We start from the raw sequence: 115,343 nt of genomic DNA, 5'->3' as shown, positions 1-115,343 counted from the left end.
GTGTAGGGGATCAGGTAGCTCGCGTTGGGTTTGCCGCGGTGGGGGTGCGGCGTCAGGAAAGGCGCATCAGTCTCCACCATGATCAACTCCGGCTCGGCCACCGCGAGCGCAGCCCGTAAGTTGTGCGCATTCTTGAACGTCACGGTACCGGCGAAGGACATCCACCAGCCATGCTCGTTGCAGATCCGTGCCAGCTCCTCGTCCCCCGAGAAGCAATGGAAGACGACGCGTTCGGGGGCGCCTTCCTCACGCAAAACATCGATCACATCCTGATGGGCGTCCCGATCGTGGATCTGGAGGGTGAGATCGAGCCGCTTGGCAATGTCGATGTGGCGCCGGAAAGAGTGCCGCTGGTGCGCCAAGCCGGCCCCTTCCGTCCGGAAGAAGTCCAGCCCTGTTTCGCCGATGGCCCGGATGCGGGGATGTGCCGCCAAGGCTTCGATCTCAGCGAGCGCCGATTCGAGTTCCCCCCGTTCCGCGTAGAGCGGCGCGTCGTTGGGATGCAAGGCCACGGCCCCCAGCAGCCGACGGTCCTGCTCCACGGCTGCAACAGTAAAGCGGGAGGATTCCAGGTCGCAGCCCACCTGGACGGCGCCTTTGACTCCGACGGCCTCCGCAGCATCCAGGGCTTCGCGGACTCCCACGGGTGCTGTTCCGTCCGGAAAGTCGAGGTGGGTGTGGTTGTCCATGACGGGAACAGGCAGTGGTTCCGGTGCTGGCGGGTACGTGCGCCGGGCCGATTTCTCGGCATCGACTGGGGTGCCAGTGGCAGCGAATTGATAGGCGCTGGGGGTCTGCGGGGTGCACATCCTTCCAGCTTAGGTGCCGGGTGGCCTGCATTTTTCCGCGGAACTCTCTGCCAGTTGGAACAGTTGAGTTAGTAGTCTGGTATTACTACGAGCGATCGCCCAGCCATGGGCGGCGGCAGGCGCAGGCCGTCCAGGTCACCCCCGGATTGAAAGGTTGCCGATGGAACTTCACCAACGCAGTGCTGCTGACGAAGGTACTGAGGACCTCTTGTCCGAGAACCATCACGACGGCAGCGCTGGCGGGGGCCAGCGTCCTGCGGCCATGGGCGCCGATGCGTTCCACGCCGCCAGCGAGCGCATCCTCAGCACCATCAACATCGTCATCGACGGGAAGTCAGATGCGGCCAAGCTCGCGCTGACAGTGCTGCTGGCGCAGGGGCACCTCCTCCTCGAGGACGTTCCGGGAGTGGGAAAGACGCTGCTGGCCAAAACGTTGGCCCGGACCATCGATTGCTCCGTCAGCCGGATCCAATTCACCCCTGACCTGCTCCCTTCTGACGTCACCGGCGTGTCCATCTACAACCAAGCGTCCCGGCAGTTCGAATTCCGCCCGGGCGCAGTGTTTGCCAATATTGTCATCGGTGACGAGATCAATCGCGCCTCGGCCAAGACCCAGTCGGCCCTCCTGGAATGCATGGAGGAGCACCAAGTCACCGTGGACGGCCGTTCCTACATCCTGGACGAGCCCTTCATGGTGGTGGCCACCCAAAATCCGATCGAGATGGAGGGCACCTACCCGCTGCCTGAGGCACAGCGAGACCGCTTCATGGCCCGGATCTCCATGGGCTATCCGGACCGGGACGCAGAAATTGAGATGCTGGAAACCCACCAGTCAGCTTCCCCGCTGGCACTCGTCACGCCGGTGGTCAGTACCGTCGAGGTTGCTGCGATGATCGCCGCTGTGCAAAACATCTACGTTTCTGCCGCGGTCAAGGAATACACCGTGGCTTTGGGCCGAGCCACCCGGGAGAGTCCGCTGTTGCGCCTCGGCGCCAGCCCCCGCTCGCTCCTGCAGTTGCTGCGCGCCGCCAAAGCGACGGCAGCACTGGACGGCCGCGACTTTGTCCTCCCCGATGATGTGGTCCAGGTGGCCGAGGCGGTGCTGGTCCACCGCATCATCCTGGACCGCAAGGCAGCGGGGGCCGGCGAAAGCGCCCACAGCGTGTTGGCGAGCATCCTCCAGCGTCTCCCCGTGGCATATGCACCCGCAGGCCAGGACAGGTCCAGCGGCGGCTTCAGCCGAAATTCATAGGAGTCGAACTCATGGCGCTGCTCGACAGACTGCCCCGAAACCTCTTCACGGCACGTGGCTGGGGAATGCTGGCCTCGGGTGCCGCCGCGCTCGGCGCCGCCGCCATTATGGGCCGGCGCGATCTTCTGGGCCTCGCCATCCTGCTGCTGGTCCTGCCTTTGGTTTCACTCGCGGGAATCCGGCTGGCCAAACCACGGTTCCAGGTCTACCGAGAGTTCAACCCCTCCCCCGTGGAGACCGCCGCGCCAACTACCGTGCGGCTCGCCGTCAGTCGCAAAGACGCGGGCAGCGCCCGCGCCACGATGGAAGAACACCTGCCTGCCCGCTTCGGCGAATCACCGGCGTTCCACTTCCCTGCCAGGTCGGCCACCGGCGGGACCAGCCGCTACGAATACCACCTGCGCTCCCGCCAGCGCGGGCAGTTCCGGATCGGCCCCGTCATGGCCGAGTTCACCGACGCCTTCGGCTTGTCCATGCACCGGCACGCAATCGACGACGGCGACCTCCTCACCGTGACGCCAGCCGCCGTCGTTCTTCCCGCCACCGGTTTGGCTGGCGCGCGCGGCAACGACGGGGTCACCGCCACGCGGATTCGCGCCAACCCAAGCGATGACGATGTGATGACCCGCGAGTACCGCTTGGGGGATCCCATGCGGCGCGTGCACTGGGCCGCCACCGCACGGCACGGGGACCTCATGGTCCGGCAGGAAGAGTCCGTCACCACCCCTGAAGCCACCGTGATTTTCGATATCCGGTCCCTAGCACACTCGCCCGGCAACGGCCCGGCGCCAACCGGCCGCGGCCGACGTGACGGAAACGCCATCCTCACCACCGAAACCTTCGAATGGGCGGTGGTGGCCGTGATGTCCATTGCCGCGCACCTCACGGAACGCAAGTACGGGCTGCGCTTGTTGGACGCCCGGGGGGAACCCGCGTTCCTGACCTCGCCGTCCGCGCCAGAGCCGGAGGTGGAGGACTACACGGGCAGTTCCGGCCTGCAATCCATCGCCGAGAGCCTTGCCGCCATCGGCCTCGCCGGTGGCGGGCACCGCGGCCCCGTGGAGTCGGCTGCCCCGCCCTTCGATGACCACCTGATGGATAAGCTGTCCGGCCACCGGATGCGCGGACCGTTGATCGCGGTCTTGGGCACCATCTCCGCCGAGGAAGCGGTGTCACTCGCCCCGGCGGCCGGGTTCGGCACCAATGCCTTTGCCCTGATCGTTGCCGAGAAACCCGGCGAGTATGCGGGGGTCTTGGAAACTCTACGCCGCGGCGGTTGGCGGGCCGCAGCCGTTGCGCCAGCCACCCCGGTGGGCAACGCCTGGTCAGGATTCGACGAGGACGTGGTTGCGCTGGCACCCTCCCCCACCGCACGGCAGCGGAACGGGGTCCTCCAGTGACCTTGGCGCCGCCCACACCCCGCACCAGCAATCGGGAACCTGCACCGGCCGCCAACGCCCGGCCCCGGCGGGAACCAGTGGGTCTCTACCCCTGGCTGATGGCCACCGCCATTGCGGTAGCGGTCTGCGGCGCAGCCTTGGCGTTGAACGGCGTCCTCCGCGGTTGGGGCTGGTATCTGCCGGTGTTGACCACGGTCCTGGCCACCAGCATCAGCCTCGCCCTCCTCCGGGCGCTTCGGGCCAAGCCACTGCTGGTGACCATCGGCGGGTTCGTGGTCCTCGGCGCGGCCCTGAACCTGACGTTTTTCCGCGGTTCGAGCTTCCTGGGCGTGCTACCCGGCGGCGGGACCATGGCCGAACTTGACCGACTCCTACGCCGGGCCAGCGAAACGGTGCTGGCCGAGACGGCGCCCGTGGCGCCCAACACTGGCATTGTCTTGGTGATCTGCGCCGTGCTGGGCCTAGCGGTCATTCTGATTGATGTCTTGGCCGTCCCGCTGGGCATGCCAGCGGCTACCGGCGCCGCCTTGCTGGCGACCCTGGTGGTTCCCGCCATGATCAAGCCGCAAAGCGTTGGGCTCTGGGCTTTTGCCGTGACGGTGCTGGGATACTTGATGATCCTGGCGTGTAGTCAGTGGTTTTCGCCCGGCGGCTCCCGAACGGACGCGGCGGGCAGCCCCGGACAGGCCCGGCGGGCAGCCCTGACCGGTTCGGTGGCCTTGGTGGCGGCGCTGCTGGCGCCGGCAGCCATTCCCGGGTTCGATCAAGGCACCTTTCCGCAGGGCTCCCGCCTCAACCCGTGGGGTGCTTCGACCGGCCTGAACCCGATGATCACCCTGGGAAACAGCCTGCGAACCCCGGACGGCAGCGGGCGCATCACGTACGCCACCACCGCGAGCACACCGGTGTACCTCCGGACTGTCACCGTGGACAATTTCGACGGCGACACCTGGGGCCCCGACGATCGCAACAGTTCGCGCGTGGCCTTGGACGGTCCAATCGAGCCGGGCTACTCGGTGCTCGGCGCAGCTCAGAGTCGCCAGGTGACCACCGTCAACACAGGCAACTTCAGCAGCCAGTACCTGCCGGCGCCCTACGCTCCCGAGTCGGTCGGAGGCCTGGATGGCCAGTGGAGTTGGGATCCGGCCACCCTGAGCATCAGGAGCGCCGAACCATCGGTGCGTCGCCAGGAATATACGGTGACCTCCGCCATTCCGGCCTTGACAGCGAGTGTCCTGGCGCAATCGACGGAACCTGTCCGGGGTATTTCCACCGATTTCAGCCGCATCCCCGGGAACATCCCAGACATTGTGCGGAGCACCGCCAGCTCTGTGGCCGGCACGGCAACCACCCCGTACCAAAAAGCCATGGCCATCCAGACCTACCTCCGCTCGGCCCAGTTCAGCTATTCACTCCAGTCACCCGTGCAGAACGGCTACGACGGCAACGGCCTGTCCGTGCTTGCTGACTTCCTGACCCAGAAGAGCGGCTATTGCGTCCACTTCGCCTCGGCCATGGCCGTGATGGCACGGTTGGAGGGGATCCCCAGCCGGATCGCCGTGGGCTACGCGCCGGGGAGGCAGACCGGTGAAGTAGTCACCGTTCCGGGTGAGGGCTCACTGCCTGAATTCGAAGTCGATTCCCGCGACGCCCACGCCTGGCCGGAACTGTATTTCCAGGAACTGGGCTGGGTGGCGTTCGAGCCAACGCCCTCACGCGGCGTGGTTCCCGACTACGCCACCACTGCATCAGGGGCATCCTCGCCCGCGTCGGTGGAAAACAACGATGACTTGCTGCAGCCCGACGCTCCCGCGCCGGCACCATCATCCACTGCCTCCGCTGCCCCCGTGCCGCAGACCGGCGGCGGCAGCACCGGCACCGAAGCCAGTCCCATCCCGTGGCTGCCGGGCGTGGGCGGTGGGCTGGCTATCGGTTTGCTGTTGGCCGGGCCGTTCCTGATCCGTTCCGGGCTCCGGGCGCGGCGGCTGCGGCCCCGCGATCCCGCAGCAGCTGCCGGGCTGGCCTGGGCCGAGGTGCTGGACCTTGGTGTCGATTACGGCGTGCCGCCGAGACCCAGCGAAACACCCCGGACTTACGCTGCCCGGTTGCGCGGCGCGCTGCTGGGCGATCCCAGCGGGATGGACCAGGCAGCCCACGCCGCCGTTGCGGCGGTGACGGCCGACTACGAACGCAGCCAGTACGGTCGCCAGGACGCCGTGCCGGGAAGCAACGCGGCTGTGCAAGCCGCGCCAGTGGAGTCAGGACTGCTCGACGGCGGCCCAGGTCAGCGTGCCAGGCTGGAGTCCCTGCGCGGCTCGTTACACGAGAACGCCGGTCCTGCGCGCCGGATCCTGGCGACGTGGGCGCCGCCGTCGGTCCTGCGAAGGCTCGTGGCCCTGGTCAAGGCCCCCGTCGCCAGCCTGCGGCAGGGCGGATCCTTGCTGGCCCGGTCCGCAGCTGGCGCGTGGCGTCGGCTGCGGAACCGTCAGGCCGCGTAGAACCGGGCTGGTCCCCGCGGCGGAACGGTCAGCTGGCGTAGGGATCGGCGATGCCGATGTACTGCGTGTAGAGGTATTCCTCGATGCCTTCAAGGCCGCCTTCACGGCCCAGGCCTGACTGCTTCACCCCGCCGAACGGTGCCGCAGCGTTGGAGATGACCCCGGCGTTCAGGCCAAGCATGCCCGTTTCCAACCGTTCGCCCATCCGGATGCCGCGGTTCAGGTCCTTGGTGAAAACGTAAGCCACCAGCCCGTACTCGGTGTTGTTGGCTAGCCGGACAGCGTCATCTTCGGTGCTGAAGGTGACGATCGGGGCCACCGGACCGAAGATCTCTTCACCAAGGATCCGGGAATCCTCGCTGACACCCGTGAGGATGGTGGGCTGGTAGAAGTAACCCGGCCCGTCCACAGGCGCGCCGCCCACCACAGCGGTGGCGCCGTCGGAAATGGCGTCCGAGACCAGGCTATGGACCTTGTCCCGGCTCTTGGCGTCGATCAGCGGCCCCACCTTGGACTCCGGCTCCGTTCCACGGGCAGTGGTCATCTCGGCCATCTTCGCGGCGAACTTCTCGGCGAATTCGGCGGCGATGGACTCGTGCACAATGAACCGGTTGGCGGCGGTGCACGCCTCACCCATGTTGCGCAGCTTCGCCAGCATCGCACCGGTCACGGCGGCATCAACGTCGGCGTCCTCGAACACGAGGAACGGGGCGTTGCCGCCCAACTCCATCGAGGTCCGGAGCACCGTTTCGGACGCGTCACTCAGCAGTCGACGGCCCACTTCCGTGGATCCGGTGAACGACAGTTTCCGCAGCCGCGAATCCTTGATCAACGGCCCGGTGGTGGCCCCTGCAGTGGAGGTAGGGATGACATTGAGGACACCTGCCGGGAGGCCGGCTTCCAGCATCACGGCGGCGAACAGCTGGGACGTCAGCGGTGTGAGGTTAGCCGACTTGAGCACCATGGTGCACCCTGCTGCGACCGCCGGGGCGATCTTCCGGGTAGCCATGGCCAACGGGAAGTTCCACGGCGTAATCAACAAGCACGGCCCCACCGGCTTCTTCGTCACCAACAGCCGTGACTTGCCGTCCGGAGAGACGGAATAGCGGCCAGAAGAACGCACCGCTTCTTCCGAGAACCAACGCAGGAATTCGGCGCCGTAGGTGACTTCGCCCCGGGCCTCCGCTAGCGGCTTGCCCATCTCCAGCGTCATTAACAGGGCAAAGTCGTCCGCCCGCTCGGTGACCAGCTCGAACGCACGGCGGAGGATCTCGCCCCGCTCACGCGGCGGCACCTTCGCCCATGACTCCTGGGCTGCTGCGGCAGCGTCGAGCGCGGCGGCGGCGTCTTCGGGGCCGGCGTCGGCAATGCTCAACAGAACCTTCCCGGTGGCGGGATCTTCGACGTCGAACGTCTTCCCTGACGCGGCATCCCGCCACTCACCATTGATGAGCAACCCCGTAGGCACAGCAGCCAGCAGCTGGCTCTCGCGCTCGGCAGTGATTGTTTGCTGGGCAGGAACAGTCATGGGAGATCCCCCGTCGTTAGGGTTGCTGCAGCCTCAGGGCGGTCCGGCCGGGCCGGACTCAATAGGCTGATCAAGGCTCACCCTACTGCGGGCATTTCCCCGGGGTCTAGGCCTCGCTGCACTGCAGATGCGCTGCTGGCTTGTGCAGCTGCACAGCGCCGGTGCGGTGGTAGAGGAGTGCCGGACAGCAGCTACCGGGCCGCAAGGACCGCCGAGTACAGCTCACGCTTACTGACCCGCGACTCCTCCGCCACTGCGGCGACCGCCTCTTTGAGCCGAATCCCCTGTGCCACCAATTCGTTGACGGCCGCCACGTGGTCCGCCGGCGTACCGGCAGCCTGTTCAGGGGCTCCGGCCAGGACCACGGCAATCTCGCCCCTGACCTCGTTGGATTCGGCCCACGCCAGGATGTCGCCCAGGGAGCCCCGCAGGACTTCCTCATAGGTTTTGGTGAGTTCGCGGCAGACGGCCACCCGCCGGTCGGGACCGAACCGTTCGCGGAGGGCCCGCAGCATGACTTCAAGACGGTGCGGGGCTTCGAAGAACACCATGGTGCGACGCTCCGCGGACAGGTCAGCCAGCCGGGAGGCTCGCTCGCCTGCTTTGCGGGGCAGGAACCCCTCGAAGCAAAACCTGTCAGTCGGCAGCCCAGAGAGCGCGAGTGCGGTCAGGACTGCCGATGGCCCCGGCGCGGCGGTCACCGTCAGCCCTGCAGCGACGGCACCCTCGACCAGGCGGAAGCCAGGGTCAGAGACGGCTGGCATGCCGGCGTCGGTCACCATCACCAAGGTGCTGCCTGCGCGCACCTGGTCCAGGAGCTCCGCGGTCCGCGAGGCTTCATTGTGCTCGTGATAGCTGATGATCCGGCCGGCCACCGTGACGCCCAGGTTCTGGACCAGCCGGTGCAGCCGGCGGGTATCTTCGGCGGCCACAATGTCAGCGGTCCCCAACAGCTCGATCAGCCGAGCGGAGGCATCGCCGGTGTTGCCGATGGGGGTGGCGGCCAACACGATCCGCCCACCGGGAGTCGGGCTGGCGTTCGGGCTGATTTCGGGGTTAGCATCCACCCCCCAAGCCTACTGCGAGCGGGACGGCCAGCCGCAAAAGGTAGCATGGGCACGTGACCCAGACCCCCACCCGGCCCGCAGCAGCCAGCGATCCTGTGCCAGCGGAGGGACGGCCGCCACGAACAGCGCGGCCCTGGGTGGCCCGGCCCACCGAGGCCTTCACTGACGAAGCCCTCCGGCGCCGGCTCCTGGGCAGCATCCAGGATTGGCGCGCCTACCCGCTCTCGCTCCGGCTCTGGTTCATCGCCGTTCCCGTCTTCACCGCTGTGGTGGCCGGCATCCTGCGCTTCGTGCGGTTGGGCAGTCCACCCAAGCTGGTCTTCGATGAGACCTACTACGTCAAGGACGCCTACTCGTTCCTGCAGAGCGGCTACGAACGCAACTGGCCAGACAAGGCCAACGATGCCTTCAACGCCGGGGATCCCACCGTCATCTTGAACACCCCCGAATATGTGGTGCACCCACCGGTGGGCAAGTGGATGATCGCTGCAGGTATGTGGCTGTTCGGCTCAGATAATCCTTTCGGCTGGCGCTTTGCCGCGGCCTTGACCGGAACCCTGTCAGTACTCCTCATCTCCCTGATTGCCCTCAAGCTCTTCCGGTCGCTCCCCCTGGCCGGCGCGGCGGGCCTCCTTCTCGCCGTCGACGGCCACCACCTGGTGATGTCCCGGACATCCTTGCTGGACATCTTCTTGATGTTCTGGGTCCTGGCGGCGTTCGGCGCCCTCCTCATGGATCGCGACGACGGCCGGCGCAGGCTCGCTGCCCGGCTGGCCGCCGCGGCAGCCAAGGTGGGTGGACCGCCGTCGGCCCTCCTGCTTTCCGGACCGTGGCTGGGAGTCCGCTGGTGGCGGGTAGCCGCCGGCGTCTGCCTGGGCCTTGCCGTGGGCACCAAATGGTCTGGGCTCTTCTTCCTGGCAGGATTCGGCCTCCTGACGGTCTTCTGGGACCTCAGCGCACGCAGGATCGCAGGCATTCGTGGCTGGATCAGCGGCGGCATCACCAAGGACGGGCTGCCCGCATTCATCAGCATTGTCCCGGTTGCCGCGGTGGTCTACGCCGCTACGTGGATTGGTTGGTTCCGGTCCGACGATGCGTACTTCCGGCGCTGGGCGCAAAGCAATCCCAGCGCCGAGTGCGGCTGGTTGCCTGACGCCGTCCGGTCACTGGCGCATTACCACCTGGAAGCCTATAAGTTCCATCAAGGCCTCAGTTCAGAGCACCCCTACGAGGCCAACGCCTGGAGTTGGCTGGTTATGGGCAGGCCCACGTCTTTCTTCTACGAATCTCCCGCCCAGGGCACCGAGGGCTGCACCGTAGAGAAGTGCACCTCAGCGATCCTCTCGGTGGGCAATCCGCTGATCTGGTGGGCCGCCGCGATTTCCCTGGTGGTGCTGCTGTTCTGGTGGGCTGGGCGTCGGGATTGGCGCGCTGGGGCCATCGTGGCGGGCGTCGCCGTGGGCTACCTGCCGTGGTTCATGTACCCGGACCGCACCATGTTCTTCTTCTACGCAATTTCCTTCGAGCCGTTCCTGGTACTGGCGCTGGTCTACTGCCTGGGCCTGGTCCTGGGCCGGGCCAATGACCCGCCCTGGCGCCGCCGCTCGGGACTCTACCTGGTAGCGATGTTCCTGGTGGTGGCGCTGTTGCTTTCGGCCTTCTTCTACCCCGTGTGGGCAGCCGAAATCATCCCCTACGACCAGTGGCGGATTCGAATGTGGATGCCGTCCTGGATCTAGGGCAGGATGGCAGTAGACCAATCGGGCTGCTGGTGCGGCCGTGGCTGCGGAACGGAGAACTGGCGTGCGGGAAGCAAGTACAGAACTGCTGGTAGAGCTCGATCCCACCAGTAACGTCACTGACCTGCTGCTGGCGCGGCACACCAGCAATCCTGCCGCGGCGCTCTACCGGCGCAAAGGCCCCAACGGCTGGCTGGACGTCTCAGCGCAGACCTTCCTGCAGGACGTCCGCGCGCTCGCCAAGGGACTCATCGCCGGCGGCCTGGAACCCGGCGATTCGGTGGCCGTCATGTCCGCCACCTGCTACGAATGGACCTTGGTGGACTTCGCCACCTGGTTCGCCGGTGGCGTCACGGTACCCATCTACGAAACGTCCTCCGCCAGCCAGGTTGAGTGGATCATCGAAGACGCCGGCGTGCGGCGGGTCTTCGTGGGCACCGACGATCTCGCGCAGCTGGTCAGCGGCGTCCTGGGCAGTTCGGAGCGCCTCCGCGACCGGCTGGTGGGGGTGGTCCGGATGGATCACGACGGCGATGCCCCCAACTTGGACAGCCTCACCGCCGCCGGGGCTGGCGTGGCCGACGCCGAACTGGAGCGGCAGCGCACCAGGGCGGACCTGAACAGTGTCGCCTCGCTGGTCTACACCTCCGGGACCACCGGAAAGCCGAAGGGGTGCGAGATCACCCACGGCAACTTTGCGCTCGTCGCGGCCAACATTGTGGCCTTCCTACCGGAGATCCTCCTCAAGGACGGCGCCCGGACCCTGATGTTTCTGCCACTGGCGCACGTGCTGGCCCGTGCTGTCCAGGTCGTATGCCTGCACGCCGGTGTGACGTTGGCCCATACCCCCGGCGCCGCTCAACTGCTGGCCGACCTGGGCAGTTTCAAACCGACATTTCTTCTGGTGGTGCCCCGGATCTTTGAGAAGGTGCGAGCTACCGCCGCCCACAAGGCGACGGTGGCGGGCAAGGGCCGGCTCTTTGCGGCCGCCGCCGCGGTGGCCATCGAGTACTCACGGGAACAGGATGCACAAAGCCGCGGCGAAGGCCCCGGGCCACGGCTGCTGAGCCGCACCAAGCAGGCACTCTTTGATCGGCTGGTCTACCCCCGCCTCCGCGGGGCCCTGGGCGGCCAGGTGGGCTACACCGTGTCAGGTGCCAGCCCGTTGGCCCTCGACGACGCGCACTTCTTCCGCGGGGTGGGCATCCCGGTGTTGGAGGGGTATGGCCTCACCGAAACAACGGCGCCGTGCACGGCCAACACCCCGTCACGGACCCGGGTGGGCTCGGTGGGGATTCCCATCCCCGGCACCACCATCCGGGTCGCTCCGGACGGCGAGATCCTGGTCAAGGGAATCGGCGTTTTCAAGGGGTATCACCACAACGATGCCGCGAACAGTGCCGCCTTCGTGGATGGCTTCTTCCGGACTGGGGACCTGGGCGTCCTTGACGCCGAAGGGTTCCTCACGGTCACGGGGCGCAAGAAGGACATCCTGGTGACTGCTGGCGGCAAGAACGTTGCTCCCGGCCCGCTGGAGGAGTCCGTCCGGGCCCACCACCTGGTAGGCCACGCTGTGGTGGTGGGTGACGGGAAACCGTTCGTTGCCGCACTCATCACGTTGGACCCGGAAGGCCTCGCCAACTGGCGCACCGTCCAGAACCTGCCACCGCTGACCATGAGCGACGCCGTGGCAGATCCCGCCGTCAAGGCAGCGGTCCAGGAGGCGGTGGACCGGGCGAACCTCTTGGTCTCCAAGGCCGAATCGATCCGGACCTTCACCCTCCTCGACGCCGACTTCACCCTTGAGTCAGGGCACCTGACGCCGTCCCTGAAACTCAAGAGGGCCGCCGTCGTCAACGACTTCGACGACGAGATCGCGCGGATCTACTCCTGATCAGCGGTTGCCGGCGCCTTCCGGGCTGGCAGTCCACGACGGCGGCGCGTAGGCCAGGTCAGGACCAAGGTGAGGATGGCGGCCACCAGCACCATTCCGCCGATTCCGATGCCCGCGTCAATCCAGAATTGTCCCGGGAAGAGTCGAATGAGGGTGTCGTCCAGGCTGAACGTCCAGGAACCATCCGCAAAGAAGATGCGGTGGAATTCGGTGAAGAACTGCTGCCAGCCCAGGATCGCCAAGGTGCCCAGGCCCGCGATGACGGCCAGGGTGACCAGGGAACCGGCAAACAAGGCCCGCCGGACCCCGCCCTTGCTCCGCTTGCGCAGGTAGATGATGGCTGCCAGGCCCAGCAGCAACAGCAGCGCACCAGCACCGAACGTGGAAAGGATGACCGTTTTCACGTCGGCCATGTGGCTGACTTCGCCGTCCTTGAACAGCTTGTCGCCGCTGCGGTAGACCAGGTCCCCCAGGTACCTGGGGCTCGCCCAGTTACTCAGGTAGTCCACCGCGTACGAACCGTAGGTCATCCGGTCATCGGTACTGAATCCGTAGCCGTCTCCGGGGAAGCCGGGCCGGTTGTATTCGATCCAGAGGAACAGCGGGCTGGTGACCGCGCGGACAGCGAGGATCAGCAGCACCAGTGGATAGAAGATGGCGAGCAGGACCTGCGTGACGCGCGGCATGACGGGTTTGGCGTTGACGGCGTTCTCCCGTTGGGCGTTGCGCCGTTCCACCTCGTCCTCGGGCGGACGGACCTGCAGGGCAGAGGTGGGGTGCCGCTCTTCAAAGAGGGGTGCGTTGTCCTTGGTGGGTTCGACGGCGGCTGCAGCAGCCTTGCGCTCCGCTCTGCTCTCGGGCTGGGCCGTCCGTCCCGCTGGCGTTATGGGGGTGGCAGTCGTTTTGGCGGTGGGCGAGGCTGTTGCGGAGGCGGCCGTTGCGGACGCCGCGCCGAGGGTGGTCGCGCCGCCAGTCGGTGCAGTGCCGTTCGTTGCGCTGCTGGTTGCTGCACTGCCGGTGGTGGCACTGCCGGTGACTGGGTGCACAGCGGTTGGTGCCGTGGTGCTGCCCGTGGGGGTGGTGGCGCGTCCGGCGGGGCGGCTTCCTTGCTCGTTGGCAGCGGGCCCGGCATTCGCGGCAGTCTTGCCTGCGTTGGAGGCACCCGGTTTCTCGGAGCCTGCAGCGCTTGGCTTGGCGGGGGTGAGCCAGGAGAAGGCCGGTTCGTCGGAGTCGGCAGAGGTATCCAGGAGGGGTTCCTCCGGGGCCGCCACGTTCTTGGTGGGGACCGATTTCTCGTCTTTCACAGCGGCGTCACTTCCGTTGGGGTTTCTGCGCGCCGCGTAGGGACGCTGCGCCTGACTCTGCCCTCGAGCCTACCGGCCGGTGCGAAGCCCCGCGGGAAACCACCCCGCCAGAATTACAACGATTCGGGCAGTACCCGTGGCGCGCCGCAGCCCAGTCGGACCTGCCACGAGGCCGGGCTTAGTTGTCGTACTCGGCCCAGGGGATGTTCCAGTCGCCGTAGCCGTCGTCGTTGGCTGCGTAGTCGCCTTCGGTGTTGATGATCTGGACAACGTCGCCGGTGCCCATGTTCTCAAAGACCCAGGCGGCACCGTCCGGCAGGAACCCGATGCAGCCATGCGAGACGTTAGTGTTGCCGATGTAGGGGAACGCCGAGTCGAGCGCCTGGTGCAGATACGCGCCGCTGAGAGTCAGCCGGATGGTGTACTCAACATCCTCTTCCCCATAGTAGGCGGGGTCGCCGGGCTTCAGGCCGATGCTGGCGGCCCGGAAGTGGTCGTAGCGCTTCTTCTCCATCAACACGCCGAAACCGCGGGCAGAGGGGAACCGCTTGTCCCCCATGCTGACCGGCAAGGTCTTGACCGGTTGGTCGTTGACGCTGAGCGTGAAGGTGTGAGCGGTGGCGTCCGCAACAGCAACCTTCTTATCGCCGATGTTGATGCTCATCTTCTTGTTGAAGTTGGCGATCTGGCCGTTGCCGAGGTCCACGCCGAATAGTTTCATGTCCATCGAAACCGTGGAGTTCGCGGTCCAGAAGTTCTCCGCCCGATACCGCACCATGGTGTCGCTGTACCAGTGGAAGGCGCCTACCTGGCCGGCGCTGCTGGTGATAGTGATGGCTTTCTCGACAGCGGCACGGTTGAGGACAGGCTCGCTGAAGATGACCTGCAGGGGCTGGCCCACACCAACTTTCATCCCATCCAGGGGGTAGATGGCAGCGTCAGCCTCATGTGAACTGGAGACCGTGCTGAAGGCGTGCGTGATGCTGGTTTCTCGGCCGGCACCGTCTTTGACCACGTAGGTGTAGCTGTAGTCGGTGTTGAACTTCAGCGCTCCCGTGGCGGCCCAGCCGGTCCCAGCAGGATCGATGCTACCTTCCACGCCCTCACCACTGGTGCTGGTGAGCGTAACCCGCTCAATAGTGCCGTTGCCCACGGTCAGGGTTACCGGCGCTGCGGGGTTGACTTGTTTGGCACCGTTTGTGGGAGTTGAATCCGCGTTCACTGGCGCCACCACCGGCGCAGCCAGGCCGGGCGCCGAACGGACAGCCGAACTGGCCTCGGAAGCCAGTGAACTTCCGGCCAGGCCGGGCGCAACCGCTGCGAAGACGCCGCCGGCGGCCGCCAACAGGCACACTGTTGCCAGCACCAGGATCTTCTTGACACTGCCCTTACGCCGCGGTTTGAAATCAGCTTCCATGGGTCAATTCTAGGCGCTGACAACAGAACCCGGGTGCCAGTGGCATCCGGGTTCCGTGGTGTGCACCGTTCCAGGCAGCTGGTGCCGGTCGGTTTAGTCGGGTGGCCTAGTAGCGGTAGTGCTCCGGCTTATACGGGCCGGCCACATCGATATCGAGGTATTCAGCCTGGTCCTTGGACAGTTCCGTGAGCTCCACGCCCAGGGCACCGAGGTGCAGCCGTGCCACCTTTTCGTCCAGGACCTTCGGCAGGACGTACACCTGGTTGTGGTACTCGCGCTCGTCCTCGGCCTGGTCCTTCTTCGTCCACAGTTCGATCTGGGCGATGGTCTGGTTGGCAAAGGAGTTGCTCATCACGAACGACGGGTGCCCGGTGGCGTTGCCCAGGTTCAGCAGGCGCCCTTCGGAGAGCACAATGATGGATCGCTCGGAGTCAGCGCCGGCGTTGAAGACCCATTCGTGCACCTGCGGCTTGATCTCGACCTTGGTGATGCCGTCGATTTTCGCCAGCCCAGCCATGTCGATTTCGTTGTCGAAGTGGCCGATGTTGCCCACAATCGCCTTATTCTTCATCCCGGCCATGTGCTCGGCCATGATGACGTCTTTGTTGCCGGTGGTGGTGATGAAGATATCGCCAATCGCCAGGACTGATTCGAGCTTGGCGACCTGGTAGCCGTCCATGGCAGCCTGCAGCGCACAGATGGGGTCGATCTCGGTCACGATCACCCGGGAACCCTGGCCACGCAGCGCTTCTGCTGCGCCCTTGCCAACATCGCCGTAGCCACAGACCACAGCAACCTTGCCGCCCATGAGGACGTCCGTGGCGCGGTTAATGCCATCAGGCAGAGAGTGCCGGATGCCGTACTTGTTGTCGAACTTGCTCTTGGTCACCGAGTCGTTGACGTTGATAGCCGGGAAGAGCAGCTTTCCTTGGGCAGCGAGCTGGTAGAGCCGCAGCACACCCGTGGTGGTCTCTTCGCTGACGCCCTTGATGCGGGCTGCGATGCGGCCCCACTTCTTCGGGTTGGCTGCCAGCGAGGCGCGCAGGACGTCGAGGAAGACAATGTGCTCCGCGGAATCGTTCTCCGCGGCGCTGGGAACTGCTCCGGCTGCCTCGAACTCGACTCCCTTGTGGACCAGCATGGTGGCGTCGCCACCGTCGTCCAGGATCATGTTCGGGCCGAGTTCCGGGTTGGTATCGGCGCCGGGCCAGGTGAGGATCTGCTCAGCAGTCCACCAGTACTCCTCGAGCGATTCGCCCTTCCAGGCAAACACCGGAACGCCGGCAGGGTTCTCCACGGTGCCGGTACCCACCACCACTGCTGCTGCTGCCTCGTCCTGGGTGGAGAAGATGTTGCACGACGCCCAGCGCACTTCAGCGCCCAGCGCCGTCAACGTTTCGATCAGGACGGCGGTCTGGACCGTCATGTGCAGGGAGCCGGCAATCCGGGCGCCAGCGAGCGGCTGGGTGGGACCGAACTCTTCGCGCAGGGACATCAAGCCCGGCATCTCGTGCTCGGCGAGGCGGATTTGATGCCGGCCAGCTTCCGCGAGGGAAATGTCGGCAACCTTGTAATCAAACGTCATGGGGATCCTTTGGTCTGTATCCGAGGGTTCTTGTCCCGGCATGCTGCCGGCGGGCGGCGCTGCTGCGCCGCGAAAAAAGGCGTCGGCGCGCTTACGGCGCCGGGGTGGGGCTGACTGAATCGTGCTGGTCCGAACCCGCTGTGGCGGCTGCTGCCATCAGCTCCGGCGGCAGCAGCAAAGGGATGCCGTCTTCGATGGCATAGCGCGGGGTGGCGCCCGAGGCTGCGGTGGCAGTGGCCACCAGCTCCTCGCCTTCCTGGATCAGGGGTGAGTTCGTCACGGGACACCGTAGGACGGACAACAGCTCGGGGCTGATCTTTGGCATGTGTTGCTGCTCCCTGGCGGGCGCGCTCGCGCCGGTTGCGGACTGGTGTACAGCGTCCAGCCTACCGCCAGATGCCCGTCAGGACGGTTCGCGGAGAATGCGCAGGTGACCTCGGCGGGTACCTTCGGCGCCGGCCGGCGCTTCCAGGGCTGCGTGGGTACTACGCTGGGTGGGCGACGGCGCCTGCCGGGACGGCTGCGACGCCGCCTCTCGGACGGCGTCAGCGAGGGCAAGGAGGTCATCCGGTCCGGGCTGGGGTGGTGTGGTGGGCATCGCGAGGCGAAGGACTTCCCAGCCCCTGGGCACCGTCAAGGACCCGGCGTGCTGGCTGCACAGGTCATAGCAGTGCGGTTCGGCGTAGGTGGCCAGGGGTCCGAGGACCGCTGTTGAATCTGCGTAGACGTAGGTCAAGGTAGCCACGGCCGATTGACGGCAGGCGGATCTTGAACACTGACGGATAGCTCCCACGAGATCACAGACTACCGGCCCGAGCGGCCAATCCCGCGCATTGGCGCAGGTCCCGGCGCGCATCCTGCCCCGTCGGACCGCTGTCGCAGTTTTCAGTCACCGGGTTTACAGTCAATGTATGCAGTCATCGAACCAGGAATCAGAATTTACGGTCCGGTTGGCTGACCCCGGCAGCACCGGGGATCCGGCCGAACCGGTAGAACCGCGAAACTTCGCCGTCCGCCGTCGTAATCGGCATGGGCGCGGCCTCCGCGGCCTCATTATCTTGCCCACCCACCCCGGCTACCGAACACGTTCGGACATCTTCGATGATCTGGTCATGGAATCGGCACAGCGACTCCACGACATCTGGGGTAAGACGCTCGACGGCGTCCGGTTCGGCGTCGACGAGATCCCACCCAACCTCGAGCAGTTGGCTGCCGCGGGCACCCCCGTCCCGATGGGTTCTTCAACTCAGGCCACCAAGGACGACGGACCGCTGGTCACCGTGTACCGGCGCGTGGTGGAACAGGGCAGCCTGGGGCCAGAGGAACTGCAAGATCTGGTCCATGACGTCGTGGTGGAATACACGGCTGAAATGCTGGGCGTGGCCCCGGAGACCCTGGACCCCGTCTACCGCCGCAGGTACTAGGGCCTAGTAGCCAAGAGCCACGGCCACGCTCTCCTGGCCTGCTGCTGCAGGCGGCAGGGTCAGGGAGGATACGTCGTTGGCGCCGGAGCGTTGCAGCAGCACTGCCCCGTAGGCGGCGTCGCCGGACGCGGAAACCACGTAACCCACGACGTCGGACCCATCAGCCTGCTCCGGAATGCCGATGGCCGCAGTGGTACCGCCAGCGATGTCCGCACTGGCGGGCGCCTTGACCTTGCCGTCCGCGGTGACTGCGGCGTAGGTGATGGTGGCGCGTCCGTCGAGGACGCCGAAGACGAGCTGTCGGACCCCACCGCGGGGCACGGGCACCACATGTTGGCTGCCAAGACGGATCCCGGACGCCGCCCAGGCCGCATCGGTTGGCTGGTCCGCATCAACGCCGCGGCTCAGCCTGGTGGTCGCCACGAAGGAAACATCAGAGGATGCCGCCACGGTGTACTGGCCCGCGGGAACCCCAGCCAGGGAAACACTGGTGACGGTCCCGGCCTTTGCGGTGACGACCCCGCCACTGGGCAGCACCTTTTTGCCGTCCCGGCCGAAGACGCTGATCTCCACGACGGCATCGGAGGGACCCGGAACGGTGAGTTCCAAGGCCGGACCCGCGTCTTGGAAACCGCTCCGCCGGATCAGGGCGTTGACGGCCGCCGCATCCTGAATGTCGATTCCCGTCATTACCTGACGAGTGGATGGCGCGGCTCCGGGGGTGATGAAGTCAACGCCGCCGGGGGTCAGACCACGGAGTACGCTCTGCTGGATGACGGCTGCCACGGGGCCGCCGGCACTTCGGACGCGCACGCTCAGTTGTTCCTCTGACGGTGCAAGCCCGGCAAGCACCACGGAACGGGTTGCTCCGGGTGCTACCAGGAGGCCGCGGCTTCCTGGTGCTTGGATCTCCCCCGCCGAACCGAAGAGCTCAAGACTGACAGTAGCCGGAGTGGTTGAAGCGTTGGTCAGGTTCAGCACCGATGCCCGGCCCACGGTGGTGCTGGCACCAGCCAGCCACTGATCATTGCTGGGTTGCTGGCAGTTGGCCGCAGCAAGGCCGCGGAGGTCTCCGTCCGTGGCAGTAAATTTGGTTGCTGCTGCGGCAGACGCCGTCTGGTTTGCCAGCGGCTTGGCGGCCAAGACGCTCACTTGGTCTACCTGGCGGCCCGGAACGATGGCTGCTGCCAGGGCGTTGCTGGCAGCATTTCCGCTGGCAGCGGCTGCCGGTTCCTTGGCGACTTCCACGATCGTGGACCCATCCAGCCGTGCCAATTCGCTGGCCGGAACTGCTCCTGCTGCGCCAAGGACCAGGCCTGTCACCGTGCTGGTTGCAGTGGCCGATTCCGGGCTGAATTGCGGGTCGGTCCCTGCCTCTGTACCGGTCACCAGGCGGGCAGGTCCAGGGCAGACCCCTACGGCCGTGCCGGCCGGGACCGCCGCGGCAACGGCGGCTAAATTGTGGTTCGTTTGCGTCGCGGGCAGCAGTGAGCCGGCCACCACCACGGCGCCAGCTCCGACCAAGACGAGTGCCGAGGCGGCAAACCCCGCCACTGCTGCTTTCCGGCGCGGCTGGGTGGCCTTCGCCGGTTTTTCTGTGGCAGGCCGGACGGCTCGCGGCCCACCTGCGGCCGGTGCCTTCGCTGCAGTGGAAGCGGCGGGGCTGTTCTCACGCATGTTGCTTGACTTTCGGCGTCGGAATTTCGGTGCGGGGAAGCGTCTGGGTTGGCGTGCGGCGCCGTGGCGCCGGCATGGGAATCGCCAGCAGGACGGTCAATCCAATGACACCCAACTGCGCAATCCCGGTCCAGGGCTCCCAGGGCGTCGCGTACCGGACGCTGAGTTCGCCGCCTTGGGCTGGCAGGACGAACGCTTGTGACCAACCTGCGGTGCTGGCGGTCAGTTTGGTACCGTCCAGCCAGGCGCTCCAGTTGGGATCGGCCCGTTCCGCGAGGACCAGCAGGCGTCCTTCGGGACCTGCAGGCGCCGTTGCGGCAACATCGGTACTGCTCGACGGGATAACGGCCAGCGTGGTGCCGTCAGCCGAGGTGATGCGCACCCGATGGGCTACATCCCCCGTTTCTGCGAGACTCTGGCTGGCTGGGGTGATGCGCCACAACCAGCCCATGTCTGTCTGCCCCACAGCGACCAGGCCAGGAACTGCATCGATCCGATTAGCCGTTAGCTGGGCAGCTGAGTCCGCGGCCCGAAGGACCACGAAGCCGGCCCCAAGCTGCTCCAAATCTGCCCGCGGATCCACGCCTTGGCCAGCCACCACGGTGGCCACTACTGCGCGGAGAACCGAGGTGACGTCGTCGTCCGTTCGAAGGGATTCCGCCCCCGGTGCGCCCATGACGTTGCGCGCCGAGGCGATGGTCGACAGCGCATCCAAGGTGGTGCCCGAGCCGCGCGCCAGGGACGCATCGACGGTGCCATCTTCGCGGACGCTGATCAGCAGTGTGCGGCTTTGTTCGGGACCGGTCCCGCGGTCAATGGCGGTGGCGGGGAGGGTTCGCGGACTGGCAGCCGCCACCAGCCGCTGGGCGCCGAGGCCGGGTTCCTGGGACGCGACTCCGGCAGGTGCGCCCACGAGATTTTGGGTAGCCCAGGCGGCCATGCCCAGGACGGGCCCGGCCAGGAGCAGGACAAGGCCCGCAGCCATGGCAGCACGGACGCCACGGCCCTTGGTGCTGGTTTTGGCGAGAGTATTCTCGGCAGTACCCACGAGCCCTTCGGCACCGAGGATGGCTGCCCCCAGGAGCGCGATCGAGGCCATCGAGACGCTGGGGCCAGTGAAGGGTGAGACCAGGACGTCACCGCTCGCAGAGGTGGCCACCTGCCCTGCGAACCAGCCACCCGCCAGAGCCAACACGGCGGCTACCCAGAGGAACCGGACGGTCCCGGCCCTGCGGCGGGCCATGAAGAGTGCCGCTACCGCCAGGACCACAATCGGGGCTGCCACCACGAGAGCCAGAATCAACGCCCACGGCACAGCATTGCCCTGGAAGACCGGCAAGCCCGTCAGGCCACCCCAGATGCCGAAGTTGAGGGGCTGGCCCAGGACCTGCTGCCATAGGGGCGCCGGGTCAAAGCCCAACGGCAGGCCAGGGTCGGCGAGGAGTGCCCGCGGGCGGTCCAGGGTAGAGAGGGCAAACGGGATGAAGAGCGCTGCGGTGGGCAGCAACGCCCACCAGGCAGTGGTGCCACGACGACCCAACAGGACACCGCACAGCACCACGACCACCACCGAGGGCACCAGCAGCGACGGCGCCGATGCTGTGACCACGGCAAGTGCCAATCCGGCAGCGGCAGCTGCAGTCCATGACGGGGTGCCGTTGACTCCCGGCCGGATGGGTGGAATGTTGCCAGGGCGGTCGCCGGGGGCTGGCATGGTGAAGCGGCCGTGCCCCACGGCGGTTCCGGTGGCACGAAGAAGTGCCAAGATCACCAGCGGAAGCATGATGTGCGCAATCAGGGCGCCAGCGCGGCCTTGGTTTGCGGCTATCTGCAACGCGGGTGCTGCCGCCCAGGATAAGGCCGCCACGAAGCGTAGACGGCGGCGGACGGTCAAGCCGCCGGCGGCAAACCACGCCGTCAGGGCTGACAGTGGTGTGCTGAGCAGGAAAAGCCATGCCAAGGCGGCGTTGGCATCGCCGCTGCCGAGCAGGCCCAGAACCCACAGGACATAGCCGAAAGGATCGCCCCGGCCGGGCAGTCCAGCGCCGAGGCTGATCCACCAGCCGGAGGCGTGCTGCCAGATCTCAGCGAGGGTTGCGGACACAGGAAGGAGCGCGCCGCCGGCGGCGGCCGGCGCGCGGAACAGCCCCGCCAGGGCCAGCATGGCAGCCACCGTAGCGATGATGACTGCCGCGAGTGCACCGTTGCCCACCCAGCCGCGTTTGGTGGTGGCCAGGGCAGCAAAGTCGTCTGCTGCATCTCCGCTGGGTTGGTCCTGTAAGGCATCTTGGGTGAGGTCTTCGGCAGGGGTGTTGTCTGCACCAAGGGCTTCGAGGAGTGACCTGCGGTGACTCCAAACCTCACGCCGTGACGTCCGGAGTTCCCGGATGACCGAGCGCCTAACCAGCCGGGTTTTCCGGGCGGAGTTCCGGGCCCGGGCCAGCGCCCGAGGCCTGGCCAGCGCGGAGCAGGTGGCGGCCAGGTGCATCAGGCCGTGCCCGGGATCCTTGACGGCCACGCTAAGGAAGAAGGTGAAGAGACTGCCCAACAGAGCTAGGACGGCATGCACAGGCACCATCCACAGGGGTGCATGCTTCAACCGCAAGTGGACCTGCGCCTTGCGCGCCGCGGCCGGGGTACCCAGCCCATGTGGCCGTTCCACCACGTGGAAAATCTTGGCGGTGGGCACCACCACCACCCGGTTGCCGGCCAAACGGTTGCGCCAGCAGAAATCGACGTCGTCGCCGGTCCCAGGCAGCGCAGGATCGAACCCACCCAAGAGTTCCCAGACATCGCGGCGGATCAGCATGCCAGCCGAATTGACGGCAAACGTATCGCTACGTCCGTCGTACTGACCCTGATCAAGTTCTTCGGGTTCAATGAGGGTCAGCCGCTCGGCCCAACGGCTGATGGACAAGCCAACATCGATCAGGTGTCGGTTGGAGTCCCAGTCAAGTTGCTTGCAGCCAGCCACCGTCACGGACGGCGCCAGCTCCACCGCAGTGAGTAGCTCCGCCAGTGCTCGGGGATCCGGGGCTGAATCGTCGTGGAGCAGCCAGATCCACTCCCCCGCGGTGTTGCCACCGCTGGGAGCCAGGCTTGCCAGCCCGGCTTTGAGGGCTGCACCGAGTCCGCCACGATGCGCGCGGTAGCTCGTGACCTGATCGGCGCCAAAGGCGTTAGTGAGGTGTCGCAGCGAATCATCGCGAGAACTGGTGTCCACGCCAATGGTCCGGTCCACGGGGCGGGTTTGATCCGCCAGGGCAGAGAGGGTCCTGGGGAGATAGGCACTGCCGTTGTGTGAGACCACAACGGCAGTGACATGAACATCCTGAAGAATTAGACTGCTCGCTTCCTAAGCCGTCGGCGTTCCCGCTCAGACAGGCCGCCCCAGATACCAAACCGTTCGTCATTGGCCAACGCGTACTCGAGGCACTGCGAACGCACGTTGCAGGCGCCGCAAACCTTCTTGGCGTCGCGGGTAGAACCGCCCTTTTCGGGAAAGAACGCTTCCGGGTCGGTCTGGGCGCACAGGGCGTCAGTCTGCCAGCCCAGTTCGCCTTCATCGTCGAAACCCTGCTGCAGCGGCAGGCCCAGCCAGACGGGCTGAGTTGCGGACGCAACCGTCAGTTCCATGGGCGGATCGAGTTCATCCTCGGGATCCGCGCCAGCCAGCAGTGCTTCGTGTGCAGCTAGGAAGGCGGTTGCCTGGTGGTCAAGGCTGGACCCGGAATTCTGGTTATACCGCTCTGCGGCGTCGGGATCCGCTGGATCCACGTACCAATCGCTGGGCACGCCACGCGCACGATACTTGGCCGTTGCCTGTCCGGCGACGACACCATCTTCCTGGATTCGCTCTGCTTGCCCCACGGCGACCCTCCTGCTGTTACGGCAACTGCCTGGCTACCTGGACACTCGGTTGTGTGTCCGTACTTACGCAGCTGCCTTAGGTTTCTAATTACACGTGTGTAACTAGGGTGAGTCAAGCCAGTGCTGGATAATAATCACTCACCGACGCCAACTCGGGTACGCCACGCCCGGAATTTTTTCCGCCAGCTACGCTGCCGGTGCAGGTCAGCCGCCATATTCGCGCCGATACAGGCAATTTCCCGCTAATTCCCTGCCAATATCCAGATTCCGAAAAGCCACACCGGACCCGACTGAGATTTATCTCACCCGAGACTCGCGCCCTCCCTTGGTGGCAGGATGAGGGGATGACTACCCCGCTGTCCAGCCTGCTCCATGACCTCCGATCCGGAAATCCCACGGCGCCCCGCCTGACCTGGTACGGGCCAGACGCCGAACGGGTGGAGCTCTCCGGCAAGGTCCTAGATAACTGGGTGGCCAAGACCAGCAATCTCCTGCAGGACGAACTGGACGCGGAGCCTGGCATGCGGATTCGCCTGGATCTGGCCCCGCATTGGAAATCCCTGGTCTGGGCTCTGGCCGCCTGGCAGTTGGGGCTTGAGACGGTCCTGGCGGGTTCCGACGCCGATTTCCTAGTCACCGCAGCGACGGATCAGCCGGCCGGGGAGTACGACGCCGTGATTGCGGTTGCGCTGCCGGCGCTGGCCATGCGCTGGGCAGGCGACCTCCCGGCCGGCTGGGTGGATTACGCCGCCGACGTCCGTTCCCACGGCGATTTTTTCATGGCACACGACGAGCCTGCCACCAGCGCCGCAGCAGTGACGGCCGCTGACGGCACCGTCTTTACCCAGCAGGACCTCATGACCAACTTCGCGGTGCCGCAGGCAAACAGTGCCCGCATTCACGTGGCCGCCAGCAGTGGCCTGGAAGCGGCTCTCGCCGACGCCCTCGGCGCCTGGCACAGCGACGGCTCCGTTGTGCTGACGCATCAGAGCGTGGAACTCACTGAGCACCTCAAGGCCACTGAGCGCATTTCCGGCAACTGATCGGAAAGCCGGTTGCGGGCTAACGCCACGGCTGGCAGGACGGCACTGCCGAGAGTGCACCGCCATTCCCAGCCGATACAACGAGACCGCGCCGGTTCCTCCGGGGGCTTGGACCAGCGAGGCGGCAAGCGTGGGAGCAAACGCCACAGACTACGGACTCGCGTCCTATCTCTATAGCCGTGACCGCAGAGATGCTCCTCCGCGTCGCGGACCCTTACGCCGAGCGTTAAGGGAGGTCTGGGCCGCCGGCCTGGTGCCGCTCCGGAGCAGGCGACTTGGCGCGGGGATGCATGTCAATGAGCTCCCGGTCGTGGGAGTATTCCGGTTCCTGGTCGAGCTCTTCGTTGAACACCCAGAAGCGGTAGGCGAAGAATCGGAAGATGGTGCCGAGGACCAGGCCCACCACGCTGCCTGCGATGAAGAGGGAGGGCTTGTCGTTGAGTTCCAGGACATACTTGGCGAACCACACACAGCCGGAGGCAATGAGCAGGCCAACAAAGTTCATCACGGCGAATAACACCGCTTCGCGGACCACGTTGGCCTGCTTGCGGTGCCTGAAAGTCCAGAAGCGGTTGGCTACCCAGGAGAAAATACTTGCCACGATGGTGGCCACGGCCTTGGCCCAGACCTCGCTGCCGTGCATGGGACCGGTGAAGAGCCAGATGAAAATGGCCGAGTCGATGACGAACGCCACACCGCCCACGGCGCCGAATTTGGCCACTTCACGCCAAAAGAGTGAGGCAAGGCCCCGGATTCGATCTGCAATTGCGCTAAACATGACCCTCCATGGGCGTCCAAACTATGGGCCAGTCGGCCAAGGGACTATTTTAGCCCCCAAACCTGCTGATAGTTCCCGCCCTGGAACCGCCGCGAGGGGACCCGGCACAGGAATCCAGGCCGTGAAAACGACCGAAAGCCCGGATACCCGGGTCTCTTCGGTAGGCTGGCCCATGTGACTTTTCCAGTAATAGGCGTGGTTGGCGGCGGCCAACTAGCCCGAATGATGGCCCCTGCCGCGACTGCCCTCGGCTTTGAACTGCGTGTCCTTGCCGAAGGACCAGACGTCTCGGCGGTCTCGGCGGTCCGCAAAACACCCATAGGTGATTACCAGAACCTGGCTGCCCTGCAGGCTTTTGCCGAGGGCGTCGATGTATTGACGTTCGACCATGAACACGTTCCCACGGCGCACCTTCGTGCGCTTCAGGACGCCGGCGTCAACGTACAGCCCGACCCCGACGCCCTGGTCCATGCACAGGACAAGCTGGTGATGCGCGCCGCGATCGAGCGGCTTGAACTGCCCAATCCGGCCTGGGCCGCTGTTGCCGACGTCGAGGCGCTGGTGGCATTCGGTGAAGCGACAGGCTGGCCGGTGGTCCTCAAAATGCCGCGCGGCGGATACGACGGCAAGGGCGTGCGGATCATCGATTCGGCGGCGGACGCCGCCGCCGCAAGCGACTGGTTTACCGCCATGAGCCCCCTCCTGGCGGAAGCTAAAGTCGAGTTCAGCCGCGAACTCTCGGCCCTGGTGGCCCGGACGCCCGACGGTGAGTCCCGCGCCTGGCCCGTGGTGCACACCATCCAGGTCGACGGCGTCTGCGACGAAGTCATTGCCCCTGCGCTGGACATCCCGCTGGACGTGGCAGCTGCTGCCGAGGACGCGGCCCTGCGGATCGCAGCGGAATTGGGCGTCACAGGCGTCCTCGCCGTCGAACTCTTCGAGACCCCAGGCATGGGCCAAGGCTTCCTCATCAACGAACTGGCCATGCGGCCGCACAACACGGGCCACTGGACCCAGGACGGCTCAGTCACCAGCCAGTTCGAACAGCACCTCCGCGCCGTCCTCAACCTGCCCCTGGGCGCAACCGACGTACTGGGACCGGTGGTGGTCATGAAGAACTTTCTCGGCGGCGAAAACCAAGACCTCTTCGCTGCGTTCCCGCTTGCCTTGGCAGCGGAACCTGCAGCGAAAGTCCACTGCTACGGCAAATCCGTCCGCCCTGGACGCAAGATTGGGCACGTCAACCTGGTGGGCACGTCAACAGCCGACGTTGTCGCCATCCGGAGCCAAGCCACCCTCGTCGCAGGCATCATCCGCGACGGCCGGGCCCCGGCCGAGGAACCGGCCCACGAATTCAAGGAGACCCCATGAGCGAAGCGTCACCAATGTCACCTGCTCCCCTGGTTGGCCTGGTCATGGGTTCCGACTCGGATTGGCCGGTCATGGAGGCCGCTGCCGAGGCGCTGGCCGAATTTGGCATTCCGTTTGAGGCAGATGTGGTGTCAGCCCACCGCATGCCCACGGAGATGATCAAGTACGGCCAAGGCGCCCATGAGCGCGGGCTCCGCGTCATCATTGCCGGCGCCGGCGGCGCAGCGCACCTCCCCGGCATGCTGGCAAGCGTCACCCCGTTGCCTGTCATTGGCGTCCCGGTCCCACTGAAGACACTCGACGGCATGGATTCGTTGCTGTCGATCGTGCAGATGCCGGCCGGGGTCCCGGTGGCCACCGTCTCCATCGCCGGTGCCCGCAACGCAGGTCTCTTGGCGGTCCGGATTCTTGCCTCCGGCACGGACGAGCTGGCGACGGCGTTGCGCAGCGACCTGCTTGCCTTCGCCGACGAGCTGAACGCCGTTGCTACCCGCAAGGGGGCAAACCTTCGGCAGAAGGCCAGTGAGGTCTTTGCGCACAGCAGCGCCGCCCTTCGAGGCAGCCGCTAAGGCGCGCCGATGGCCAGCAGCGAAATAACCCAGACGACAGCCGGGGCCGCCTTGACCGACCCCGTCCGGTACCCCGCCAGCGCCTCCTCCACCGTGCGCACCAAGCGGGCGTTCGTGCTGATCTTGATGACCTTGCTGGTGCCCGGCAGCGCCCAGCTGGTGGCTGGTGACCGACGTCTTGGCAGGGCAGCCCTGCGCGTGACCATCACTGTCTGGGCCCTGCTGGTCCTCACCCTGATCCTGGCAATCTTCAACCGGCCTGCGCTGATCAATGTCATCACCAACCCGTTTGCTTCGCTGCTGCTGGTCATTGTCTTGGCGGCGCTTGCCGTGGGCTGGGCCGTGCTTTTCATCAACACCCTGCGGCTCATCAGGCCGGTGTTGCTGGCACCCGGGGCGCGCCCCGGCGTCGCGATTGCCCTGGTCCTTGCCCTGGTCTTGGGCAGCGGGACCCTGGGCTACGGCGCCTACCTGCTCAATGTGGGCCGCAACGCCATTGGTAGCATCTTCTCCGCTGGCCCCACGATCGACGCCGTAGATGGCCGCTACAACTTCCTCATGATGGGCGGCGACGCGGGCGATGACCGGACCGGCCGCCGCCCCGACAGCCTGTCCGTCCTCAGCGTGGACGCCAAGACCGGCCAGACAGCCATCATCTCGGTCCCGCGAAACCTGCAGAACGCCCAGTTCAGCGAGGGCTCACCCATGCGCTCGATCTACCCGGATGGCTACAACTGCGGCGACGAGTGCCTGATCAACGCCGTCAACACCGAGGTCACCAACAACTACAAGGACCTGTACCCGGGGGTAGCAGATCCCGGCGCGCAGGCGACCCTGGAAGCTGTGTCCGGCACCCTGGGCCTGACGGTCCAGGCCTACGTGCTGGTGGACATGGACGGCTTCGCCAAGCTCATTGACGCGATGGGCGGGATCAAGATCAAGGCCGGCGGTTGGGTGCCCCTCAGTGGCGACATGGTGGATGAAGCCAATGGCATCCACGGCATGCCGCTGGGTTGGATCCCTGCGGGTAACCAGACCCTCAACGGCTACCACGCGCTCTGGTACAGCCGGTCCCGCGAGTTCGTTGACGATTACGCCCGCATCCAGCGCCAGCAGTGCGTGCAGCAGGCAATGCTCAAGCAACTCGATCCCGCCACCCTGCTGTCCAAGTTTGAGGACATTGCCGATGCAGGCACCAAAGTCGTGGAATCCAATATTTCCGCCTCACAGCTGGGCAGCTTCGTCGACCTTGCCATGAAGGCAAAAGGGCAGGACGTCAAGCGGATGACCATCGGTCCGCCCGACTTCGATGCTTCCTTCTCCACTGTCCCCGATTTCGATCTCTTGCACACCCGCGTGGATCAGCTCCTTGCCACGGCTTCCGGGGCGCAGGCTGCGGGTACGGCCGACGACGTCATGGCCATACCTTCGGCGACTGGCGGCCACGTGCAGGCGGCCGGAGCCCAAACACCCGCCGTTGCAGCCGCACCGTGGGCCCTCCCGGCGCAGCAGACGCCATCGCCGTCGGACTTCACGCCGGTGACCACCACCCCTGACGGCGAGCCGATCAGCGAAGAGATGCTCAACCAGTTCAAGCGCGAAGGCAACGAGCAAGCCATCCGCGATCTCGTCGCCAGCAACGGATTGTGCGCACCCCAGTAGGCTGGGGCGCCATCGAAACATCAGAACGGAATGGGTCTTGTACGAACTTGTTAACGTCCTTCGGGATTACGCCTGGGGATCAACGACGGCCATTGCAGCGCTGCTGGGACGCCCGGAATCCGGCGGCCCCGAAGCCGAGCTATGGATTGGTGCGCACCCGGATTCGCCGTCATTGGCGAGCTCCGGTGACGCTGGCGACAGCATCTCCCTGGACCAGCTGATTGAAACGGACCCCGAACACTTCCTGGGCGCCGCCTCGATCGAAAAGTTTGGCCCTCGGCTGCCGTTCCTGGCGAAAATCCTGGCCGCGGCCCAGCCGTTATCGCTCCAGGTGCATCCCAGCCTGGAGCAGGCCAAGGCTGGTTTCGCACGCGAAAATGCTGACGGCGTTCCCGCCGGAGCAGCGCACCGCAACTACCGGGATGCGAACCACAAGCCAGAGATGATCCTGGCGCTGACCCCGTTCGAGGCGCTGTGCGGATTCCGGGGTGCTCCGCAGACCTTGGCCCTGTTCGAGCACGTTCACCAACTGTTCGGCCCCGCCGGCATTGAGGTGCCAGGCATCGTCGAGGAGCTGCTCGTCGACCTCGCCAATCCCGATGAGGAAGCTGCCTTGCACGCCGCGTTCGTTCGGCTCATCACCGGAGGCGACCGCGTGGCTGCAGCCACCGCATCCGTTGCCTCGGCGCTGCTCACGGCTGACTCGTTCGCCCCGTATCAGGCCGAGTTGGCAACAGCCCTGAGCCTGAACGAGAAGTACCCTGGCGATCCTGGAGTCTTGATCTCACTGCTGTTGAATCGGATTTCACTGCAGCCCGGTGAGTCCGTCTACCTGCCTGCCGGCAAGGTGCACGCGTACCTGCACGGCCTTGGCGTGGAAGTGATGGCGTCCTCCGACAACGTGCTGCGCGGTGGGTTGACGCCCAAGTTCGTGGACGTTCCGGAGCTGCTGCAGACCCTGGAGTTCCAGGCCGTGGCACTCCCCCGGCTCCACGCCGAGCGCAACCACCTGGATCAGGAAATGTTCCGGCCGCCGTTTGCCGAGTTCGCCCTGCAGCGGATCGAGTTGGGTCCCGACGCCGGTCCTGTCCCGGTAGCCCAATCTGGCGCGGCAGTGCTGCTGGTGGTAACCGGCCAGGTGGTCCTGGATTCACCCAAGGGCGATCTGCACCTGCGCCAGGGTGGCAGCGCTTTCCTGCCGGCCGCCGAGGCACCCGTCAATGTTCACCGCGCCGCTGGCAGCACCGAGGACGTCCTCGTTTTCGCGGTCACCACCGGGCTTCGGTAGCCTGCCCCAGGCTCGGGGCCTAGCCCTTGGACTGTCCTGGCAGCACGCGGGCGGCCAGCGGCCGCGCTTTCCCAACAGCTGCCTTCAGCAGGCGTCGGCCTTGCTGGAGGCTGCGCCGTGCCAGCGGCATGGCAGTGGAGTACACCGGGTACAGCGGCGACAACGGCTTGTCCCAGGTCCCCAGCAACATGTCCTCATGCTTGGCGAACTGCTTCTTGAAGTCTGAGATGCCGTCGTTGAGCAGGCCATTGAAGTCGTAGCGCGTGCACCCGTCGGCCCGCATGGCGAGGAAGGCGGCCCATTTGACGCCGTAGTTGACCCGCTGCTTCTGTCCCTCGGCGGAGACCCCGCCGTAGAGTTCGAAGGCAGTAGCCCCGCTGCGGGCCAGCCAGACGAACGCCAGCACAGTGTCGCCGTCGAACGCTGCAATGATGGGCGAATCGGCACCCAGGTTTGCCCAGATGTCCCGGTAGTACTGGTCCTCGTGGATGCCAAACCCGGCCCGCTCGGCGGTCTCGTGGTAGATGGCCAGGACCTGCTCCAGCTCGGCGGCAGCAGCCACTTTGCGGAACTGCACCTCGCTGCGCATCGACTTGCGGATATTGGCGCGCGTGGACTTGGACATGGCTGCCATCAGCTCGTCGTCGGACAGTGCCAGATCCAGGATGAGCGTGCGCGGTATCAGCACCGTATTGTCCGTCCGGCTGAACCCCGCCGCAGCAACCTCGGCCGCGAACCCGGACTCCAGGTCCCAGTCTGGTTCGATGCTGAGGGCCACCCCGTGGTGGCGCTCGTTGGCGTAGCTGGCCAAGCTGGTCAGCACGGCCTGGGTGTCTGCCGGCAAGCACATGGGCCCCCGCGGAATGTAGACCAGCGCACGGAAGGGGAACGGTAACCGGCGGATCAGCAGCTGGGCGCAGCCAATGGTGGTGTCACCGTTTTGCAGGAAGACCCGGTCCACGGACCAGCCGTGCATCGCCTTGGTCTGGCCCCACCCCCACAGCTGTTGCGGATGGCCCTGGAACTGGTTCACTTGCCCGTCCCACGTGGCACGGTCAAGGCAGGGCACAACAGCTGGAATCATGGCTTAAACCCTATACCAACGCGTTAAGCACCAACGCCCCGCACTGCACAGGGCAGTCCGGGGCGTTGGGGTGGCTCGCTGTCACCAGGAGCTGAGCCGCGGCTCAGTTCCGGCGGGCGTAACCTTCCCACTTGCTGGCCTGGTGCTCGCCATCAACAAAGCGGATGGTCCCGGACTTCGAACGCATCACGATCGACTGGGTCAGGACCTTGTCCTTGGAGTAGCGGACGCCCTTGAGGAGGTCACCGTCGGTGATGCCGGTGGCTGCGAAGTAGCAGTTGTCGCTGGACACGAGGTCGTTGGTGGAGAGGACGCGGTCCAGGTCGTGGCCAGCGTCGATGGCCTTCTGCTTTTCTTCGTCGCTGGTGGGCCACAGCCGGCCCTGGATGACGCCACCCAAGGACTTGATGGCACAGGCGGCCACGATGCCTTCCGGCGTGCCGCCGATGCCCATCAGGGCGTCCACGCCGGTCCCGGAGCGGGCTGCTGCGATGGCGCCTGCAACGTCGCCGTCCATGATGAACTTGGTGCGTGCACCAGCTTCGCGGATCTCTTCCACGAGCGGACGGTGCCGGTCGCGGTCAAGGATCATGACGTTGAGTTGGTTGACCTTGACACCCTTGGCCTTGGCGATCAGGTGCAGGTTCTGCTTGACCGGCAGGCGGAGGTCCACCATGTCTGCGGCTTCGGGTCCGGTAACCAGCTTCTCCATGTAGAAGACCGCTGACGGGTCAAACATGGAACCACGCTCTGCGACGGCCAGCACGGCCAGGGCGTTGTTGATGCCCAGGGCTGTCAGCCTGGTGCCGTCGATCGGGTCGACAGCAACGTCGCATTCGGGACCGGTGCCGTCGCCAACGTGTTCGCCATTGAACAGCATGGGGGCTTCGTCTTTTTCGCCTTCGCCGATGACCACAACGCCGTTGAAGTGGACTGTCTGCAGGAAGGACCGCATGGCATCGACGGCAGCGCCGTCGGCGGTGTTTTTGTCGCCAAAACCTACCCAGTGGCCGCCGGCAATGGCTGCAGCCTCGGTCACGCGGACCAGTTCAAGGGCAAGGTTACGGTCCGGCTCGTCGTTGCCGACCGTGAGGGATGATGAGATCGTCGAGTATTTCTGGGTCATGGATGCTTGTGACACGTGTACCTCTTCTTCGAGTGGCGATCGATGGACCCGCACTGCCGGTACAGCAGGGCGGAGACTCCTGTGATCGATCATAGTCGCGGCCTGGCACCGGCCGCCCCGAGATGACGCAGAACTGCAACGCGGAGCGGAGTCGCACCGGTACACGCCAAATTGCCGAATACCAGCAACACAGGCGCATGGGTGAGGATAGAGGGGTGAACGACATGCAGGAGAAGGACACCCCCGCCCCGGAGCCACAGGGCGCCGCAGACCAGAATGACGGCGTGGCCCAGCCCGCCGAGGCACCGTTTAAGCCCGTCATCGCGCCGGGCGCAGCGAAGCGGGCCAACGCGTCAGTGATCGGCATGATCATTGCCCTGGCCATCAGCATTGCGGCGTTCGTACCCATCATCCTGATGAACCCACAGCCCAAGAGCGAAGGGTACCGGGCCGACGTCGACGTCGCGGCGGTCTCCCGAAACGCTGCGGATGTGGCAGGATTCACACCTGCAGCGCCTGTCACAGACGGAGCCTTCCGTCCCAACTATGCACGCTGGGAAGCCGGGACCGCCAGCGGGGTGCCCACCTGGGAGGTGGGATACCTGACCCCGAAAAATTCCTTCATCGCCCTGGTCCAAACCATCAAGTCCAATCCCACCTGGCTGCTGCAACAGACAAAGAACGCACCTGTCACCGGCTCGCGCAGCGAAGGTGGCCAGGAATGGCAGCTCCGCGATACCGGCAAGGGCGAAAAATCCCTGGTATTGGAATACCGCGGCACCACGATCATCCTGTCCGGCGCTGCCGCCCTGGACGAATTCGGGACGCTGGCTGCCGCCGTCGTGCAGTCGATGGACAGCAGTCCCGCCGTCACGAATTCCGCGAGCGCCCCCGCCGCGCCGTAACCTAGGTTTCGTGACTACGAACCTGACCCCGGACCTGGCCTGGCGCCGCATGCGCGAAGGCAACGAACGTTTCGTCGCCGGTGAAGCCCGGCACCCCAATCAAGATGCGTCGCGGCGGTCCTCGCTGGTGGAGAACCAGCACCCCTTCGCCGTCATTTTTGGGTGTTCGGATTCCCGGCTCGCCGCTGAAATCATCTTTGATCTGGGCCTCGGCGACGCCTTCGTAGTCCGCACCGCCGGCCAGGTGATTGACGACGCCGTCCTAGGCTCCCTGGAATACAGCATCGGCGTGTTGGGGGTACCGCTGATCGTCATCCTGGGGCACGACAGCTGCGGTGCTGTCAGCGCCACCAAGGACGCCGTGGATACCGGCGAAATGCCGGCCGGCTTCATCCGGGACCTGGTGGAGCGCATCACGCCGTCGGTCCTGACCTCGATCCGGAACGGCAACCACGAGGTGAACGACATGGTGGTGGAGCACGTCAAGCAGACCTCCTCGCGCCTGGTGGACAGTTCCCGGGTCATCTCGGATGCGATCGACGGCGGTACTGCGGCAGTCATCGGGCTCTCCTACAGCCTGGCCGACGGCAGGGCCAACGTGGTCTCAGGCATCGGCGACTTCTGAGCAGCAATCCCACCGCGCCCGCGGGCCCCGTAGCACGCCCTTCACGGTTTTCGATGGGAAGCCTGCTCGTCCTAAGCTAGCCACATGACTTCCACTGAAGAATTCCGCATTGAACACGACACGATGGGCGAAGTCCGCGTCCCGGTGAACGCCCTGTACCGTGCGCAGACACAGCGTGCAGTAGAGAACTTCCCGATTTCGGGCAAGACCCTGGAGCGCGCCCACATCGAGGCGCTGGCCCGGGTGAAGAAGGCAGCGGCGCAGGCCAACGCAGAACTTGGGGTGCTCGACGGCGAGCTGGCCAAGGCGATTGCCGGTGCTGCCGATGAAGTAGCTGCCGGCACGTACGACGGCGACTTCCCCATCGACGTTTTCCAGACCGGCTCCGGCACGTCGTCCAACATGAACACCAACGAGGTCATCGCCGAACTGGCCACCCGTGCCTTGCAGGCCGCTGGGAGCGACAAGGTGGTCCACCCCAACGACCACGTGAACGCCTCGCAGTCCTCCAACGACGTCTTCCCCACCTCCGTGCACGTCGCGGCGACCTCTGCCCTGATCAACGACCTCATCCCCGCCCTCGGCTACCTGGCTGAGTCGTTGGAGCGTAAGGCAGTTGAGTTCAAGGACGTCGTGAAGTCCGGCCGCACCCACCTGATGGACGCCACCCCGGTCACGCTGGGCCAGGAGTTCGGCGGCTACGCAGCCCAGGTACGTTACGGCGTCGAGCGGATCAACGCCTCCCTCCCCCGGGTGGCTGAAGTTCCCCTGGGTGGCACCGCGGTGGGCACCGGCATCAACACCCCGGCTGGCTTCCCGGAACGCGTCATCGAACTGCTGGCCGCGGACACCGGCCTGCCGCTGACAGAAGCCCGCGACCACTTCGAGGCCCAGGCCAACCGCGATGGCCTGATCGAGGCCTCGAGCCAGCTCCGCAACATCGCCATCTCGTTCATGAAGATCAACAACGACCTCCGCTGGATGGGTTCGGGCCCCAACACGGGCCTTGGCGAAATCGCCATCCCCGACCTGCAGCCGGGCTCCTCGATCATGCCGGGCAAGGTCAACCCCGTGATCTGCGAGGCGTCCATCATGGTGGCCGCGCAGGTCATCGGCAACGACACCGCCATCGCCTGGTCCGGGACCAACGGTGCGTTCGAGCTGAACGTGGGCATCCCGGTGATGGCCGCCAACCTCCTCGAGTCCATCCGGTTGCTGTCCAACACCAGCCGCGTCATGGCGGACAAGATGATTGACGGCATCACCGCCAACGTGGAACGCGCCCGCTTCCTCGCCGAGGCGTCGCCGTCGATCGTGACGCCGCTGAACAAGTACATCGGCTACGAGAACGCTGCCAAGATCGCCAAGAAGGCAGTGGCTGAGGGCCTCACCATCCGCGAGACGGTCATCGCCATGGGCTTCCTGGAGCGCGGCGAGGTCACCGAAGAGCAACTGGACACGGCCCTCGACGTCATGTCCATGACGCGCCCGCCGCACAAGGCCTGACGCCTCACCGAACACCCTGACGACGGCGGTCGGCACCTTCCCCACGGAAGGCGCCGGCCGCCGTCGTTGTTTCCCCGCTGCCCCTAGTTGCACTATTCACCACTAAGTGCAAAACTTTACTTTGTGGAAGATAGTGCAAATAGTGAAGGTGGCCTCCGCGAGCGGAAGCGTCGGGAAACCCGGCACGCCGTGACGGCCTCAGCCCGGGCCCTGACGGCCAGCAAGGGCCTCAACGGCTTTACCGTGGAAGAGGTCTGTGAGTCGGTCGGAATTTCCCGGCGCACCTTCTTCAACTACTTCCCCAGCAAGGAAGATGCCGTCCTGGGACACCACGACGACGAACACTCCAATGCGCTGCTGGCTGACTTCGCCCGGAAGGGCGGCCAACCAGGCAGCATCTCGGAGACGCTGCTGGCCGATCTCATCCACCTCATGTTGGATATCTGGGCAGCGAAAGTGGACTCCGAAGCTGTCGCCGAGATCCGCCAACTCATGGCAGCCATCAAGAAGGAACCCCAACTCCTGGCCAAGATCGTGGGCCTGAGCGCCGAACGGGACGCGACCTTCCGGACCCTTCTTGGCGAACGCGAAGGCGTCCCCGCCGATCATCCAGTGGTGGTCATGGCGGTCTCCGCCATTGGCAGCATGGCGCACCACGCCCACCAGGCGTACTTCTCAGAGACGAACACCCGGCCCTTCCCCGAGATCCTCCTCGAGGACGCACACGCCCTCCAGGCTCTCTTCTCCCAACACCTCCCCAGCTTCCCCGAAGGATCATCATGAGTACCACCACCAAGCCACCGGCAGGGCCCCTGCTGCTGACACAGAAACGGATCTGGATCATCTTTTCGGCGCTCATCGCCGGCATGCTCCTGTCCAGCCTCGACCAGACCATTGTCTCCACCGCCATGCCCACCATCGTGGGCAAACTCGGCGGTGTGGAACACCAGGCGTGGATCACCACCGCCTATCTCCTGGCCACCACCATCGTGATGCCTATCTACGGCAAGTTCGGTGACATCCTTGGCCGGCGCAACCTGTTCCTGGTTGCCATTGCCCTCTTCACCCTCGCCTCTGTAGGTTGCGCCCTCGCCACCGATTTCTGGGGCTTCGTGATCTTCCGTGCCATCCAGGGCCTCGGTGGTGGCGGCCTGATGATCCTCTCGCAGGCCATCATCGCTGACATTGTGCCGGCCAAGGACCGCGGCAAGTACATGGGCCCGCTGGGCGCCATCTTCGGCCTGTCCGCTGTTGCCGGTCCGCTCCTGGGCGGCTTCTTCGTGGACCACCTCACCTGGGAATGGGCCTTCTACATCAACATCCCGGTGGGCATCGCCGCGTTCGCCATTGCCTGGTTTGCCCTGACCCTGCCGAACAAGAAGGCCGAGAAGCGCATCGATATCCTCGGTGTGCTGCTGCTCTCCACCGCTACCACCTGCCTGATCTTCTTCACCGATTTCGGTGGCAAGAAAGACGAAGGCTGGGATTCGCCCCTGACCTGGGCTTTCGGTGCGGGCCTGGTCCTCTCGGCGGCAGCCTTCGTGATGGTTGAGCGCCGCGCAGAAGACCCGATCATCCCGCTGAGCCTTTTCCGGAACCGCATCTTCGTCAACGCCACCGCCATTGGCTTCACCCTGGGCCTTGGCATGTTCTCTGCCATCGCGTTCGTGCCCACCTTCCTGCAGATGTCGTCCGGGACCTCCGCAGCCGAGTCCGGCCTGCTGATGCTGCCCATGATGGTGGGCCTGATGGGCACCTCCATCTACTCAGGCATCAGGATTTCCAAGACCGGCAAGTACAAGATGTTCCCCATCCTCGGTGCCACGCTGACCTTGGCTGCCATGTTGTGGATGACCACCCTTGCCGCCAGCACCCCCATCTGGGTCATCTGCGTTCAGCTGTTCGTCTTCGGCGCCGGCCTGGGCCTCATCATGCAGGTAGTGGTCCTGGTGGTCCAGAACTCTGTGCCGGCAGACCAGATCGGCACCGCAACCAGCACCAACAACTACTTCCGCGAAGTGGGCGCCGCCATGGGCGTCGCCGTGTTTGGTGCGATCTTCACCAACCGGCTCTCCGAGTCCCTGACCAGCGCCTTCACTGGTGCTGGCGCTTCCTCGGAGGCTGCAGCCCAGTCCACCAGCAGCCTGGATCCGCAGGCCTTGAGCCAGCTTCCGGAGCAGTTGCGGAACGCGATCGTCAACGCCTACGCCGACTCTCTGGCTCCGGTGTTCTGGTACCTGCTCCCGTTCATTGCGATCGCTTTGGTCCTGGCCATCACCCTCAAGCAGATTCCGCTCTCGGACACGGCCGGCATGGTGGCCCGTGGTGAGGCTGTGGGCGGCGAGGAAGCCCTCCGCCTTGAATCCGAACTTCGCTCGGGCGCCCCGCAGGCCGTCGAGGGGGAATCCCCTGACGCGGACCCTGGCAACGGGCAGGACGCGGACGACGGCGGACTGGTCACCACGCGCCGATAGGTCACCTTGGACGCCGCAACCCTTGGGGGGTTGCGGCGTCCAAGTGTTGCGGCGCGGCTACGGCTCGAAGTGCGCCGGCCCAAGAGGTTCCAAGGCCCTGCGGATGCTTGTCAGGTGGCCCGGCATCAGCTCCGGCAGCTCGGCAGGGCCAAACCAGCCCACGGCGAGCGACTCGTCGTCGTTGACCCGGGCTGTGCCGGACACGTACCGGCACCTGAAGACGATGTCGAGGAACTCGCAGACGTCCCCGTTGGGATAGCTGAAGGGACCCACCGTTCCCACCGACACCACGTGCATGGCTTCGGCCACCACTGCCGTTTCCTCAAAGATTTCCCGGACCAGGCCGCGGGCAGGTTCCTCACCGGGTTCCAGGATGCCGCTCACCAATGCCCACTGGCCGTTGTCAGAGCGCTGGGCCAGCAGCACCCGGCCGGCGTCGTCCACTACCACGCCACGGACTCCGGGCAGCCAGAGAAGATCGTTGCCGACCTTTTTGCGGATGTTCAGAATGTAGTCAGGTGCTGGCATGGGGCAAGCCTAACCGGGGCGGAACTATGACGGCAGCAACATGGCCCCCGCGGCGCCCAGGAGCATGAACGGGCCGAACGGGATCGCCGACTTCAAGGTCCCCCGCCGGGTCAGCAGCAGACCCGCCGACCACAGCCCGCCCAGCAGGAACGCGAAGAGCACCCCGGCAAAGAGGTGCAGCCAGCCAACGTAACCCAGGTAAAGGCCCAGGACGCCCGCCAATTTGACGTCGCCAAACCCCATTCCGGCAGGGTAGGCGAAGCGGAGGACGAAGTAGAAGCACCACAGCAGCGCCCCGCCGGCGAGAATTCGGAACATCTCTGGACCGGCAGCCGCAAACCAGTTGACGCCTGACAGCGCGTCCACCGGCATCGCGGCTTCGCCAGCGGCCGCAACAAGCGTGGCGCCAAGGAGCAGTCCGCCTCCCACACCGTAGGCGGGCAGCACGATGCGGTTCGGCAGCAGGTGATGCTGCACGTCAATCACTGTCAGGCGGACGGAGATCAGCACAAAGTAGGCGCAGGCAGCCACGACAAGCCAGAACGCCAGCGGGCTCAGCACCCATAGCTCACCAAGTCGTCCTGTCATCCTCGGATGCTACGTGAGAGGCCGCAGGCACCACTACAGCAGCCGCGTACTATGTGGATATGACCACGTGGGACGCCCGCCGACGCCAGGAACCGGCACATGGCGTGGCTACCGATGCCGTGGAAGCGTTCCGGAATTTGTGCCGTTCCTCGCCGTGGCGGTGGCAATCACTCCGGTTTGATTACTGGGATGAACCGTTTTCCGAGGGTCCAACGCCTGGCTCGCCCATGGTCCGGGCCTGGCTGCGCCGGCCCGGGGCGCTGCGGCTGGAATCCGCCGAGGGACTGGTCCTCCACAGCACTCCCGGGATCAACGATTCGCGGGGCGGACTGTATGTCAGTTCCACCAGGAAGTCGTGGCTGCTGCCGCCGCGATTGGTGACGCCGGTGTTTGACGCCAACGGACTGGTCCGCCGTCGGCCCGAAGCTGCCTACGGCGAGCCCAGTTTCGGCAACGGCCGCCTGGCCGCTGCCCTGGATCCTGTGGAACTTGCCGGCAAGGCACCGGTGCCCCTTGAATTTCCGGGCACCAACGCCATCACCATCCATTCGGTAACGTCCGTGGAGCACGGTGAACGGGCCGCGTTCGAAGCAGAAGTTTCGCCGAACACCGCTTACCGTCCGGGGGATGCGGCAGCACCACTCTGCTGGCCTGGCCGGTCACTGGTCCGACTGGATGCGGCCACCGGCGTCTGTGTGGCCAGCCGCGGGCTGGAGGCCGACTCAAAGCAGTGGGGCCACTGGCTTCGCATCACCGAGGTCGACGCCTACATGCCCGACGAACTCTTCCTCGCCATCCCTGCCTCCCCCGCCACGGTCCGCCAGCACATTAGGTGGGACATTCCGGCCTAGGCACGCTTTCCCCGGCACCAAGGCTAGGCTTCCCGAATGACTTCGTTGACTTCCATCTGGCCCCTCATGGGACTTTCGCTGGCCACGCCGCGCCTGATCCTGCGTCCCATCACTGACGACGACATCCCTGCGGCCGTTGCGGCGGCGGCCAGCGGCATCCACGATCCCCACCAGAATCCGTTCAGCAACCCCTGGACGGAGCTGCCACCTGAGACGATGGGCACCAACATGGCGCAGTGGTATTGGCGGTGCCGGGGGCAGGCCACGCCGGAAGAGTGGACCCTGCTGCTGGGTATCTGGGCAGGCGAGGAGTTCATTGGCTGCCAAGACATCGGCGCCAAGGACTTCGCCGCCCGTAAGACCGTCAGCACCGGATCCTGGCTTCGCCAGTCGCACCAGGGCCAGGGCCTCGGCAAAGAAATGCGATCTGCTGCCCTCCTGTGGGCCTTCGACTGGCTGGGGGCCGAGGCAGCTCACAGCGAGGCCGCCGTCTGGAATGCCGCCTCCCTCGGCGTCTCCGCGTCCCTGGGGTACAGCAACAACGGTGTTTCCCGGGAGAAGTGGGGCGCTGCGGCCAAGGACGTGCAGCACGTCCGGGTCACGGCGTCGACCTTTATCCGTCCCGAGTGGACGCTGCAGGTTCAGGGCCACGAAGCTGCCGCGACATTCCTGACCGCCACCTAGCACTCCAGTCGGGAACACCAGCCGTGGCCGCCCCTCAACGCGGGACGGCCATGGCAGAGGGCGGGTCAGCCCTCCAGCAGTTCGGTGACCAGGGCCGCGATGGGTGAGCGTTCCGAGCGGGTCAGCGTGGTGTGCCCGAACAGGGGGTGGCCCTTCAAGGTCTCCACGACGGCGGCGATTCCGTCATGCCGGCCAACGCGCAGGTTGTCGCGCTGGGCGACGTCGTGCGTGAGGACGATCTTCGAGTTCTGGCCCATCCGGCTCATGACGGTGAGCAGCACGTTCTTTTCGAGCGACTGGGCCTCATCCACGATGACAAACGCGTCGTGGAGGGAGCGGCCGCGAATGTGCGTCAGGGGCATGACCTCAAGCATGCCGCGATCCATCACTTCCTCCACCACTTCTTGGCTGACCAAGGCACCGAGGGTATCAAAGACCGCCTGCGCCCAGGGGTTCATTTTCTCCTGTTCGGATCCGGGCAGATAGCCCAGTTCCTGCCCGCCCACGGCATAGAGGGGCCGGAACACGATCACTTTGCGGTGTTCGCGCCGCTCCAAGACCGCTTCCAACCCGGCACATAGCGCCAACGCCGACTTGCCCGTACCGGCCCGGCCGCCAATGGAGACGATGCCGACGGCGGGATCCATCAGCATGTCGATGGCCAGGCGTTGTTCAGCGGAGCGCCCGTGCAGGCCGAAGACATCGCGGTCGCCCTTGACCAGCCGGACCTGTTTGTCGGCCCCCACCCGTCCCAGCGCCGAGCCACGATTGGACAGCAGGACCAGGCCGGTGTTGACCGGCATCTCCGCGGCAGAGGGAATAAACACTGGTTCATGGCCGTACAACGTGGTGATCTCTTCTTCGGTGGCTTCCACCTCGGCGATCCCGGTCCAGCCCGAATCTTGGACCAGCTCGTTGCGGTATTCGTCTGCGGTCAACCCCATCGCGGACGCTTTGACGCGCATGGGGAGGTCTTTGGACACCACCGTGACGTTGCGGCCTTCATTGGCGAGATTCTTGGCGACCGCGAGGATCCTGCTGTCGTTGTCTCCGCTGCGGAACCCCAGCGGCAGCACCTCCGCCGAAATGTGGTTCAACTCCACCACCAGGGTGCCGCCCGAGTCGCCTATGGGGATGGGCTGGTTGAGTCCGCCGTGCTTCACCCGAAGGTCATCGAGGAGCCGCAGTGCTTTGCGGGCGAAATATCCCAGTTCCGGATCGTGCCGTTTTTTCTCCAGCTCGGAGATGACGACGATCGGCAGGATCACCTCGTGCTCGGCGAACCGCAGCAGCGCCAAGGGATCGGAGAGGAGGACTGAGGTGTCAATGACGAAGCTGCTCATGGTGGCATCCCTTTCAGAGACAGCAAAACCGGCAACAGCCGTTGTGGCTGCACCGGTTGTGGTGGTGGCTCGCTTGGCGCGAGAGGTAGCTTTCTGTCCCTCGGAAACACCCTCGGGCAGTTGTTCAGAAATAGCCACATCGACTCCAGCCCCGGGCGCGTGCCCGGATTTGTTAGTGGTGAGGCGGTTCGGCCTGAAGGCCGGACGCGGCCTCCCATACACCCGGTGCGAAAGTCCGCTCCATGTACTGGCCTCCCCGAACAGCCGGCGATAGTGCCTGCTGATATGTTCAACGTAAATCCACGCCAGGTAATTTCCCGCATCATTCGTCGGCGATTCCTGTTGCCAGGATGTGAATTCCGGATGAACGCGGTTTACCGGCCCGGTCCAGGCCGCAGCAACGCGACCAGCAGCAGTTCAGGCGCCGAAGCGGCGTTGCCTGCCGGCGTAGTCCCGCAGGGCCCGGAGAAAATCTACCTTGCGGAATGCGGGCCACAGGGCTTCGCAGAAGTAAAACTCGCTGTAGGCGCTTTGCCACATCAGGAAACCGGAAAGGCGCTGCTCCCCCGAGGTCCTGATGACCAGGTCGGGGTCCGGTTGACCGCGGGTATAGAGGAACCTGGAAATATCGTCGACGGTGAGGGTGTCAGCCACCACCGTCATGTCCGTACCCTTGGCCACGGCGGCATGCAAGAGTTCACGCACCGCATCCACGATTTCGCGCCGCCCACCGTAGCCCACTGCCACGTTGACATGGAGGTTTTCGTGCACGGGAGTTCGCGCGGTGAGCGAGGTCAGGCGTTCGGCCAGGTAGTCGGGCAGTAGCTCGGGGGCGCCCATAGCGTGGACCGAAATGTTGGCGTCCTCGTCCAGCCTGTCCAAGGTGTTGGCAATGATTCCCATGAGGAGGTCCAGTTCTTCGCTGGACCGGCTCATGTTGTCGGTGGACAGCATGTACAGCGTGACCACCTTCACGCCGAGTTCCTGGCACCAGCCGAGGAACTCGTGGATCTTGTCAGCACCGGCTTGGTGGCCCTGGCTGGTGGGGGCATTGAACTGTTTGGCCCAGCGACGGTTGCCATCCACCATCACGCCGATGTGGCGGGGAATGCGCCCGCCGGCCAGGTCGCGCAGCAGCCGGCGTTCGTAGAAGCCATAGAGGAACCCGGGTAATTCCACGTGCCCACCTGACTTCCTGGCTGATCGTTCCTTGCATATCCTAGGCTACCGCCCTGTCCTGGCAGGGGCACCGCCGAGTGTTACCCCGCAGTAACTTAGCGCCGCGTGGTTTATTCTGGGGTCATGACCAGGAAGCTCCCACCGGGAACAGACGTGCCTGAATCCGGCGCCAATCCAACGCCTTCGCACGGCGCATCAGGGCCGTTGGATGAGGCCGCAATCCGGCTGGCAGAGCTCCTGATGATCAAGCCGAAATGGCGGGGCTGGATCCACACTGTCGCCGCACCGCTGGCGTTAGCCGCCGGTATTGTCTTGGTGGTCCTCGCCCCCCGTAGCGACCTCAAGATCGCCTCCGCCGTCTACGCCCTGACCGGCGTGCTGCTGTTTGGGGTCAGCGCCGTCTATCACCGCGGCAACTGGTCCCCGGGCGTCAAACGGGTTCTGAAGCGACTCGACCACACCAACATCATGTTGGTCATTGCCGGCAGCTACACACCCCTAGCCTGGAGCCTGCTGGAACGCTCCCAGGCTGTCCTGCTGCTGTGGATCATCTGGTCTGGAGCCATCCTCGGGGTGCTGTTCCGGCTGCTGTGGACGGACGCGCCGCGCTGGCTCTACGTCCCCATCTACATCGCCCTCGGCTGTGGCGCCTTGGTGTATCTGCCCCAGTTTTTCCAGGCCAGCATCCCTGCGGCCGTCCTGATCTGCGTCGGCGGCGCCCTCTATATCACCGGGGCAGTGTTCTACGCCCTGAAGAAACCAAACATCAGCTACCACCACTTCGGGTTTCACGAACTCTTCCACGCCCTGACGGTGTTCGCCTTCGCGGCGCACTTCGTCGCCATCGCCCTCGCGGTCCTACGCTGACCAACGGGGCGCATCGGGGCGGGTGATGGGCAGCTGTCCCCATCGCGGCCAGCACCGGGGTCGCCTAAAATTGGATCATTCCAAAGCCTGAAGTGGGGGAACAAGGTGTCACCTGGTCTGTACGGCGCGGACATCGCGCAACTACGGAGCCTGTCGAAGTCCATCGGACAGTCAGGCAGCCGATTGCTCTCGGTTGAATCGACGGTCAACGGCATCGTGGGCAGTTCGCTCTGGAAAGGGGCCGACGGCGACCGGTTCCGGAACGAATGGACCTCATCGTTGCGGCCGATGCTGCACACCGCTGCAGACTCCCTGCGCAGCCAGGCCAGGCAGCTCCTGACCGAGGCCGACCAGCAGGAGACCGCCAGTGGCGGCGGCTCGTCCGGCGGTCCTGGCGGCATACCCGGAACTCCCAGCAGTCCCGGCACCCCTGGACAGACTCCGGCCGGCACTGACGATCCAAACAATCCGTTCCTGGACATCCACAACAACACCGCCTATCAGGTCCTCAACACCGCTGCGGCCGGCGGCGGCTTCATTTCCGATGTCCTCCTGAGCCAGATGTCCAAGGCAGGCCTGCTGGCCAAGGGCTCCTGGTCGCTGTTGGGCGCGCAGTATGGCCAGATGCCCGGCGTCGGCTACGTCAACGGCACCCGGCTGCTGAACGGGCTATCCATGGTTGGCCGCGCCGCGGGTGTCCTCAGCGTCCTGGGTGGCGGCATCCAAATGGTTGACGGCATCATGAGCGGCGACGCCTATGCAGCAACGGATGGCGGCGTCACCGCGGTCCTGGCCGCAGGCAGCTTCATCCCCGGTGTTGGTCTGGGCTTCGCCGCTGCCGGACTGGTCTGGGCCGGTGCTGGTTTCCTGGCCAAGGGGCTTGGCTATGATTCCACCTCCGAGATGGTGGTGGATGGTGCTAAAAAGGTGGGCGGCGCGATCGCCGACGGCGCCAATGCAGTGGCGGATGGTGCCAAAAAGGTTTGGGGTTGGCTGGGCGGCTAGCGCCACTTCCCTAGAATGGCTGAGGACGATGCGAAATACAGCGAGGAAATGATGAACGACGATACGCCGCTCCGACTGACCGAACACGAACTGATCGCGCTGCTGGCCATGAACAAGACCCCGGCCGCGAACATCACCACCGACATTTTCCGGCTCCGGCATGTAGCCGAGAATGCGCTGCTGGAACAGGCAGGCATCACCACACTCCTGGTGCGCGGCCTGGCGGACGTGGCGGGGGACGACATTGTGCCCCTGGAGCAAGGCGCCATTCTGGCCGCGATCTTCAGCCATGCCGATGAGTGGCTGGAAATCGCGTTGGTGACCCCTGGCACCGACCATGTCATGTTCACCGCCGGATCGGCCGCTGGCGGTGTCCTGCTCAACCTGAGCAAACACGGCGTCCACGAGGTACAGCCGCTGGATCCCGAGCCCGGAATGCTGGGGCTTGGCGTGAAGCTGGCACGGCACTACCTCGAAACCGGCCTTGAGGGCTACCCCGCAGCAGCCATGGTCAAGCATCACCGGTTGTCCGGGCTGCCCCTCACCGCACACCTTAAGGTCAGCCAGGATGGCACGTGGACGCTGGCCACCGGCGACGACGGTGCCGCAAAAACTGACGTTGTGGACGCCGCCGACGGGATCCGCCGTTTCGAAGCCGCGCTGACGTTCGCGGACAACTGAGCGCGCTGCGCCCCACCTGCAAGGACTGACTCGACGTGATGTATCCACCCGCCGGAACCCCCGGTTTCTCCCCCCGCCAACGCGATCTGGACTTTTGGCTGTCAGCTGACGCGGCCGGCCTCGCCACCCCGGGCATCACCACCGCGCTACGTGCCATGGCATGGAACCGCAGCCAGCAGCGAGGCCTGGCAGGCGCTGTCCTTGGCGTCGGCATCGCCCTCACCGGTGGCGGCCTGCTGGCGGCCGCAGCGGGCGGGATCGGCGCGGCAGCCGCAGTGGGCATCCCCGGCGTCGTCCTGGTGATCCTCGGCGTCAGTCTCTTCGCTCGCATCCGGCAACGCAAGCTGCCCCGGATCACCATGACGGCACCCTCGCGCGCACCCAGCAAGCTCAGCTCCGGGATCGGCCTAGGCGCATTCTTCACGGTGATGTTTGGCGTGATCCTCTACCCGCTGGCTGGCCGGCTGATGGAGTCGGTGCCTGCCGGAGCTGTCCTGGTGCTGGGCTACGCCGTCTTGCTGGTGGTGCTGATGGGCAGCGTGTTTACGCTGCCCTCCTACTTCATGACGCACGCCGTCCGTGATTTCAAAGCGGACATTGCAGCGTCGCCCGATCTGCGCCAGGGCCTTGAAGGCTTGGCCCTGACGTGGCGGGATCCCGTGGGCAGCAGGGAGTTCGGCCCGCTTTAGTCTTTGGAACGTTCGACGACGGCGGTCTCGGCGTCGTCGAACCCTGCAGGTTCTGCGGTGTCGAGGTGGTCGTGGGCGTCAGCCGCTGCCACGTCGGCGGCCGCTGCGGCTGCCAGCTTCTCTTCCTCTACCTGCGCACGGTAGCGGACCTTGCGGATCCGGCGCACCATGTCGACGATCAGCAGCGCCGTGGCCAGCACAAAGAAGGCCGTCATGATGAACCCGAGCAGGCCAGGCGTCACCTGATCCTCTGACAATCCGTCGCGCAGGCCAGGGGTGGGCAGCGGGGTGGGGGTTGTGGCGAGGCTCAGCAGCAGATGATGCACGGTTAATACCTTCTGTGACACGGTGGCAGCAGGCGTGGGGACGACCCTGTCAGGATTGGTCTTCTACACGGCATAGAAATTGCCTGCAGCCTCTATCTTAGCCCGGCGAACAGGTCCCGTTCGGGCAGGGTGGATTCCACGTGGGACGAAATCAGGGTGTAGTCCTCCCACGGCCAAGCCCGACGCTGCATGTCAGTGGAAACAGCAAAGAAGAAGCCCAGCGGGTCGATCTGGGTTCGGTGCGCGCGAAGGGCGTCATCCCGGGCCTCGAAGTAGTCGCCGCAATCAACCTGGGTTGTGGTGGGGTGCTTGGGCGGCGGCGGGGTGTGCCCCTCCGCATCGGATTCGAGCCAGGCCGCCAGCCGTTCGGCATACGGGGACTGCAGTCCCGCTTCTTCCAGGGCAAAGTGCAGGGCGCGGAAGCGTTCGGGACTGAACGCGCGGTCGTAGTACAGCTTGCTGGGCTGCCAGGGCTCCCCTGTTCCCGGGTACCGGCTCGGATCGCCGGCGGCCTCGAATGCCTCAACGGCAACCCGGTGCGCCATGATGTGGTCCGGGTGGGGGTAGCCGCCGTTTTCGTCGTAGGCAAGGATGACCTGAGGCTTGAAGTCGCGGACCAGGCGGACCAGGGGTGCGGCAGCATGCTCCAGCGTGAGGGTGGCGAAGGAACCCATAGGCAGCGGGGGCAGCGGATCGCCTTCCGGCAGGCCGGAGTCAACGAACCCGAGCCAACGCTGCGCGACCCCTAGGAACCCGGCCGCGTTGGCCATCTCCACCCGCCGGGCGCCAGCCATATCCCGTTTCGGGTGTGGCGCCGTTTCCATTGCCGGATTTTGGATATCGCCGCGCGAACCGTCGGTACAGGTGGCTACCATGACGTCAACGCCGGCAGCAGCGTACATGGCCATGGTGGCGGCACCCTTGCTGGATTCGTCATCCGGGTGGGCATGGACGGCGAGCAACCGAAGCGGGGTGGAGGAATTGCTGGACGCTGTCATGGGGTGACCGCTCCTTGATCTGGGATTCTGGCGTGCCGTGAACGGGGATGCGGATGCGGCGACTGGTGGCCGCAATGGCCACCTGCAGAGAGGCCCTAAACTGGAAGGGTGACTTCCCCGGACCCATCGGCACCCGCGCCCGCAGACACCAGCCTAGCTAATCGGTATGGTGCAAAAAAACAGGGTCCCTCCCGGAGGACCAGGCGGCTGGTGGTGATCGGTGCCCTCGCTGTCGGAATTGGCTACCTTGGCTGGGTTTCCACGTCCAATTCGCTGAACTCGGTGACGTTCAAGGACATCGGCTACAGTACGCCCGATGGCACGCTGGCCCAGGTTGATTTCCAGGTCACCCGGGAACCCGGCACAGCCGTAAAATGCGCCGTGAAAGCCCTCGATTCCAAGTATGCAGTGGTCGGCTGGAAAGTCGTGGATATCCCCACCGACGCCGCTGATCTGGCATCCAACGGCGGCCGCACGCTAAACCAACGCATTGACCTCAACACCGAGTCCCCTTCTGTATCGGGAGTAGTGGACAGCTGCTGGATCCCCAAGGCGTGAGCCACGCAGGGGTGTGAGCTGCACCTCTGCTGCGTTGGGATATCTCTTCGCGACTGATTACACTGGTCTAATACCCTTTACCCCGCTCAGCTGGTTGCTGTTCCACAAGTGGCCACCTGGCGGGGTCTTTTGCATGTAAGACCATTAGAGGAGAAGTCCGTGTCTACCACCAACAGCGCAGCTGCCGCCTGGCTCACCCAGGAAGCTTTTGACCGCCTGAAGGCAGAGCTGGACCACCTTTCCGGCCCCGGCCGGGCAGAGATCGTCCAGAAGATCGAGGCCGCCCGCCAGGAAGGTGACCTCAAGGAGAACGGTGGATACCACGCCGCCAAGGAAGAGCAGGGCAAGATCGAGGCCCGCATCCGCCAGCTCACAGCGCTTTTGCGTGACGCCAACGTGGGCGAATCGCCGGCCGATGACGGCATCGTGGAGCCCGGCATGCTGGTAGTCGCCAAGATCGCCGGTGACGAAGAGAAATTCCTCTTGGGTTCACGCGAAATTGCCGGCGAGTCTGACCTCGATGTCTTCAGCGAGAAGTCTCCGCTGGGTGCCGCCATCCTGGGCCACAAGGAGGGCGATTCCATCAGCTACGTAGCGCCGAACGGAAAGACCATTCCGGTGGAGATCATCTCCGCCAAGCCATACGCGGCCTAGAGTCCTGCACGCAGAAGCGCCGCATGTCCACAAGGACAGGCGGCGCTTCTGCGTTAAGCCCACTGACCTGGAGGTGCCAGCGTCAGCGCCGCAGCACGGCAAGATGACCCTCAGCGTTGCAGCGCGGGCGCCTTGGGCCGGAGCAGCAGCGCGGCCACAACGCCGCCCGAAGCTCCACCAAGGTGTGCCTGCCATGACACGAATCCTGCCACTGTGGGCAAGATGCCCCACAAGATGCTGCCGTAGACCAGGAACAGCACCACGGCCAGCAGGATCTGCTTCCAACTGTGGTTGAAGAATCCCCGGACCAGGAGGAACGCAAACAGCCCAAAGACCAGGCCGGAGGCACCAACCGTCACCCCGCCGTCGCCGATCAACCAGACCGCCACGCCAGAACCGAGCCAGCTGAGCGCCAGCGCCGTGATAAAGACCCGCGCACCGGCCAGGAACACCAGGAAACCGAAGATCAACAACGGGAAGATGTTCGAGAGCAGGTGGTTGAGGTTTGCGTGCAGGAGGGGGAACGTGAAGATGTCCAGCAGCCCATCAACCGCCCGCGGCCGGAGGCCAAAGGTTCGTGTCAGTGAACGCTGGAGCAGCGCGTTGATCACCTCGATGATGATCAGCAGCACCACGAATCCGCCCACCACCATGAGGCCGCGTTTGGCACGCTCTGCGGTTGTCTGCGGCTCCCCCGCGGTTTGTCGTCGGATCAATCCAGCCACGCCTGCCCCCCTAGTGCACAACAATCGGTTGGAAGCCCTCGGCCCTAAGGGCGCCCAGGACCTGCTCGCCATGTTCGTGTCCCTTGGTTTCGAGGTTCACGGTGATGGAGACGTCTCCCATGCTGATCGATCCACCCACGCGGGTGTGATCGAGGCCGGTGACGTTGGCGTCGTTTTCGGCGATGATGCGTGCGATGGTCGCCAGCGAACCGGGCCGGTCATCAAGCATCATTCGGACGGTCATGAACCGGCCCGCGGCGGAGAGGCCGCGCTGGATGACTTTGAGCATGAGCATGGGGTCGATGTTTCCGCCGGACAAGACCACCACGGTGGTGCCGGGGTTTTCGATTTTTCCGTCCATCAGCGCCGCGATGCCCACAGCACCGGCGGGTTCAACCACCATCTTGGCGCGTTCCAGGAGGAAGATCAGCGCTCTGGCCAGCGAGTCCTCGCTGACCGTCACCACGTCATCGACCAGTTCGCGGATGATGCTGAAGGGAAGTTGCCCTGGCCGGCCCACAGCAATGCCGTCGGCCATGGTGGACACCTTCTTGAGCGGCACCAAGGCGTCGGCGGCAAGCGAGGGTGGGTAGGCGGCAGCGTTTTCGGCCTGGACGCCGATGATCTTGATGTCCCGGCCCAGTTCTTTGGCCCGGGCTTTGACGGCCACGGCAACGCCGGCGAGCAGCCCACCACCGCCGACGCCCATCAGGATGGTGTCCACGTTGGGGACCTGTTCAAGGATTTCCAGCCCCAGCGTGCCTTGGCCTGCCACCACGTCCACGTTGTCGAAGGGGTGCACAAAGACCATGCCGGTCTCGTCGCTGTAGCGCTGCGCCTCCGCGAGGGCTTCGTCCACGTTGTGGCCGTGCAGGATGACCTCTGCGCCGTGGCTTCGGGTAGCTGCCAGTTTGGGCAGCGCCACCCCCAGAGGCATGTAGATCCGGGCTTTGATACCGAGGCTCTTCGCGGCTACCGCCACGCCTTGGGCGTGGTTGCCGGCCGAGGCCGCCACGACCCCGCGCTTCTTTTCCTCCGGGGAAAGCCGGGCCATCCGCACGTAGGCGCCCCGCACCTTGAAGGAGCCAGCGCGCTGCAAATTCTCGCATTTGAAGAAGACCTCGCCACCCACTTGGCTGCCTAGGGCGCGGGAAGATTCGATCGGCGTGCGCGCAATAATCCCGTCAAGCAGCTTCTGCGCCTCAAGGACATCGTCCAGGGTGACGGGAAGGGTTTCCAGGATATTCACGTACTACTCTCCTTTGGGTTCGTCCCCTGAACGGCGCTCCGTTGCCGGGCTCGCGTCAGGGTCTGCTGCGGTGGAGCCGAGGTCAGCCTGCCGTCCGCCGCCCTGGGCGGGGGGACGTTCTGCGCCCACCTGAGTGGACGTGGCCCCGACGCCAGCCGGCAGCAGGACTGCCGGCACCTCTTCATGTTCCCACGCCCTGGCGGCAATGTAGCGAACTGACGAGTTTACGACGGCGAGAATCGGCACCGAGAACAACGCACCGGGGATGCCGGCCAGGTATGAGCCCGCTGCCACGGCGAGGATCACGGCCACCGGGTGTAGGGAGACAGCCTTGCCCATGACCAGCGGCTGCAGGATGTGGCTTTCCAATTGCTGCACCAGCAAAACGATGGCCAGCATGATCAAGGCGTTGATGGGACCGTTGGCCACCAGCGCCAGGAGGACGGCGAGCGCGCCGGTCACCAGGGCACCCACCACGGGAATGAAGGAACCGATGAACACCAGGACGCTCAGCGGCAGGGCCAGCGGAACACCGATAATGGCTGCACCGGCGCCGATACCGATCGCGTCCACTGCCGCGACGAAGAGTTGGATCCGCACGTAGCTGACCATAGAGGTCCAGCCCTTGCGGCCGGCACCGAAAGCGCCCGGCCGTGCCTTGCGGGGCAGGAGCCGCACCAGGAACGCCCAGATCCGGCTGCCTTCGAGGAGGAAGAAGATCAGGATGAACAGTGCCAGGACCAGCCCTGCCGCGAAGTGGCCGGCCGTGCTGCCGAACGATAGTGCGCCGCTGAGGATGCTGCTGCTGTTCTCCTGCAGGGCTGCGGTGGCTTCCTTGAGGTACTGGTCGATCTGGTCTGCCGTGAGGTGCAGCGGACCATCCGCCAGCCAATCCTGGATCTGGACCACGCCGTTGAGGGCCTCAGACCACAGTTCACCGAGGCCGGCAAAGAGTTGGCGTCCCACCAGAGCCAGGGCGCCGACGATCACGCCCAGGAACGCCACCACGGTGAGGGCTACTGCCAGGCCGCGCGGCAGGTTCCGTTGCGCCAGCCAGGTCACCACGGGGTTCAGCAGGCCCGCCAGCAACGCGGCGACCATCAGCGGGATGATGAGGAAGCTGATTTTGCTGAGGAGCCAGATCAGCGCTCCGCCCACCAGCAGGATCAGGCCGAGCCGCCACGCCCAGGAGGCAGCAATCCGGATTCCGTAGGGAATGTCTTGGTCCAATTCCCTGTCCGTGAGGACGCGCAGCGGTGAAGCGGGGTGTGCTGGCGAACCTGAGGCCATGGCGTTGGCGGCGTCGTTGGGAGGCGTCATAGCCTAATCCTTACCCAGCACGGCCTCAATCGGAAACTACGCCACGGGGGCGGGACTGTAGTCGATGCCCCAGTCGATGCTGAACGACTCGCCCGGCTGGAGCCAGCGCAGGCCGTCGCCGGTATTGAAGGCATTGGCGGGGCCGGTCATGGGTTCCACCGCCACGGCCCGGCTCCGGCCAGGGTATTCGGTGCTGATGAAAACGTGCACATAACTGCACGCGGCGTCCTGCCACAGGCTGACCTGCTGGCCATCCGCGCCGGCCAGAACGTGCCGGGCTACCCCGCCGTCGAACGCCAAGTCCGTCAGGGCGACATCCACGCTGAGGTCCGCGACGTGTTGGCCGGCGCGGAAGTCGGTGTCACCGCTGACGGGCGCGGTGCTCCGTGGGATCAGGCGTTCATCCGCGATCAAGGCCGTATTCGCGTGGACCGTCAACATCAGGTCTTCGACCGGAACATTCCCCAGGCGGAGGTACGGGTGCGCGCCCAGGACAAAGGGGGCGGGCTGGGCGGCATGGTTTGTCAGGGTCTGCCGCACCGCCAGCCCCAGTTCTTCCGTGAGGGAATACTGCACGCGGTGCCGCGCCAGGAAGGGGTAGCCGTGCTGCGGAAAGATGGTGGCCTCGAGGGTGACTGAGAATTCCGACTCATCGACCAACTGGTAGGCGGTGTTGCGGAGCAGGCCGTGGCTTGCGTTATTCCGGGAGGCCTCAGTGATGTCCAGCTGCTGCTTGCGGCCGTCCAGGAACCAAATCCCGTCAGCAACGCGGTTGGCCCAGGGCGCCAGGGTGATGCCCGTAGCGCCCGGCGCGATCTGGTCATCGCCGTAGGTCTCCGTCAACAGCACCCCGCCGCGTTCATAGGACCGAAGGCCGGCGGCCAGCTCCGTGATCACGGCGAAGGCATCACCCCGGCGGAGCTCGTACTGCCTGCCAGTTGCGTACGCGTGCGCACCCGCGGGTGCGGCCAAAGGAAGAGTCATGGTGGATAGGCTACCCCGAACAAAGCCAGTGACCGAGAAGTTCATTTGTTATTTTTTGTTGCTAACTATTCTTTTTTGATCGAACATGCAAGAATTTTTGCTATGACAGCCATCACAAGCACCACGCTCTCGGACGGTCGGGAACTGATCTACTTCGACGACGCCGGCACCTCGGGCCAGCGCGGAGCGGAGGCGACCGCTGATCATCGCGGACTGCCGGCACGTGGCGAGCCCGGCGAGGTCCGTTTCGATGCGCTGACCGACGAATGGGTAGCCGTGGCGGCGCACCGGCAGGCGCGCACCCATCTGCCGCCGGCTGACCAATGCCCCATCTGCCCCACCACACCCGCCAACGCCACCGAAATCCCGGCGTCGGACTACGACGTCGTGGTTTTCGAGAACAGGTTCCCCTCGCTGGGACCCAGCCTAGGGCCGGCACCTGAGCACCCCGGATGGGGAACCAGCGGACCAGCCCACGGCCGGTGCGAAGTGGTGGCATTTACGCCAGAGCACACCGGCTCCTTCAGCGGGCTCAGCAGCACCCGGTCCAGGACTGTCATTGAAGCGTGGGCACAACGGACGGAGGTGCTGAGCTCCCTGCCGGGCGTCAAACAGGTCTTCCCGTTCGAAAACCGCGGCGCTGACATCGGCGTCACCCTGCACCACCCGCACGGCCAGATCTACGCCTACCCCTACATCACGCCGCGGGCTGGCGCCCTGGGTGCGGCCGCCCGGAAGTTCTACGATGCCAACGATGGTCGGAGCACCTTGACCGGATCGTTGCTGGCCGCAGAACGCCAGGCTGGCAGCCGGATGGTCCTTGAGGGGACGCACTTCAGCGCCTATGTTCCGTTTGCTGCCCGTTGGCCGCTGGAAGTCCACCTGGTGCCGCACCGGCAGGTACCTGACCTGGCTGCCCTGAACGGCGCGGAAAAGGATGAGTTGGCAGAGGTCTACCTCGACCTCCTGAAGCGCATCGACGGACTCTACCCCACCCCTACGCCGTACATCTCCGCGTGGCACCAAGCACCCCTTGATGACCTGCTCCGGCCCGCCAGCTATCTTCATCTCCAGCTCACCTCCCCGCGTCGAGCGGCGGACAAGCTCAAGTACCTGGCAGGCTCGGAAGCGGCCATGGGCGCTTTCATCAACGACACCACCCCCGAAAGTGTCGCCGAGCGCCTGCGCGCCGTGGCCACTACACCCGCACCCGCACCCGCACCCGCACCCGCACCCGCACCCGAGGGAGTTTCCGCATGATCGCCGATCCGGGCCAGCAGACCAACCAGCAGGACGCAGCAGCCAATGGGCTTGCTGCCGGGTTGACAGAGCAGTTCGAAGCAGAATTCGGTGTGGCGCCCGACGGCGTCTGGCAGGCGCCGGGCCGAGTCAACCTCATCGGCGAGCATACCGACTATAACGAGGGCTTCGTGCTGCCGTTCGCTATCGACCGGACGGCGCGGGTGGCTATCCGCGTCCGCCCGGATTCCACGGTGCGACTCCTCTCCACCTATGGCGATCAGGGCATGCTGAGCGTGCCGCTGACGGACCTCAAACCGGGAACGGCCAAGGGCTGGACCAAGTATCCCCTCGGCGTTATGTGGGCCCTGCAGCAGCGCGGCATTGACGTCCCGGGCCTGGACCTGCTGCTCGATTCCACGGTTCCCCTGGGCGCTGGGTTGTCGTCCTCGCACGCGATCGAATGCGCGGTGGTCACCGCGCTCAATGAGCTGACCGGGGCTGGGCTGTCTGCACAGGAGATGGTGCTGGCCACGCAGCAGGCGGAAAACGATTTCGTGGGTGCACCTACCGGCATCATGGATCAATCGGCCTCGTTGCGTGGCGCCTCCGGGCATGCGGTGTTCCTCGATTGCCGTGATCAGCATGCGCGCCTGGTGCCGTTTGAAACGGAACCGGCCGGGCTGGTCATGCTGGTGATCGACACCAAGGTCTCGCACTCCCATGCCGACGGCGGTTACGCCTCCCGTCGGGCGTCCTGCGAGTTGGGGGCCCAAGTCCTCGGTGTCCCGGCCCTGCGGGACGTCCAGGTGGGCGACCTGGAGAAGGCCAGCGGACTGTTGGACGAGCTGACCTTCCGGCGGGTGCGCCATGTGGTGACCGAGGATGATCGGGTGCTGCGGACGGTTGAGTTGCTGGCCAGCCACGGACCGTCGGCGATTGGTGCACTTCTGGACGCCAGCCACGTGTCCATGCGGGACGACTTCGAAATCTCTTGTCCAGAGCTTGACCTCGCAGTGGACACGGCCCGGTCCTCCGGCGCCATTGGCGCCCGGATGACGGGCGGCGGCTTTGGCGGGGCTGCGATTGCGCTGACCCCGGTGAGTGCCGAGCAGCAGGTGCGGGACGCCGTCGTCCGTGCCTTTGCGGCGGCCGGCTATACGTCCCCGGAGATCTTCACCGTCTCCCCCGCAGCCGGTGCCATGCGCGTGGCCTAGCCGGCCAACCCATTTTAAAAGCCCGAGGGCCCCACCAGATGGTGGGGCCCTCGTTGTCTAACGTCCGACGGCGGCCGGTACGGGAAGGAGCTAGTCGTCCCCGCGCAGGATGGCCAGCAGGCGGATGATCTCCACGTAGAGCCAGACCAAGGTGACGGTCAGGCCAAATGCTGCGGTCCAGGAGAAGCGCTGCGGAGCGCCGCTGCGGACGCCCGCCTCGATGCTGGTGAAATCCATGACCAGCGAGAAAGCGGCCAGGCCTATGGCCAAGAGACCGATGACCACGCCGATGACGCCGCTGCGCATGCCGAACATGCCCTGGCTGAGTCCGGTCATCATCATGACCAGGTTGACGATGGAGAACAGTGCGTAGCCACACATGGCGATCATGAAGAAGCGCATGGCCTTGGGGCTGGCCCGGACCTTGCCGCTCTTGAACAGCAACAGGGTCACGGCGAAGACGGACAGCGTGCCGACGACAGCCTGCAGCCCAACGCCCGGGTATTGGGTGTCGAGGATCCGGGTCAGTCCGCCCAGGAACAGACCCTCAAGGCCGGCGTACGCGAGGATGAGCGCCGGGGAGGGCTGCTTCTTGAAGGTGTTGACCATGGCCAGCGCAAAGCCGCCCAAGGCACCGACGATCATCAGCATGGACGCCAAGCCCAAGCTGACGGTCAGCGAGATAGCCGCACCCACCACCACCGTGCCGAGGCAGAGGGCGGTCTTGATGATGACATCGTCGAAGGTCATCCGGCCGGTGTCGGCCGGGCCGGCAGCAGGCTGGTTGTACATCTGCTGCAGTTGGTCGTTGGACAGGCCCTGGGTCTGGGTGTTGCTCCAGCCCTGCTGGCCGTACGGAGCCTGACCATAGGCGGCCTGCGGAACAGGCGGTGCTTGGGTGGCTCCACGGAAACTCTTTCCGTTGAAGATCGGGTTGCCGCCGAGTGCCATTACGGTATTCCTCCATGCGAGTGGGTGATGTGAACCTTTGGAGTTCACGCTACCAATTTTCACGAGGCAGGGGCGGTGAAAGTTCCCCAGATGTCGGCGGTGCAACCCAACCGTGACCCAACTATCAGCGTGGTCCCGGAAACCTCCCCGGCGGCGCTCGATAGCAAACTGTTAAGAAATACCGTTACTCAACAAAAGTTTCTTTAGCATTCCTACATTTTTGAAACAAACTGGCTACACAGTTGTTATGGGATCGCGACCAACGCCGCCCTGAACTGCAGCAATATCCCTGCAATTCGCGCTGTAGCATAAGCCAAGCAGGGTGACGGAACTCACATCCGTGAGTGGTGCCTCATCTCAGTCATCAACCCAACCCTGCGTCCGTTCGCAGCTGCAAAGGCGCAGCCGAGACCGTCCCCAAGTGGAGGTTTTCAATTTGAGAAGTATTACCCTGGGCCTGCGGGCCGGAGGCCGTGGGTTGAGACTGTTGGGAGCCCTCAGCGCTGCCATCGTCGCCATCCTGCTCGCGGTAGCACCGGCGTCGCTGGCCGCTTCCCCGTCCCCGACACCACCCCCGTCGAACCAGACCTTCCAAAACAACATCAGCGGTTTCCTCCGCGACGACACCCGAGCACCCCTGGCGGACGTGAAACTCACTGCCACCAGTGGTTCCTTCACCGGAACGGCCACGTCCGGCGCCAACGGCGCCTGGACCATCGGCGTCCCGGACCAAGGCACCTACACCGTGGAACTTGATGAGTCCACCCTCCCTGAGGGCATCAAGCTGGCCGATGGCCAGGAGAATCCCCGCGATGTGACGTTCAGCCAGACCTCCAACCTGTCGGTCATCTTTGCGTTCGGCAAGGGCATCGTGGTCCAGCAGCAGGACTTCGGCCAGAACCTCATCAACCGGCTGGTGGCTGGCCTGAGCTTCGGGCTGCTCCTGGCGCTGGCGTCGGTGGGCCTATCCCTGATCTTCGGCACCACCGGCCTCACCAACTTTGCCCACGGCGAGATGGTGACCTTGGGTGCGGTGCTGGTGTTCGGCTTCAACGCCCTGGGCCTGCCGTTCTGGCTGGCGATCGTACTGGCGCTGGCAGGCGGCGGACTCTTCGGCTACGCCCAGGACCGTGGGCTCTGGCGCCCGTTGCGACGTCGCGGAACCGGTTTGGTGCCCATGATGATCGTCAGCATCGGCCTGGCGCTTGCGGTCCGTTATGTCATCCAGTTCTTCTTCGGTGGCGCCACGCAGCAACTGCCCTACGCGCAGAGTCCCGAGATCCAGATTGGGCCGGTCTCCATCTCGCCCAACAACCTGTGGTCCTTGGGCATCAGCGCAGCGGTGATCGCGCTCGTGGGCATCGTGTTGTTGAAGACCCGGTTGGGCAAGGCGACTCGAGCCGTGGCAGATAACCCCTCGCTCGCTGCAGCGTCGGGGATCGACGTCGACGGCGTGATTCGGCTCGTGTGGATCACCGGTGGAATGCTGGCCTCGCTGGGCGGTATCCTCTGGGCGTACTACCGGCCCGGCGTGACCTTCGATATGGGGTCGGCGATCCTGCTGCTCATCTTCGCGGGCGTCACCCTGGGTGGTCTGGGTACCGTGTTTGGCGCCCTCATCGGCTCCATCATCGTGGGCATCTTCGTGGAACTGACCACGGTGTTTGGCCTCGCCGCCGACCTCAAATATGTCGGCGCACTCTTCATCATGATCGTTGTCCTTTTGTTCCGGCCACAGGGAATCCTGGGCCGACGCGAGCGCGTGGGTTAGGAGACAGCCATGGACTTTGGATTCATTCTCACCAGCGCTGCCAGCGAAATTTTCAGTCCGACGACGGCGGCGTATGCGCTTGCCGCACTCGGGCTCGCCGTGCACTTCGGCTACTCCGGCCTGCTGAACTTTGGCCAGGCCGGCTTCATGGCCGTGGGCGCGTACGGTTTCGCCGTGTCCACCCTGACGTTTGGCGTCCCCTTCTTCGTAGGCCTGCTGATCGCCATCCTCGCGTCGGCGGTCTTTGCGTTGCTGCTGGGTATTCCCACCCTGCGGCTCAGGGCCGACTACCTGGCCATTGTGACCATCGCGGCAGCGGAAATTGTCCGCTACATCGTGACCACCAACCAGCTGACCGGCGTGACCGGTTCGGCCAACGGCCTGGCCGCGTTCGAGGGCGGCTTCTACTCCATGAACCCGTTCCCCGAGGGCAGCTACCTGGGCATGAACAATCGTGACTTCTTCATCCGCGTGGTGGGTTGGGCGCTAGTTGCGCTCTGCTGCCTGCTGGTCTGGTTGCTGATGCGCAGCCCGTGGGGCCGGGTGCTGAAGGGTATCCGCGAGGACGAAAACGCCGTCCGCTCACTCGGCAAGAACGTCTACGCCTACAAAATGCAGGCGTTGATCATCGGTGGCGTCCTGGGCGCCCTCGCCGGGATGATATTTACCCTTCCTCGTGGTGCCGTCCAACCGGCCAACTACGGCACAGAGCTGACCTTCTTCCTGTACACCTGCCTCCTGCTGGGTGGCTTGGGCACGGTCCTGGGGCCGGTGATTGGCGCCATGATCTTCTGGGTGGTCCTGTCCTTGACGCAGGGTGTGCTGTACGGACTGATTGAATCGGGCGCCGTGACGTGGCTCAACACCGTCCAGGCAGGCCAGCTGCGCTACATCCTGGTGGGTGTGGCGTTGATGCTGCTGATGATCTTCAGGCCGCAAGGCGTGTTTGGAAACAAGAAGGAGCTGGCGTTCGCATGAGCCTGCATAGCGAAGAACCCGCGGTGGCCGAGTCAGGCGAGCCTGACTACATGAACGACACCCGGCCCATCGCGGCCGGCGATCCCAGCCCGGGCTGCAAGAAGCGCGATCCCATTGTGGTAGCCGAAAACGTCACCAGGAGCTTTGGCGGCATCAACGCCGTCGACGTCGAATACCTCGAAATCCCGCGGCACAAGATCACGGCCTTGATCGGGCCCAACGGCGCGGGGAAAACCACCCTCTTCAACCTGCTCACCGGCTTCGATACCCCAAACAGCGGCAAGTGGCAGTTCGAGGGCAAGAGCATCGCCGGCGTGTCGCCTTACAAGGTGGCACGGATGGGAATGGTCAGGACCTTCCAACTGACAAAGGTCATGGGAAAGCTGACGGTGATGGAGAACATGCGCCTCGGCGCAGCCAACCAGCCGGGCGAAAGCCTCTCCAAGGCACTGTTCAAGGGCATGTGGGGTGGCCGGGAGAAACAGATCACGGCCGAGGCCGACGTGTTGCTGGCCAAGTTCAAGCTGGACGCCAAGAAAGATGATTACGCCGCGTCCCTCTCAGGCGGCCAGCGGAAACTCCTGGAAATGGCGCGGTCCCTGATGGTGCGGCCCAAACTGGTCATGCTGGACGAACCTATGGCAGGCGTTAATCCAGCACTGACCCAATCACTGCTGGACCACATCAAGAACCTCAAAGCAGAGGGCATGACCGTCTTGTTCGTTGAACACGACATGCACATGGTCCGGCACATTGCCGACTGGGTGGTGGTCATGGCCGAAGGCAAGGTGGTGGCCGAGGGACCGCCCAACGAGGTGATGAAGAATCCGGCCGTGATCGACGCTTATCTCGGCGCCCACCATGACGTGGACCTGGGAGATTCGGACGGAATCCGGGAATTGGCCGCTGAACTCGTGGCAGACGAAGAGTCGATTGTGGGCACGGAGAACGCCGGCATCATCGCGGTGGACGTTGTGGCCACCGACGAGGAAAGGAAGAGCCAATGAGCAGCACCAGCGCGGCAGCAGCCGCCCAGCCCGTCAGCGATACCGACGCGGTAGTGAGCGTCAAGGACCTGGTAGCTGGCTACCTGCCCGGCGTGAACATCCTCAACGGCTGCAGCATTGAGGCCCGCAAGGGCGAGCTGATTGGCATCATCGGACCCAACGGCGCCGGTAAGTCGACGCTGCTGAAGGCCATGTTTGGACTCGTCAAGGTGCATTCCGGGACGGTGGTGGTGCGTGGCCAGGACATCACCGGACTCAAAGCCAACAAGCTGGTCAGCCGTGGTGTGGGCTTCGTGCCGCAGACTAACAACGTCTTTGCGGCGCTGACCATCGAGGAAAACCTGCAGATGGGCATGTTCCAGCGACCCAAGGACTTCGCCCAGCGGTTCGACTTCGTCACCAGCCTGTTCCCCGAGTTGGGGACGCGGCGGGCGCAACGGGCCGGTTCACTCTCGGGCGGTGAGCGCCAGATGGTGGCCATGGGCCGGGCCCTGATGATGGATCCAGCGGTGCTGCTCCTGGACGAGCCCTCCGCCGGCCTCTCCCCCGTCAAACAGGACGAGACCTTCTTGCGCGTGCACGAGATCAACAGGGCAGGCGTGTCGGTGATCATGGTGGAGCAGAATGCCCGCCGGTGCCTGCAGATCTGCGACCGTGGCTATGTCCTTGACCAAGGCCGGGACGCCTACACGGGCACCGGCCGGGAGCTCATGAAGGACCCCAAGGTCATTCAGCTCTACCTGGGTACGTTGGCTGACACTGTCGAGGAAGAGGGCAAGCAGCACTGACCTCCGGCAACACCTCAGCGGCCGCTGTCGCCACCCTCAGGGTGGTGACAGCGGCCGCTTCTTTGTGTCTCGACCAGCTATCCTCGCTATGCCTAGGTGCGTGGTTGGGTCAACACAGACCAGCGGCCACTGTACCTCCCCCAATGAAAGGTGCAGTGGCCGCTGGTTCCGGGTCTGCCTAGGCTGCCCCGGATGGATTCAGGAAGGGCTTAGAGCTTGCCGAACTCTTCCTTGACTGCTGAGTAGGTGTTGTCGTCCTGGTACTCGTAGATGCCGATGTAGGCCTCCGTAGGGTCGCCAGCGTCGGAGAACGTGACGGGTCCGGACTGGCCGTCGTAGTCAGCGTCCTTGCCCTCACGGATGAGGGTCACGCAGGCAGCAAACGAGGTGCACTTCTCGCCGCCTTCAGAGACTTCCTTCAACTTCGCGGCAATGTCCACGCCCTTGGTGCTGCCGGCCGCTTCGGTGGCCAGCGCAATCAGGTTGACGGCGTCGTAGGACTCGCCAGCGTAGCTGTAGTCCTTCAGCGCCGGGTCAATGGCCAGCAACTTCTTCTTGAAGTCAGCTTGGGCGAACGTGCCCGGGATGGTACCGCGAGCGCCCTTCAACGTGCCGGCCTGGAAGTCCTTGCTGTAGTCGGACGTGTTGCCGTCCACCAGGAACATCTGGGTTGGCTTGACGCCCTTGCCGGTCATCAGCGGAACGATGCTCTTGGCCTGATCGAACGTGATCAGGGCAATCGCGTCAGGCTTGGCGGCAAGAATCTTGTCCACCTGGCTGCTGAACTGCGTGTCACCTTCGTTGAAGAGTTCCTCTGCGACGACCTTGCCGCCGGCCGCTTCAAACGCCGACTTCACGTTGGAGGCCAAGCCGGTGCCGTAGGCATCGTTGAGGACGATCATGCCGACGGTCTGTGCACCACACGTTGCCATGTAGTTGCCCAGCACCTTGCCCTGAAGCACGTCAGAGGGTGCGGTACGCCAGTAGAGGCCCTTGTCATCCCAGGTGGTGAAGTCCGGAGACGTGTTGGCCGGCGAGAACTGGATAACGCCTGCACCAGTGATCTGGTTGATCACCGTCTTGGAAACACCCGAGGAAGCAGCACCGATGATGGCACTGACGCCCTGGCCGAGGAGAGCCGAGGTGGACTGCGTGGCAATGTCCGTCTTGGTATCACCGGAATCACGGTGGATGACCTCGATGGGCTTGCCGAGGACGCCTCCCGCAGCATTGACTTCGGCGACGCCCAAGTTGACACCGGCGATCTCGGGCGGGCCGAGGAAAGCCAGCGAGCCGGTCGTGGGGAGCAGCGAGCCGATCTTAAGTGCCGTGTCGGTGCTGCCCTTGGTGGCTGGCACGGTCGCTGGGGCCGCCGCCTGGCTGGCTGCTGCCCCGGCGCCGGCCTCAGGTGCCGGACAGGAAATGCCGGCGGTAGAGGCGGATGCGGAATCGGTCGCCGTGGGTGTGGACGAACCGCCGCAAGCTGTTGCCATGAAGGCAACGCCGATGCCAAGCACTGTCAGCTTGGCAACGCGGGTTCCCATCTGGGGGAATGAAGTCATGTACGAACTCCTCGATCTAAAGGTGCGAACGGCCTTTGACGCGAAAGAACCAGGTGATCCTGATTAGGCTTCAAGCTAGTGCAAATAGCAGCCGAACATAAGTGACTGAGGTCACATCCTTATAACAGTCGTTGCATATGCGAAATTAAGCGCCGGCTGGGACGTTGCCATCGGGCGTCGAGAAAGAGAAGCGGCCCCGGATCCCTTCAGAACTGAAGGGACGCGGAGCCGCTCGGTCAGTACCCCAGGTGGGACTCGAACCCACAACACGCAGATTTTAAGTCTGCTGCCTCTGCCAATTGGGCTACTGGGGCAACTGGTCCATCTTAGCCCGTCACGCCACGCCGAATGCTGCTGCGTAGCGGAAGGTGCCATGCACGCCGCCCGGCCACAGCGCCAAGGGCAGCAGCTGGAAATGCTCACCCCAAGCCGGTTCCGGGGCCATTACTCCGAAGTTGGCTGCGGGGACGAACCCGAACCTGGCGTAGTAGTCGGGACTGCCCAGGAGGGCGATCCCACACTCCCCCGCCGCATTAGCCCGGACGATACTCTCGTTGATCAGTGCCGAACCTATTCCGTGCTGCTGCAACCGAGGGACAACGGCCACCGGGCCGAGTCCCAGGAGCTGGTGCTCGCCCGCCCAGCCGCGGGTGCTGATGCAATGGCCCACCACTTCTCCGTCCAACAGGGCCACCACGCTGAGGTCGGGGAGATATTCGTCGGCGTCGAACAGTCCGCGAAGGACTGCCACCTCGGTGGGCTCGCCGTCCACGGGCAAGCCGGTGACAGGCGATATGGCGAACGCTGCAGCCACCACCCCAAGGATCGCCTCGCGGTCAGCCGGCGTCTCGGCCCGGAGCTCCAGTTCGCGGTGCGGGGCCTGCCTGCTCTCGGCCGAGAGCTCGTGCAGGACTTCGAGGGCTCGGGGCGCGTCCGCAGCAGGGACCAGCAGGTGGTCGTGGTGGAATCCCGCCAGGACATTGCAGCTGATCCGCGCCGCTGCCAGCGCTGTCCCAAAAGCCGCCGTCAGCCCCACCGCATCAAGTTCAGAATGGACGCCCAGGGTCAGCCAAGCTGCGACGTAGCTGTAGTCCAGCCCCAAGCGGTCCGCGGTTGCCCGTGCCAAGACCACAGTGAGCCCTTCATCCTCGCGCACCACCGCTTCCACCGTGGCCGGGAGCGGCGTTCCGTCCGGCCAGGCCACATAGACAAACTCGCCGTCCCGCTGAACGGGTGCCATCGAGGCCAAAAGGGTCTGCAGATCCGAAGCAGTCATCGGACCAGTCTAGGAGCCAGCCAAACCGGCAGCCGGCAACCGCCGCGCCCACCACGATGAATCAACGCCCGCCACAGCAAAAACGGCGGCCGCCCCTCGAAAGGGGCGGCCGCCGTCGTACATTATGCAGACCCTGCGTCAGGCAGTGACTGTGCTAAACCTACTTGGCGTCAGCCGAGACGGGCTGCTTGGGATCAACCTTGGTCTTCTCCGCAGCGTCAGCTTCGGGAGCCGGTGCGGGCGTGACAACGGGCTTGGGAGCCGGCGTTGCCGCAGCCACGAAGGCAGCGCGGGGGTTGTCCAGGTCCAGCAGCTGCGTGGTGTCGCGGCCGGCAAAGAAGCGGATGACCCAGTTGCCAACAACGCGGACCTTGCGCTCCACCGTGGGCATGGCCATGCCGTGGTAGCCGCGGTGTGCCAGCCATGCCAGCGGGCCCTTCAAGCCGATGCGGCCCAAGAGGTTGATGTTCGCGACACCCTTCCACTCGCCGAAGCCAGCCACAGCACCAAGGTTCTTGTGCTTGTAGTCGTGCATCGGCTTATCCCAGCGGGAAGCCCACAAGTTCTTCGCGAGGCGCTTGGCCTGGCGGAGAGCGTGCTGGGCGTTGGGGACACAGGTGCCGTCCGGGAGGCCCTTGCCGGTGAGGTCCGGAACGGCGGCGATGTCGCCAGCGGCCCAGGCGTTCTCGACAATGCCTTCGTCGCCACCGATCCGCAGATCGGGGAGGGTGCGGACGCGGCCGCGCGGTTCCAGCGGGAAGTCGGTGGAGCGGACCATCGGGTTGGCCTGCACGCCGGCAGCCCAGACCAAGGTGTCTGCTTCGATTTCCTGCGCGGGGGTCTTGTCCGGCAGGTTGATCAGCTTGAGGCTGCCATCTGCGTTGTCCAAGGACGTGTTGAGCAGAACCTCGATGCCGCGGCTGCGGAGGTGCTCCACCACCCATTCGGCCTGGCTGGCAGTCACTTCCGGCATGATCCGGCCCATGGCCTCAACCAGGACGAAGCGGACTTCCTCCTGCTTGATGCGCGGGTTGTTCTTGACTGCGGCCCGGGCAAGGTCTTCCATTTCGGTGAGGCATTCGATGCCGGCGAAGCCGCCACCCACCACAACGAACGTCAGTGCGCGGGCACGCTCGGCCGGGTCCGTCATGACGGAAGCCCGCTCGATGCTGTCAAGGACCTTGTTGCGCAGGGCAACGGCTTCCTCGATGGTCTTCAGGCCAATGCCCTTTTCCGCGAGGCCCTTGATGGGGAACGTGCGGGTAATGGCTCCGGCTGCGAGGACCACGTCGAAGTACGGGATCTCGAAGTTTTCGCCGCCGTCGGACGGAGCGATCACTGCGGTGCGGTTCGCGTGGTCAATGGAGGTGACGCGACCCTGGATGAGTTCGGTCTGCTTGAGGTGCTGGCGGTGCGAAACCACCGCGTGGCGCGCCTCAATGTTGCCGCCTGCCACCTCGGGCAGGAACGGCTGGTAGGTCATGTAAGGCAGTGGATCCACGAGGGTGATAATGCCACCGGCATTCGCGATCTTCTTCTGCAGTTTGAGTGCTACGTACAGGCCGACGTAACCGCCGCCGACGATAAGTACCCTGGGACGGTCCTGGAGCTCTGTGGGGGTTGCCATGATTTAAGGATACAACAGTTTGTGAAAATCTTCACTAACTGCGTTTTGGCTCTCCTCAGCCCGGTTTTCCGCCGGAATCGACGCGCTGCATGGCCCCCGTTTCGGGCTCCTCCACCATCAGCGCCGGGTTCCGTGCGGTACGCCGCAGCTGAATGGCCGCTACCGCGATGATGAGCACAAACAGGACAGCAAAACCGATCACGACGGCGGCGCCAATGGCGCTGTCCCGCTGCGACGGTGCCACTGCTGCTGGCACCGTTGGATCCGGCAGGGTGGGTGCAGCGCTCGGCACCTCCGTGGGTGCGGCTGGCGCCACCGTCGCGGGAATGCCGCGGCGGTGGACCCGGATCCATTCAGCGATGGACCCCAAGGGGTTGCTTGTGGTCTCCGGGACGTCATCCTTCAGCGCAGCTTCTGCGTTCAGAACGCCATAGCCATACAGCGGATCCTTGCCGGGCGCGCCTGCGTCCTTGGCCGTAGTGACGATCCGGTTGATGACCTGCTTGGCGGACATGGCCGGCCACTTAGACCTGATCAGCGCCGCGACACCGGCCACGATGGGGGTGGAGCCGGACGTCCCCGCCCACTCCGCATAGCCGCCACCGGGCAGGCCGCCCACCAGGTCTTCTGCGGGCGCGGCGACGCCGATGCTGATGCCCTGCGATGATGCGTCCACGCTCGCCACACCTTGCCGGTCCAGGCCAGCGACGGTCAGGACGCCGGGGATGGTTGCGGGGGCGCCCACCTGGACGCTGCCGCCAACCCGGTTACCCGCTGCGGCCACCACCACCACATCTTTCTGCTCGGCGTAGAGAAAGGCAGCGTCCCAGCTCTGTGGCCACTGTGGGTTGGTGCTCCCGAGCGAGATGTTGATGACCTTGGCACCGTTGTCCACGGCCCAGCGGACCGCCTCTGGAATTTGGTCTTGGTCGCTTTTGCCGGACGGGTTGGCTGAACCCAGCCAAGTGGAGACGGAGAGGATTTGCGCTTCCGGTGCCACGCCGACGATGCCGTCAGGGTTAACTCCCCCGGGCGCCGGCGTTGGTGTGGCAGTAGCGCTTGGGCTCGCACTGGCAGTGGGTGGCGGCGGCTGGTGCCCGCGGCCCGCCAGCATGGTAGCAACCAACGTGCCGTGCTCAGGCTTGGAACCTACGCTGCGCTGGCCATCTGCCGCGCCGGAACCGGACGCGTCATAGCCGCCCACCAGGGCGCCCTTGAGGTCAGGATGGGTTCCGTCGACGCCACTGTCGATCACGGCGACCTTGACACCCGCGCCCTTTGACACTTCCCAAGCTTTGGTGATGCCTGATTCGGCCAGCCAGTATTCCTTGTCACGCCAGTCATCGGCGTGGGCTGGACTGGCGCTAACCAGTCCGCCCACCAGGCAACATCCCGCAACGGCAAGGGCCAAGGCAGCGGACAGGGTCTTGTTGAGGGGCGAAGCCGCCCGCGACGAGGAAGGCATGGTTCAGCCGACACTCAAGGCGATGCCGTCAAGGATGTCGTGTTCACTGGCCACGGCAGTGGTGATCCGACCACCCGTTAGCTCAGCCACGCGCTCCAGGATCCGGGACCAGACCAGCCCACCAGCACCAATGACATCCACCCTGCCCGGATGCATGAACGGCAGTTCCGCCCGTTGCTCCCGGGCCAGGTCGGTCAGGTCGGTAGCGGCGGCCTGAAAAGTCGCCAACGGTAACTCGGCGCCGTGGATGGCAGCAGGCGAGTATACGCCCAGGCCCAGGGCGTGGGCGGCAATCGTGGTCACCGACCCGGCAACGCCCACGACGGCGGTGGCGCGCCCCAGCGGCACGTCCTGACCGGCGCGGTCAATGGCGGCGTCGATGTCTACCAGCGCCGCAGCCCGCTGCTCCTGCGTGGGCGGATCACTGCGCAGGTGGCGTTCGGTCAGCCGGACACAGCCGATGTCCACGGATTTTGCGGCGATGACACCCTGGGCATTGCCCAGCACGAACTCAGTACTGCCACCGCCCAGGTCGACCACCAGGACTTCCTGACCCGCCAGCACGGGCAGGACGCTGCTGGCGCCGGCAAAGGACAGGGCTGCTTCTTCCACGCCAGTAATGACTTCCGGCTCGACGCCCAGGCGTGCCCGGATGCCAGCGACAAAATCGTCGCGATTCCGTGCGTCGCGGCTTGCGGAGGTGGCCACGAAACGGACGACGGCGGCACCGTGCTGGGCGATCAGTGCGGCGTAATCCTCGGTGGCGGCAAAAGTGCGCTCGAGGGCGGCCGCTGACAGTTCGCCGGTCGCATCGACGCCTTCTCCGAGCCGGACCACCCGCATCTCGCGGACAACGTCGGTGACGGTGGTGGTCCCGGCCGTGCGCTCAATATCGGCGATCAGCAGGCGGATAGAGTTGGTGCCGCAGTCAATGGCGGCCACGCGGGTCATTCGGCCGCCCCGGGTGTGGTCGCAGCTTTCCGAACGGGAGCTGGCCGGCCCACCAGCTCCGGGAGCCCCTGCGGTCCGTGCCGGCTCAGGTCCCTGGACGGCACGTCGCCAGCCGAATCCCAGGCCCCATCGCAGTAGCAACGATCGGCGGTCCACCATTCACTGATCCGCTCCAAGGCTGCGTCCCCCAGTGGGTTGACGCCATGTCCGGCCGCAAGGGAATGGCCCACCAGAACGTGCAGGCACTTCACCCGGGTAGGCATGCCGCCCGCGGAGATCCCGTCGATTTCCGGCACGGCGCCAATGCCAGAGCGCTGGCCGATGGCGTCCCGGGCTGCAAGGTAGTCCTGGTGCGCGGCTGCATAGGTGGTGGCAAGGCCCGGATTGTCGGCCAACGACTCGTTCATTTCGTTCATCACACCGGTGGCCTCGAGCCGGGACACAGCAGAGGTGATCACCGGGTGCGTCAGGTAAAAGGTGGTGGGGAACGGCGTACCGTTGCTCAGCCGGGGGGCGGTAGCTGCCACCAATGGGTTGCCACACACGCATCGGGCAGGAATCTCCACCACGTCCCGGACCGGCCGGCCCAGTTGCCTGCTCAGCACATCGAGGTCGTGGGCAGATGGTTGGCGGGTTTCATCCCGGGCGGCTGCCGTGTTGGTTTCCACGTCGCGGGCCGTCCTTCCTGTTGCGGTTCAGTCAGTGGCCGCGCGCGTGATGGACTCCCACAAGGAATCTACCCACGGCAGATCGGCGGGGTCTGGTGTTGCTGCACCGGGTTCGACGGCATCTGTGCCAGCTGGCAGATCGCTGCCAAAAACCCAGTAACCGGTTTCTCCCGGCATAACCATGTTAATGCGATCTCGGGCCTGCTGTTTCACATAGTTGGGATCCTGCCAGCGTGAGACTTGCTGGCGGAGTGCCGTTCCCTCCGCCTCACGTGCGGCGATATCGGCATTCAAGGCATCCAGTTCGGCTTTTTTGTCGAAGAAGATTTTTACGGTCGGGGCCAACATGATGGTGATCGCCACCATCACCACTGCCAGGGCAAGCATCCGGCCAGAGAAGGCCTTAGCCGGAATGGGCTGGTGCTCGGCATCGTCTCCCTGCCCAGCAGACCCGGCCGCGGCTTTGCTCCCCGACGCCTTGCCGGCACCAGCCTTCGGTGCTGTGGATGCCGCCGTCGGACGTTTGCCGGAACTGCCCGACGGCGCCCTGCCGGCGGAAGCCGACGCCCGGGAGGTCGAAGCGGACACCACAGGGATGCCGTCCGAGTCGTCGGTGGGCTCGCTGACGGATCCGGACGGGGGACCCGGTGGGGTGACCTTGGGAACTTTGGGTCGGCGGGTAGCCATGACACTCCTGAAACCGCGCAGCCTGCCGGGGCCGCCACTAGCTGGGCTGAAACGAGTCGCTGCTTAAGCAACAACGGTGGCTATGGTCTTTCAACCATAGCCACCGTTGAGGGTAATCCGCGGCTACTAGCCCTTGAAACGCGGGAAGGCGCTGCGGCCTGCGTAGCGTGCGGCGTCATCGAGTTCTTCTTCGATGCGCAGCAGCTGGTTGTACTTGGCCACACGCTCAGACCGGGCCGGCGCACCGGTCTTGATCTGGCCGGCGTTGGTGGCCACCGCGATGTCGGCGATGGTGGTGTCCTCGGTCTCGCCGGAGCGGTGCGAGGTGATGGTGGTGTAGCCGGCGCGCTGGGCCAGGGAAACGGCGTCCAGGGTTTCGGTCAGCGAACCGATCTGGTTCACCTTCACCAGCAGCGAGTTAGCGGTCTTGGTGTCGATGCCGCGCTGCAGGATGGCCGGGTTGGTGACGAAGAGGTCATCGCCCACCAGCTGGACCTTGTCGCCGATGGCGTCGGTGAGGATCTTCCAGCCATCCCAATCGTTCTCGTCCAGCGGGTCCTCGATGGAGACCAGCGGGTAGTCGGCAACGAGCTCGGCGTAGTAAGCGCTCATCTCGGCCGAGGTCAGGGCCTTGCCTTCGAACTGGTAGGCGCCGTCGGTGAAGAACTCGGAGGAGGCGACGTCCAAGGCCAGGGCGATGTCCTTGCCCGGGGTGTAGCCGGCGTTGGTGATGGCTTCCTGGATCAGGTCCAAGGCCGCCCGGTTGGAGGGCAGGTTCGGTGCGAAGCCGCCTTCGTCGCCCAGGCCGGTGGAGAGGCCCTTGGCCTGCAGCACTGACTTGAGGTTGTGGTAGACCTCAACGCCCCAGCGGAGGCCCTCGGAGAAGGTCTCGGCGCCGAGCGGAACGATCATGAATTCCTGGATGTCAACGTCCGAGTCGGCGTGCGAGCCACCGTTGAGGATGTTCATCAGCGGCACGGGCAGGACGTGCGCGTTGGGGCCGCCCAGGTACTTGTACAGCGGCAGGTCAGCAGAAGCTGCTGCGGCGTTGGCGACGGCGAGGGAGACGCCCAGGATGGCGTTGGCGCCCAGTTTGCCCTTGTTGGGCGTGCCATCCAGGTCCAGCATGGCCTGGTCGATGCTGCGCTGGTCGGTGGCGTCGAAGCCGGTCAGTGCCGGTGCGATCTGGTCGATGACTGCGTCAACGGCCTTCTGGACACCCTTGCCGAGGTAACGGCCCTTGTCGCCGTCACGGAGTTCAACGGCTTCGTGCTCGCCGGTGGATGCGCCCGAGGGTACTGCTGCGCGGCCGATCTGGCCGTCGGAGAGCAGAACTTCAACTTCTACTGTCGGGTTGCCGCGGGAATCGAGGATCTCGCGGGCGTGGATGGCATCGATAAGCGCCATGAATTTGCTCCTTTTGGGCGATTAACGGGGGGAATCTAGCTGAAAACTCGACGTACTCGTCGGGTCCCAGCCTAGTCGAGATGAGGCTTTGTTGCGGAAACTATCCAGCCCCCGGACGTCACGTCGCCGGGCCCGGGCCTGGCAGCTCCCGGCCAGCCGTCTGCTGCTGATAGCGACGCACAGCATCGCGGAGCGCGCGTTCGGCGTCGAAGCCTGCTGCGGCGGCGGAACGGACGACGGCGAACAGCGCCTCGCCGAGTTCGGCTTCCGTTTCCGGAGCGGGTGCGGCGGGCTGCGGGTCGTGTCCGGCGCGCACGGCCCGATCCAGGGATTTCTGTGCCTGCGCCAGGGCTGGCAACGCCTTGGGGATGCCGAGGAACGGGTCGGTGCGGGCCGGTTGTTCGGCCCGCTTGACCGCATCCCAGGTCTGGACGATCTCGTCGATGCTGGCCGGGAATTCGGTGTGCAGGGTACCGTCGGGACGAAAGACGTGGGGGTTCCGGCGGATCATCTTGGCACTCAGGCCGCGAGTCACGTCGTCGAACGTGAACTTGCCGCGCTCTTGGGCAAGCCGGGCGTGCAGGACCACCTGCAACAGGACGTCGCCCAACTCGCCCTTCAACTCGGCGTCGTCCGCTGCCGTTGGGTCGGCCCCGGCGTCGCCGGTTTCGATGGTTTCGGCCAGTTCGTAGGCCTCTTCCACCAGGTACTCCACCAGGGAGGCGTGGGTCAGCTGCGCCATCCACGGGCAATGCTCGCGAAGTGCCGCGATGACACTGACCAGCTCCGGCATGGCAGCCAGATGGTGTCCAGCCAGTTCGGTCTGCGCAGCTGACTCCGCTGGTGGGTTCCCAGCAGGGAACCCACCAGCGGTGTTGGCTGTATCAGCCAAGTTCGGCGTAGACGTCGTTAATGTACTCCACCAGCGCTTCCTTCTCTTCCAGCGGCAGGAAGGATGCTTCGGCAGCGTTGAGGGTCAACTCGAGCAGGTCGTCGAGGTCGTAGTCGAAGGTCTCCACCAAAAGATCGAATTCGTCGGTGAGGGTGACGCCGCTCATCAGCCGGTTGTCGGTGTTGATGGTGACGTTGAAGCCCAGCTGGTACAGCATGTCCAGCGGGTGGCTGTCGATCCCCTCGCCGAAGCCGGCGATGGCGCCGGTCTGCAGGTTGGAGGAGGGGCAGATTTCCAAGGCGATCCCGCGGTCGCGGACCCAGCTGGCAAGATCGCCCAGAGTAACCAGGCCGATGGTGTCCTCGGCCTCGCCTTCAGCGTCCTCGTCGAACTCCACCATGATGTCCTCGGCGATCCGGACGCCGTGGCCAAGGCGCAGTGCACGGCCGTCAACGAGTGCTGACTGGATGCTCTCCAGGCCTGCTGCCTCGCCGGCGTGGACCGTTGCGGGGAAGTTGTTTTCGGCCAGGTAGGTGAAGGCCTCCTTGAACCGGGACGGCAGGAAGCCGTCTTCGGCCCCGGCGATGTCGAACCCGACGGCGCCACGGTTGCGGTGCCGGACGGCAAGTTCGGCAATCTCCTGGCCGCGCTCTGCATGCCGCATGGCTGTGATGAGCTGGCCGACCTGGATCTCGCGGCCGGTCTCGCCAACCGCTTCAACGCCGGCTTCAAGTCCCTCCTGGACTGCCTCGACGGCTTCGTCGAGGGACAGCCCCTGCTGAAGGTGCTGCTCGGGTGCCCAACGCACCTCGCCATACACCACGCCGTCGTCCGCCAGGTCTTCAACGAATTCCTTGGCGACGCGGAACAGGCCTTCGGCGGTCTGCATCACGGCAACAGTGTGGTCAAACGTCTCAAGGTAGCGGACCAGCGACCCGGAATCGGCGGACTCCCGGAACCACTCCCCCAGTGCCACCGGATCGGTGGAGGGCAAGGTGTGGCCGGCGGCTTGTGCCAGCTCGATGATGGTGGCGGGACGAAGCCCGCCGTCCAGATGGTCGTGCAGGGAAACCTTGGGCAGGCTCTTCAGGTCGAAGTCGATGGCAGGGGCAGCGTCAAGAATAGGCTCAGTCACCGTTCCACCATAGGGTGGCTGGGCAACCAATGCCAGCAGCTACCCGGCCGAGCCGTCACCCGGAGTGGGCGCCAGGACGTTCGTTGATCCGCCGAACGGACCCTGGGTGTCATCCTTGCCGTCCGTGGGCGCATCGTTGCGGGCCAGGCGTTTGTGCCACCACCGGAGGATGTGGTCAATCACAATGCCGAGGACCACAGCGAACACGATCGCGATGCCCACACCCAGCAGCGGGTTGTGGTGCACCCACTGGCCTGCCAGGAGCCCCACACCAATGGAGTAGCCAACCCAGGTGAGGCAGGCAAAGGCGTCCAACCAGAAGAAGGTGCGGTGCCGGAAGCCTGTCTGGCCCGCGACGTAGTTCACCGCAACCCGGCCCCACGGAATGTAGCGGGCCGTGAAGATGAGCACCGCCCCGCGCTTGTCGAGTTCGTATTGGGCCCAGGCAAACATCTTCTGCACCTTGGGCCGGCGCATCCATTTCCAGCGGTCCAGGCCAATTTTCTTGCCCAGCATGTAGGCCATGTTGTCGCCAGCCATGGCACCTACCAGGGCAGTGGCGCCGAGGATCCACAGGTTGGGCTGGCCCGTGTGGAGCGACAGCGCCGACAGGCCAACAATGGCGGTCTCGCTGGGGAGGATGGTGGCGAAGCCATCCACGAAGAAAAAGACCAGGAGCACGGGATAAATCCACGGCTGCTCGGCTGCGTGCTCGAGCATTTGGTTAAGGAAATCCACGCGGGCAGTGCTCCTATAGGACAGTCACCGGAGATGGTGACGGACATCGCTTTTAAGTGTCCCACGGCCAGGGCGTCGTTCGCTACGCCCCGGCCCCGGAACACCTGTTCCACGCTATCCCGGGTTGACCAGCCACGTCGTCGTCCCGGCGGGTGATATCCATCCCCCGGTTTTGTCCACCCAGGGGGTGAGTCCCCCGCCCTCGGGTGGGAGTGGATAAGCTGGGCTCACTCTGACAGGGGCGCATACACGCCGCATCCAACGAGGAACGTGGGGGTCAGCGCCTATCCCAAGGACATCGACTGGTGCGACGACACCGGCCGGAACAACCGGGCACAGGGGGGCCCAACCAGCCTCAGCCTCGTCTCATGCGCCATGCCTGCCCAACCGATTACCGTCCTGCCCTAGTACAGATTCGTGAGAGCAGCCGCGGCGGAGCTACGGATTGCGCATCCGCTCCACCATGGGCGGCCGGCGGCGGAGCCGGTTGATGCCGAAGTCCACCAGCACGCCCAACGCCACCGCGCAGACAATGGCGATCGCAGCCCCCAACAGGTGGTTGTCCTCAAACCACTGGCCGAAGAACAGCCCAATGCCCACCGAATAGGCACCCCAGAGGGTGGCAGACAACGCGGTCAGACCTACAAAGCGGAGGTGGTGGAAGTGGGTCACGCCCGCCGTCAGGTTGACCGCCACCCGGCCGATGGGCACGAACCGCGCCACCAGTACCAGCGACGCGGGGCGCTTGCGGAGCTCACCGCCAGCCCAGGTGAAGGCCGTCTGCATCCGGTGGCCCCGCATCCACGACCACCGATCGAGCCCCACCTTGCGGCCGATCAGGTAGGCGATGTTGTCGCCAATGAAGGCACCCAGAGCAGCCACCAGCATTAACAACCAGGCGTTCGGTACTGCCGCCGACGCGGACACAGCAGCGAGACCCACCACCACCGATTCGCTGGGAATGGGCGGGAAGAAGCCATCAATAACACAGCAGGCGAAGACCAGGATCAGGACCCACGGTTGTCCGGCTGCGGCAAGGATGAAGTCGTTGATGGCCTGCATGGATCCCTACGCGATGCGGTCGATGATCAGTTGCTGGGCGGGCCGGGAGCCCGCCGGGGCAATGGTGACAGCGTCGGCCAAAGCTTCCTTGGCGCGGTCGAACCGCTCCGGGGTGTCGGTGAGTAGCGTCATCAGCGGCTCTCCGGCACGCACGACGGCGCCGGGCTTGGCGTGCAGGCGCACACCGGCACCTGCCTGCACCACGTCCTCTTTGCGGGCCCGGCCAGCGCCGAGCCGCCAAGCAGCGACGCCCACGGACAAAGCATCCAACTCGACCAAGACGCCGTCGGCCGGGGCCAGGATGACCTCAGATTCGCGGGCCTGGGGCAGCGCCGCGTCGGGGTCCCCGCCTTGGGCGCGGATCATCCGTTTCCAAACATCCATGGCACGGCCGTCCTTGAGTGCTGCTGCCGGATCAGCGTCCCGCACGCCAGCGCAGGCAAGCATCTCCTCGGCCAGCCGCACGGTCAACTCCACCACGTCCGCCGGGCCGCCACCGGCCAAGACCTCCACGGACTCTTCCACCTCGATGGCGTTGCCGGCCGTGAGGCCCAAGGGCGTGTCCATATTGGTGAGCAAAGCGACCGTATTGACGCCGGCGTCCTTGCCCAGGGCCACCATGGTCTCGGCGAGTTCGCGGGCTGCAGCGGCATCTTTCATGAAGGCACCACTGCCCACCTTCACGTCCAGCACCAGTGACCCGGTGCCCTCGGCGATCTTCTTGCTCATGATCGAGGAGGCAATCAGCGGAATCGCTTCCACCGTCCCGGTGACGTCCCGGAGGGCGTACAGCTTCTTGTCGGCCGGAGCCAGGCCCGCGCCCGCGGCGCAGATCACGGCCCCCACGTCCTGGAGCTGGGCCATCATCTCGGCGTTGCTCAGGTCTGCCCGCCAGCCCGGAATGGCCTCGAGCTTGTCCAGCGTCCCGCCGGTGTGCCCCAGTCCGCGTCCCGAAAGCTGCGGCACCGCCACCCCGAAAACCGCCACCAACGGCGCCAACGGGAGCGTGATTTTGTCTCCCACGCCTCCGGTGGAGTGCTTGTCGGTGGTGTACTTCAAGCCGCCGTCGGGCCTAGTCAGGCTGGAGAAGTCCATCCGTTCCCCGGAGGCGATCATGGCGGCAGTCCAGCGTGCAATCTCGGTCCGGTCCATCCCGTTGAGCAGGATGGCCATGTTCAGCGCAGCCATCTGTTCGTCCGCGATGACGCCGCGGGTGTAGGCGTCAATGGTCCAGTCGATCTGTTCCGGGCTCAAGGTTCCCTTGTCCCGCTTGACGCGGATGATGTCCACCGCGTCGAAAGCTTCAGCCATGCTCACCGAGTCTCCTCCAAATGTTCTGGACCAAAGGCATCAGGAAGAACCTGGTCCATGGTTTTAACGCCGCGGGTGGTCATTAGTTCCATGTCCGGTCCGCGGAATTCGTACAGCAGCTGCCGGCACCGCCCGCACGGCATCAGCACGTTGCCGGCCCCGTCCACGCAATAAAAGGCCCGCAGGAGCCCGCCGCCACTCATGTGCAGGTTGCCTACCAGCGCGCACTCGGCGCAGAGCGTGAGTCCGTAGCTGGCGTTCTCAACGTTGCAGCCACTCACGATCCGGCCATCCACGGTGAGCGCAGCTGCGCCCACCGGGAAGGACGAATACGGCGCGTAGGCGTTCTGCATTGCCGAAACGGCGGCAGCCTCCAGAGCTGCCCAATCAACCTCGACGCCGTCCACGGGCGTCAACCCTTGACGTACGGGATACCGCTGGCTGCGGGTCCCCTCGATTTGCCCACCAGCCCGGCCACGGCCAGGACCGTCACCAGATATGGCAACATGGCCATGAACTGGCTGGGCACGGGAGTTCCGATGATGGTCACGATGCTCTGCAGGTTATCCGCGAAGCCGAACAGCAACGCCGCAAAGAAGGCGCCGATCGGGTTCCAGCGGCCAAAGATCAACGCTGCCAGAGCGATGAAGCCGCGGCCGCCGGAGATCTCCTTGGTGAAGCTGTCAATGGCCACCAGCGTGAAGAAGGAACCACCAATACCCGCCACAGCACCGCCAAGCGTCACGTTCCAGAACCGGGTGGCGTTGACGTTGATGCCCATCGTGTCGGCGGCCTGCGGGTGCTCGCCCACGGCACGGACCCTGAGGCCCCAGCGGGTCTTGAACAGGCCAATCCAGACGAGGGCGACGGCGGCATACATCAGGTAGCCCACGATCGACTGGCGGAACAGGATGGGACCGATGATGGGAATGCTGGACAGGACCGGGATTTCGATGACGCTCAGGCCCGGCGGGGAGTTGAATTGGGCCTTGTTGGCCTGCATGACAGTGCTGAACAGGAAGCCTGTCACACCGGAAACCAGCACGTTGAGAACCACACCCACAATGATCTGGTTGACCACATACTTGATGCTGAAAACGGCAAGCACAATGGAGACGACAGCACCGGCGGCGGCGGCGGCAAGCAAGCCAATGAAGGGGTTCTGGGTGATGGTCGCAACGATGGCGGCAGTGAAAGCGCCACCCAACAGCTGGCCCTCGATGGCAATGTTCACCACGCCCACACGTTCACACAAGACACCGGACAGCGAACCGAAAACCAGTGGGACGGCGAGCGTCACCGAGCCGGCGATCAGGCCAGCCAGCGAAATGGACGGGGTCCGGGCACCGCCCACAACCCAGATCAGGAACGCTGCGACGAAGAGGACGATGAACACGATGTTGACCCAGCCTGGGGCGGGCCGGTCCTTCGTTTTCAAGTAGATGGCGTAGCCGGCGAGGCCAAGGAGCAGAACGGACAGCACCAGGCCACCGGCGAAGGCGTTCACCTGCAACGCTGGCAGTTGAAAGAAGTCGCTCCCGGTGGAGATCCCGAAGCTGGCCGTTTCCTGCGGGCCCATGAAGCCAAAGAAGACCAGCGCAATGAGGGCAAAGGCAGCCAGCAACACCGGCGTCCGCCAGCTCACCGGCTTTGCCGACACAGCGGCCACGGACCCTGCCAGCTCTGGCGTTCCAGGTTGCGGCGTTTCCGGTTTGGGCGAAGAAATTGTTGCGCTCATGCTGCACCTCCGGTGGTGGCTGCCTGCCGGGTCGAGGCCTTACGGGCTGGCTTCTTCTTACGTGGGTTCAGGCCAAAGATGGCGCGGACCAGGGGCGGTGCCGCGATGAAGAGGACGATCAGTGACTGCACCACCAGGACAATGTCGATGGGCGTGCCTGTCTGAATCTGCATTTGCACGGCCCCGGCGCGGAAGGCACCGAAGAGCAGGCCTGCCGCAAACGTCCCCCATGGTGACGACCGTCCCAGCAGGGCAACGGTGATGGCATCGAATCCGTAGGTGGCCGCCACCCCATCGGTCAGGACCTTTTCGGTACCGGCTACCTGGGCGACACCGGAGAGCCCAGCCAGGCCACCGGCAATCGCCATCACCATGATGGTGGCCCGGGAAACCTTGATGCCAGCGGTCTGTGCTGCCTTCGGGTTGGCGCCCACGGCGCGGAATTCAAAGCCCACCGTGGAACGGTTGAGGAGCCACCACACCAGGACGGTGGCGGCAATGGCCAGCACAAAGCCGAGGTGGAGCCGGAACTGGCCGCCCAGGATCTGCGGGTAGATGGCGCTGGGGTCCAGAATGGGCGAAATGGGGTTGGTCTCCCCCGGCCGTTGGAACGCAGGCGTGTTCAGGAGGTAGCGCAGGAAGTACAGCGCGATGTAGTTGAACATGATGGTCAGGATCACCTCATGCGCGCCCGTCCTTGCTTTGAGGAGGCCTACCAGGCCGCCCCAGATGGCGCCGCCGAGGACGCCTGCAACAACCACCAGCAGCAGGTGCAGCCCTAGTGGCAGGTGCCAGGCGAAGCCAACCCATGCTGCCAGGATGCCGGACATGATGATCTGGCCCTGCGCACCGATGTTGAACAGGCCAGCGCGGAATGCCAAGGCTACGCCCAGGCCTGCCGTGATGAGTGGCGTGGCGATGGTGAGCGTCTCGGTGAACGGCGCGAACTGCGCCGCCGCGGTAGACCCACGCGGGTTGAAGACTGAGCCTTGGAACAAGGCGATGTAGGAGCGCGTGGCGGCGTTCCAGACCGCGGCCAGGAAGTCAGCGGGGCGAGCGAACAGGTACGACGCCGTAGCGGCCACCTGCTTATCCGTACTGGCAATGAGCAGGCCACCGATGATCAGGGCAAGCAGGACTGCCAGGACTGACACAACGCCGCTGCCCGTGAAGATTTTGCGGAGCACCGTATCGGATCCGCCGGGCAGCTGCCCGCTCTGCGCGCTGGCCGGGACCGCTGAGGGCTCCATGGCCCCGCCTGCGGTGTCGACGGCGGCGAGGACAGCGTTCTCATCCTTCGCCGCGGTCGCGTGGCCGGTACTGCCGGTGCTGTCAGGTGCGGCAGGTTGCGCATCCGGTTCACTGTCGGCCGCGTGTTTGGGGGTGTTGTTCTCAGACATTGTCGCCTCCTTCGGCGTCGGCGGTGGCGGGTTCCGCGGTGGCAGCGGCTGGCGGTCCAGCGGTTGTAGGCGCTGGGTCGGCGGCGGCAGGGTGCTCGTCCGGGGCGATCCCGGCCATCATCAGGCCCAGAACGTCCCGTCCGGTGCCTGCGGGGACAATCCCCACCAGCTTGCCCTTGTAGAGGACGGCAATCCTGTCGGCAAGCTCCATCACCTCGTCGAGCTCGGTGGAAACGATCATCACCGGCGTGCCCTGGTCCCGCTCGGCGACGATGCGCCGATGCAGGAACTCGATGGACCCCACGTCCACACCGCGGGTGGGCTGGGACGCGATGAAAAGCCGGAGCGGGCGGGAGAGCTCGCGGGCCATCACCACCTTCTGCTGGTTGCCACCTGACAGGGTGCCGGCAGCGGCGGCGGCGGTCGGAGTTCGAACGTCGAACTCGCCAATCCGGGCTTTGGCGTTCTCCATGACTTTTGCCGGGCTCATGCTGATGCCCTTGGCGTAAGGCGGCTTGTCGTAGAGGTCCAGGACCAGGTTTTCGGCCACGGAGAAGGTCCCTACCAGTCCGTCCACCTTGCGGTCTTCGGGGACGAAGCCCACACCGGCGCCCAAGACGTCTTTGACGGATCGGCCGAGCAGTTCCTTGCCGTCCAGGGTGATGGAGCCGGTGACCCGGTCCTGCAGGCCAAGGATGGCCTCGGTGAGTTCTGTCTGGCCGTTGCCCTGGACTCCGGCCACGGCAAGGATTTCACCGCGGGCAATGTCGAAGCTGAGTCCGTCCACCATGTGCTGGCCGTTGGGGGCGATCACGGTGAGGTCGCTGACCACGAAGGTGGTGTCGCCGGGAACGGCAGGAGCCTTGTCAAGGGTGAGGCTCACGGCGCGGCCCACCATCATCGAGGCCAACTCGGTGGTGGAGGCGGCCGGATCTGCGGTACCCACCACCTTTCCGCGCCGGATGACCGTGATGGTGTCCGAGACCGCTTTAACTTCGCGCAGCTTGTGCGAGATGAAGACGATCGAGGTACCACTCGATTTGAGTTGGCGCATGATGTCCAACAGTTCGTCGGTTTCCTGCGGCGTGAGCACGGCGGTGGGTTCATCCAGGATGAGCACCTTGGCGTTGCGGACCAACGCCTTGATGATCTCCACGCGCTGCTGCACGCCCACGGGGAGGTCTTCCACCATGGCATCGGGGTCCACATCGAAACCGTACTGATCGGAGATCTCACGGATCTTCCGGCGGGTCTCGTCCAGGTTGAGGAAGCCGCCGGGCTTGGTGGGCTCGGCGCCCAACGCTACGTTCTCGGCCACGGTGAACACGGGGACCAGCATGAAGTGCTGGTGGACCATGCCGATGCCCGCGGCCATGGCATCGCCCGGTCCGCGGAAGGCAACCGGCTTGTCGTCTACCAGGATCTCGCCGTCGCTGGGTTCATAGAGTCCGTACAGGACGTTCATGAGGGTGGATTTTCCGGCTCCGTTTTCACCGAGCAGGCAGTGGATTTGCCCTGGTTCGACCACCACGTCGATGTGGTCGTTGGCGACCAGGGTGCCAAATCTTTTGGTGATTCCTCTGAGTTCAAGTTTCAAAACTCTGACCAATCTCGAAGCGTCCGGAGGTTTCCCGGACGGGATATGTGGCTGCAGGTCCCAGCCTAGTGGGTACGGTCCTGCGATGGGTTGGCGGCTGGCTACTTTTGGCAGCCAGCAAAAACGCCACCGCCCGGCCAGTCATTGACCAACCGGGGGTGGCGCTTTCAGCGGGGAATCAGGCCTTGGGGCTGGACTCGGAAACCACCTTGAGCTTGCCGTCCACAATGTCCTTCTGGATCTGGGTCAGCTCCGACTTCAGGTCGGCGGGGACCTGGGAGTCGAAGTCGTGGAACGGAGCCAACCGGACGCCGTCGTTCGCCAGGGTCCCAACGTACGGGGTGTTCACGAACTTGCCGTCCTTGTCATCCTTGATGACGGTCTCCACGGCCTCACCCATCTGCTTCATGACGGAGGAGAGCATGATGTCCTTGTACTCCGGAGCGGTAAGGAAGCCATCCGAGTCAACCCAGATCAGCTTGACGTCCTTGCCGGCAGCCTTGGCCTCGGCCATGGCTGCGCCTGCACCCTTGCCCACAGGACCGGCAACGGGCATCACGATGTCCGCGCCCTGATCCAGGAAGTTCTGCGTCAGCTGCTTGCCGACGTCCTGCTTCTCGAAGTCACCGGTGAAGCTGCCGTCCTTGGCATCCTTGTTCCAGCCAAGGAGCTTGACGTTCTTGCCCTTTTGCTCGTTGTAGTACTTGATGCCGTCGGCGTAGCCGTCCATGAAGATGGTGACGGTGGGGATCTTGATGCCGCCGAAGGTGGCAACCGTGCCTGTCTTGGTGGTGCCGGCAGCCAGGTAGCCGGCCAGGAACGCGGCCTGGGCGGTGTCGTAGATGATGGGCTTGACGTTGGCGATTGCGGGATCGTAGCCGAAGTCAATGATGGCGAAGTGGCTGTTCGGGTTGGCCTCTGCCTGTGCTTTGGTGGCGTCGCCCAGGAGGAAGCCCACCGTCAGGGTGAGGTTGCAACCGGCGCTGACCATGGCGCGCAGGTTGGGATCGAAGTCGTTGTTGGACTTGGATTCGACCTGGTTGACCTTGATACCCAGGTCCTTTTCAGCCTTCTTCAAGCCTTCATAGGAAGACTGGTTGAAAGACTGGTCATCGAATCCACCGGAGTCGGAAACGATGCAGCCGGTGTAGTCGGAGGCGCCGGCGCTCGAACCGCTGCCAGCTTCGGGTGCTGCGCCACAGGCGGACAGCAGGAGCACGGACGCACTCAGGGTGGCGACGCCCGCCATTGAACCGCGCTTGAAGTTTGCACGCAGTGATTTCTTCAATTTTCCTCCAGGATGAAGAGAGATGCGCTACGGCTCGAATTCAATGAGTGTCCGTTTCTGCACTGAAATTCTGTTTTCACTGACGGCTCGCAGCACTGCGCCGGAGCGCACTGATGCCAATACTTTAGTGGCCTGCGCCACGTCCGCGTAGCACAGCAGGTCCTGATCCTGCAGATTGTTTACAAGTTGTTACCAACCAGTAAGGGCGCCACCCAAAGGTGGCGCCCTTACTGAGAGCTTGCCGGAGGCGTCGGAAGCCTAGAGGCGGACCAACATCTTGCCCGTGTTGGCCCCGTCGAGGAGGTCCATGAACGCCTGCGGGGCGTTGGCCAGTCCGTCGACGATCGTCTCGTCGTAGCTGATGGAACCGTCGGCGAGCCAAGCTGCTGCCTTCGCCATAAACTCGTCCTTAAGGTTCCAGTAGCCGCCCACCAGGAATCCACGCAGCGTGAGTTGCTTGCCGATCGCCAGCATCAAGTTCCGCGGCGCCGGCGTAGGTTCGGTGGAATTGTACTGGGCGATGGCGCCGCACATGGCGACCCGGCCACCCACATTCAGCACGGATAGGGCTGCTTCGAGGTGCTCTCCACCAACGTTATCGAAGTAGACGTCGACGCCTTCGGAACCTGCTGCTTTTTCGAGCTGCTCCAGAACGGGTCCGTCGTTGTAGTTGAAGGCAGCGTCGAAGCCGAGCTCCAGCAGCCGCGCTACTTTCTCCGGGCTGCCGGCGGAGCCAATAACCCTGGAAGCACCCATGGCCTTGGCGATCTGGCCCACCAGCGAGCCCACGGCCCCGGCTGCGCCGGAGACGAAGACGGCGTCGCCGGCCTTGAATTCGGCTACCTTGAGCAAGCCTGCGTAGGCGGTCAGGCCTGTCATTCCCAAGGCGCCCAGGAAAGCAGATTCCGGGGCGATTTCGGGGCGCACCACGGCGCTGGTGGCAGCGTCGACTACCGCGTACTCACGCCAGCCGAGCGAATGCAGCACCGTCTCCCCCACAGTCCGGTCAGCTGCTCGGGACGCGATGACTTCGCCCACTGCGCCACCGTCGAGCGCCTGGTCCACGGCGAACGGCGCTGAGTAGGACTTGACGTCATTCATACGGCCCCGCATGTAGGGGTCTACCGACATAAAGTTGTTGCGGACCAAAATCTGGCCCTCCTGCAGTTCAGGCAGGCTCGACTCCGCCAAACGAAAGTTCTCCGGCACGGGCCGGCCTACGGGACGCGAGGCGAGCTGGATTTCGCGAGTGCTGACCGGGAGGGTTGCGGCGCTCATGCTGCGAACTCCAGCACCTTGAGGTCCACCGTGATGTTGCCGCGGGTGGCATTCGAGTAGGGGCAGACCTGGTGCGCCTTGGCAACCAGGCTTTCCGCCGTGGCAAGATCCAGGGCTGGCAGGGCTACTTCCAGCTCCACGGCGAGGCCGAAGCCACCGTCAGGCAGTTGGCCCAGGTGGACCTTGGCGGCAACAGCGGACTCGGTGAGGTCGGCACGCTCCTTGCGGCCCACCAGGCGCAGCGCGGAGTGGAAGCAGGCTGCGTACCCGGCGGCAAACAGCTGCTCTGGGTTGGTGCCTTCGCCGCTGCCACCCAGTTCCACGGGGCTGGCCAGGGCAACCTCGAGCTTGCCGTCATTGGTTTTGGCGTTGCCATCGCGTCCTTCGCCGGTGGCGAGTGCTTCTGCGGTGTAAAGAGTCTTCACAGGAATATCCGTTCTGTTGAATTCTGCTGAATCGTGAAAATTTTTGGGCTGCGGTTCAGACAGCGGCGTGCAGCGCGGCCGTCAGTTTCGCCAGGGTGCTGCGCAGCTGATTTAGCTCAGGCTCCGTCAGTCCGGCCGCCTCCGCCAGCCGCCGCGGAATGGCATTTGCCTTGGCGCTGAGCTGGTGGCCGGCAGGCGTCAGGTGGACGGCGACGCGGCGCTCGTCTTCCCCCGTCCGACGGCGCTCCACCAGTCCCAACGCCTCGAGCCGCTTGAGAAGGGGCGAAAGGGTGCCGGAGTCCAGCCCCAGCTCGATGCCGAGTTCCTTGACCCCGCGGGGCTGCTCTTCCCACAACACCAACATGACCAGGTATTGGGGATAGGTCAGGCCCAGGTCCTCAAGGACCGGACGGTACACGGCAGTGGCGGCCCGAGAGGCTGAGTAGAGGGCAAAGCAGACCTGGCGGTCAAGGCGGGGTGTTTCGGTCATGAAATAACTGTAGCCCACAATTCAATTGTGCACAACTTAGAGCGATCAGGGCTCGATCTGCCGAGTCCGGCCAGCCCCTAGACGTCCCGGATGGCTCGCAACGCAGCAGCGGTGAGCACCCGAATGCCCATGCTCAAGGCACGCTCGTCAAGGATGTAGTCGCCGCGGTGAAGATCGTATTCTTCGCCGCCCGGCGTCTTGGTACCCAGCCGCATCATGGCGCCAGGGATCTCCGCCAGGAACCAGGCGAAGTCTTCGCCGCCCATGGACTGCGGCGTGAGGACCACCGCGTTTTCCCCGATCTCGGCGCGGGCGGAGGCTTCGATGATGGCCGTTTCGTGCTCGGAGTTGACCACTGGCGGGACACCGCGGGTGTGCTCAAGCCGAACATCCACGCCGTACGGGGCTGCCACCTGATGGACCACCTCGTCCAAGAGTTCTCCGGCCGCGTGCCACGCTTCCCGATCCAGGCAGCGCATGGTGCCCGCCATGTAACCGGTGCCGGGAATGGCGTTGGGTGCCGAACCTGCCGAGATCTGCCCCCAGACCACCGAGACGCCGCTGCGGACATCAACCCGGCGCGACAGTACCGCGGGAACGTTGACGGCGATCTGGGCCAGAGCGAAAACAAGGTCCTCGGTGAGATGCGGCCGGGACGTGTGGCCGCCACGACCGGACAGTTCAATCCGGATGGTGTCCGACGCCGAGGTGATGGCACCGATGCGGGTCCCAATCTTGCCCACCTCGATGCGTGGATCGCAGTGCAGCGCCAGGATGCGGGGCACGCCCTCAAGGACGCCCTGGTCGATGCAGGCATGCGCGCCGCCCGGCATGGTTTCCTCTGCGGGTTGGAAGATCAGCCTGACCGTTGCCCCCAACGGAGCCTGCTCGTGCATGCGCTGCAGGACCAGGGCAATGCCCAGCATGGTGGTGGTGTGGACGTCGTGGCCGCAGGCGTGGGTGACACCGTGGTTCTTCGACGCGAAAACAAGGCCGGTGTCCTCGATGATCGGCAACGCGTCAATGTCCCCGCGCAGGGCGGTAGCGATAGGCCCCTCCCCCACGTCAACTGTGAGCCCAGTGCCGTCGAGCCGTCGCGGGGTGAGCCCGGCCGCTTCCAGTCGCGCGGCCAGCCGATCAGTGGTCCTGAATTCCTGGAACGAAAGTTCCGGGTGTGCGTGCAGGTCGCGGCGGAACTCGAGGAGCTCTGGCAGAAGCGGCTCCAGCCAGGGAGCAACTAAAGCGGTGGGTTCGGCCTCGGTAGTGTAATTGCGCACTGGTTCACTCTAGCGAGGGTCACCGCGAAGCGGGCATCACAGACGCCGCGTTACAACACGTCAGTGTCGCCGCTGGCCTTGAGGGCATCCACGGCAGCCTTGACCCGCTGCGAATTGGCCATGGTGGTCACCAGCAACGCGTCAGGGGTGTCCACGATGACCACATCCTGAATGCCTATCAGGGCGATCACGCGTTTGGTGTCCGTCACCACCACTCCGCTGGAGTTTTCAGTGAAGACGCGAGCGCCTTCACCGAGCACCGTGACGTCATCTACTTCGCGGGCTGAGTTCAGCCGGCCCACCGAGGCGAAGTCGCCCACGTCGTCCCAACGGAAGGCACCGGGCACAACAGCAACGTCGCCGGCAGCCGCCGCGGGCTCAGCCACGGCGTAGTCAATGGCGATCTTGGGCAGGGTGGGCCACACCCTGGCCGTCACGGCGTCGCGCTCGGGAGTGTCCCAAGCGCGGGCGATCTCCTGCAAACCCTTGAACAGTTCGGGCTGGTTGGTTTCCAGGTGCGACAGCATCAAGGCCACGGGCGCCACGAACATTCCGGCGTTCCAGACGTACTCGCCGCTGTCGAGGTACTGCTGGGCCACCTCTTCATTGGGCTTCTCCACGAACTCCACCACGGCCTGCGCGCTAGGGGCGCCAGCAATTCCCAGGCCAGCCCCCGACCTGATGTAGCCGAAACCGGTGGACGGATGCGTGGGCTTGATGCCGATGGTCACGATCTTGCCGGCAGCAGCCGTATAGATGGCCTCACGGACCGCTTCGTGGAACAAGGCATCCGGGCTGATCACCTGGTCCGCGGCAAAGGAACCCATGATGGTTTCGGGGTCCCGTTCATACAGGATGGCGGCCGCGAGCCCAATGGCAGCGCCGGAATCCTTGGGCTCGGACTCCAGCACCAGGTCTGAATCCTGGAGTTCGGGCAACTGCCGGCAGACGGCGTCTCGGTGGGCCTGCCCCGTGACGACCAGGACACGGCTGCCAGCCAGTGGCTGCAGCCGGTCGTAGGTGGCACGGAGCAGTGTGCTGCCGGAACCGGTGAGGTCGTGCAGGAATTTGGGAGCTGCGGCTCGTGACAGGGGCCAGAGGCGGGTCCCCACTCCGCCTGCCGGAATTACCGCAATGAAGCGCTCAAGGGGTGATTCCGGGCTTGTCACTGTGTCTTTACTCATCAGGGCCTACTTTAGCCTGTCGAGCCCTGCGCAACTGAATGCTGGTCCGGAGCGTCCCGGCGAGGCACAGCCTTCCAGTTTAGGGATAGAAATGTGGGCTTGGTCTCAGAAAATCCTGGAATCCGCGCCAGTACCGCCGACTAAGTCGCTCCTAAATTGAATATGCTGTTAGCGAAGCCTACATTTAGGCCTGAGCTACGAGTGCTCTCGCAGCAGGCGTTCCCCACGCGTGGATTTCATGCCAGCGCCGCTGTGTTGCAGGGAGGTTTATCAGTGCCGACAAAACCAGCTGGCACCTTGTACCGCGGCCGTGAAGGCATGTGGTCCTGGGTAGGACACCGTATTACCGGTGTAGTGATCTTTTTCTTCTTGTTGGTCCATGTACTGGATACCTCATTGGTACGGGTTTCCCCCGAGGCGTACACCGCCGTCATTGGTGCCTACAAGAATCCCCTGATGGCCCTGGGCGAAACCGGACTGGTCGCCGCCATCGTTTTCCACGCGTTCAACGGCCTGCGCATCATCGCCGTCGACTTCTGGAAGCAGGGCGCCAAGTACCAGCGCCAGATGCTCTGGGTAGTGCTCGGCCTCTGGCTGGTCACCATCGCGGCATTCTCCATCCGCCACCTGTCCCTCGCCCTCGGAGGTCACTAAGCCATGACTGCAACGATCGAGAGCCCGCGAAGCGGACGGATCGCCCCGCGGTATCGCCGTACCGGCGGCAGCCGAGGCAATTTCGAAATGGTCGCATGGCTCTTCATGCGCCTCTCCGGCGTGGTGTTGGTGGTGCTGATCTTCGGGCACCTGTTCGTCAACCTCCTGGTAGGCGAAGGCATCCACGCCATCGACTTCGGTTTCGTGGCCGGCAAGTGGGCTGACCCCTTCTGGCAGTTCTGGGACCTGGCCATGCTCTGGCTGGCCATGCTGCACGGCACCAATGGCGTGCGCACCATCATCAACGACTACGCCGAGAAGGACTCCACCCGGCGTTGGCTGAAAACGGTGCTGTACTCGGCAACTGTCGTCATCATCGTCCTGGGCACCCTGGTGATCTTCACCTTCGACCCGTGCCCCGTCGTCGACGGCGTACAGCTGCCGGGCGGATTCTGCCCTGCCTAACCCCGAGTATTTCCAGGGCCCACGCGGCCCATGGTGCAGGGCAGGCAACGCCGCCCTGTTGTTTGAAGTGAATTTTGAGAGAAAGAGCGTCTGGTATGCAGGTCCATAAGTACGACGTCGTCATCGTCGGTGCCGGTGGCGCTGGCATGCGCGCAGCGATCGAATCCGGTCAGCGGGCACGCACAGCAGTGCTGACCAAGCTCTACCCCACCCGTTCACACACGGGCGCGGCCCAGGGCGGCATGTGTGCGGCCCTCGCCAACGTCGAAGAAGACAACTGGGAATGGCACACCTTCGACACCGTCAAGGGCGGCGACTACCTGGTAGACCAGGACGCCGCGGAGGTCATGGCGAAAGAAGCCATCGACGCCGTGCTGGACCTGGAGAAGATGGGCCTGCCGTTCAACCGCACGCCCGAGGGCCGCATTGACCAGCGCCGCTTCGGCGGCCACACCCGTGACCACGGCAAGGCCCCCGTCCGCCGCGCCTGCTACGCAGCCGACCGCACCGGCCACATGATCCTCCAGACGCTCTACCAAAACTGCGTCAAGCACAACGTGGAGTTCTACAACGAGTACTACGTCCTTGACCTGCTGACGGTCGAAGAGGACGCAGTCCGCGCCGACGGCACCCCGTACAAGCAGAAGCGCGTTGCCGGCGTGGTCTCCTACGACCTCGCCACCGGCGAACTGCACGTCTTCCAGGCCAAGTCCGTGGTGTTCGCCTCCGGCGGCGCCGGCAAGGTCTTCAAGACCACGTCCAACGCCCACACCCTGACCGGTGACGGCATGGGCATCGCGTTCCGCCGCGGTATCCCCCTCGAGGACATGGAGTTCTTCCAGTTCCACCCGACAGGCCTTGCCGGCTTGGGGATCCTGCTCTCCGAAGCTGCCCGCGGTGAGGGCGCTATCCTGCGTAACTCCGAGGGCGAACGCTTCATGGAGCGCTACGCCCCCACCATCAAGGACCTCGCGCCGCGTGACATCGTGGCCCGCTCCATGGCCAATGAAGTGCGTGAAGGCCGCGGTTGTGGTCCAAACAAGGATTATGTCCTCTTGGACCTGACCCACCTGGAGCCGGCGCACATTGACGCCAAGCTCCCGGACATCACCGAGTTTGCCCGCACCTACCTCGGGGTGGAGCCCTACACCGAGCCGGTGCCCGTGTTCCCCACGGCGCACTACGCCATGGGCGGCATCCCCACGAACATCGTCTCCGAGGTTTTGCAGGACAACGACACCGTCATTCCCGGCCTGTTTGCCGCCGGGGAGGTGGCCTGCGTTTCCGTGCACGGTTCCAACCGTTTGGGCACCAACTCGCTGCTGGACATCAACGTGTTCGGTAAGCGCGCCGGCATCGCTGCGGCCGAGTACTCCAAGACGGCCGACTACGTTGAGCTGCCGGAGAATGCCGAAGCGTTCACCATCGAACTGCTGGACGTTGCCCGCAACGGCACCGGCACCGAAAAGGTGGCGTTGATCCGCAAGGATCTGCAGGACACCATGGACGCCAACATGCAGGTGTTCCGGACCGCCGACACCCTGAACCAGGTGCTCTCCGATATCGAGTCCTTCGAGGCCCGCTACAAGAACATCACCGTCCAGGACAAGGGCAAGCGCTTTAACCTTGACCTCCTTGAGGCAGTGGAGCTGGGCTTCCTGCTGGAACTGGCCAAGGTCATGACCGTGGCCGCGCTGCACCGTGAAGAATCCCGCGGCGGCCACTTCCGCGAAGACTTCCCGGACCGCAACGACGAGAAATTCATGAAGCACTCCATGGCGTACAAGGACGATCACGCCCCGGCGGACGGGTCTGCGGAAGCCATTGCCGGTATCCGCCTGGCCACCAAGCCGGTTGTCTTTACCCGCTACGAGCCGATGGTGAGGAAGTACTAAAATGACCGCCGAACTTGCCGAGCCAGCCTCGAAAGTTGAACTGCCAGCCCACATCGGAGGCGGCGGGGAAATCCCGTCCTTCGACGTGACCATGCGCGTGCGCCGTTACAACCCCGAGGTTTCGGAAGAAGCCACCTGGGTAGACTTCCAGGTCACCATGTACGGCACCGACCGCGTGCTGGATGCCCTGCACAAGATCAAGTGGGAGACGGACGGCAGCCTGTCCTTCCGTCGGTCCTGCGCCCACGGTGTTTGTGGTTCCGATGCCATGCGCATCAACGGCCGCAACCGCCTGGCCTGCAAGACCCTACTGAAGGACTTGGACACCACCAAGCCGATCACCGTGGAACCCATCAAGGGCCTTCCGGTTGAGAAGGACCTGATCGTGGACATGGAGCCGTTCTTCCAGTCCTTCCGCGAGGTCATGCCGTTCCTCATCAACAAGGGTCACGAGCCCACCAAGGAACGCCTGCAGTCCGCCGAGGACCGTGAGCGTTTCGATGACACCACCAAGTGCATCCTCTGCGCCGCGTGCACGTCCTCGTGCCCGGTGTTCTGGACGGATGGCCAGTACTTCGGTCCGGCCGCAATCGTCAACGCGCACCGCTTCATCTTCGATTCCCGCGATGACGCCGGGGACATGCGCCTGGAAATCCTCAATGACAAGGAAGGCGTGTGGCGCTGCCGCACCACCTTCAACTGCTCCGAAGCATGCCCCCGTGGCATCCAGGTCACGCAGGCCATCGCCGAGGTCAAGCAGGCCATTCTCTCCCGCAAGATCTAGTTTCCGTTTTCCGCGTACGACGGCGTCACACCCGTTCCTGCGGCTCCCCCGCCTTCTGTGCGGGGAGCCGCGGTGACGGTCCCCGCACAGGGGTGTGGCGCCGTCGTTCGTTTTAACACCCCTCAGTTAAGTCGAAAGGCGACACCGTGTCCCACTCCGAGAAGGTGACCTTCACCGGGTCCACAGGCGAGATCCTCTCCGGCATCATTGACAGCCCCGAGGGTGCCATCAAGGGGTGGGGCGTGTTTTCGCACGGCTTCACCCTCGGCAAGGACAGCCCCGCTGCGTCGCGGATCTGTAAGGCGCTTGCCGACTCCGGCGTGGGCATGTTGCGCTTCGACAACCTCGGCCTCGGCGAATCAGCTGGTGAATGGTCGGCCGGATCGTTCAGCCACAAGGTCGCCGATACCGTCATGGCCGCCGCCTACATGCGCAGCGTCGGCAAGGAGATCTCGCTCCTGGTGGGCCACTCGTTCGGCGGCGCGGCCGTCCTGGCGGCAGCCAAGGACATTCCCGAACTCGACGCCGTGGCCACCGTGGCTGCGCCGTTCTCGCCCCGGCATGTGGCCCACGTCTACGACGCTGCGTTGGACAAGATCCTCTCCGAAGGCAGTGCCGAGGTGACCCTGGGCGGCAAGCGCCGCGAGATCCGCAAGCACTTCGTGGAGGACCTCGAAAACGCGGACCTCACCGACTGCATCCGCAAGCTGCACCGACCGCTGATGGTCCTGCACTCCCCCACCGACAACACCGTGGGCATCGACAATGCCAGCACCATCTTCCAGACGGCCCGGCACCCGCGGAACTTCGTGTCCTTGGAGGGCAGCGACCACCTGCTGACCGGCAAGGGTCAGGCGGCCCGTGCCGCCCGGATCATCGCTGCGTGGGCCGACCAATACCTCGACGCCTGATCCTGCCCGCACCAGCGGGCGGCACCTTGCCGGGCTGGACCTGACGCGCGCCCCAGGCCGCTTTTTCCGAGCCGGCTGCTGCCGCCAGGTCCGCTTCGCGGATCACGGTCCAGGAGCCTGCCAGCAGGTACACCTGGCTGACCAGGTTGAACCAGATCAGCAGCCCAATGATGATGGCGAAGGGCGCCAACAGCGGGTTCCGGCCAGCACTGGCGAGCAGTTCGGTAGAGAAGAACTGCAGGACGGTGGTGCCCACGGCTGCGATGATGGTGCCTTCCAGCAGGGTGCGCCGGGACAGCTCAAGCTTTGCCGCCAGCCGGAACATGATCAAGGCAGTGGCCCAGCCCAGAATGAGCGGGATGGCGATCTTGACCAGCCAGGAGAGCGGCGTGGCGATGGCGGCGTCCAGGTGCAGGGTGTCGGCAATCCAGCCGGCGGCGGTCCCAAAGATCAGCGAGGCCCCCGAGCTGAGGACCAGGGCCACGCCCAGAAGGACCAGGGCGCCGGCGTCGCGCAGTTTGAGGAGAAACACCGGGACGGTAAGCGGCGGCAACTCATGGACGCCACGTAGGCCTTCCCTGACGCCGTTGATCCAGTTCAGGGCCGTGACAATCGTGATCACGGCTGCAATCACGGCAGTCCAACCGAGGCCACTGGGGTTCAGCAGCTTCTGCGGATCCACCAACCCCTCACTGCCGTTGACGATCAGCAGGCCCGGCGCGCTCTGCGCCACACTGCTGACCACCGTGTTGAGGAGTTCCGGCTGGCCTCGGAGGACCAAGCCCGCAATCGAAAATCCGGTGGCCAAGAGGCCGGTGATGGAAAAAAACATCACGAAACCAATTCCCGCGGCCATCAACGGTCCGTGCTGGCGGCCGTACTGCTGGAACGCGCGCATCGGTAGAAAGGCGTTCAGCTTGGCCAGGAACAGCATCAGCTGGGCCATGAGGACTGCGAACGGGCCATTCTCAGCCCTGCGTGCTTTGCTCACATCGACCTGTTTACGGCTTACTTCCAGCCGCAACCCGGCACGATCAGTGGGCAGCGGCGGTGTCTCCGTCTGCGTCGGTGCTGGCATCCGCGTACCGGGTGCCGCCGTCGTCGTCTGTTTGGGTCCCAAAGTCCAGCTCTTCCCGTAGCTGCCAGATGCCGTCAGCACCGTGCTCGTAAAGTCCCATGCTAGCGACTGGGAAGCTTGCTTTGTAATTTTTGAGTACCGTTTCGGCCTCATCGAGGCTTTCGGGCGCCACATCATGGGCGATGGTGACGTGCGGGTGGTAGGCGAACGGCAGATCCCGATGCAACGGGCCCTGCTGCAGCTTCGCGTGCAGGTCCACGCAATGCTCGAAGCCGTCCTCCACGTTGATGAAAACCACCGGCGAGACCGGCCGGAACGTCCCAGTACCGGAGATGGTGATCCGGAACGGCTGCTGCGACTGTGCGATCCGGCGAACATGCGCCAAGGTGGCCTGCCAATCGGCAGTAGGCGTGGTGGTGACCAGCGTGATGTGGGCCGGCACCACGTCCGCCAGCGGATCGCCAAACGAAGCACGCCAACGCTGGAGCTCCTCCGCTACCTCCGGGGGAAAGCCCAGGATGACGCCAACGCTGACGTCATCAGGGCGGGCCTTGGCCACTTCGGCTTCCGCTGCCATGGTGCTAGCGGACTCCGGCGGGGCTCAAGGACGGCAGAAAGCCCATCCGGTCGTAGACCTTGGCCAGCGTGGCCGAGGCGATGTCCCGGGCCCTGCCGGCGCCAATGGCCAGCAGCCGGTCCAGTTCGGCGGGATCGGCCATGAGTTCGTTGGTGCGGTCGCGGAGCGGCGTCACGAAATCCACCACCACCTCTGCCAAGTCCACCTTGAGGTGGCCGTACATCTTGCCCGCATAGTCGGATTCGAGTTCGGCGATGCTCTTGCCGGTGAGGGACGAGAAAATGGTGAGCAGGTTCGAGACGCCCGGCTTCTCCGCCGGGTCGAAGCGGATCTCCGTGCCGGCGTCGGTCACTGCGGACTTGATGCGCTTCGCTGCGATCTTTGGATCCTCAAGCAGCTGGATGGCCCCGTTGGGCGACTCGCCCGTTTTGGACATCTTGGCGCTGGGATTCTGCAGATCGTAGATCTTGGCGCTTTCCTTGACGATCGTTGCCTCCGGGACCGTGAAGGTCTCGCCGAAGCGCGTGTTGAAGCGCTGCGCCAGGTTGCGCGTCAATTCCAGGTGCTGGCGCTGGTCCTCCCCCACAGGTACCAGGTCCGACTGGTAGAGCAGGATGTCCGCAGCCATCAGCGTGGGGTACGCGAACAGGCCCAAGGTGGCTGAATCAGCACCCGACTTCTGGGTCTTGTCCTTGAACTGGGTCATCCGGGAGGCCTCACCAAACCCAGTGATGCAGTTAAGCGCCCATGCCAGCTGCGCATGCTCGGGAACGTGGGACTGGACAAAGAAGATGCTCTTGTCCGGGTCGATACCGGCTGCGATGTACTGGGCGGCAACGATCCGGGTCCGCTTGGCCAGGTCCGCGGGATCAAAGTCCACCGTCACGGCATGCAGGTCAGGGATGAAGAACACCGCATCGTACTGGGCCTGCATGTCCACCCAGTTGCGGACAGCGCCAATGTAGTTCCCCAGGTGCAGGGAATCAGCAGTGGGCTTGGCGCCGGAGAGTATGCGCTTTTTGACGGCCGGGAGTGGCTGGGTAGTCATGGGAGAAACTTTCAGGGCTTAGAGCTGGTAGTCCACTACCAGCGGTGCATGGTCAGAGAAGCGCGTGTCCCACGAGGGCGCGCGGTCCACCACTGCCGAAACGGCGGCGGCGGCCAGCGCGGGTGTCGCGAGATGGTAGTCGATCCGCCAACCGGTGTCGTTGTCGAACGCCTTGCCCCGCTGCGACCACCAGGTGTACGGACCATCGACCTGACCGGCCAGGTTGCGGTGCACGTCCTGCCAGCCGATCTCCTCGCCCATGAAGTTGTCGAAGTAGACGCGCTCCGCCGGGAGGAAGCCAGCCTTCTTGACGTTGGCTTTGGCGTTGCGGATGTCCAGGGGCGTGTGCGCCACATTGAGGTCACCCACCACCAGGGCATGATCGCTGTGCTTGGCAAGTTCCGGCAGCCGCGTGCTCATGACGTCCAGGAAACGGAACTTGTCATCCTGCTTGGGCGTACCCACTTCGCCGGAATGGACGTAGGCGCTCGCCACGGTCAGTTGGACCGGGTTGCCGGCCCCGTTGAGAAGGCGGAAATCGGCCTCAACCCAGCGTCCCGCCGTCGCGAAATACTCGTCGCCGATGCCCACGCGGGTGGCCAGCGGTTCCTGCCTGGCGGCGATGGCTACGCCAGCGCGGCCTTTAGCCTCGGCTTCGGCGTGCAGGACAAACCAGCCCTCGCCCAGGAGCTGGTGGACGATTGCGTCGGGTGCGCGCACTTCCTGCAGGCAGAGGATGTCAACGTCGCGGGGCTCCAGCCAGGCTGCCATCCCGTTCTTGTAGGCGGCGCGCAGGCCGTTGACGTTGACGGATGCGATACGAAGGTGGTCCTTTTTCAATGCCGAGCTCACCCGCTCCACTCTAGTCGACGATGGTTCCGCTGACCGGTTCGGACGAACCGCCGCTGGACTTGATCATGTCGCGGGCGTTGGTGGCAGTAATCTCGATGGTTTCGAGGGCGCGGTGGATGGTGTCCTGGTTGGCGGCCGCACCCTTGGCGCGCTCCTCCTCCACCACGCGGACCTGCACCTGGACGATCTTGAAGGAGTGGTCCAGCTTCAGGTCCCGAACCTCGTCAGCCTCATTGCGCTCGGAGACAACTCTGGTGCCGCCATGGTTCGCTTCGGTAGGCGAAGGGGCCCGCCCAGCTGCTGCGTTGAACGCATTCTGCGCCTCGGTGAGCTTGGCGCCGGCCTTCTTGGCGGCGCGCTGAATACTGAAGACCACAAAGGTGGCAAGCAGCAACCAGAACAGCGCGATGATGGCCACGATCCACCCCACCACATCGTTTTGGTTGGCAGCGAAAATCACTGCCACCAAGAACGCGACGATGAAGACGATCATCCCCGGCCCGCTGATACGGACCATGGAGAAACCGGGTTTGGCGGATGGCTTGGGGCTGCCCACAGATTGCATAGAGCTATTATCTCAAACGCGGCGGGGTGGTTGGGCCGCTTCCACCCGCGGCGAACACTGCGCAGGGAAGCGGCCCAACTGGGTAGCGCTAACTGCACTTTTGAGGGGTCAAAACTGCAGTTAGCGCTACCTACGTGAGTGCGGCTAGGCGATTCCGGCCTGGCGTTCCGCCGCCTCAACCACATTGGTCATCAGCAGCGCCACCGTCATGGGGCCCACACCGCCAGGATTCGGGGAGATCCAGCCAGCCACGTCGGCCGCGGCAGGCTCGAAGTCGCCGTACACCTTGCTCTTGCCCGTTTGGGGATCCACTTCGCGGGTAACACCAACGTCCAGCAGGGCGGCGCCCGGTTTCACGTCAGCAGCCTTGACGATGTGCTTGACCCCGGCGGCTCCCACAATAACGTCAGCCTGTTTGAGGAGCTCCGACATGTTGGTAGTGCCAGTGTGTGTCAAGGTCACCGTGGCATTGATCTCGCGGCGGGTCAGCAGCAGCCCAATGGATCGGCCAATGGTGACGCCGCGGCCAACCACCACCACGTGCTTGCCGGAAAGGCTGTACCCGTTGCGCTCCAACAGTTCAATGACGCCTCGAGGCGTGCAGGGCAGCGGCGAGGTGATCTCACCGTTAACGTTCAATACCAGCCGGCCAAGGTTGGTGGGATGCAGGCCGTCAGCGTCCTTGGCAGGATCGATGCGCTCCAGGATGGCGTCTGTGTCCAGATGCTTCGGCAGGGGCAACTGGACAATGAAGCCATGGCAGTCGGGGTCTGCATTGAGATCGTCAATCAGCGCTTCGACCTGCTCTTGGGTGGCATCGGCCGGCAGTTCGCGCTGGATCGAATTCATTCCGATCGCCACAGATTGTTTGTGCTTCATGGACACGTACAGCTGGGAGGCGGGGTCCGCGCCCACCAACACCGTGGCGATACCAGGCGTGATACCGCGGTCCCTCAGCGCCGCAACGCGTTCCTGCAGCTCGGACTTAATAGCGGCAGAGGTTGCCCTGCCGTCCAGGACCTTTGCTGTCTGGGTTGTTTCAGTCATGGGTTACCACTGCTCGTGCTGCGGGTACAGCGGGAAGTCGGCGGCAAGCTTGTCCACGCGGGACTGCAAGGCCTCGACGTCGGTGGCCGAGCCAGTCTTCAGCGCAGTGGCGATGATTTCGGCTACTTCGGTGAATTCCTCGGCTCCGAAACCACGGGTTGCCAGCGCAGGGGTACCAATCCGAAGCCCGGAAGTGACCATCGGCGGACGCGGATCGAATGGAACAGCGTTCCGGTTTACCGTGATGCCTACCGAGTGCAGGAGATCCTCAGCCTGCTGGCCGTCCAGCTGAGAGTTGCGCAGGTCAACGAGGACCAGGTGGACATCGGTGCCACCGGTCAGGACCGAGACGCCCGCCTGGGCCAGGTCTGCCTGGTTCAGCCGGTCAGCAATAATCTTGGCACCCTCAAGGACGCGTTCCTGGCGTTCCTTGAACTCAGCAGTGCCGGCAATCTTGAAGGCTACGGCCTTGGCGGCGATCACATGCATCAAAGGACCACCCTGCTGACCGGGGAAGACGTTGGAATTGAGCTTCTTGGCCCACTCCTGCTTGGCCAGGATCACACCCGACCGAGGACCAGCCAGGGTCTTGTGCACCGTGGAGGTCACGACGTCGGAGTACGGCACCGGGCTCGGGTGCAGTCCTGCTGCCACCAGGCCGGCAAAGTGTGCCATATCGGTCCAGAGCAGGGCACCCACTTCGTCCGCGATGGAGCGGAAGGCTGCAAAGTCGAGCTGGCGCGGGTAGGCGGACCAGCCAGCGATGATGACTTGGGGCTTCTCGGCGATGGCCTGCTCCCGCAGCTTGTCCATGTCCACCCGGAAGGAGTCTTCCTCGACCTGGTAGGCAGCCACGTTGTACAGCTTGCCGGAGAAGTTCAATTTCATGCCGTGGGTCAGGTGGCCACCGTGAGCCAGGGAAAGGCCCAGGATCTTGTCGCCCGGGGTGATCATGGCGGAAAGGGCTGCAGCATTGGCTTGAGCGCCGGAGTGCGGCTGAACGTTAGCGAACTCGGCGCCGAACAGGGCCTTGACCCTGTCGATGGCCAGTTGTTCTGCGACGTCCACATATTCGCAGCCGCCATAGTAGCGGCGGCCCGGGTAGCCCTCAGCGTATTTGTTGGTCAGGACCGACCCCTGGGCTTCCATGACGGCGCGGGGGGCGAAGTTTTCTGAGGCGATCATTTCCAGGGTGCCGCGCTGGCGGCCAAGCTCCTGGTTGAGGACTGCAGCGATTTCGGGGTCAAGCTCAGCCAGCGATTGGTTGCTGACGGCGGCGGTTGCTGATGCGGAAGTGGTCACAAGGAACTCCTGGCTCGGAATGCGGGCACTACTAAGGTCAGGCTACCGGCTGGCATGCCGCCACAACACGTTCCATGACGTACAGCACTGGCCTACATTCCCTCGGGAAATCAGGTGCCGGTAAAACGTGACCCTCGGCCCAGGCGGACGATCCGTGGTCTTCGTGATTGCCACTCCCTGGTGGTTAACCACCCAACGCCAGTTGCGACCTTCCAAGGGTACCAAAGCAGCAGCACCGTCCGCGGGTACTCTAGGACGCGTGAGTCATGAGCAGCTGAACCAAACGTATATTGTCACCCTGTCCTGCCCGGACCGTCCCGGGATCGTGCACGCCGTTGCTGGCGCGCTCCTTGTGGCAGGCTGCAACATTGCCGATTCGCAGCAGTATGGCAGCCCAGCAACCGGCACGTTCTTCATGCGGGTGGAGGTGAGCACTGGTGCAGCGCAGGCCGACCTGCGTGCCGCCCTGCAGCCGGTCGCCGAGGCCTTCAGCATGCGCTGGAGCCTGAACGCTGCAGGCCGCAAAGTCCGCACCCTGATCCTGGCCAGCACCTCCGCACACTGCCTCAACGACCTGCTCTTCCAGCAGCGCAGCGGAACCCTTCCCATCGACATTCCGGCCATTGTGTCCAACCACCAGGACCTTGCCGGACTCGCCGAGTTCTACGGGATTCCGTTCCACCACATCCCCGTAGCCAAAGACACCAAAGCCCAGGCCGAGGATAAACTCCGGGCCATCATGGCTGAACACGATGTGGAGCTGACGGTCTTGGCCAGGTACATGCAGATCCTTTCGGACGAACTGTGCACCGACCTGGCAGGGCAGGCCATCAACATCCACCACTCGTTCCTGCCCTCTTTCAAGGGCGCGAAACCTTACCACCAGGCGCACGCACGCGGCGTGAAGCTCATCGGCGCCACCGCCCACTACGTCACGGCGGCCCTGGATGAGGGCCCCATCATCGAGCAAGAGGTCATCCGGGTGGATCATGCCCGTACGCCTGAGCAGTTCGTCCAGATGGGCCGGGACGTTGAAGGCCGCACCCTGGTTCAGGCAGTGCAGTGGCATGCGGAGCACAGGGTCCTCCTGGACGGCAACCGTACGGTGGTCTTCAACTGACTCGCAGTTGTTGTCGTTCTGAGCCCTCAAAACGACAACAACTGCGAGTCAGTTGGGTGGGGGCGCGCAGGTGTCGCTTAGGGTGAACCCATGGCTCCCCTCTACCCCTTTGGCGGCGTGTCTCCCGCCGTCCACGACTCAGCGTTCGTTGCCCCCACGGCCTCGATCATCGGCAATGCCACCTTGGCCCAGGACTCCAGTGCCTTCTACGGCGTGAGCGTCCGGGCAGATACCGCCGCCATCTCCGTCGGCACCGGCAGCAACCTGCAGGACAACGTTGTCCTGCACGCCGATCCCGACTTCCCCTGCACCGTGGGCGATCGCGTCTCAGTGGGACACGCCGCCGTCGTCCATGGCTGCACGGTGGAGGACGACTGCCTGATCGGGATGAGCGCCACCATCCTCAACGGTGCCGTGATCGGCGCCGGGTCGCTCGTTGCAGCTGGCGCAGTGGTCCTCGAGGGCACCATCATCCCGCCACGGTCCCTGGTAGCCGGCGTTCCCGCCAAGGTCAGGCGCGAGCTTTCCGACGAGGAGTTCGCAGCTGTCCAACAAAACGCAGCGCACTACCTGGACTTGGCCGCAGCGCACCGTGACATGCACCTGCGTTAACTTCTTGACTACAAGAGTGAGAATAAGGCAATCTTCTTAGCATGTCCGCAACCGCGCGCTCAACCAGGGCCAAACCAAAGAATCCCGGCTCACAGTCCGCACTGCGGCAGCTGAACCAGCAGCGCCTCATGGAGTGCCTGCAGAGCGGACCGTCCACGCAGGCCGAACTGGCCCGCCAGACAGGACTTTCCACCGCCACGGTCTCCAACATCGTAAAAATCATGGTCACTGCAGGGCTGGCGTCCACGGAGCCGGTCACCAGCTCCGGCCGCCGCGCGCTGAACGTCCGCCTCATCAGCGACGGTGCAGTCGCCGTCGGCATCGATTTCGGCCGCCGGCACCTGCGCGTGGTTTTAACCTCCTTGAGTTATCACGTGGTGGCCGAGGAATCAGTGCAGCTGCCACTGGGCCATCAGGCCGAGGAAGGGATCCAGGCTGCCGTCACCCTGCTCGCGAAATTGCTGCGCGAAAGCGGTATCGAGCGCACCGCCGTAGTGGGTGCCGGAGTCGGAATTCCAGGACCCATCGACAGGCGAACCGGTACCGTGGCGCAGGGCGCCATCCTCCCCGAATGGGTGGGTATCAACATCCTGTCCCACCTCGAAGAGACGCTGAAAATCCCCGTCTTTGTTGACAACGACGCCAACCTTGGCGCATGGTCCGAGGTGACCTGGGGGCAACACACCGGGATCAGCAACCTGCTGTTCCTCAAGATCGGCTCGGGCATCGGCGCCGGTCTGATCCTCAACGGCGCACCCTTCTACGGCAACGTGGGAATCACCGGCGAAATCGGCCACGCCACCATCCACGAACAAGGGCTGGTGTGCCGTTGCGGGAACCGCGGCTGCCTCGAAACCATCGCCTCCACCACCACCATGATCGAGCTCCTTAGCCGAGGCGAAAATCGCCCGCTCACCCCCGCTGACATAGTCCAGAAGGCCTTGAGCCGCGATCCGGCAACCCTCCGTGTCGTCGACGACGCAGGCCTCTCCGTGGGCCGCGCACTGGGCAACGTTGCCAACCTCATCAATCCAGAAGTCATCGTGGTAGGCGGCCCCCTGGCCGGCCTCGGTGACATCCTGCTCGAGCCCATCCGCCGAGGCCTGACGCGGCATGCCGTGCCGGTCATCGGCGAGACCACCACCCTCACCATGTCTTCCCTGGGCGACCGCGCGGAAGCCCTGGGAGCAGCCGCCCTCGTGTTCCAAAATGCAGGTATCCGCCGAATGTAGACCATTTCGTTATCCGGTAATTGCGTTCAAGACTTGACGACAAGACCTGTGATCCAGTTTACTTTTGGATCAGACGGGTCAGCGTTTTGCTGACCGGACAACGAAGTCATGCATTGGAGGGTTAGGACAGATGACGTCCCAGACCACGGAGTTGGACCCTGTCATCCTGGAGATGCGTTCCATCACCAAGGAATTCCCAGGCGTCAAGGCACTCTCTGAAGTGAGCCTGCGCGTTCGGGCCGGCGAAGTCCACGCCATTTGCGGCGAGAACGGTGCCGGTAAATCCACCCTGATGAAGGTCCTCTCCGGCGTTTACCCCTACGGCTCATACGACGGCGACATCGTCTACCAGGCTGAGGTCCAGCAATTCCGCGACATCCGTGCCAGCGAACAGGCCGGCATCGTGATCATCCACCAGGAACTCGCACTCATTCCTGAGCTCTCCATCATGGAAAACATCTTCCTCGGCAACGAGCCCACCAAGCGGGGGGTCATCAACTGGGCAGAGGCCCGCCTCCGCTCCACCGAGCTGTTGGCCCGGGTTGGCCTCGCCGAAGACCCCGAAACACCTGTCAAGGAAATCGGCGTCGGCAAGCAGCAGCTCGTGGAAATCGCCAAGGCACTGAACAAGTCGGTCAAGATCTTGATCCTTGACGAGCCAACGGCCGCGCTGAACGAGTCCGACTCCCAGCACTTGCTGGACTTGATCCTGGGCCTCAAGGGCCGCGGCATCACCTCGATCATCATTTCGCACAAGCTCAACGAAATTGAGCAGATCGCCGACTCCATCACCATCATCCGTGATGGCAAGTCGATCGAGACCCTCGACGTCAAGGCCGACGGTGTTGACGAGGACCGAATCATCAAGGGCATGGTGGGCCGCACCTTGGAATCCCGATTCCCGGATCACACCCCCAAGATCGGTGAAGTCTTCTTCGAGGTCAAGGACTGGACCGTGGCGCACCCCAACGTCCAGGACCGGATGGTGTGCAAGCACTCCAACTTCTTCGTACGACGGGGCGAGATTGTGGGATTCGCCGGGCTCATGGGAGCCGGCCGCACCGAGCTTGCGCGGTCCATTTTTGGCAGGTCCTACGGCCGGTTCATCGATGGCCAGATCTACAAGGATGGCAAACCGGTGACCCTCAAATCCGTCCGGCAGGCCATTGACGCCGGTCTGGGCTACGTCACCGAAGACCGAAAGTCACTGGGTCTGAACCTGCTGGATGACATCAAAACCACCACTGTCGCCGCCAACCTGCGCAAGATCAGCCACAACACCGTGGTGGACGCCAACCAAGAATTCACGGTGGCGGAGGAGTACCGAAAGTCACTGCGGACCAAAACGCCGTCGGTGGAGGAAGGCGTCGCCAAGCTCTCCGGTGGCAATCAGCAGAAAGTTGTGCTCGCCAAGTGGATGTTCACCGACCCGGACCTGCTGATTCTCGACGAACCCACCCGCGGGATCGACGTCGGCGCCAAGTATGAGATCTACGGCATCATCCAGCAGCTCGCCAACCAGGGCAAGGGAGTGATCGTCATTTCCTCGGAGCTCCCCGAGCTCCTGGGCCTGTCCGACCGCATCTACACCATCTTCGAAGGCGCCATTACCGGTGTCCTGGACAAGGACGAGGCCAGCCAGGAAAGCCTGATGAAACTGATGACCTCCGCCCGCAAAGCCGCTTAGGTCGCCCAGACCGCCCGACCGACTCACTTGCTGGATATCAACAATCCTTTCGGACCCCAAGGACAGACACCATGAACGCCCTCAAGAAGATGTTTGGCGGTAACACTCGCCAGTTCGGCATGATCTTCGCCCTCGTGGCGCTGATCGCCTTCTTCCAGATCGCCACGAGCGGCCGGACCCTGACGTCCGGCAACGTCATTAACCTTTTCAACGGCAACTCCTACATCCTCATCCTGGCCATCGGCATGGTCCTGGTGATCATCGCTGGGCACATCGACCTTTCCGTGGGCTCAGTCGCCGCGTTCGTGGGGGTCAGCGTTGCGTTAGCCATCCGGGACTGGGGCATACCCTGGTACCTCGGCGTGCTGTTTGGCCTGATCCTTGGCGCTCTGATCGGCGCCTGGCAGGGCTGGTGGACGGCTTATGTAGGTATTCCGGCGTTCATCGTCACGCTCGCTGGCATGCTGCTCTTCCGCGGCTTCAACCAGTTCGTGGGTAAGTCCAACACCATTCCCGTCCCCGCTGATTTCCAGTTCTTGGGCTCCGGCTACCTCCCTGAGGTAGGGCCCAACACGGGATTCAACAACCTCACCCTGTTGCTGGGCATCGCTGGCGCAGCGTTTGTGGTGGTAGGCGAACTCCGCTCCCGTTCCCGGGCCAAAGCCCTCGGCGCTGAAGTCCCCGAACTGTGGGTCACTGTCCTGAAGCTGGTCCTGATCTGCGGCGCCATCCTCTACGCCACCTACCTCTTCGCCACCGGCCGTCCCGGTACCTCATTCCCCATCCCCGGGCTGATCCTCGGTTTCCTGGTCCTGCTGTACGGATTCATTTCCTCCCGCACCATCCTGGGCCGCCACGTCTACGCCGTGGGTGGCAACCGGCACGCAGCTGAACTCTCCGGTGTGCAGTCCAAGAAGGTCAACTTCCTGGTAATGATGAACATGTCTATCCTGGCCGGCCTGGCTGGCATGATCTTCGTGGGCCGATCCACCGCTTCGGGGCCGTTCGACGGCGTGGGCTGGGAACTCGATGCGATCGCCGCCGTCTTCATCGGCGGCGCCGCAGTCACCGGCGGCGTGGGCACCGTGATCGGGTCCATCATCGGTGGTCTGGTCATGGCCGTACTCAACAACGGCCTCCAACTGCTCGGCATCGGCGCCGACCTCACCCAGATCATCAAGGGCCTGGTCCTCCTCATCGCCGTCGCATTCGACGTCTACAACAAGAGCCAGGGCAAGAAGTCCCTGATCGGCCTGATGCTGCGTAACTTCAACCGTTCCAGTGCAGGCCCCAGCAACCCCAACCAACCCGACGAGACCACCTCCACCAAGGAAGCAATCGCCAAGGAAGCTTGAGCGGTTCGGTTCGACCAGCGTTACACACCCTCAAAGAAAGAGATTCAACAATGCGAATGATCGGAAAAGCAGGTAAGGCAGCCGCAATAGCTGCCATTGCAGCGCTGGCGCTGACCAGTTGCGGACGAGCAGAAACCCCGTCCGCAGGTGCGTCCAGCGGTGCCGCCGGATTCGAGCAAAACTCCTCGATCGGCGTCGCGCTTCCCCAAAAGACCAGTGAGAACTGGGTCCTGGCCGAGAAGCTGTTCAACGACGGCCTCAACGGTGCCGGGTTCAAAGCTGATGTGCAGTTCGCCAACGGTGGCGTCTCCGAGCAGCAGAACCAGATCAGCGCCATGGTCACGAAGGGCGCCAAGGTCATCATCGTGGGCGCCATCGACGGCTCCCAGTTGGGCACCCAGCTCAAGCAGGCCAAAGAAGCCGGCGCCACCATCATCGCCTACGACCGGCTGCTGCTGAACACCGACAGCGTCGATTACTACGTGGCGTACGACAACTTCAAGGTCGGCGTGCTCCAGGGACAGGCCCTGCTGGACGGACTCAAGGCCAAGAAGGCCTCGGGTCCCTACAACATTGAACTGTTTGCCGGTTCACCCGATGATGCCAACGCGAAGGTCTTCTTCGACGGCGCCATGAGCGTCCTGAAGCCGAAGATCGACGACGGCACGCTCAAGGTCCTCTCCGGCCAGAACAGCTTCGAACAGGCTGTGACGCAGGGCTGGAAGGCAGAAAACGCCCAGCGTCGCGCTGACACCCTGCTCACCGGCAGCTATGGCTCGGCATCGCTGGATGGGGTCCTCTCCCCCAACGACACGCTGGCCCGCGCCGTTATCACCTCAGTCAAGGCCGCTGGCAAGCCGATCCCCGTTATCACCGGCCAGGACTCCGAAGTTGAGTCGGTCAAATCGATCATGGCTGGCGAGCAGTACTCCACCATCAACAAGGACACCCGCAAGCTCGTTGAGCACGCCATCACCATGGTGAAGGACCTCCAGGCCGGCAAGGATCTGGAAATCAACGACAAGGACTCCTACAACAACGGTGTCAAAACCGTTCCGGCATACCTGCTGGAGCCGGTCATCGTGACTGCCGCGAACGTCAAGACGGCTTACGCCGACGATCCGGTACTCGGCCCGCTGACCAAGTAACACTCTCCACCGGAGCGCCCGGCACCCTCGTGGGTGTCGGGCTTTTCCGTGCCCGCAGCCGGTTCACTTTTCACAGCCGCACCACAGGTTGGCCCGCACGCCAGCACAGCAACACCCACGATTCTTGATTCGACGCCGGCCCTGCGCGCCGGCACCTGAATCTTAGGAGAATCGTGAGCGTCCTCGCCCCCAGCATAGGCAACGCCTTCAGAAACAAGGTCAGGACGGCGGCCGTCGTGGCGGTCCTCGCCGTCGCGATCGGCCTGGCACTGGCCATGTTGGTCGCCAACCAGGCAGTCGGCGCCAAAGTCCAGGAACTCAACGCCTCAGTGGGCACAGTCCTGACCGTCAATCCGGCCGGCGGCCAGGGCTTCGAAGGCGGCGGCGAACCGCTGACGGCCGCGCAGGCAGCCACCGCCGCCGGCGTCGCGAACGTCAGCTCCGTCGTCGGGACCTCAGCCCTGCGGTTGCGGAACGCCACCGAGGCCGCAGCAGGCACGACGGCGGGTGGCCAGGCGGGACCCGGCGGCCAGCCCGGTCCCGGTGGACAGGCCGCGGCGACGTTGACCACCAGCCTCACCGCTGCCATCGACGCAGGCACGCTCGGCACCCGAAACCAGGCCAGCGGGACGACCAGCGGCGCCACCCAGCCCGTGCGCGGTCCCTGCCGATCACGGCCACGGGCATTGACGCCGAGGTGGACGCCACCGGCAAGGCCCTAAATATCACCACCGGCACCGGCTTGGGCGACTACACGACCGCCTCCACCAACGCCCTGCTGGGCACCACCCTCGCGGAGAAGAACAACCTCAGCGTCGGATCCACGTTCACCATCAACGACCAGACGTACACGGTGGCCGGCCTGTTCGACGCAGGCACCGCGTTCGGCAACAACGCCGCCTACCTCACGCTGCCCACCGCGCAGACCCTGGCCGGCACCCCCGGCGAGCTCTCCAGCATGGTGGTCACCGTCGATTCGCTCGACAATGTCGCCACTGCTAAAACCGAGCTGCAGTCTGCCCTCGGCAGCACCACCGCCGATGTCACCCAAGGCCAGAACCTCGAAACCGCTGTCAGTTCACTGGGCAGTGTCAAGAACGTCTCGTTCGTGGCCTTCATCGCCGCCCTGGGCACCGCTGGCCTGATCATCTTGCTCATCATGGTGATGTTGGTCCGTGAACGTCGCCGCGAAATCGGCGTCCTGAAGGCGATCGGCGCCCCCAACCGCACCATCGGCCTGCAATTCGTCCTGGAGGCCCTGGTGCTGGCCGCTATGGGCAGCGCAGTGGGCGCCATCATTGCCTCGTTCGCCAGCGGCGGCATCGCCTCGGCGCTAGTCAGCACCAACACCACGACGACGGCGGCCACCACCGGACGCGGCGCAGCCATCGCCGGGGCGGCCGGCGGAGCTGGCGGTGCCGGCTTCCCGGGTGGAGGCACCGGTTTCCCCGGCGGCCAAGGCGGTCCGTTCGGCGGCGCCTCCCAGCTGCTGACCTCGGTGACGGCCAGCGCCTCCCCCGGGGTGATCGCCGGCGGAATTGCAGCGGTCTTCGGTGTGGCCATTATCGGTGCACTGGTTCCAGCGTTGCTGACCGCGCGCATCCGTCCCGTCGAAGTCCTGCGAGGAGAATAACCATGATTGAAGTCAAGAACCTGGTCCGTACGTTCAAGTCCGGTGACCGCACCATCAAGCCGGTGAACGATGTCAGCTTCGAATTGGAGAAAGGATCGCTCGCCTCGATCGTGGGGAAGAGTGGGAGCGGCAAAAGCACGCTGCTGTCACTGCTCGGCGCACTGGACAAACCCACCAGCGGCGATGTGGTGGTAGACGGCGTAAGCCTGGCCAGCATGCCCGACGGCAAGCTTACCGAGTACCGGCGGCGCGACATCGGCTTCGTCTTCCAACAGTTCAACCTCATCCCCAACCTCAGCGCCGTGGACAACATCATGCTGCCCCTGGAGTTCGCCGGCGTGCGGAAGCCGGCCCGGCTCAAACGCGCCCAGGAACTGCTGGAACAGGTGCAGTTGGACCCGGAAAAGCACATCCGCAGAACCAACCGGCTCTCCGGCGGCGAGCAGCAACGGGTGGCTATCGCAAGGGCGTTGGCCAACGAACCCAAGCTGATCCTGGCCGATGAACCCACCGGAAACCTCGACGAGCAGACCGGCGAGCACATCATCGAACTGCTCAGCTCCCTCAGCCGCGACCACAACACCACCATCCTGGTGGTGACGCATGACAGGAGCCTCGCGCTGAAGACCGACCGCAGGTTCCGTCTGCAACAGGGCAAGCTGACTGAGGAGGTTCGTTCGGCCAGGGTGGCCTAGAGGGTTGGGGTGGGAGGATGGTCCCATGAACGCCTCCATCGCCACCCCGTGGCTTTCGTCCCAGGCCAACCAGGACCCCACGGCAGCAACCGGCCGCCCGCTGCGGTGGGGGTTTGTCTCCACCGGCAACATTGCGGCCACGGTCGCCAAGGACCTGGCGTTGTTGGCGGACGCAGAACTGCATGCCGTCAGCTCGCGCCAGCAGCTGGCTGCCGAGGCCTTCGCCAAGAAGGCAGGTTTCGCCACAGCCTACGGGGACGACGGCGGTGTTCCCGGCTACCAGCGCCTGCTGGCGGACCCGCTGGTGGACGTGGTCTACATTGCAACTCCCCATGCGCAGCACTTCGAGATCGCCTCGGCTGCCCTTCGAGCAGGCAAGCACGTCCTGTGCGAGAAAGCACTGACCATCAATGCTCGTGAGGCTGCCGAGCTGGTGGCTTTGGCCGGTGAGCTCAAGCTCTTTCTGATGGAGGCGGTGTGGAGCAGGTTCCTGCCGAGCATGCAGCGGATGTTCGGCATCGCCGCATCAGGTGAGCTCGGCCAGATCCAGTGGGTCAGCGCCGACATCGGCTTCCCCGCGCCGGCAGACTCAACCAGCCGCCTCTGGAACATCAACGATGGCGGCGGCGCGCTCCTGGACATGACGGTCTACCCGCTGCTGTGGGCACTGGGAACGCTCGGATTTCCCCAGTCCGTCAGCGCCCTGGGTACCCTGACGGAAAACGGCGTCGACGCCCAGAACGCCCTGACCCTGGGCTACGAATCCGGCGCGCAGGCCCAGCTGACGTCAAGCCTGCTGGCCCACGGCCCCAAAACCTGCACCGTGGCTGGTTCGCTGGGGTACCTGCAGGCAACGGGCTCAACCAACAACCCCCGCGAACTGAACATCCAGATCGGCTGGGACACCCAACGCACGGAACAGTTCGAGACGGGCCATGGCTACACGTACGAGCTGCGTGAGGTGACCCGCTGCATCCAGCAAGGCCTCCTGGAGAGTCCGGTCATGCCACTCGAGGATTCGCTGAACGTCATGCGCCTGTTCGACGGCGTCCGGTCACAGCTTGGCATCCGGTACCCCAACGACGCTCGGTAAAGTGAGGGCCGCCGTCGGCCACCAGCACACAAAAAACCGCTGGCCCGCAGAGAAACTCTGCGGGCCAGCGGTTCAAGGACAGGATCAGCCCAGGGTGGCGATGACCTTGTTCAGCGTCTCGGACGGGCGCATCACAGCGGCAGCCTTGGCGCTGTCCGGGCGGTAGTATCCGCCCAGGTCAACGGCGGAACCCTGCACCGCGGCCAGTTCGCCCACGATGGCTTCCTCATTGCTGGACAGCTCGGCGGCGATCGCGGAGAAAGCTGCTGCGAGTTCGACGTCGGCCGTCTGCTTCGCCAGCTCCTCGGCCCAGTAGCGGGCCAGGAAGTAGTGGCTGCCACGGTTGTCGAGGTCGCCTACGCTGCGGCGCGGGGACTTGTTTTCCAGCAGGAACGTTCCCGTGGCGCGGTCAAGGGTGTCGGCGAGGACCTGCGCGCGGGCGTTGCCCGTGGTGGTGGCGAGGTGCTCGAAGCTCACGGCCAGGGCAAGGAATTCGCCCAGGCTGTCCCAGCGGAGGTGGTTTTCCTTGACCAGCTGCTGGACGTGCTTGGGGGCTGATCCGCCGGCGCCGGTCTCGAAGAGTCCGCCACCGTTCATCAGCGGAACCACGGAGAGCATCTTGGCGCTGGTGCCCAGTTCGAGGATCGGGAAGAGGTCCGTGAGGTAGTCGCGGAGCACGTTACCCGAGACGGAGATGGTGTCTTCGCCCTTGCGGATCCGCTCGATGGTGAACGCGGTGGCGTCCACGGGCGAGAGAATGCGCAGGTCAAGGCCGTCGGTGTCGTGATCCTTGAGGTACTCGGTGACCTTGGCGATCAGGTTGGTGTCGTGCGCGCGGGTTTCGTCCAGCCAGAACACGGCGGGCGTCTGGGAGGCGCGGGCACGGGTGACGGCGAGCTTGACCCAGTCGCGGATGGGGGCATCCTTGGTCTGGCAGGCGCGCCAGATGTCGCCCTCGGAGACGGTGTGTTCGATCAGCACGGTGCCGGCTTCGTCCACGATCTGAACGGTTCCAGCTTCCTGGATTTCGAAGGTCTTGTCGTGGCTGCCGTATTCCTCGGCCGCCTGCGCCATGAGGCCAACGTTGGGAACCGTACCCATGGTGGTGGGATCGTAGGCGCCGTTGACGCGGCAGTCATCGATGACCACCTGGTAGATGCCGGCGTAGGAGCTGTCCGGGAGGACCGCCAACGTGTCGGCTTCCTTGCCGTCCGGGCCCCACATGTGGCCGGAGCTGCGGATCATGGCCGGCATGGAGGCGTCAACGATGATGTCGGAGGGGACATTGAGGCTGGTGATGCCCTTGTCCGAATCCACCATGGCCAGGGCCGGACCGTCTGCCAGGCCCTTGGTGATCAGCGCCTGGACACCTTCGCGGACGTCGGTGGGCAGGTCGTCGAGCCCGCTGAGGATCGCCGCCAGGCCGTTGTTGGGGCTGACGCCCGCGGCGGCGAGCTGCTTGCCGTAGGTGTCGAAGAGTTCAGCGAAGTAGGCCTTCACCACGTGGCCGAAGATGATCGGATCGGAGACCTTCATCATGGTGGCCTTCAGGTGTGCCGAGAACAGCACGCCTTCTTCCTTGGCCCGGGCAACCTGCGCCGTAAGGAACTCGTCCAGGGCGGCGGCGCGCATGATGGTGCCGTCGATGACCTCACCGGCCAGAACCGGGAAGGCCTTCTTCAGGACCTTGACGGAGCCGTCTTCGCGGACCAGCTGAATCTCAATGGTGCCGGCCTTGTCGATGACGACCGACTTTTCGTTGGCACGGAAGTCGTTCTCGCCCATGGTGGCCACGTTGGTCTTGGAGTCGCCGCTCCAGTCACCCATGGAGTGCGGGTTCTGGCGAGCGTAGTTCTTCACGGACAGCGGCGCGCGGCGGTCCGAGTTGCCTTCGCGCAGCACCGGGTTAACGGCGGAGCCCTTGATCTTGTCATACCGCGAACGGACGGCGGTTTCCTCGTCGGAGGACGGGTTGTCCGGGTAGTCCGGCAACGCGTAGCCCTGGCCTTGCAGCTCGGCGATGGCGGCCTTCAGCTGCGGGATGGACGCGCTGATGTTGGGCAGCTTGATGATGTTCGCTTCTGGCGCCTTCGCCAGTTGTCCCAATTCCGCGAGCGCATCGCCAGCGGCTTGCTCCGGCGTCAGGTAGTCACCAAAGACGGCGATGATGCGGCCAGCGAGCGAGATGTCGCGAGTCTCCACCTCCACACCTGCGGTTGAGGCGAATGCTTCAACGATGGGCAGGAACGAATAGGTAGCCAGCATCGGCGCTTCATCGGTGTGGGTGTAGATAATTTTGGACATGCGCGGGGGTCTCCCTGGAGTTCGGCTTGATGGTGAAATCCGGTCTAATGCACCACCTACAAACTTACCCGAGGACGCCGATTTGGTCCCTACCGGCCGTCCCGCATTACCACCTGGGTGCGGCCGAGTGCACTTTTCGAACGTACGACGACGGCACGCACCTGAGTGCCGCGCCGCCGTCGTGCGCTGCCTTCTGCTGACGCTTCCGGGCAATACACGAGATGTCACTCTTATTTACAAACTTGTCATATGGCGATATGTTCCCTAAGTCACACCAGTTCCTCCCCGGGAGCTGGCTACTTCGTTCAGACAGGACACCCATGACACGCACACGGTCCCTGGCAACCAGCCTCCTGACCTTCTCCGCGGCCGCCATCCTGGCACTCAGTGCAGCCGGATCGGCCAACGCCGCCCCGACGAAAGACACCACCCCCTCCGTCACCGGCACGGCGGTCAACTCCGCCGGTGCCGCCGACTACTGGACCGCCGACCGCATGACCAGCGCCATCCCGGCCGACCAGCGCGCCAACAGCGCAGTGCAGCGCTCCCTCGGTCTGGAGCGGGCCTTGGTTGCCAAGGGCGCACCGTCCTCGGTGGAACCTCTCGCCGCCACCACCCCCGTCCTGCGGGCCGCCAGCGAATCCCCCGTGGCGCACATCGGCAAAATCTTCTTCACCCAGGCCGGCCAGAACTACGTGTGCTCCGGCAACTCCGTGGCCGCAGCCAACAAGAGCACGGTGTCCACCGCCGGGCACTGCCTCAACGAAGGCCCCGGAGCGTTCGTCACCAACTTCGTGTTTGTCCCCGCCTACAACAACGGCGCCGCACCGTACGGCAAGTGGGCCGCCAAAGCCCTCTACGCCCCCACCCAGTGGTCCGGCCAGGGCGACATCCAGTACGACACCGGCTTCGCCGTGGTTTCCCCGCTCAACGGCCGCACCCTTGCCGACACCGTTGGCGCCTCCGGAGTCCAGTTCAATGCCGCCCGCGGACTGACCTACAAGGCCTTCGGGTACCCGGCTGCTTCCCCGTTCAACGGCCAGACCCTCAAGAGCTGCGCCGGGACCGCCACCAATGACACCGTCAACCCCGGCGGCACCACCCAGGGCATCCCCTGCGACATGACCGGCGGCTCCTCAGGCGGCCCGTGGTTCGTGGGCAGCAGCTCCACCGGCAAGCAGAACTCCGTGAACAGCTACGGCTACGGCCAGAACTCCACCAAGATGTACGGCCCGTACTGGGGCTCAGTCATCCAGCAAACCTACGCCACCGCCGCTGCTTCGTAAGCCGGCACTGACACCCGGCTGAATTGCAACGGCGGCCGTCCCACGTGAAGGGACGGCCGCCGTTGCTGTGGACTGGGCCCACGCCGGCAGGGTTCCCTGGCCGAGCTTGCGAGGCGAGGGTGCCGGTGGGGACTAGTGGAAGAAGTGCCGTGCGCCGGTGAAGTACATGGTGATGCCGGCAGCGTTGGCTGCAGCAACCACTTCGTCGTCGCGAACGGATCCGCCCGGCTGGACCACGGCGCGGACGCCGGCGTCGATCAGGATCTGCAGGCCGTCAGCGAACGGGAAGAACGCGTCCGACGCCGCCACCGCACCACGGGCGCGCTGCGGGGCATCCGCTGAATCGGCGTTGGAGGCCCCACCGGCGCCGTCGACGTCGGACTCCACGGCCACACCCAACGTGTTGGCCCGTTCGACGGCGAGCCGGCACGAGTCCAGGCGGTTGACCTGACCCATGCCGATACCGACGGCGGCGCCATCGGCTGCCAGCAGGATCGCGTTGGACTTGGCGGCGCGGCATGCGGTCCACGCGAAGGCCAGGTCGGCGAGGGTCTGCTCGTCTGCTGCGGCGCCTGCGGCGAGCGTCCAGTTGGCTGGATCGTCGCCGTCGGCGTCCACCTTGTCCGTCATCTGGACCAGAACGCCGCCGGAGACCTGGCGGATTTCCGACGGGTAGCGGCCGTAGCCCTCAGGCAGGGTCAGTAACCGGATGTTCTTCTTCTTGGCGAGGATTTCCACTGCTTCCGGCTCGAAGGACGGCGCAATGACCACCTCGGTGAAGATCCCGGCCACGGTGCGGGCCATGCCGGCAGTGACAGTGCTGTTGGCGGCGATGACGCCACCGAACGCAGACACCGGATCGCAGGCGTGCGCCTTGGCGTGCGCATCGGCGATGGGGTCTTCGGCGTCCTTGGAACCAACAGCCACACCGCACGGGTTGGCGTGCTTGATGATCGCGACGGCGGGCTCCGCGAAGTCGAACGCGGCGCGCAAGGCGGCGTCGGCGTCGACAAAGTTGTTGTAGCTCATGGCCTTGCCGTGGATCTGGTCCGCCTGCGCGATGCCAGCCGGTGCAGCCTTGTCCACGTAGAGCGCGGCCTGCTGGTGCGGGTTTTCGCCGTAGCGCAGCACCTCGGAGCGCTCCAGTGACAGGCCAGCGTAGGCGGGCCAATCGATGATGCCGTCGCCGTCCTCGTCCAGGAACTGGCTGGCAGTCCAACTTGCCACGGCGGTGTCGTAGGACGCGGTGTGCGCGAACGCTTTCGCTGCCAACCGACGTCGGGTCTTCAGGTCGAAGCCGCCCTCCGCAGCTGCGGTGACCACGGCTGCGTAGAAGGTGGGGTCCACGACGATCGCGACGGCGGCGTGGTTCTTCGCGGCCGAGCGCACCATGGCCGGACCGCCAATGTCGATCTGCTCCACCACGTCGTCCTGCGCAGCGCCGGACTTCACGGTCTCGACGAAGGGATAAAGGTTCACCACCACCAGATCGAACGCCTCGATCTCCATGCCGGCGAGGGTTTCCATGTGCGCGGGGACGCGACGGTCGGCGAGGATGCCGCCGTGGACGCGGGGGTGCAGGGTCTTCACGCGGCCATCGAGCATTTCCGGCGAACCGGTGACTTCCTCGACCTCCTGGACGGGGATGCCTGCGGCGGCGATGCGCTTGGCCGTGGACCCTGTGGAGACCAGTTTGACGCCGGCTGCGTGCAGGCCGCTGGCCAGTTCCTCCAGCCCGGTCTTGTCGTAAACCGAGATCAGGGCCCGTCGAATGGGGACTCGGTCGATGGATACGCGCTCATGCTGCGTGGAACTCACAAATGTCTCCGTCTTAATCTCGCGAGCCAGGCCGCGGTTGGTGGGGATAGGGCAAGTTTATCGCGACTGGCCGTATGCGCCGCCTGGTGGCCGGAGTGTGAACTAGGTCCCGTCTGGTGCTGGCTGTCGGCCGGCGGCGCTATGGTTTTTGCAGGAGGCTGCAATGAATACATATACCGCTGTGCCCAGTGGCGAGCAGGTGGTCCAGGAACTGCCCTGGCGGTGGAAGGTCCAGGGGCGTATTTTCCTGATCGGCGGACTGGGGTTCATGTTCGATGCCTGGGACGTGACCCTCAACGGCATTCTGATTCCGTTGCTCTCCAAGCACTGGAACCTTTCGGCCGGCGAAGTGGCGTGGGTGGGGACGTCCAACCTTATTGGCATGGCGGTGGGTGCGTTTGTCTGGGGCACCATCGCGGACACGATCGGGCGCAAAAAGGCCTTCACGGCGACCTTGTTGCTGTTCTCGATCTTCACGGTCCTGGGCGCCTTCTCCCCCGACTTCATCTGGTTCTGCGTCTTCCGTTTCATGGCGGGCTTCGGCCTGGGCGGCTGCATTCCGGTGGACTATGCGCTGGTAGGTGAGTTCACCCCTCGGAAGCAACGCGGCAAGGTGCTCACGGCCATGGATGGTTGGTGGCCGGTGGGCGCTGCGCTGGCTGGATTCGTATCGGCCGGCCTGGTGGCGGTGTTCGGCGACTGGCGGCTGACCATGTTGGTGATGGTCATTCCAGCGCTGATGGTGTTTTGGGTCCGGCGTAGCGTGCCCGAATCGCCGTTGTTCCTCATCCGCAAGGGGAGGCGGGAGGAAGCAGCCAAAGTCATCGACGGGCTGGTGCTCGCCACCGGCGCCGAACCACGGGCCTACAGCCTGCCGGATGCTTCCTCGGTGCCACGCCTATCGCCGGGCAGCGCGTGGCATCAACTCCGGGCGGTCTGGCAGTTCAACTGGAAGATCACCGCCACAGCCTGGTTGCTGTTCTTCAGCATCCTGTTGGTCTACTACCTGTCCCTGACCTGGATGCCGCGGATCCTCATCCAGGCCGGGTTCGAAGAATACAAGGCGTTTGTGACCACCGCGTCCATGGCAGCGGTGGGCCTGCTCGGCGTGGTCGTGGCTGCCTTGTTGGTGGAGCGCGTAGGCCGCAAGTGGATCCTGGCCGTCACGGGTCCGTTGTCCGCGGTAACGCTGGTCATCGTCGCCTTCGTGGTGGACATTCCCACGGCTGCGGTGTTTTGGCTGCTGGTGTTTGGGTTTGTGGTGCAGATCGCCATCCCGGTGTTGTACACGTACGTTTCAGAGCTGTACCCCACGGAGCTGCGCGGTACCGGCTTTGGCTGGGCATCGACGTTCTCCCGGCTGGGGGCTGGGTTGGGTCCACTGATCTTCGCCAGTTACTTGTGGCCCGAGCTCGGGCTGGCAACTTCGTTTGCGCTGGCTGGCGGACTCGTGGTGCTGGCCGTGGTGTGGATGGCCTTCACTGCGCCGGAAACCAAACTGCGCCGGCTGGAGTAGCGCCCCACACCCCCCTCCCAACTAGGTAGCGCTAACCCTCTTTGCCAGGCTGGTTGTGAGTCATTCGCTGATTAGTGAGGAGGCCTGGTGATGACTGGGACGCCGGGGTATACGCGGGAGCAGATCCGTGAGT

102 protein-coding genes, 1 tRNA gene, 1 pseudogene and 1 riboswitch (1 of these 105 running past the window's edge) are annotated in these 115,343 nt (G+C 64.7%); of the genes and pseudogenes, 46 read left to right on the top strand and 58 right to left on the bottom strand.

The annotated features are described in order from the left end of the window. Positions 1–809: the 5' portion of a TatD family hydrolase gene (locus PSET11_RS09935; protein WP_124091943.1), read on the bottom strand. Its footprint begins 97 nt before the window's first position; the window shows 809 of its 906 coding nt (coding positions 1–809); the start codon lies at positions 807–809; the stop codon falls past the left edge of the window. A 160-nt stretch (positions 810–969) separates the two neighbouring features. Between PSET11_RS09935 and PSET11_RS09930 the strand changes: the two genes are divergently transcribed. Genes PSET11_RS09930 through PSET11_RS09920 form a run of 3 tightly spaced genes read left to right on the top strand, consistent with a single transcriptional unit; the run spans position 970 to position 5,959 of the window. Next, the gene (locus tag PSET11_RS09930; protein ID WP_124091942.1) at positions 970–2,061 is read left to right on the top strand and encodes an AAA family ATPase; all 1,092 of its coding nucleotides are present in this window, start codon (positions 970–972) and stop codon (positions 2,059–2,061) included. Between the two features lie 11 nt (positions 2,062–2,072). Further along, positions 2,073–3,461, top strand: a complete 1,389-nt coding sequence (locus PSET11_RS09925) for a DUF58 domain-containing protein (RefSeq protein ID WP_124091941.1) — start codon at positions 2,073–2,075, stop codon at positions 3,459–3,461. Next, entirely contained in the window at positions 3,458–5,959 is a 2,502-nt protein-coding gene (locus PSET11_RS09920; protein ID WP_238989099.1) for a transglutaminase TgpA family protein, read from the top strand. Before PSET11_RS09925 ends, PSET11_RS09920 begins: the two co-directional genes overlap by 4 nt. A gap of 28 nt (positions 5,960–5,987) precedes the next feature. On the opposite strand, the gene PSET11_RS09915 is transcribed toward PSET11_RS09920, so the two are convergent. Next, positions 5,988–7,487 (bottom strand): NAD-dependent succinate-semialdehyde dehydrogenase, encoded by a 1,500-nt coding sequence (locus tag PSET11_RS09915; RefSeq protein WP_124091939.1) that lies wholly within the window; start codon positions 7,485–7,487, stop codon positions 5,988–5,990. Positions 7,488–7,678: 191 nt separating this feature from the next. Continuing rightward, on the bottom strand, positions 7,679–8,554 hold the full coding sequence (rsmI, locus tag PSET11_RS09910; RefSeq protein ID WP_124091938.1) for a 16S rRNA (cytidine(1402)-2'-O)-methyltransferase: 876 nt from the start codon (positions 8,552–8,554) through the stop codon (positions 7,679–7,681). A gap of 53 nt (positions 8,555–8,607) precedes the next feature. On the opposite strand from rsmI, the gene PSET11_RS09905 reads away from it, so the two are divergent. Together PSET11_RS09905 and PSET11_RS09900 are read left to right on the top strand one after the other, a co-directional pair. Continuing rightward, on the top strand, positions 8,608–10,293 hold the full coding sequence (locus PSET11_RS09905; protein WP_124091937.1) for a dolichyl-phosphate-mannose--protein mannosyltransferase: 1,686 nt from the start codon (positions 8,608–8,610) through the stop codon (positions 10,291–10,293). Positions 10,294–10,357: 64 nt separating this feature from the next. Beyond that, complete coding sequence (locus tag PSET11_RS09900; protein ID WP_124091936.1) at positions 10,358–12,187, top strand: AMP-dependent synthetase/ligase; 1,830 nt, start codon at positions 10,358–10,360, stop codon at positions 12,185–12,187. Here PSET11_RS09900 and PSET11_RS09895 read toward each other — a convergent pair. The 5 genes from PSET11_RS09895 to PSET11_RS09875 all read right to left on the bottom strand — a co-directional run bounded on the left by PSET11_RS09895 (position 12,178) and on the right by PSET11_RS09875 (position 17,286). Beyond that, positions 12,178–13,491 (bottom strand): TIGR01906 family membrane protein, encoded by a 1,314-nt coding sequence (locus PSET11_RS09895; protein ID WP_238989098.1) that lies wholly within the window; start codon positions 13,489–13,491, stop codon positions 12,178–12,180. The genes PSET11_RS09900 and PSET11_RS09895 overlap by 10 nt on opposite strands. A 178-nt stretch (positions 13,492–13,669) precedes the next feature. Further along, positions 13,670–14,908, bottom strand: a complete 1,239-nt coding sequence (locus PSET11_RS09890) for a L,D-transpeptidase (protein WP_124091935.1) — start codon at positions 14,906–14,908, stop codon at positions 13,670–13,672. 106 nt (positions 14,909–15,014) lie between these two features. Continuing rightward, entirely contained in the window at positions 15,015–16,493 is a 1,479-nt protein-coding gene (gene ahcY, locus PSET11_RS09885) for an adenosylhomocysteinase (RefSeq protein WP_124091934.1), read from the bottom strand. A gap of 91 nt (positions 16,494–16,584) precedes the next feature. Next, positions 16,585–16,818, bottom strand: coding sequence for a Trm112 family protein (locus PSET11_RS09880; protein WP_124091933.1), 234 nt, complete (start codon positions 16,816–16,818; stop codon positions 16,585–16,587). 78 nt (positions 16,819–16,896) lie between these two features. Next, positions 16,897–17,286 carry a DUF3499 domain-containing protein gene (locus PSET11_RS09875; protein WP_238989097.1) on the bottom strand — a complete coding sequence of 130 codons (390 nt, stop codon included), beginning with the start codon at positions 17,284–17,286 and terminating at the stop codon, positions 16,897–16,899. A 118-nt stretch (positions 17,287–17,404) separates the two neighbouring features. Between PSET11_RS09875 and PSET11_RS09870 the strand changes: the two genes are divergently transcribed. Further along, positions 17,405–17,917, top strand: coding sequence for a metallopeptidase family protein (locus tag PSET11_RS09870; protein WP_124091931.1), 513 nt, complete (start codon positions 17,405–17,407; stop codon positions 17,915–17,917). Between the two features lie 3 nt (positions 17,918–17,920). Here PSET11_RS09870 and PSET11_RS09865 read toward each other — a convergent pair whose 3' ends face one another. The 3 genes from PSET11_RS09865 to PSET11_RS16895 are packed head-to-tail and all read right to left on the bottom strand — an operon-like array spanning position 17,921 to position 23,464. Next, positions 17,921–19,594 carry a DUF5719 family protein gene (locus tag PSET11_RS09865; protein WP_124091930.1) on the bottom strand — a complete coding sequence of 558 codons (1,674 nt, stop codon included), beginning with the start codon at positions 19,592–19,594 and terminating at the stop codon, positions 17,921–17,923. After that, complete coding sequence (locus tag PSET11_RS09860; protein ID WP_124091929.1) at positions 19,587–22,904, bottom strand: glycosyltransferase family 2 protein; 3,318 nt, start codon at positions 22,902–22,904, stop codon at positions 19,587–19,589. Before PSET11_RS09860 ends, PSET11_RS09865 begins: the two co-directional genes overlap by 8 nt. A gap of 29 nt (positions 22,905–22,933) precedes the next feature. Then, positions 22,934–23,464: a WhiB family transcriptional regulator gene (locus tag PSET11_RS16895; RefSeq protein ID WP_124091928.1), complete on the bottom strand. Its 531-nt coding sequence runs from the start codon at positions 23,462–23,464 to the stop codon at positions 22,934–22,936. Between the two features lie 344 nt (positions 23,465–23,808). Between PSET11_RS16895 and PSET11_RS09850 the strand changes: the two genes are divergently transcribed. Then, on the top strand, positions 23,809–24,507 hold the full coding sequence (locus PSET11_RS09850; RefSeq protein ID WP_124091927.1) for a TIGR03089 family protein: 699 nt from the start codon (positions 23,809–23,811) through the stop codon (positions 24,505–24,507). Between the two features lie 226 nt (positions 24,508–24,733). On the opposite strand, the gene PSET11_RS09845 is transcribed toward PSET11_RS09850, so the two are convergent. Beyond that, positions 24,734–25,285 (bottom strand): GtrA family protein, encoded by a 552-nt coding sequence (locus tag PSET11_RS09845; protein ID WP_124091926.1) that lies wholly within the window; start codon positions 25,283–25,285, stop codon positions 24,734–24,736. 174 nt (positions 25,286–25,459) lie between these two features. Here PSET11_RS09845 and PSET11_RS09840 point away from each other — a divergent pair, with 174 nt between their 5' ends. Genes PSET11_RS09840 through manA form a run of 4 tightly spaced genes read left to right on the top strand, consistent with a single transcriptional unit; the run spans position 25,460 to position 30,175 of the window. Further along, positions 25,460–26,656, top strand: a complete 1,197-nt coding sequence (locus tag PSET11_RS09840; protein WP_124091925.1) for a 5-(carboxyamino)imidazole ribonucleotide synthase — start codon at positions 25,460–25,462, stop codon at positions 26,654–26,656. Then, positions 26,653–27,225 (top strand): 5-(carboxyamino)imidazole ribonucleotide mutase, encoded by a 573-nt coding sequence (gene purE / locus PSET11_RS09835; protein WP_124091924.1) that lies wholly within the window; start codon positions 26,653–26,655, stop codon positions 27,223–27,225. The genes PSET11_RS09840 and purE overlap by 4 nt, the downstream gene beginning before the upstream one ends. A 9-nt stretch (positions 27,226–27,234) precedes the next feature. Continuing rightward, complete coding sequence (locus tag PSET11_RS09830; RefSeq protein ID WP_124091923.1) at positions 27,235–28,887, top strand: LCP family protein; 1,653 nt, start codon at positions 27,235–27,237, stop codon at positions 28,885–28,887. 37 nt (positions 28,888–28,924) lie between these two features. Continuing rightward, complete coding sequence (gene manA, locus PSET11_RS09825) at positions 28,925–30,175, top strand: mannose-6-phosphate isomerase, class I (RefSeq protein ID WP_124091922.1); 1,251 nt, start codon at positions 28,925–28,927, stop codon at positions 30,173–30,175. Positions 30,176–30,194: 19 nt separating this feature from the next. On the opposite strand, the gene PSET11_RS09820 is transcribed toward manA, so the two are convergent. Together PSET11_RS09820 and glpX are read right to left on the bottom strand one after the other, a co-directional pair. Continuing rightward, the gene (locus PSET11_RS09820) at positions 30,195–31,259 is read right to left on the bottom strand and encodes a lipid II:glycine glycyltransferase FemX (RefSeq protein ID WP_124091921.1); all 1,065 of its coding nucleotides are present in this window, start codon (positions 31,257–31,259) and stop codon (positions 30,195–30,197) included. Positions 31,260–31,362: 103 nt separating this feature from the next. Beyond that, a complete protein-coding gene (glpX, locus tag PSET11_RS09815; protein ID WP_203415952.1) occupies positions 31,363–32,385 on the bottom strand; it encodes a class II fructose-bisphosphatase in 1,023 nt (340 codons plus the stop codon). Between the two features lie 224 nt (positions 32,386–32,609). Between glpX and PSET11_RS09810 the strand changes: the two genes are divergently transcribed. The 5 genes from PSET11_RS09810 to PSET11_RS09790 all read left to right on the top strand — a co-directional run bounded on the left by PSET11_RS09810 (position 32,610) and on the right by PSET11_RS09790 (position 37,895). Further along, positions 32,610–33,290 (top strand): DUF4245 domain-containing protein, encoded by a 681-nt coding sequence (locus PSET11_RS09810; RefSeq protein ID WP_124091979.1) that lies wholly within the window; start codon positions 32,610–32,612, stop codon positions 33,288–33,290. 10 nt (positions 33,291–33,300) lie between these two features. Continuing rightward, positions 33,301–33,915, top strand: a complete 615-nt coding sequence (locus PSET11_RS09805) for a carbonic anhydrase (protein WP_124091919.1) — start codon at positions 33,301–33,303, stop codon at positions 33,913–33,915. 84 nt (positions 33,916–33,999) lie between these two features. Then, entirely contained in the window at positions 34,000–35,421 is a 1,422-nt protein-coding gene (locus tag PSET11_RS09800) for a class II fumarate hydratase (RefSeq protein ID WP_124091918.1), read from the top strand. A 123-nt stretch (positions 35,422–35,544) separates the two neighbouring features. Continuing rightward, entirely contained in the window at positions 35,545–36,204 is a 660-nt protein-coding gene (locus tag PSET11_RS09795; RefSeq protein WP_124091917.1) for a TetR family transcriptional regulator, read from the top strand. Continuing rightward, complete coding sequence (locus PSET11_RS09790; RefSeq protein WP_238989096.1) at positions 36,201–37,895, top strand: MDR family MFS transporter; 1,695 nt, start codon at positions 36,201–36,203, stop codon at positions 37,893–37,895. Before PSET11_RS09795 ends, PSET11_RS09790 begins: the two co-directional genes overlap by 4 nt. Before the next feature lie 57 nt (positions 37,896–37,952). On the opposite strand, the gene PSET11_RS09785 is transcribed toward PSET11_RS09790, so the two are convergent. Together PSET11_RS09785 and PSET11_RS09780 are read right to left on the bottom strand one after the other, a co-directional pair. After that, on the bottom strand, positions 37,953–38,423 hold the full coding sequence (locus PSET11_RS09785) for an NUDIX hydrolase (RefSeq protein ID WP_124091916.1): 471 nt from the start codon (positions 38,421–38,423) through the stop codon (positions 37,953–37,955). A gap of 24 nt (positions 38,424–38,447) precedes the next feature. Further along, on the bottom strand, positions 38,448–39,011 hold the full coding sequence (locus PSET11_RS09780) for a prepilin peptidase (RefSeq protein WP_124091915.1): 564 nt from the start codon (positions 39,009–39,011) through the stop codon (positions 38,448–38,450). Between the two features lie 59 nt (positions 39,012–39,070). Between PSET11_RS09780 and PSET11_RS09775 the strand changes: the two genes are divergently transcribed. Next, positions 39,071–39,862: a hypothetical protein gene (locus PSET11_RS09775; protein ID WP_203415948.1), complete on the top strand. Its 792-nt coding sequence runs from the start codon at positions 39,071–39,073 to the stop codon at positions 39,860–39,862. A 36-nt stretch (positions 39,863–39,898) separates the two neighbouring features. Further along, the gene (locus PSET11_RS09770; protein ID WP_124091914.1) at positions 39,899–40,546 is read left to right on the top strand and encodes a GNAT family N-acetyltransferase; all 648 of its coding nucleotides are present in this window, start codon (positions 39,899–39,901) and stop codon (positions 40,544–40,546) included. Between the two features lie 65 nt (positions 40,547–40,611). Here PSET11_RS09770 and phoH2 read toward each other — a convergent pair whose 3' ends face one another. Next, positions 40,612–42,027 (bottom strand): RNA 5'-3' helicase PhoH2, encoded by a 1,416-nt coding sequence (phoH2, locus tag PSET11_RS09765; protein WP_124091913.1) that lies wholly within the window; start codon positions 42,025–42,027, stop codon positions 40,612–40,614. 279 nt (positions 42,028–42,306) lie between these two features. Next, complete coding sequence (locus tag PSET11_RS09760) at positions 42,307–43,068, bottom strand: isoprenyl transferase (RefSeq protein ID WP_124091912.1); 762 nt, start codon at positions 43,066–43,068, stop codon at positions 42,307–42,309. A 225-nt stretch (positions 43,069–43,293) separates the two neighbouring features. Between PSET11_RS09760 and trhA the strand changes: the two genes are divergently transcribed. The 4 genes from trhA (at position 43,294) to PSET11_RS09740 (ending at position 46,310) form a co-directional block, all read left to right on the top strand. Then, positions 43,294–43,935 carry a PAQR family membrane homeostasis protein TrhA gene (trhA, locus tag PSET11_RS09755; RefSeq protein WP_124091977.1) on the top strand — a complete coding sequence of 214 codons (642 nt, stop codon included), beginning with the start codon at positions 43,294–43,296 and terminating at the stop codon, positions 43,933–43,935. A 105-nt stretch (positions 43,936–44,040) separates the two neighbouring features. After that, positions 44,041–44,940, top strand: coding sequence for a WXG100 family type VII secretion target (locus tag PSET11_RS09750; protein WP_124091911.1), 900 nt, complete (start codon positions 44,041–44,043; stop codon positions 44,938–44,940). 48 nt (positions 44,941–44,988) lie between these two features. Further along, positions 44,989–45,621, top strand: a complete 633-nt coding sequence (locus PSET11_RS09745) for a hypothetical protein (protein ID WP_203415946.1) — start codon at positions 44,989–44,991, stop codon at positions 45,619–45,621. A 35-nt stretch (positions 45,622–45,656) separates the two neighbouring features. Continuing rightward, positions 45,657–46,310, top strand: a complete 654-nt coding sequence (locus PSET11_RS09740; protein ID WP_124091909.1) for a hypothetical protein — start codon at positions 45,657–45,659, stop codon at positions 46,308–46,310. Here the strand turns inward: PSET11_RS09740 and PSET11_RS09735 are convergent. Further along, complete coding sequence (locus PSET11_RS09735; protein ID WP_124091908.1) at positions 46,307–46,636, bottom strand: hypothetical protein; 330 nt, start codon at positions 46,634–46,636, stop codon at positions 46,307–46,309. The two genes, PSET11_RS09740 and PSET11_RS09735, sit on opposite strands and share 4 nt — an antisense overlap. Before the next feature lie 92 nt (positions 46,637–46,728). Then, a complete protein-coding gene (gene mca / locus PSET11_RS09730) occupies positions 46,729–47,634 on the bottom strand; it encodes a mycothiol conjugate amidase Mca (RefSeq protein WP_124091907.1) in 906 nt (301 codons plus the stop codon). Positions 47,635–47,742: 108 nt separating this feature from the next. On the opposite strand from mca, the gene PSET11_RS09725 reads away from it, so the two are divergent. Together PSET11_RS09725 and greA are read left to right on the top strand one after the other, a co-directional pair. Next, complete coding sequence (locus tag PSET11_RS09725) at positions 47,743–48,192, top strand: DUF4307 domain-containing protein (protein ID WP_124091906.1); 450 nt, start codon at positions 47,743–47,745, stop codon at positions 48,190–48,192. A 159-nt stretch (positions 48,193–48,351) separates the two neighbouring features. Further along, the gene (gene greA / locus PSET11_RS09720) at positions 48,352–48,846 is read left to right on the top strand and encodes a transcription elongation factor GreA (protein ID WP_124091905.1); all 495 of its coding nucleotides are present in this window, start codon (positions 48,352–48,354) and stop codon (positions 48,844–48,846) included. Positions 48,847–48,956: 110 nt separating this feature from the next. Here the strand turns inward: greA and PSET11_RS09715 are convergent, their stop codons facing one another. Genes PSET11_RS09715 through PSET11_RS09700 form a run of 4 tightly spaced genes read right to left on the bottom strand, consistent with a single transcriptional unit; the run spans position 48,957 to position 53,124 of the window. Then, positions 48,957–49,571, bottom strand: coding sequence for a rhomboid family intramembrane serine protease (locus tag PSET11_RS09715; RefSeq protein WP_238989095.1), 615 nt, complete (start codon positions 49,569–49,571; stop codon positions 48,957–48,959). 10 nt (positions 49,572–49,581) lie between these two features. Further along, the gene (gene ilvA / locus PSET11_RS09710; protein WP_124091903.1) at positions 49,582–50,820 is read right to left on the bottom strand and encodes a threonine ammonia-lyase; all 1,239 of its coding nucleotides are present in this window, start codon (positions 50,818–50,820) and stop codon (positions 49,582–49,584) included. Between the two features lie 3 nt (positions 50,821–50,823). After that, positions 50,824–52,140, bottom strand: coding sequence for an AI-2E family transporter (locus PSET11_RS09705; RefSeq protein WP_124091902.1), 1,317 nt, complete (start codon positions 52,138–52,140; stop codon positions 50,824–50,826). A 36-nt stretch (positions 52,141–52,176) separates the two neighbouring features. Beyond that, positions 52,177–53,124, bottom strand: a complete 948-nt coding sequence (locus PSET11_RS09700; RefSeq protein ID WP_124091901.1) for an aldose 1-epimerase family protein — start codon at positions 53,122–53,124, stop codon at positions 52,177–52,179. A 102-nt stretch (positions 53,125–53,226) separates the two neighbouring features. On the opposite strand from PSET11_RS09700, the gene galT reads away from it, so the two are divergent. Together galT and galK are read left to right on the top strand one after the other, a co-directional pair. Then, positions 53,227–54,384: a galactose-1-phosphate uridylyltransferase gene (galT, locus tag PSET11_RS09695; RefSeq protein ID WP_124091900.1), complete on the top strand. Its 1,158-nt coding sequence runs from the start codon at positions 53,227–53,229 to the stop codon at positions 54,382–54,384. Further along, complete coding sequence (galK, locus tag PSET11_RS09690) at positions 54,381–55,580, top strand: galactokinase (protein ID WP_124091899.1); 1,200 nt, start codon at positions 54,381–54,383, stop codon at positions 55,578–55,580. Before galT ends, galK begins: the two co-directional genes overlap by 4 nt. Before the next feature lie 90 nt (positions 55,581–55,670). Here the strand turns inward: galK and PSET11_RS09685 are convergent, their stop codons facing one another. Beyond that, positions 55,671–56,531, bottom strand: a complete 861-nt coding sequence (locus PSET11_RS09685) for a Bax inhibitor-1/YccA family protein (protein ID WP_124091898.1) — start codon at positions 56,529–56,531, stop codon at positions 55,671–55,673. Between the two features lie 487 nt (positions 56,532–57,018). Between PSET11_RS09685 and PSET11_RS09680 the strand changes: the two genes are divergently transcribed. Genes PSET11_RS09680 through PSET11_RS09665 form a run of 4 tightly spaced genes read left to right on the top strand, consistent with a single transcriptional unit; the run spans position 57,019 to position 61,075 of the window. Further along, positions 57,019–58,302, top strand: a complete 1,284-nt coding sequence (locus PSET11_RS09680; RefSeq protein WP_203415950.1) for a branched-chain amino acid ABC transporter permease — start codon at positions 57,019–57,021, stop codon at positions 58,300–58,302. 9 nt (positions 58,303–58,311) lie between these two features. Continuing rightward, entirely contained in the window at positions 58,312–59,280 is a 969-nt protein-coding gene (locus tag PSET11_RS09675; RefSeq protein WP_124091896.1) for a branched-chain amino acid ABC transporter permease, read from the top strand. Further along, positions 59,277–60,287: an ABC transporter ATP-binding protein gene (locus tag PSET11_RS09670; RefSeq protein ID WP_124091895.1), complete on the top strand. Its 1,011-nt coding sequence runs from the start codon at positions 59,277–59,279 to the stop codon at positions 60,285–60,287. Before PSET11_RS09675 ends, PSET11_RS09670 begins: the two co-directional genes overlap by 4 nt. Beyond that, positions 60,284–61,075, top strand: a complete 792-nt coding sequence (locus PSET11_RS09665) for an ABC transporter ATP-binding protein (RefSeq protein WP_124091894.1) — start codon at positions 60,284–60,286, stop codon at positions 61,073–61,075. The genes PSET11_RS09670 and PSET11_RS09665 overlap by 4 nt, the downstream gene beginning before the upstream one ends. 209 nt (positions 61,076–61,284) lie before the next feature. On the opposite strand, the gene PSET11_RS09660 is transcribed toward PSET11_RS09665, so the two are convergent. From PSET11_RS09660 to PSET11_RS09545, 24 genes are all read right to left on the bottom strand, one after another. Further along, positions 61,285–62,637, bottom strand: a complete 1,353-nt coding sequence (locus tag PSET11_RS09660; RefSeq protein WP_124091893.1) for an ABC transporter substrate-binding protein — start codon at positions 62,635–62,637, stop codon at positions 61,285–61,287. Between the two features lie 240 nt (positions 62,638–62,877). Beyond that, a tRNA-Leu gene (locus PSET11_RS09655) sits at positions 62,878–62,951 on the bottom strand. Between the two features lie 20 nt (positions 62,952–62,971). Continuing rightward, a complete protein-coding gene (locus PSET11_RS09650; RefSeq protein WP_124091892.1) occupies positions 62,972–63,913 on the bottom strand; it encodes an N-acetyltransferase in 942 nt (313 codons plus the stop codon). Between the two features lie 160 nt (positions 63,914–64,073). Beyond that, a complete protein-coding gene (locus tag PSET11_RS09645) occupies positions 64,074–65,540 on the bottom strand; it encodes an NAD(P)/FAD-dependent oxidoreductase (protein ID WP_124091891.1) in 1,467 nt (488 codons plus the stop codon). 55 nt (positions 65,541–65,595) lie between these two features. Next, entirely contained in the window at positions 65,596–67,005 is a 1,410-nt protein-coding gene (locus tag PSET11_RS09640; protein WP_124091890.1) for a S8 family serine peptidase, read from the bottom strand. Between the two features lie 3 nt (positions 67,006–67,008). Beyond that, positions 67,009–67,956, bottom strand: a complete 948-nt coding sequence (locus PSET11_RS09635; RefSeq protein ID WP_124091889.1) for a Ppx/GppA phosphatase family protein — start codon at positions 67,954–67,956, stop codon at positions 67,009–67,011. Continuing rightward, entirely contained in the window at positions 67,953–68,624 is a 672-nt protein-coding gene (locus PSET11_RS09630; protein WP_124091888.1) for a DUF501 domain-containing protein, read from the bottom strand. The genes PSET11_RS09635 and PSET11_RS09630 overlap by 4 nt, the downstream gene beginning before the upstream one ends. A gap of 27 nt (positions 68,625–68,651) precedes the next feature. Further along, complete coding sequence (locus PSET11_RS09625; RefSeq protein ID WP_124091887.1) at positions 68,652–69,311, bottom strand: FtsB family cell division protein; 660 nt, start codon at positions 69,309–69,311, stop codon at positions 68,652–68,654. Positions 69,312–69,437: 126 nt separating this feature from the next. After that, the gene (gene eno, locus PSET11_RS09620) at positions 69,438–70,718 is read right to left on the bottom strand and encodes a phosphopyruvate hydratase (protein ID WP_124091886.1); all 1,281 of its coding nucleotides are present in this window, start codon (positions 70,716–70,718) and stop codon (positions 69,438–69,440) included. A 118-nt stretch (positions 70,719–70,836) separates the two neighbouring features. Then, a complete protein-coding gene (locus PSET11_RS09615; protein WP_124091976.1) occupies positions 70,837–71,460 on the bottom strand; it encodes a MazG nucleotide pyrophosphohydrolase domain-containing protein in 624 nt (207 codons plus the stop codon). Between the two features lie 142 nt (positions 71,461–71,602). Then, entirely contained in the window at positions 71,603–72,745 is a 1,143-nt protein-coding gene (locus tag PSET11_RS09610; protein WP_124091885.1) for an adenosine deaminase, read from the bottom strand. A 39-nt stretch (positions 72,746–72,784) separates the two neighbouring features. Further along, positions 72,785–73,465 carry a DedA family protein gene (locus tag PSET11_RS09605; protein ID WP_377947039.1) on the bottom strand — a complete coding sequence of 227 codons (681 nt, stop codon included), beginning with the start codon at positions 73,463–73,465 and terminating at the stop codon, positions 72,785–72,787. Positions 73,466–73,921: 456 nt separating this feature from the next. Next, entirely contained in the window at positions 73,922–74,545 is a 624-nt protein-coding gene (locus PSET11_RS09600) for a DedA family protein (RefSeq protein ID WP_124091883.1), read from the bottom strand. Between the two features lie 6 nt (positions 74,546–74,551). Further along, on the bottom strand, positions 74,552–75,856 hold the full coding sequence (locus PSET11_RS09595; RefSeq protein WP_124091882.1) for a thymidine phosphorylase: 1,305 nt from the start codon (positions 75,854–75,856) through the stop codon (positions 74,552–74,554). A gap of 2 nt (positions 75,857–75,858) precedes the next feature. Then, positions 75,859–76,263: a cytidine deaminase gene (locus PSET11_RS09590; protein ID WP_124091881.1), complete on the bottom strand. Its 405-nt coding sequence runs from the start codon at positions 76,261–76,263 to the stop codon at positions 75,859–75,861. A gap of 5 nt (positions 76,264–76,268) precedes the next feature. Further along, positions 76,269–77,594 (bottom strand): ABC transporter permease, encoded by a 1,326-nt coding sequence (locus tag PSET11_RS09585; RefSeq protein WP_124091880.1) that lies wholly within the window; start codon positions 77,592–77,594, stop codon positions 76,269–76,271. Next, positions 77,591–78,994, bottom strand: a complete 1,404-nt coding sequence (locus PSET11_RS09580; RefSeq protein ID WP_124091879.1) for an ABC transporter permease — start codon at positions 78,992–78,994, stop codon at positions 77,591–77,593. The genes PSET11_RS09585 and PSET11_RS09580 overlap by 4 nt, the downstream gene beginning before the upstream one ends. Next, entirely contained in the window at positions 78,987–80,591 is a 1,605-nt protein-coding gene (locus tag PSET11_RS09575; RefSeq protein WP_124091878.1) for an ABC transporter ATP-binding protein, read from the bottom strand. Before PSET11_RS09575 ends, PSET11_RS09580 begins: the two co-directional genes overlap by 8 nt. A gap of 178 nt (positions 80,592–80,769) precedes the next feature. Next, positions 80,770–81,879 (bottom strand): BMP family lipoprotein, encoded by a 1,110-nt coding sequence (locus PSET11_RS09570; RefSeq protein WP_415502163.1) that lies wholly within the window; start codon positions 81,877–81,879, stop codon positions 80,770–80,772. 258 nt (positions 81,880–82,137) lie between these two features. Continuing rightward, positions 82,138–83,157 carry an NADP-dependent oxidoreductase gene (locus tag PSET11_RS09565; protein ID WP_124091877.1) on the bottom strand — a complete coding sequence of 340 codons (1,020 nt, stop codon included), beginning with the start codon at positions 83,155–83,157 and terminating at the stop codon, positions 82,138–82,140. Continuing rightward, a complete protein-coding gene (locus PSET11_RS09560) occupies positions 83,154–83,582 on the bottom strand; it encodes an organic hydroperoxide resistance protein (protein WP_124091876.1) in 429 nt (142 codons plus the stop codon). Before PSET11_RS09560 ends, PSET11_RS09565 begins: the two co-directional genes overlap by 4 nt. A 55-nt stretch (positions 83,583–83,637) precedes the next feature. Then, positions 83,638–84,072, bottom strand: coding sequence for a MarR family winged helix-turn-helix transcriptional regulator (locus PSET11_RS09555; RefSeq protein WP_124091875.1), 435 nt, complete (start codon positions 84,070–84,072; stop codon positions 83,638–83,640). A gap of 77 nt (positions 84,073–84,149) precedes the next feature. After that, positions 84,150–85,349 carry an amidohydrolase gene (locus PSET11_RS09550; RefSeq protein WP_124091874.1) on the bottom strand — a complete coding sequence of 400 codons (1,200 nt, stop codon included), beginning with the start codon at positions 85,347–85,349 and terminating at the stop codon, positions 84,150–84,152. A 50-nt stretch (positions 85,350–85,399) separates the two neighbouring features. Continuing rightward, positions 85,400–86,533, bottom strand: coding sequence for a mannose-1-phosphate guanylyltransferase (locus tag PSET11_RS09545; RefSeq protein ID WP_124091873.1), 1,134 nt, complete (start codon positions 86,531–86,533; stop codon positions 85,400–85,402). Positions 86,534–86,806: 273 nt separating this feature from the next. Between PSET11_RS09545 and sdhC the strand changes: the two genes are divergently transcribed. The 5 genes from sdhC to PSET11_RS09520 all read left to right on the top strand — a co-directional run bounded on the left by sdhC (position 86,807) and on the right by PSET11_RS09520 (position 91,242). Beyond that, a complete protein-coding gene (gene sdhC, locus PSET11_RS09540; protein WP_124091872.1) occupies positions 86,807–87,187 on the top strand; it encodes a succinate dehydrogenase, cytochrome b556 subunit in 381 nt (126 codons plus the stop codon). Between the two features lie 3 nt (positions 87,188–87,190). Next, positions 87,191–87,652 carry a succinate dehydrogenase hydrophobic membrane anchor subunit gene (locus PSET11_RS09535; RefSeq protein ID WP_124091871.1) on the top strand — a complete coding sequence of 154 codons (462 nt, stop codon included), beginning with the start codon at positions 87,191–87,193 and terminating at the stop codon, positions 87,650–87,652. A gap of 95 nt (positions 87,653–87,747) precedes the next feature. Further along, positions 87,748–89,547: a succinate dehydrogenase flavoprotein subunit gene (sdhA, locus tag PSET11_RS09530; protein WP_124091870.1), complete on the top strand. Its 1,800-nt coding sequence runs from the start codon at positions 87,748–87,750 to the stop codon at positions 89,545–89,547. 1 nt (position 89,548) lies between these two features. Further along, a complete protein-coding gene (locus PSET11_RS09525) occupies positions 89,549–90,331 on the top strand; it encodes a succinate dehydrogenase iron-sulfur subunit (protein ID WP_124091869.1) in 783 nt (260 codons plus the stop codon). 146 nt (positions 90,332–90,477) lie between these two features. Beyond that, the gene (locus PSET11_RS09520) at positions 90,478–91,242 is read left to right on the top strand and encodes an alpha/beta hydrolase family protein (protein WP_124091868.1); all 765 of its coding nucleotides are present in this window, start codon (positions 90,478–90,480) and stop codon (positions 91,240–91,242) included. On the opposite strand, the gene PSET11_RS09515 is transcribed toward PSET11_RS09520, so the two are convergent. From PSET11_RS09515 to glyA, 7 genes are all read right to left on the bottom strand, one after another. Continuing rightward, positions 91,205–92,188 (bottom strand): YihY/virulence factor BrkB family protein, encoded by a 984-nt coding sequence (locus PSET11_RS09515; RefSeq protein ID WP_238989101.1) that lies wholly within the window; start codon positions 92,186–92,188, stop codon positions 91,205–91,207. The genes PSET11_RS09520 and PSET11_RS09515 overlap by 38 nt on opposite strands. A gap of 88 nt (positions 92,189–92,276) precedes the next feature. Then, entirely contained in the window at positions 92,277–92,897 is a 621-nt protein-coding gene (locus PSET11_RS09510) for a 2'-5' RNA ligase family protein (RefSeq protein ID WP_124091866.1), read from the bottom strand. A 4-nt stretch (positions 92,898–92,901) separates the two neighbouring features. Further along, positions 92,902–93,945, bottom strand: coding sequence for a tryptophan--tRNA ligase (gene trpS / locus PSET11_RS09505; RefSeq protein ID WP_124091865.1), 1,044 nt, complete (start codon positions 93,943–93,945; stop codon positions 92,902–92,904). 18 nt (positions 93,946–93,963) lie between these two features. Then, positions 93,964–94,797, bottom strand: a complete 834-nt coding sequence (locus PSET11_RS09500) for an exodeoxyribonuclease III (protein ID WP_124091864.1) — start codon at positions 94,795–94,797, stop codon at positions 93,964–93,966. 10 nt (positions 94,798–94,807) lie between these two features. Next, entirely contained in the window at positions 94,808–95,362 is a 555-nt protein-coding gene (locus PSET11_RS09495; protein ID WP_124091863.1) for a hypothetical protein, read from the bottom strand. Between the two features lie 144 nt (positions 95,363–95,506). After that, positions 95,507–96,409 carry a bifunctional methylenetetrahydrofolate dehydrogenase/methenyltetrahydrofolate cyclohydrolase gene (locus PSET11_RS09490; protein ID WP_124091862.1) on the bottom strand — a complete coding sequence of 301 codons (903 nt, stop codon included), beginning with the start codon at positions 96,407–96,409 and terminating at the stop codon, positions 95,507–95,509. Positions 96,410–96,412: 3 nt separating this feature from the next. Continuing rightward, positions 96,413–97,711: a serine hydroxymethyltransferase gene (gene glyA, locus PSET11_RS09485; protein WP_124091861.1), complete on the bottom strand. Its 1,299-nt coding sequence runs from the start codon at positions 97,709–97,711 to the stop codon at positions 96,413–96,415. A gap of 130 nt (positions 97,712–97,841) precedes the next feature. After that, positions 97,842–97,927, bottom strand: a riboswitch (ZMP/ZTP riboswitch). A 43-nt stretch (positions 97,928–97,970) separates the two neighbouring features. Between glyA and purU the strand changes: the two genes are divergently transcribed. The 9 genes and pseudogenes from purU (at position 97,971) to PSET11_RS09440 (ending at position 108,286) form a co-directional block, all read left to right on the top strand. Continuing rightward, complete coding sequence (purU, locus tag PSET11_RS09480) at positions 97,971–98,831, top strand: formyltetrahydrofolate deformylase (RefSeq protein ID WP_124091860.1); 861 nt, start codon at positions 97,971–97,973, stop codon at positions 98,829–98,831. Positions 98,832–98,921: 90 nt separating this feature from the next. After that, positions 98,922–99,443: a gamma carbonic anhydrase family protein gene (locus PSET11_RS09475; RefSeq protein WP_124091859.1), complete on the top strand. Its 522-nt coding sequence runs from the start codon at positions 98,922–98,924 to the stop codon at positions 99,441–99,443. 41 nt (positions 99,444–99,484) lie between these two features. After that, positions 99,485–100,675, top strand: a complete 1,191-nt coding sequence (locus PSET11_RS09470) for an ROK family transcriptional regulator (protein WP_124091858.1) — start codon at positions 99,485–99,487, stop codon at positions 100,673–100,675. 130 nt (positions 100,676–100,805) lie between these two features. Then, positions 100,806–102,362: a multiple monosaccharide ABC transporter ATP-binding protein gene (gene mmsA, locus PSET11_RS09465; RefSeq protein ID WP_124091857.1), complete on the top strand. Its 1,557-nt coding sequence runs from the start codon at positions 100,806–100,808 to the stop codon at positions 102,360–102,362. A 71-nt stretch (positions 102,363–102,433) separates the two neighbouring features. Next, positions 102,434–103,717 carry a multiple monosaccharide ABC transporter permease gene (mmsB, locus tag PSET11_RS09460; protein WP_124091856.1) on the top strand — a complete coding sequence of 428 codons (1,284 nt, stop codon included), beginning with the start codon at positions 102,434–102,436 and terminating at the stop codon, positions 103,715–103,717. Positions 103,718–103,767: 50 nt separating this feature from the next. Next, positions 103,768–104,865 (top strand): substrate-binding domain-containing protein, encoded by a 1,098-nt coding sequence (locus tag PSET11_RS09455; RefSeq protein WP_124091855.1) that lies wholly within the window; start codon positions 103,768–103,770, stop codon positions 104,863–104,865. Positions 104,866–105,038: 173 nt separating this feature from the next. After that, positions 105,039–106,498 (top strand): annotated as a pseudogene (locus tag PSET11_RS09450) (ABC transporter permease). A gap of 2 nt (positions 106,499–106,500) precedes the next feature. Further along, complete coding sequence (locus tag PSET11_RS09445; protein WP_124091854.1) at positions 106,501–107,193, top strand: ABC transporter ATP-binding protein; 693 nt, start codon at positions 106,501–106,503, stop codon at positions 107,191–107,193. Between the two features lie 25 nt (positions 107,194–107,218). Beyond that, positions 107,219–108,286, top strand: coding sequence for a Gfo/Idh/MocA family protein (locus tag PSET11_RS09440; RefSeq protein ID WP_124091853.1), 1,068 nt, complete (start codon positions 107,219–107,221; stop codon positions 108,284–108,286). An 84-nt stretch (positions 108,287–108,370) separates the two neighbouring features. Here PSET11_RS09440 and PSET11_RS09435 read toward each other — a convergent pair whose 3' ends face one another. Beyond that, the gene (locus tag PSET11_RS09435; protein WP_124091852.1) at positions 108,371–110,590 is read right to left on the bottom strand and encodes an NADP-dependent isocitrate dehydrogenase; all 2,220 of its coding nucleotides are present in this window, start codon (positions 110,588–110,590) and stop codon (positions 108,371–108,373) included. A 320-nt stretch (positions 110,591–110,910) separates the two neighbouring features. Between PSET11_RS09435 and PSET11_RS09430 the strand changes: the two genes are divergently transcribed. Continuing rightward, complete coding sequence (locus PSET11_RS09430) at positions 110,911–111,876, top strand: trypsin-like serine peptidase (RefSeq protein WP_124091851.1); 966 nt, start codon at positions 110,911–110,913, stop codon at positions 111,874–111,876. 132 nt (positions 111,877–112,008) lie between these two features. On the opposite strand, the gene purH is transcribed toward PSET11_RS09430, so the two are convergent. Beyond that, the gene (gene purH / locus PSET11_RS09425) at positions 112,009–113,694 is read right to left on the bottom strand and encodes a bifunctional phosphoribosylaminoimidazolecarboxamide formyltransferase/IMP cyclohydrolase (protein WP_124091850.1); all 1,686 of its coding nucleotides are present in this window, start codon (positions 113,692–113,694) and stop codon (positions 112,009–112,011) included. A 163-nt stretch (positions 113,695–113,857) separates the two neighbouring features. Here purH and PSET11_RS09420 point away from each other — a divergent pair, with 163 nt between their 5' ends. Then, positions 113,858–115,210 (top strand): MFS transporter, encoded by a 1,353-nt coding sequence (locus tag PSET11_RS09420; protein ID WP_124091849.1) that lies wholly within the window; start codon positions 113,858–113,860, stop codon positions 115,208–115,210. Positions 115,211–115,343: the final 133 nt, after the last annotated feature.

The sequence above is a fragment of the Arthrobacter ulcerisalmonis genome (assembly GCF_900609065.1).
GTDB lineage: Bacteria > Actinomycetota > Actinomycetes > Actinomycetales > Micrococcaceae > Arthrobacter > Arthrobacter ulcerisalmonis.
Note: the sequence above shows the minus strand (reverse complement) of the source record. Positions and strands in the feature narration are given on the sequence as shown.

What these genes read in the sequence shown, in the direction of transcription:
- PSET11_RS09660 (WP_124091893.1), bottom strand. Translation starts at nt 62,637, where the DNA reads ATGACTTCATTCCCCCAGATGGGAACCCGCGTTGCCAAGCTGACAGTG.
- PSET11_RS09810 (WP_124091979.1), top strand. Translation starts at nt 32,610, where the DNA reads ATGCAGGAGAAGGACACCCCCGCCCCGGAGCCACAGGGCGCCGCAGAC.
- PSET11_RS09850 (WP_124091927.1), top strand. Translation starts at nt 23,809, where the DNA reads ATGACTACCCCGCTGTCCAGCCTGCTCCATGACCTCCGATCCGGAAAT.
- PSET11_RS09495 (WP_124091863.1), bottom strand. Translation starts at nt 95,362, where the DNA reads ATGCAATCTGTGGGCAGCCCCAAGCCATCCGCCAAACCCGGTTTCTCC.
- PSET11_RS09865 (WP_124091930.1), bottom strand. Translation starts at nt 19,594, where the DNA reads ATGCGTGAGAACAGCCCCGCCGCTTCCACTGCAGCGAAGGCACCGGCC.
- PSET11_RS09880 (WP_124091933.1), bottom strand. Translation starts at nt 16,818, where the DNA reads ATGCCAAAGATCAGCCCCGAGCTGTTGTCCGTCCTACGGTGTCCCGTG.
- PSET11_RS09820 (WP_124091921.1), bottom strand. Translation starts at nt 31,259, where the DNA reads ATGATTCCAGCTGTTGTGCCCTGCCTTGACCGTGCCACGTGGGACGGG.
- PSET11_RS09930 (WP_124091942.1), top strand. Translation starts at nt 970, where the DNA reads ATGGAACTTCACCAACGCAGTGCTGCTGACGAAGGTACTGAGGACCTC.
- PSET11_RS09700 (WP_124091901.1), bottom strand. Translation starts at nt 53,124, where the DNA reads ATGACTCTTCCTTTGGCCGCACCCGCGGGTGCGCACGCGTACGCAACT.
- PSET11_RS09890 (WP_124091935.1), bottom strand. Translation starts at nt 14,908, where the DNA reads ATGGAAGCTGATTTCAAACCGCGGCGTAAGGGCAGTGTCAAGAAGATC.
- PSET11_RS09435 (WP_124091852.1), bottom strand. Translation starts at nt 110,590, where the DNA reads ATGTCCAAAATTATCTACACCCACACCGATGAAGCGCCGATGCTGGCT.
- PSET11_RS09615 (WP_124091976.1), bottom strand. Translation starts at nt 71,460, where the DNA reads ATGGCGCAGCTGACCCACGCCTCCCTGGTGGAGTACCTGGTGGAAGAG.
- purE (WP_124091924.1), top strand. Translation starts at nt 26,653, where the DNA reads ATGAGCGAAGCGTCACCAATGTCACCTGCTCCCCTGGTTGGCCTGGTC.
- PSET11_RS09445 (WP_124091854.1), top strand. Translation starts at nt 106,501, where the DNA reads ATGATTGAAGTCAAGAACCTGGTCCGTACGTTCAAGTCCGGTGACCGC.
- PSET11_RS09595 (WP_124091882.1), bottom strand. Translation starts at nt 75,856, where the DNA reads ATGGCTGAAGCTTTCGACGCGGTGGACATCATCCGCGTCAAGCGGGAC.
- eno (WP_124091886.1), bottom strand. Translation starts at nt 70,718, where the DNA reads ATGGCGCTTATCGATGCCATCCACGCCCGCGAGATCCTCGATTCCCGC.
- PSET11_RS09670 (WP_124091895.1), top strand. Translation starts at nt 59,277, where the DNA reads ATGAGCCTGCATAGCGAAGAACCCGCGGTGGCCGAGTCAGGCGAGCCT.
- PSET11_RS09475 (WP_124091859.1), top strand. Translation starts at nt 98,922, where the DNA reads ATGGCTCCCCTCTACCCCTTTGGCGGCGTGTCTCCCGCCGTCCACGAC.
- PSET11_RS09775 (WP_203415948.1), top strand. Translation starts at nt 39,071, where the DNA reads ATGACCACGTGGGACGCCCGCCGACGCCAGGAACCGGCACATGGCGTG.
- PSET11_RS09525 (WP_124091869.1), top strand. Translation starts at nt 89,549, where the DNA reads ATGACCGCCGAACTTGCCGAGCCAGCCTCGAAAGTTGAACTGCCAGCC.
- PSET11_RS09605 (WP_377947039.1), bottom strand. Translation starts at nt 73,465, where the DNA reads ATGCTCGAGCACGCAGCCGAGCAGCCGTGGATTTATCCCGTGCTCCTG.
- PSET11_RS09925 (WP_124091941.1), top strand. Translation starts at nt 2,073, where the DNA reads ATGGCGCTGCTCGACAGACTGCCCCGAAACCTCTTCACGGCACGTGGC.
- PSET11_RS09535 (WP_124091871.1), top strand. Translation starts at nt 87,191, where the DNA reads ATGACTGCAACGATCGAGAGCCCGCGAAGCGGACGGATCGCCCCGCGG.
- PSET11_RS09585 (WP_124091880.1), bottom strand. Translation starts at nt 77,594, where the DNA reads ATGAGCGCAACAATTTCTTCGCCCAAACCGGAAACGCCGCAACCTGGA.
- PSET11_RS09705 (WP_124091902.1), bottom strand. Translation starts at nt 52,140, where the DNA reads ATGACGCCTCCCAACGACGCCGCCAACGCCATGGCCTCAGGTTCGCCA.
- PSET11_RS09455 (WP_124091855.1), top strand. Translation starts at nt 103,768, where the DNA reads ATGCGAATGATCGGAAAAGCAGGTAAGGCAGCCGCAATAGCTGCCATT.
- PSET11_RS09515 (WP_238989101.1), bottom strand. Translation starts at nt 92,188, where the DNA reads ATGGCCCAGCTGATGCTGTTCCTGGCCAAGCTGAACGCCTTTCTACCG.
- PSET11_RS09625 (WP_124091887.1), bottom strand. Translation starts at nt 69,311, where the DNA reads ATGGCTACCCGCCGACCCAAAGTTCCCAAGGTCACCCCACCGGGTCCC.
- PSET11_RS09845 (WP_124091926.1), bottom strand. Translation starts at nt 25,285, where the DNA reads ATGTTTAGCGCAATTGCAGATCGAATCCGGGGCCTTGCCTCACTCTTT.
- ahcY (WP_124091934.1), bottom strand. Translation starts at nt 16,493, where the DNA reads ATGACGTTTGATTACAAGGTTGCCGACATTTCCCTCGCGGAAGCTGGC.
- trpS (WP_124091865.1), bottom strand. Translation starts at nt 93,945, where the DNA reads ATGACTACCCAGCCACTCCCGGCCGTCAAAAAGCGCATACTCTCCGGC.
- PSET11_RS09745 (WP_203415946.1), top strand. Translation starts at nt 44,989, where the DNA reads ATGATGAACGACGATACGCCGCTCCGACTGACCGAACACGAACTGATC.
- sdhA (WP_124091870.1), top strand. Translation starts at nt 87,748, where the DNA reads ATGCAGGTCCATAAGTACGACGTCGTCATCGTCGGTGCCGGTGGCGCT.
- PSET11_RS09770 (WP_124091914.1), top strand. Translation starts at nt 39,899, where the DNA reads ATGACTTCGTTGACTTCCATCTGGCCCCTCATGGGACTTTCGCTGGCC.
- PSET11_RS09675 (WP_124091896.1), top strand. Translation starts at nt 58,312, where the DNA reads ATGGACTTTGGATTCATTCTCACCAGCGCTGCCAGCGAAATTTTCAGT.
- PSET11_RS09685 (WP_124091898.1), bottom strand. Translation starts at nt 56,531, where the DNA reads ATGGCACTCGGCGGCAACCCGATCTTCAACGGAAAGAGTTTCCGTGGA.
- PSET11_RS09780 (WP_124091915.1), bottom strand. Translation starts at nt 39,011, where the DNA reads ATGACAGGACGACTTGGTGAGCTATGGGTGCTGAGCCCGCTGGCGTTC.
- PSET11_RS09645 (WP_124091891.1), bottom strand. Translation starts at nt 65,540, where the DNA reads ATGGCAACCCCCACAGAGCTCCAGGACCGTCCCAGGGTACTTATCGTC.
- PSET11_RS09635 (WP_124091889.1), bottom strand. Translation starts at nt 67,956, where the DNA reads ATGACCCGCGTGGCCGCCATTGACTGCGGCACCAACTCTATCCGCCTG.
- mca (WP_124091907.1), bottom strand. Translation starts at nt 47,634, where the DNA reads ATGACAGCGTCCAGCAATTCCTCCACCCCGCTTCGGTTGCTCGCCGTC.
- PSET11_RS09650 (WP_124091892.1), bottom strand. Translation starts at nt 63,913, where the DNA reads ATGACTGCTTCGGATCTGCAGACCCTTTTGGCCTCGATGGCACCCGTT.
- PSET11_RS09640 (WP_124091890.1), bottom strand. Translation starts at nt 67,005, where the DNA reads ATGCCTTCCTCGTCGCGGGCGGCTTCGCCCCTCAACAAGACCCTGTCC.
- galT (WP_124091900.1), top strand. Translation starts at nt 53,227, where the DNA reads ATGACAGCCATCACAAGCACCACGCTCTCGGACGGTCGGGAACTGATC.
- PSET11_RS09490 (WP_124091862.1), bottom strand. Translation starts at nt 96,409, where the DNA reads ATGACTGAAACAACCCAGACAGCAAAGGTCCTGGACGGCAGGGCAACC.
- mmsB (WP_124091856.1), top strand. Translation starts at nt 102,434, where the DNA reads ATGAACGCCCTCAAGAAGATGTTTGGCGGTAACACTCGCCAGTTCGGC.
- PSET11_RS09545 (WP_124091873.1), bottom strand. Translation starts at nt 86,533, where the DNA reads ATGAGTAAAGACACAGTGACAAGCCCGGAATCACCCCTTGAGCGCTTC.
- PSET11_RS09565 (WP_124091877.1), bottom strand. Translation starts at nt 83,157, where the DNA reads ATGAGCGCCGCAACCCTCCCGGTCAGCACTCGCGAAATCCAGCTCGCC.
- PSET11_RS09870 (WP_124091931.1), top strand. Translation starts at nt 17,405, where the DNA reads ATGCAGTCATCGAACCAGGAATCAGAATTTACGGTCCGGTTGGCTGAC.
- PSET11_RS09915 (WP_124091939.1), bottom strand. Translation starts at nt 7,487, where the DNA reads ATGACTGTTCCTGCCCAGCAAACAATCACTGCCGAGCGCGAGAGCCAG.
- PSET11_RS09420 (WP_124091849.1), top strand. Translation starts at nt 113,858, where the DNA reads ATGAATACATATACCGCTGTGCCCAGTGGCGAGCAGGTGGTCCAGGAA.
- PSET11_RS09790 (WP_238989096.1), top strand. Translation starts at nt 36,201, where the DNA reads ATGAGTACCACCACCAAGCCACCGGCAGGGCCCCTGCTGCTGACACAG.
- PSET11_RS09665 (WP_124091894.1), top strand. Translation starts at nt 60,284, where the DNA reads ATGAGCAGCACCAGCGCGGCAGCAGCCGCCCAGCCCGTCAGCGATACC.
- PSET11_RS09510 (WP_124091866.1), bottom strand. Translation starts at nt 92,897, where the DNA reads ATGGCAGCGGAAGCCGAAGTGGCCAAGGCCCGCCCTGATGACGTCAGC.
- galK (WP_124091899.1), top strand. Translation starts at nt 54,381, where the DNA reads ATGATCGCCGATCCGGGCCAGCAGACCAACCAGCAGGACGCAGCAGCC.
- PSET11_RS09580 (WP_124091879.1), bottom strand. Translation starts at nt 78,994, where the DNA reads ATGTCTGAGAACAACACCCCCAAACACGCGGCCGACAGTGAACCGGAT.
- PSET11_RS09600 (WP_124091883.1), bottom strand. Translation starts at nt 74,545, where the DNA reads ATGCAGGCCATCAACGACTTCATCCTTGCCGCAGCCGGACAACCGTGG.
- PSET11_RS09555 (WP_124091875.1), bottom strand. Translation starts at nt 84,072, where the DNA reads ATGACCGAAACACCCCGCCTTGACCGCCAGGTCTGCTTTGCCCTCTAC.
- PSET11_RS09470 (WP_124091858.1), top strand. Translation starts at nt 99,485, where the DNA reads ATGTCCGCAACCGCGCGCTCAACCAGGGCCAAACCAAAGAATCCCGGC.
- mmsA (WP_124091857.1), top strand. Translation starts at nt 100,806, where the DNA reads ATGACGTCCCAGACCACGGAGTTGGACCCTGTCATCCTGGAGATGCGT.
- PSET11_RS09440 (WP_124091853.1), top strand. Translation starts at nt 107,219, where the DNA reads ATGAACGCCTCCATCGCCACCCCGTGGCTTTCGTCCCAGGCCAACCAG.
- PSET11_RS09785 (WP_124091916.1), bottom strand. Translation starts at nt 38,423, where the DNA reads ATGCCAGCACCTGACTACATTCTGAACATCCGCAAAAAGGTCGGCAAC.
- glpX (WP_203415952.1), bottom strand. Translation starts at nt 32,385, where the DNA reads ATGACCCAGAAATACTCGACGATCTCATCATCCCTCACGGTCGGCAAC.
- PSET11_RS09430 (WP_124091851.1), top strand. Translation starts at nt 110,911, where the DNA reads ATGACACGCACACGGTCCCTGGCAACCAGCCTCCTGACCTTCTCCGCG.
- PSET11_RS09830 (WP_124091923.1), top strand. Translation starts at nt 27,235, where the DNA reads ATGGCCAGCAGCGAAATAACCCAGACGACAGCCGGGGCCGCCTTGACC.
- PSET11_RS09800 (WP_124091918.1), top strand. Translation starts at nt 34,000, where the DNA reads ATGACTTCCACTGAAGAATTCCGCATTGAACACGACACGATGGGCGAA.